Source organism: Streptomyces actinomycinicus (genome assembly GCF_016741775.1).
In the GTDB taxonomy this organism is placed as follows: domain Bacteria; phylum Actinomycetota; class Actinomycetes; order Streptomycetales; family Streptomycetaceae; genus Streptomyces; species Streptomyces actinomycinicus.
Map to the genome: position 1 here is coordinate 57,672 of NZ_JAERRK010000025.1, position 87,847 is coordinate 145,518.

The 87,847-nt window shown below is 69.9% G+C and carries 102 protein-coding genes and 1 tRNA gene (1 of these 103 running past the window's edge); 73 read left to right on the forward strand and 30 right to left on the reverse strand.

Annotated features, from left to right (window positions below; genetic code table 11):
• Positions 1-317: the 3' portion of an RNA polymerase sigma factor gene (locus JK359_RS33240; protein WP_307788381.1), read on the forward strand. Its footprint begins 268 nt before the window's first position; only the last 317 of its 585 coding nucleotides appear in the window; the start codon falls outside the window, past its left edge; it ends in the stop codon at positions 315-317.
• A gap of 7 nt (positions 318-324) precedes the next feature.
• Complete coding sequence (locus JK359_RS33245) at positions 325-1,053, forward strand: hypothetical protein (RefSeq protein ID WP_201843328.1); 729 nt, start codon at positions 325-327, stop codon at positions 1,051-1,053.
• A 73-nt stretch (positions 1,054-1,126) separates the two neighbouring features.
• Here JK359_RS33245 and JK359_RS33250 read toward each other — a convergent pair whose 3' ends face one another.
• Together JK359_RS33250 and JK359_RS33255 are read right to left on the reverse strand one after the other, a co-directional pair.
• Positions 1,127-1,798 carry a hypothetical protein gene (locus tag JK359_RS33250; RefSeq protein WP_236678842.1) on the reverse strand — a complete coding sequence of 224 codons (672 nt, stop codon included), beginning with the start codon at positions 1,796-1,798 and terminating at the stop codon, positions 1,127-1,129.
• Positions 1,799-1,856: 58 nt separating this feature from the next.
• Positions 1,857-2,360 (reverse strand): hypothetical protein, encoded by a 504-nt coding sequence (locus JK359_RS33255; protein ID WP_201843329.1) that lies wholly within the window; start codon positions 2,358-2,360, stop codon positions 1,857-1,859.
• A 155-nt stretch (positions 2,361-2,515) separates the two neighbouring features.
• Between JK359_RS33255 and JK359_RS33260 the strand changes: the two genes are divergently transcribed.
• Positions 2,516-3,259, forward strand: a complete 744-nt coding sequence (locus JK359_RS33260) for an SOS response-associated peptidase (protein ID WP_201843330.1) — start codon at positions 2,516-2,518, stop codon at positions 3,257-3,259.
• Positions 3,260-3,855: 596 nt separating this feature from the next.
• Here the strand turns inward: JK359_RS33260 and JK359_RS33265 are convergent.
• Positions 3,856-4,002 carry a hypothetical protein gene (locus JK359_RS33265; protein WP_201843331.1) on the reverse strand — a complete coding sequence of 49 codons (147 nt, stop codon included), beginning with the start codon at positions 4,000-4,002 and terminating at the stop codon, positions 3,856-3,858.
• Positions 4,003-4,391: 389 nt separating this feature from the next.
• Between JK359_RS33265 and JK359_RS33270 the strand changes: the two genes are divergently transcribed.
• Positions 4,392-4,595: a cold-shock protein gene (locus tag JK359_RS33270; protein WP_189908328.1), complete on the forward strand. Its 204-nt coding sequence runs from the start codon at positions 4,392-4,394 to the stop codon at positions 4,593-4,595.
• A 49-nt stretch (positions 4,596-4,644) separates the two neighbouring features.
• Positions 4,645-4,721, forward strand: a tRNA-Met gene (locus JK359_RS33275).
• A gap of 93 nt (positions 4,722-4,814) precedes the next feature.
• Here JK359_RS33275 and JK359_RS33280 read toward each other — a convergent pair.
• Both JK359_RS33280 and JK359_RS33285 read right to left on the reverse strand, forming a co-directional pair.
• Positions 4,815-5,402: a GNAT family N-acetyltransferase gene (locus JK359_RS33280; protein WP_201843332.1), complete on the reverse strand. Its 588-nt coding sequence runs from the start codon at positions 5,400-5,402 to the stop codon at positions 4,815-4,817.
• A gap of 424 nt (positions 5,403-5,826) precedes the next feature.
• The gene (locus tag JK359_RS33285) at positions 5,827-7,677 is read right to left on the reverse strand and encodes a hypothetical protein (RefSeq protein WP_201843333.1); all 1,851 of its coding nucleotides are present in this window, start codon (positions 7,675-7,677) and stop codon (positions 5,827-5,829) included.
• 275 nt (positions 7,678-7,952) lie between these two features.
• On the opposite strand from JK359_RS33285, the gene JK359_RS33290 reads away from it, so the two are divergent.
• Complete coding sequence (locus JK359_RS33290; protein WP_201843334.1) at positions 7,953-8,432, forward strand: hypothetical protein; 480 nt, start codon at positions 7,953-7,955, stop codon at positions 8,430-8,432.
• Positions 8,433-8,469: 37 nt separating this feature from the next.
• On the opposite strand, the gene JK359_RS33295 is transcribed toward JK359_RS33290, so the two are convergent.
• The 10 genes from JK359_RS33295 to JK359_RS33340 form a co-directional block, all read right to left on the reverse strand.
• A complete protein-coding gene (locus JK359_RS33295) occupies positions 8,470-8,682 on the reverse strand; it encodes a hypothetical protein (protein WP_201843335.1) in 213 nt (70 codons plus the stop codon).
• Positions 8,683-8,881: 199 nt separating this feature from the next.
• Positions 8,882-9,316 carry a hypothetical protein gene (locus tag JK359_RS33300; protein WP_201843336.1) on the reverse strand — a complete coding sequence of 145 codons (435 nt, stop codon included), beginning with the start codon at positions 9,314-9,316 and terminating at the stop codon, positions 8,882-8,884.
• Positions 9,317-9,772: 456 nt separating this feature from the next.
• Complete coding sequence (locus JK359_RS33305; protein ID WP_201843337.1) at positions 9,773-10,477, reverse strand: transposase family protein; 705 nt, start codon at positions 10,475-10,477, stop codon at positions 9,773-9,775.
• Between the two features lie 263 nt (positions 10,478-10,740).
• On the reverse strand, positions 10,741-11,520 hold the full coding sequence (locus tag JK359_RS33310) for a hypothetical protein (protein ID WP_201843338.1): 780 nt from the start codon (positions 11,518-11,520) through the stop codon (positions 10,741-10,743).
• Positions 11,517-11,783: a hypothetical protein gene (locus JK359_RS33315; protein WP_307788383.1), complete on the reverse strand. Its 267-nt coding sequence runs from the start codon at positions 11,781-11,783 to the stop codon at positions 11,517-11,519. The genes JK359_RS33310 and JK359_RS33315 overlap by 4 nt, the downstream gene beginning before the upstream one ends.
• On the reverse strand, positions 11,780-13,987 hold the full coding sequence (locus tag JK359_RS33320; protein WP_201843339.1) for a Mucin-19: 2,208 nt from the start codon (positions 13,985-13,987) through the stop codon (positions 11,780-11,782). Before JK359_RS33320 ends, JK359_RS33315 begins: the two co-directional genes overlap by 4 nt.
• A 137-nt stretch (positions 13,988-14,124) precedes the next feature.
• Positions 14,125-15,516 (reverse strand): hypothetical protein, encoded by a 1,392-nt coding sequence (locus JK359_RS33325; protein ID WP_201843340.1) that lies wholly within the window; start codon positions 15,514-15,516, stop codon positions 14,125-14,127.
• Positions 15,517-15,930: 414 nt separating this feature from the next.
• Complete coding sequence (locus JK359_RS40465; RefSeq protein WP_201843341.1) at positions 15,931-16,608, reverse strand: GIY-YIG nuclease family protein; 678 nt, start codon at positions 16,606-16,608, stop codon at positions 15,931-15,933.
• A gap of 32 nt (positions 16,609-16,640) precedes the next feature.
• A complete protein-coding gene (locus JK359_RS33335; protein ID WP_201843342.1) occupies positions 16,641-17,888 on the reverse strand; it encodes a helix-turn-helix domain-containing protein in 1,248 nt (415 codons plus the stop codon).
• A complete protein-coding gene (locus tag JK359_RS33340) occupies positions 17,888-18,211 on the reverse strand; it encodes a putative quinol monooxygenase (protein WP_201843343.1) in 324 nt (107 codons plus the stop codon). Before JK359_RS33340 ends, JK359_RS33335 begins: the two co-directional genes overlap by 1 nt.
• Before the next feature lie 290 nt (positions 18,212-18,501).
• On the opposite strand from JK359_RS33340, the gene JK359_RS33345 reads away from it, so the two are divergent.
• From JK359_RS33345 to JK359_RS33525, 38 genes are all read left to right on the forward strand, one after another.
• Positions 18,502-18,993 carry a hypothetical protein gene (locus JK359_RS33345; RefSeq protein WP_201843344.1) on the forward strand — a complete coding sequence of 164 codons (492 nt, stop codon included), beginning with the start codon at positions 18,502-18,504 and terminating at the stop codon, positions 18,991-18,993.
• Positions 18,990-19,415, forward strand: a complete 426-nt coding sequence (locus JK359_RS33350; RefSeq protein ID WP_201843345.1) for a hypothetical protein — start codon at positions 18,990-18,992, stop codon at positions 19,413-19,415. The genes JK359_RS33345 and JK359_RS33350 overlap by 4 nt, the downstream gene beginning before the upstream one ends.
• Entirely contained in the window at positions 19,412-21,028 is a 1,617-nt protein-coding gene (locus JK359_RS33355) for a coiled-coil domain-containing protein (RefSeq protein WP_201843346.1), read from the forward strand. Before JK359_RS33350 ends, JK359_RS33355 begins: the two co-directional genes overlap by 4 nt.
• Entirely contained in the window at positions 21,028-21,441 is a 414-nt protein-coding gene (locus tag JK359_RS33360) for an RRQRL motif-containing zinc-binding protein (RefSeq protein WP_201843347.1), read from the forward strand. Before JK359_RS33355 ends, JK359_RS33360 begins: the two co-directional genes overlap by 1 nt.
• 117 nt (positions 21,442-21,558) lie before the next feature.
• On the forward strand, positions 21,559-24,201 hold the full coding sequence (locus tag JK359_RS39495; protein ID WP_236678843.1) for a DNA translocase FtsK: 2,643 nt from the start codon (positions 21,559-21,561) through the stop codon (positions 24,199-24,201).
• A gap of 195 nt (positions 24,202-24,396) precedes the next feature.
• On the forward strand, positions 24,397-25,746 hold the full coding sequence (locus tag JK359_RS33370) for a hypothetical protein (RefSeq protein WP_201843348.1): 1,350 nt from the start codon (positions 24,397-24,399) through the stop codon (positions 25,744-25,746).
• Between the two features lie 190 nt (positions 25,747-25,936).
• Positions 25,937-26,782, forward strand: coding sequence for a DUF4097 family beta strand repeat-containing protein (locus tag JK359_RS40260; RefSeq protein ID WP_201843349.1), 846 nt, complete (start codon positions 25,937-25,939; stop codon positions 26,780-26,782).
• Positions 26,783-26,855: 73 nt separating this feature from the next.
• A complete protein-coding gene (locus tag JK359_RS33380) occupies positions 26,856-27,206 on the forward strand; it encodes a hypothetical protein (RefSeq protein ID WP_201843350.1) in 351 nt (116 codons plus the stop codon).
• 101 nt (positions 27,207-27,307) lie between these two features.
• Positions 27,308-27,550 (forward strand): hypothetical protein, encoded by a 243-nt coding sequence (locus JK359_RS33385; RefSeq protein WP_201843351.1) that lies wholly within the window; start codon positions 27,308-27,310, stop codon positions 27,548-27,550.
• Positions 27,551-27,726: 176 nt separating this feature from the next.
• Positions 27,727-28,320 (forward strand): hypothetical protein, encoded by a 594-nt coding sequence (locus JK359_RS33390; RefSeq protein WP_201843352.1) that lies wholly within the window; start codon positions 27,727-27,729, stop codon positions 28,318-28,320.
• Between the two features lie 122 nt (positions 28,321-28,442).
• A complete protein-coding gene (locus JK359_RS33395; protein WP_201843353.1) occupies positions 28,443-28,685 on the forward strand; it encodes a hypothetical protein in 243 nt (80 codons plus the stop codon).
• Between the two features lie 102 nt (positions 28,686-28,787).
• On the forward strand, positions 28,788-29,540 hold the full coding sequence (locus JK359_RS33400; RefSeq protein WP_201843354.1) for a DUF6197 family protein: 753 nt from the start codon (positions 28,788-28,790) through the stop codon (positions 29,538-29,540).
• A gap of 26 nt (positions 29,541-29,566) precedes the next feature.
• Entirely contained in the window at positions 29,567-30,106 is a 540-nt protein-coding gene (locus JK359_RS33405; RefSeq protein ID WP_201843355.1) for a hypothetical protein, read from the forward strand.
• Positions 30,107-30,127: 21 nt separating this feature from the next.
• Positions 30,128-31,228: a DUF6919 domain-containing protein gene (locus tag JK359_RS33410; RefSeq protein ID WP_201843356.1), complete on the forward strand. Its 1,101-nt coding sequence runs from the start codon at positions 30,128-30,130 to the stop codon at positions 31,226-31,228.
• Between the two features lie 40 nt (positions 31,229-31,268).
• The gene (locus tag JK359_RS33415) at positions 31,269-31,484 is read left to right on the forward strand and encodes a hypothetical protein (RefSeq protein ID WP_201843357.1); all 216 of its coding nucleotides are present in this window, start codon (positions 31,269-31,271) and stop codon (positions 31,482-31,484) included.
• A gap of 72 nt (positions 31,485-31,556) precedes the next feature.
• Complete coding sequence (locus JK359_RS33420) at positions 31,557-32,198, forward strand: hypothetical protein (RefSeq protein ID WP_201843358.1); 642 nt, start codon at positions 31,557-31,559, stop codon at positions 32,196-32,198.
• Positions 32,195-32,470: a hypothetical protein gene (locus tag JK359_RS33425; RefSeq protein WP_307788386.1), complete on the forward strand. Its 276-nt coding sequence runs from the start codon at positions 32,195-32,197 to the stop codon at positions 32,468-32,470. The genes JK359_RS33420 and JK359_RS33425 overlap by 4 nt, the downstream gene beginning before the upstream one ends.
• Before the next feature lie 91 nt (positions 32,471-32,561).
• Positions 32,562-32,834 (forward strand): hypothetical protein, encoded by a 273-nt coding sequence (locus tag JK359_RS33430; protein ID WP_201843359.1) that lies wholly within the window; start codon positions 32,562-32,564, stop codon positions 32,832-32,834.
• On the forward strand, positions 32,831-33,343 hold the full coding sequence (locus JK359_RS33435; RefSeq protein ID WP_201843360.1) for a hypothetical protein: 513 nt from the start codon (positions 32,831-32,833) through the stop codon (positions 33,341-33,343). Before JK359_RS33430 ends, JK359_RS33435 begins: the two co-directional genes overlap by 4 nt.
• Entirely contained in the window at positions 33,340-33,555 is a 216-nt protein-coding gene (locus tag JK359_RS33440) for a hypothetical protein (RefSeq protein ID WP_201843361.1), read from the forward strand. The genes JK359_RS33435 and JK359_RS33440 overlap by 4 nt, the downstream gene beginning before the upstream one ends.
• Entirely contained in the window at positions 33,552-33,863 is a 312-nt protein-coding gene (locus JK359_RS33445) for a hypothetical protein (protein ID WP_201843362.1), read from the forward strand. Before JK359_RS33440 ends, JK359_RS33445 begins: the two co-directional genes overlap by 4 nt.
• On the forward strand, positions 33,860-34,141 hold the full coding sequence (locus tag JK359_RS33450) for a WhiB family transcriptional regulator (RefSeq protein ID WP_201843363.1): 282 nt from the start codon (positions 33,860-33,862) through the stop codon (positions 34,139-34,141). The genes JK359_RS33445 and JK359_RS33450 overlap by 4 nt, the downstream gene beginning before the upstream one ends.
• Complete coding sequence (locus tag JK359_RS33455) at positions 34,138-34,878, forward strand: Lsr2 family DNA-binding protein (RefSeq protein ID WP_201843364.1); 741 nt, start codon at positions 34,138-34,140, stop codon at positions 34,876-34,878. Before JK359_RS33450 ends, JK359_RS33455 begins: the two co-directional genes overlap by 4 nt.
• Positions 34,879-34,881: 3 nt before the next feature.
• Positions 34,882-35,370: a hypothetical protein gene (locus JK359_RS33460; RefSeq protein WP_201843365.1), complete on the forward strand. Its 489-nt coding sequence runs from the start codon at positions 34,882-34,884 to the stop codon at positions 35,368-35,370.
• A gap of 90 nt (positions 35,371-35,460) precedes the next feature.
• Entirely contained in the window at positions 35,461-36,612 is a 1,152-nt protein-coding gene (locus tag JK359_RS33465) for a phage Gp37/Gp68 family protein (protein WP_201843366.1), read from the forward strand.
• A gap of 28 nt (positions 36,613-36,640) precedes the next feature.
• Positions 36,641-37,495, forward strand: coding sequence for a hypothetical protein (locus tag JK359_RS33470; protein ID WP_201843367.1), 855 nt, complete (start codon positions 36,641-36,643; stop codon positions 37,493-37,495).
• Positions 37,495-37,734 (forward strand): hypothetical protein, encoded by a 240-nt coding sequence (locus JK359_RS33475; RefSeq protein ID WP_201843368.1) that lies wholly within the window; start codon positions 37,495-37,497, stop codon positions 37,732-37,734. The genes JK359_RS33470 and JK359_RS33475 overlap by 1 nt, the downstream gene beginning before the upstream one ends.
• 52 nt (positions 37,735-37,786) lie before the next feature.
• Positions 37,787-38,038: a hypothetical protein gene (locus JK359_RS33480; RefSeq protein ID WP_201843369.1), complete on the forward strand. Its 252-nt coding sequence runs from the start codon at positions 37,787-37,789 to the stop codon at positions 38,036-38,038.
• A complete protein-coding gene (locus JK359_RS33485; protein WP_201843370.1) occupies positions 38,035-38,610 on the forward strand; it encodes a hypothetical protein in 576 nt (191 codons plus the stop codon). Before JK359_RS33480 ends, JK359_RS33485 begins: the two co-directional genes overlap by 4 nt.
• A 12-nt stretch (positions 38,611-38,622) precedes the next feature.
• A complete protein-coding gene (gene dnaN, locus JK359_RS33490) occupies positions 38,623-39,777 on the forward strand; it encodes a DNA polymerase III subunit beta (RefSeq protein WP_201843371.1) in 1,155 nt (384 codons plus the stop codon).
• An 88-nt stretch (positions 39,778-39,865) separates the two neighbouring features.
• Positions 39,866-40,537 carry a hypothetical protein gene (locus tag JK359_RS33495; RefSeq protein ID WP_201843372.1) on the forward strand — a complete coding sequence of 224 codons (672 nt, stop codon included), beginning with the start codon at positions 39,866-39,868 and terminating at the stop codon, positions 40,535-40,537.
• 72 nt (positions 40,538-40,609) lie between these two features.
• On the forward strand, positions 40,610-40,915 hold the full coding sequence (locus JK359_RS33500) for a hypothetical protein (RefSeq protein ID WP_201843373.1): 306 nt from the start codon (positions 40,610-40,612) through the stop codon (positions 40,913-40,915).
• Positions 40,912-41,844, forward strand: a complete 933-nt coding sequence (locus tag JK359_RS33505) for a DUF1643 domain-containing protein (RefSeq protein WP_201843374.1) — start codon at positions 40,912-40,914, stop codon at positions 41,842-41,844. The genes JK359_RS33500 and JK359_RS33505 overlap by 4 nt, the downstream gene beginning before the upstream one ends.
• A gap of 188 nt (positions 41,845-42,032) precedes the next feature.
• Positions 42,033-42,518, forward strand: coding sequence for a transcriptional regulator (locus tag JK359_RS33510; RefSeq protein WP_201843375.1), 486 nt, complete (start codon positions 42,033-42,035; stop codon positions 42,516-42,518).
• Between the two features lie 46 nt (positions 42,519-42,564).
• Positions 42,565-42,924 (forward strand): hypothetical protein, encoded by a 360-nt coding sequence (locus JK359_RS33515; protein WP_201843376.1) that lies wholly within the window; start codon positions 42,565-42,567, stop codon positions 42,922-42,924.
• Positions 42,921-43,769 (forward strand): hypothetical protein, encoded by an 849-nt coding sequence (locus tag JK359_RS33520; RefSeq protein WP_201843377.1) that lies wholly within the window; start codon positions 42,921-42,923, stop codon positions 43,767-43,769. Before JK359_RS33515 ends, JK359_RS33520 begins: the two co-directional genes overlap by 4 nt.
• Positions 43,770-43,782: 13 nt before the next feature.
• On the forward strand, positions 43,783-43,947 hold the full coding sequence (locus JK359_RS39505) for a pRL2-8 (RefSeq protein WP_236678844.1): 165 nt from the start codon (positions 43,783-43,785) through the stop codon (positions 43,945-43,947).
• A gap of 240 nt (positions 43,948-44,187) precedes the next feature.
• Positions 44,188-44,643: a RapZ C-terminal domain-containing protein gene (locus JK359_RS33525; RefSeq protein WP_201843378.1), complete on the forward strand. Its 456-nt coding sequence runs from the start codon at positions 44,188-44,190 to the stop codon at positions 44,641-44,643.
• A 56-nt stretch (positions 44,644-44,699) separates the two neighbouring features.
• Here JK359_RS33525 and JK359_RS33530 read toward each other — a convergent pair whose 3' ends face one another.
• The 9 genes from JK359_RS33530 to JK359_RS33570 form a co-directional block, all read right to left on the reverse strand.
• On the reverse strand, positions 44,700-45,866 hold the full coding sequence (locus JK359_RS33530) for a GNAT family N-acetyltransferase (RefSeq protein WP_201843379.1): 1,167 nt from the start codon (positions 45,864-45,866) through the stop codon (positions 44,700-44,702).
• Between the two features lie 15 nt (positions 45,867-45,881).
• On the reverse strand, positions 45,882-46,418 hold the full coding sequence (locus JK359_RS33535; RefSeq protein ID WP_307788388.1) for a MaoC family dehydratase: 537 nt from the start codon (positions 46,416-46,418) through the stop codon (positions 45,882-45,884).
• Positions 46,415-47,275 carry an HpcH/HpaI aldolase/citrate lyase family protein gene (locus tag JK359_RS33540; RefSeq protein ID WP_201843380.1) on the reverse strand — a complete coding sequence of 287 codons (861 nt, stop codon included), beginning with the start codon at positions 47,273-47,275 and terminating at the stop codon, positions 46,415-46,417. Before JK359_RS33540 ends, JK359_RS33535 begins: the two co-directional genes overlap by 4 nt.
• Positions 47,272-48,291: a 4-hydroxy-2-oxovalerate aldolase gene (gene dmpG / locus JK359_RS33545; RefSeq protein ID WP_201843381.1), complete on the reverse strand. Its 1,020-nt coding sequence runs from the start codon at positions 48,289-48,291 to the stop codon at positions 47,272-47,274. Before dmpG ends, JK359_RS33540 begins: the two co-directional genes overlap by 4 nt.
• Positions 48,288-49,178, reverse strand: a complete 891-nt coding sequence (locus tag JK359_RS33550) for an acetylating acetaldehyde dehydrogenase (protein ID WP_201843382.1) — start codon at positions 49,176-49,178, stop codon at positions 48,288-48,290. Before JK359_RS33550 ends, dmpG begins: the two co-directional genes overlap by 4 nt.
• Positions 49,179-49,203: 25 nt before the next feature.
• A complete protein-coding gene (locus JK359_RS33555; RefSeq protein ID WP_236678845.1) occupies positions 49,204-50,040 on the reverse strand; it encodes a 2-keto-4-pentenoate hydratase in 837 nt (278 codons plus the stop codon).
• Positions 50,041-50,043: 3 nt separating this feature from the next.
• Entirely contained in the window at positions 50,044-50,709 is a 666-nt protein-coding gene (locus JK359_RS33560; protein ID WP_236678846.1) for an NUDIX hydrolase, read from the reverse strand.
• A 205-nt stretch (positions 50,710-50,914) separates the two neighbouring features.
• Positions 50,915-51,361 carry an ATP-binding protein gene (locus JK359_RS33565; protein ID WP_236678863.1) on the reverse strand — a complete coding sequence of 149 codons (447 nt, stop codon included), beginning with the start codon at positions 51,359-51,361 and terminating at the stop codon, positions 50,915-50,917.
• Between the two features lie 5 nt (positions 51,362-51,366).
• Positions 51,367-51,774: a DUF6415 family natural product biosynthesis protein gene (locus JK359_RS33570; protein ID WP_201843384.1), complete on the reverse strand. Its 408-nt coding sequence runs from the start codon at positions 51,772-51,774 to the stop codon at positions 51,367-51,369.
• A 193-nt stretch (positions 51,775-51,967) separates the two neighbouring features.
• Here JK359_RS33570 and JK359_RS33575 point away from each other — a divergent pair, with 193 nt between their 5' ends.
• Positions 51,968-53,275: an NsdA family TPR-like regulatory protein gene (locus tag JK359_RS33575; protein WP_201843385.1), complete on the forward strand. Its 1,308-nt coding sequence runs from the start codon at positions 51,968-51,970 to the stop codon at positions 53,273-53,275.
• Positions 53,276-53,285: 10 nt separating this feature from the next.
• Complete coding sequence (locus JK359_RS33580; RefSeq protein WP_201843386.1) at positions 53,286-53,855, forward strand: GNAT family N-acetyltransferase; 570 nt, start codon at positions 53,286-53,288, stop codon at positions 53,853-53,855.
• Positions 53,856-53,984: 129 nt separating this feature from the next.
• Here JK359_RS33580 and JK359_RS33585 read toward each other — a convergent pair whose 3' ends face one another.
• Complete coding sequence (locus tag JK359_RS33585) at positions 53,985-54,971, reverse strand: phosphotransferase family protein (RefSeq protein ID WP_307788389.1); 987 nt, start codon at positions 54,969-54,971, stop codon at positions 53,985-53,987.
• A gap of 242 nt (positions 54,972-55,213) precedes the next feature.
• On the opposite strand from JK359_RS33585, the gene JK359_RS40265 reads away from it, so the two are divergent.
• From JK359_RS40265 to JK359_RS33600, 3 genes are all read left to right on the forward strand, one after another.
• Positions 55,214-56,878, forward strand: a complete 1,665-nt coding sequence (locus JK359_RS40265) for an AAA family ATPase (protein WP_307788391.1) — start codon at positions 55,214-55,216, stop codon at positions 56,876-56,878.
• A gap of 110 nt (positions 56,879-56,988) precedes the next feature.
• Positions 56,989-57,720 (forward strand): HNH endonuclease, encoded by a 732-nt coding sequence (locus JK359_RS33595; RefSeq protein WP_201843387.1) that lies wholly within the window; start codon positions 56,989-56,991, stop codon positions 57,718-57,720.
• 204 nt (positions 57,721-57,924) lie between these two features.
• Positions 57,925-58,818: an ATP-dependent DNA ligase gene (locus JK359_RS33600; protein WP_201843388.1), complete on the forward strand. Its 894-nt coding sequence runs from the start codon at positions 57,925-57,927 to the stop codon at positions 58,816-58,818.
• Between the two features lie 112 nt (positions 58,819-58,930).
• Here JK359_RS33600 and JK359_RS33605 read toward each other — a convergent pair whose 3' ends face one another.
• A complete protein-coding gene (locus JK359_RS33605; RefSeq protein WP_201843389.1) occupies positions 58,931-59,440 on the reverse strand; it encodes an ArsI/CadI family heavy metal resistance metalloenzyme in 510 nt (169 codons plus the stop codon).
• An 82-nt stretch (positions 59,441-59,522) separates the two neighbouring features.
• Between JK359_RS33605 and JK359_RS33610 the strand changes: the two genes are divergently transcribed.
• The 6 genes from JK359_RS33610 (at position 59,523) to JK359_RS33635 (ending at position 62,359) form a co-directional block, all read left to right on the forward strand.
• A complete protein-coding gene (locus JK359_RS33610) occupies positions 59,523-59,909 on the forward strand; it encodes an ArsR/SmtB family transcription factor (protein ID WP_201843390.1) in 387 nt (128 codons plus the stop codon).
• Positions 59,906-60,673: an aquaporin gene (locus JK359_RS33615; protein ID WP_201843391.1), complete on the forward strand. Its 768-nt coding sequence runs from the start codon at positions 59,906-59,908 to the stop codon at positions 60,671-60,673. The genes JK359_RS33610 and JK359_RS33615 overlap by 4 nt, the downstream gene beginning before the upstream one ends.
• A complete protein-coding gene (locus JK359_RS33620; RefSeq protein WP_201843392.1) occupies positions 60,673-61,092 on the forward strand; it encodes an arsenate reductase ArsC in 420 nt (139 codons plus the stop codon). Before JK359_RS33615 ends, JK359_RS33620 begins: the two co-directional genes overlap by 1 nt.
• Positions 61,089-61,598, forward strand: a complete 510-nt coding sequence (locus JK359_RS33625) for a GNAT family N-acetyltransferase (protein ID WP_201843393.1) — start codon at positions 61,089-61,091, stop codon at positions 61,596-61,598. The genes JK359_RS33620 and JK359_RS33625 overlap by 4 nt, the downstream gene beginning before the upstream one ends.
• A gap of 125 nt (positions 61,599-61,723) precedes the next feature.
• Positions 61,724-61,975 (forward strand): antitoxin MazE7, encoded by a 252-nt coding sequence (locus JK359_RS33630; RefSeq protein WP_201843394.1) that lies wholly within the window; start codon positions 61,724-61,726, stop codon positions 61,973-61,975.
• Between the two features lie 3 nt (positions 61,976-61,978).
• Entirely contained in the window at positions 61,979-62,359 is a 381-nt protein-coding gene (locus tag JK359_RS33635) for a toxin Doc (RefSeq protein WP_201843395.1), read from the forward strand.
• Between the two features lie 47 nt (positions 62,360-62,406).
• Here the strand turns inward: JK359_RS33635 and JK359_RS33640 are convergent, their stop codons facing one another.
• On the reverse strand, positions 62,407-62,706 hold the full coding sequence (locus JK359_RS33640) for a DUF6300 family protein (protein ID WP_201843396.1): 300 nt from the start codon (positions 62,704-62,706) through the stop codon (positions 62,407-62,409).
• Between the two features lie 181 nt (positions 62,707-62,887).
• Here JK359_RS33640 and JK359_RS33645 point away from each other — a divergent pair, with 181 nt between their 5' ends.
• Positions 62,888-63,160 (forward strand): hypothetical protein, encoded by a 273-nt coding sequence (locus JK359_RS33645; RefSeq protein ID WP_201843397.1) that lies wholly within the window; start codon positions 62,888-62,890, stop codon positions 63,158-63,160.
• Between the two features lie 57 nt (positions 63,161-63,217).
• Here JK359_RS33645 and JK359_RS33650 read toward each other — a convergent pair whose 3' ends face one another.
• The gene (locus JK359_RS33650; RefSeq protein WP_201843398.1) at positions 63,218-64,852 is read right to left on the reverse strand and encodes a 3'-5' exonuclease; all 1,635 of its coding nucleotides are present in this window, start codon (positions 64,850-64,852) and stop codon (positions 63,218-63,220) included.
• A 372-nt stretch (positions 64,853-65,224) separates the two neighbouring features.
• Here JK359_RS33650 and JK359_RS33655 point away from each other — a divergent pair, with 372 nt between their 5' ends.
• From JK359_RS33655 to JK359_RS33705, 11 genes are all read left to right on the forward strand, one after another.
• Entirely contained in the window at positions 65,225-68,665 is a 3,441-nt protein-coding gene (locus JK359_RS33655) for a DNA polymerase III subunit alpha (protein ID WP_201843399.1), read from the forward strand.
• A gap of 5 nt (positions 68,666-68,670) precedes the next feature.
• Complete coding sequence (locus JK359_RS33660; RefSeq protein ID WP_201843400.1) at positions 68,671-69,660, forward strand: DNA polymerase Y family protein; 990 nt, start codon at positions 68,671-68,673, stop codon at positions 69,658-69,660.
• A 68-nt stretch (positions 69,661-69,728) separates the two neighbouring features.
• Positions 69,729-70,286, forward strand: a complete 558-nt coding sequence (locus JK359_RS33665) for a hypothetical protein (RefSeq protein ID WP_307788394.1) — start codon at positions 69,729-69,731, stop codon at positions 70,284-70,286.
• 525 nt (positions 70,287-70,811) lie between these two features.
• Positions 70,812-71,747 (forward strand): non-homologous end joining protein Ku, encoded by a 936-nt coding sequence (ku, locus tag JK359_RS33670; protein ID WP_201843402.1) that lies wholly within the window; start codon positions 70,812-70,814, stop codon positions 71,745-71,747.
• A gap of 827 nt (positions 71,748-72,574) precedes the next feature.
• Positions 72,575-75,958 (forward strand): hypothetical protein, encoded by a 3,384-nt coding sequence (locus JK359_RS33675; protein ID WP_201843403.1) that lies wholly within the window; start codon positions 72,575-72,577, stop codon positions 75,956-75,958.
• 197 nt (positions 75,959-76,155) lie between these two features.
• The gene (locus JK359_RS33680) at positions 76,156-76,995 is read left to right on the forward strand and encodes a hypothetical protein (RefSeq protein WP_201843404.1); all 840 of its coding nucleotides are present in this window, start codon (positions 76,156-76,158) and stop codon (positions 76,993-76,995) included.
• A 394-nt stretch (positions 76,996-77,389) separates the two neighbouring features.
• Complete coding sequence (locus JK359_RS33685) at positions 77,390-77,668, forward strand: hypothetical protein (RefSeq protein ID WP_201843405.1); 279 nt, start codon at positions 77,390-77,392, stop codon at positions 77,666-77,668.
• Positions 77,669-77,732: 64 nt separating this feature from the next.
• Positions 77,733-78,797 carry a DUF6292 family protein gene (locus JK359_RS33690; protein WP_201843406.1) on the forward strand — a complete coding sequence of 355 codons (1,065 nt, stop codon included), beginning with the start codon at positions 77,733-77,735 and terminating at the stop codon, positions 78,795-78,797.
• A 176-nt stretch (positions 78,798-78,973) separates the two neighbouring features.
• Complete coding sequence (locus JK359_RS33695; protein ID WP_201843407.1) at positions 78,974-79,237, forward strand: hypothetical protein; 264 nt, start codon at positions 78,974-78,976, stop codon at positions 79,235-79,237.
• A gap of 184 nt (positions 79,238-79,421) precedes the next feature.
• Positions 79,422-80,075 carry a hypothetical protein gene (locus tag JK359_RS33700; protein WP_201843408.1) on the forward strand — a complete coding sequence of 218 codons (654 nt, stop codon included), beginning with the start codon at positions 79,422-79,424 and terminating at the stop codon, positions 80,073-80,075.
• A gap of 87 nt (positions 80,076-80,162) precedes the next feature.
• Positions 80,163-81,431 carry a phosphoadenosine phosphosulfate reductase domain-containing protein gene (locus JK359_RS33705; protein ID WP_236678847.1) on the forward strand — a complete coding sequence of 423 codons (1,269 nt, stop codon included), beginning with the start codon at positions 80,163-80,165 and terminating at the stop codon, positions 81,429-81,431.
• Positions 81,432-81,664: 233 nt separating this feature from the next.
• On the opposite strand, the gene JK359_RS33710 is transcribed toward JK359_RS33705, so the two are convergent.
• Positions 81,665-82,249, reverse strand: coding sequence for a DUF6417 family protein (locus tag JK359_RS33710; protein ID WP_201843409.1), 585 nt, complete (start codon positions 82,247-82,249; stop codon positions 81,665-81,667).
• A gap of 901 nt (positions 82,250-83,150) precedes the next feature.
• Between JK359_RS33710 and JK359_RS33715 the strand changes: the two genes are divergently transcribed.
• The 4 genes from JK359_RS33715 to JK359_RS33730 all read left to right on the forward strand — a co-directional run bounded on the left by JK359_RS33715 (position 83,151) and on the right by JK359_RS33730 (position 85,056).
• A complete protein-coding gene (locus JK359_RS33715) occupies positions 83,151-83,546 on the forward strand; it encodes a DUF3846 domain-containing protein (RefSeq protein WP_201843410.1) in 396 nt (131 codons plus the stop codon).
• A 75-nt stretch (positions 83,547-83,621) separates the two neighbouring features.
• The gene (locus JK359_RS33720; RefSeq protein WP_201843411.1) at positions 83,622-84,191 is read left to right on the forward strand and encodes a hypothetical protein; all 570 of its coding nucleotides are present in this window, start codon (positions 83,622-83,624) and stop codon (positions 84,189-84,191) included.
• 47 nt (positions 84,192-84,238) lie between these two features.
• Entirely contained in the window at positions 84,239-84,457 is a 219-nt protein-coding gene (locus JK359_RS33725; RefSeq protein WP_201843412.1) for a hypothetical protein, read from the forward strand.
• 86 nt (positions 84,458-84,543) lie between these two features.
• A complete protein-coding gene (locus JK359_RS33730; protein ID WP_201843413.1) occupies positions 84,544-85,056 on the forward strand; it encodes a DUF6573 family protein in 513 nt (170 codons plus the stop codon).
• A 301-nt stretch (positions 85,057-85,357) separates the two neighbouring features.
• Here JK359_RS33730 and JK359_RS33735 read toward each other — a convergent pair whose 3' ends face one another.
• Entirely contained in the window at positions 85,358-85,585 is a 228-nt protein-coding gene (locus tag JK359_RS33735) for a hypothetical protein (protein WP_201843414.1), read from the reverse strand.
• A gap of 1,025 nt (positions 85,586-86,610) precedes the next feature.
• On the opposite strand from JK359_RS33735, the gene JK359_RS40010 reads away from it, so the two are divergent.
• A complete protein-coding gene (locus JK359_RS40010) occupies positions 86,611-86,745 on the forward strand; it encodes a lariocidin/triculamin family lasso peptide core domain (protein WP_269139065.1) in 135 nt (44 codons plus the stop codon).
• A 98-nt stretch (positions 86,746-86,843) separates the two neighbouring features.
• Positions 86,844-87,847 (forward strand): asparagine synthase-related protein (locus JK359_RS33740; protein WP_201843415.1); only part of this gene is annotated, 1,004 nt, incomplete at its 3' end.

The following is an 87,847-nucleotide window of genomic DNA, read 5'->3' on the forward strand; positions in this document are numbered from 1 at the left end:
AGGGCCGCGCCCCGGCCACCGTAGAGACCGCGGTGTTCGCGCGCGTCAACCGCGCCGCCCTGGAGTCCGTGCGTGACCAGCTCGCCGACATGGAAAGCGCACTGGGCCTGTACGCGGCCATCTCCCGCCTGCCCGAGCGCCAGTTCGACGTCATGGTGCTGCGCTACGTGCTCGGCTACACCAGCGAGCACACCGCCCACATCCTGGGCGTCACCGAAGCGACCGTGCGCTCACAGGCCCGGCATGCCAAGCGGAAGCTGGCCAAAGACCTTGACCTGACCCTCGACCCGACAGCCGACCGCGACGATGCGGAGTGACCACCCGATGCAGCTGAAGTCCCTTGAGCAGGTTCTCGCCGACGCCCGCGTCCTGGAGGGCGACTACGACGACTACGACGCGGCAAAAGCCCGCCAGCGCCTCGCGAAAGACGTCTCCCGCCTGCGCTGGGAGAGCCTGTTCGACCTGCGGCTCCCGCACGTCCTCGCCCAGCGCCGCTGCGGCGACAGCCCCCTGCCCCGTCCGCAAGAAGCCGCTGACCGCCGCCCTGCGCCAGCTCACGCCCAGGCGGCCACGGAATTGCAGGCCCTGTCCATCGTCGTCATCCACGACCACGAGGCGCCCTCCTTCGTAGCCCGCCTCGTCAACGACCGGCGTATCGAACCCGACGGCGCATTGGTCCTCGCCTGCCTGCTCGATCTGGCCAAACAAGAGGAAGGAGCCCAGTTCTGGTGGCAGTTCGCCGCCGGCGCGGGCAACGCCACCTCCGCCTACTGCCTCTACCTCCTTCACCTGCGGCGCGGCGAGACACGCGACGCCGCACACTGGGCAGAGCAGATCCGCCGGCTCAACGCCGAGTGCGACCAGTACCTTCTCCAGCCGAGTGAATCCACAGTGCGGGATGTAACTCCCCACCGCGACTGCCCATGCAGAGACGGCGTGTTGCGGGATGCGGTCGAACACCTACCCACGAGTTGCGACGACGACTACGGACTCGTGCCGCAACCGGATCCCGCCCTGGCCGGGCAGCTCGAAGCCCTCGCAGCAGCATGCTGAGCGAGGTGGCGGTGGGTGAGGGCCCGGCGATCTCCCCCTGCGCGCAGCCACAAGACGCCACGCGACGCGCGTGTCAGCCGAGACCGAGTCGGCTGGAAGCGGTAGTCCAGTCGGTGACGATGGCCTGCTGCGCCGCCTCAAGAGTGATCTTCCCGGAGCAGACTGCGGTGTGCAGCTTCGTCTCCACCGGGTCCTTCTTGTTGTTGACCCCGCCGCCCGGCTTGTGGCCCGGGTCAGCGGGCTCCACCCAGAGGTTCCGGGCGTCGTTCGGGTCACCCCCGAGCTGCAACGAGATCAGGTGGTCGTACTCGTCGTCGCTGAGGCTGCCGGTCACACCGTAGGAGGCGGCGTTCAGTCGCTTCTCCTTCCCAGTGATCGCCACCGGCGGGCGGACCCCCTTGGTGTAGCCGCCCTTGCGGCAGATCGTCGACGCCAGATTCGCCTGGGTCACCGCCGGCGAGGTGGCGCCCGGCGTGCACTTCAGGTCCTGAAGCGGCTCACCTTTTTCGTACCGGTACTTGCAGCTGCCCGCGGGCGGCTGCTGCTGCACCGTGTACGTCGTCTGAGGCCCCGCACCCACCGGGATCTTCGCCGCTCCCGCGGGTACGGCCGTTCCCGACGGCCCCGCCGCTGACGCCCCGTCCTTCCCCGAGGTGTCCGCCCGGGAGGAGGAACCATTCGAACAGCCCGCCAGCAGCAGGCAAGAGAGCAACACCGGCGGCATGGCGCGGCGGATGGAACGCATGGCGACCCCTCAGGAGCAGGCGACAACTGGGCACATGCTCCCCCATCCAGAGGTCCTCCTACCGCTCAGCCCCAGGCGCGCAGGTGCGCGCAGGCCCGCTGGGGCGAGGGTTGAGGGCGCGCATCAGAGGGAGCTCGTCACGGGGCCCATACGTCGCCAGGCCCTCGTACCAGTCGGTGGTCGCCTCAACGAGGCCGACGCCTGGGACGTCGATGCTGACGGTGATCTCCTCCGCGGTCCACGCGGCACCGTCGGAGGCCTCCCGGTGGACCTTCCGGGAGGTGACGGTGCCGCCGACGCGCTCGTAGAGGTCGTTGAGCTCCAGTTGGGACCACAAGACGAGGCGGGTCTCGGTCTCGCCGTGCTCGGCGTTGGGCCGCCAGCAGCGCAGGCCGAGCGCGGTCTGGACGCGGGCGGCCAGGGCCTCGTCGAAGACCGGGGCCGGCTCGCGATGCGGCTCCGGGGCCGGGGTGTTGAGGTCGCGGATGGGCTGCGGGTCGATGGGGGCGAGGACGAGGGCGGTGCCGATGACAACGGTTCCGGCGAGTCCGATGGTGTCCACGGTGCTCCGATCCTGATGGTGGCCGTGCCTTCCCCGTTCAATAATGCAAATTTAAATTATGCATGTCTAGAGTCTGCTGATTTACGGTCTGCCTCTCAACTCGACACGACAGCCGCGACCGCGGCCGGCAGAGCGGATGGTGGGAGAGTGGCTGCATGTGCGGCCGATACGCTTCCACCCGCAAGCCCGAGGACCTTGTCAGGCTCTTCCACGTCACCGACTGGCGTACGGAAGAGACGCTCGCGCCGAACTGGAATGTGGCCCCGACAAACGACGTGTGGGCCGTTCTCGAGCGCACTCCACGCGACAGCGACGATGCCGGGGAGGTGGGCAGGGAGCTGCGGCCGTTGCGCTGGGGCCTCGTGCCGTCGTGGGCGAAGGACATGAAAATCGGCGCGCGGATGATCAACGCCCGTGTGGAGACCGTGCACGAGAAGCCCGCCTTCCGCCGCGCATTCGTCAAGCGCCGCTGCCTGCTGCCAGCCGACGGCTTCTACGAGTGGCAGCAGATCAAAGACCCGGCAACCGACAAGACCCGCAAGCAGCCCTACTTCATCCACCCCGAGGACCACCAGGTGATGGCGCTCGCCGGGCTGTACGAGTACTGGCGCAACCCCGAGGTCAAACACGACGACGACCCCACGGCCTGGCTGATGACCTGCACCATCATCACCACCGAGGCCGTCGACGCCGCCGGCCGCGTGCACCCCCGCATGCCGCTCGCACTCACCCCCGACCACTACGACGCCTGGCTTGACCCCCGTCACCAGGACCCCGACGACCTACGTGCCCTCCTGGACCAGCCCGCAGGCGGCCACCTTGACGCCCGCCCCGTCTCCACGGCCGTCAACAACGTCCGCAACAACGGCCCTGAGCTGCTCGAAGAGGTCCATCAGTAGCGACCGCCGAGCTGCGCGGCGTCCCCATGTAGGTGCCGGCTGCTCGCGCCTCACGGCTTGTGGCCTGCCCGGGACGACGTGCGATGGGTCCCGGACAGGCTCCGCTCCCACTCTGCGGGGAAGCGCAGCTCGGCGCTCGCCGGTGGGCTCATGTGGCGTAGCGGTGCTGGCCGGCGTGGCGTGGGCGGCCGCAGCCCGAGCGACGACAATCAGACCCGGAGCCCGGGCTGTGATCAGGCGGCCTCTTCTTTCCAGGGTCGCCAGCCGCGCAGGTCAAGGTCGGTATCAAGGACGGCATCCAGGCGGGCGCCAACGGTCAACCACATGCCGGGCAGATCCGCTCGGGAGCACCGGGTGTGTAGGTTCCGCAGATTCGCGAGCACTCGCGATCTCCTGACCTGCGGTGTCGGTGGAGGTGAGCACTACTGACAACGGAGTCCGTCGCCCGATCATGAGCAATCCGGCCCGGTGGGAACGGCCTTCGCGGTCCGGTGCCGCGAAGAAGCCGCAGGTCGCGAGATCCATTGCTCACCGAACCGCGGATTTGCTCGGACAGTGCTCATGATCACGCGGAATTGCTAACGCAGACCCGGAACCTACAGGGTGACCTGCATGAGCAGCATGGTGTCGACCGGGACGAGGATCTGGCCATGGTGCCAGTCCGGCAAGGCGATGAGCGCGGTGGTGTCACCGACCCGCACGATGTGGGCCGCTACGAAGCTGTGGGTGCCGGTTTGAGCCATGCCAGCCTCCAATCACCCCGGGCCGAAAGGGGCATCACAGTCCCGGGACGCAGATCATCACCCAAACCGAACAGCCTGACCAGGCATTTGACACGCCGTGAGGACATCTGAAGGGCGCCAGACCTTTCTGCGGCGGCTGGCTGAAATCGGGCGACCCAGGAGAGCCGACCTACTCACCGACTCGAGCACCCGACCACGCTGGGCGGGCTCAGACGCCTCGCAGTCAGCGGTGATGTACACAACGCCAGGCACCGGCCACAGCGGCTCGCCGGAAGTAATGATCGGATAACCGGGCTGCGAGCTGGGTAAGACGGACGCCGGGTGCCTTCGCCTTGGAAGGCCCCCACCTCACCGGCTGGGGCTTCCCAGCGAGAACGAAGGACAGCAGCATGGCCAGCGGCACTGTGAAGTGGTTCAACGCCGAGAAGGGCTTCGGCTTCATCGCCCAGGACGGCGGACCCGACGTCTTCGCGCACTACTCCAACATCAAGGGCAACGGATACCGGGAACTCGTTGAGGGAGAGACCGTCACCTTCGACGTCACCCAGGGCCAGAAGGGCCCCCAGGCCGAGAACATCGTCCGCGGCGGCTGACGCCCGACCCGAGTCCCGCATGATCCACCATGTACAGTGGCATCACCGACGCGGGGTGGAGCAGCTCGGTAGCTCGCTGGGCTCATAACCCAGAGGTCGCAGGTTCAAATCCTGTCCCCGCTACCACAAGAAGGGGCCCGCAAGCGCGGGCCCCTTCTGCTTTGGCCTAGCCGAACGAGCAGCCGACATGTACTGGGTAGTGTCGTCGCGACCCCTGGTCTACCGCTCCGCGAGAGCCGAACTGGTGGTGCTGCGCCGGCCGTCCTCGACCGTAACGAACGTGTCCGCTCCCTGCCGGGCTCGACGCAGCGAGACACCCAGCCCCTTCAATGCCAGGTGGTAGCCGTCATCGCCGTCGTCGCAGCTGAGCTCGAGGCCTGGGAGCCACACCCGGAACGGCTCCCCCTGCGCTGCCACCAGGTATCCGCGCCGGCGGTACCAGCGCATCACTGCGTACTCGCCACGGGCGATCTTCGCCATCACCACGCGGCACCCCAGGTTTGCCAACCACCTCTCGGTCTCTTCTAGGAGTGCACTGCCCACTCCTTGTCGGCGGACGTCGGCGTCTACGGCCAGCGAGTCAATCTCTGCCAGCGTCAGGGCCAGAGCACGCAGCGCGGAACGTCCCTGCTCGGTGTGCTGGCGCATCAAGCGAACCGGGGGAGTCACATAGGCCAGCCCGCATGGTCCACCTGTCGACTCCCTCTCAGCCACCACGGCTCGCACGTGTCCGAAGGGGCGCACGGAGAACTCGCCACCGTAACGATCCACGAGCGTCCCAACCGGCTGGTCCTCCGGCTGCTGCAAGGAGGGGCGACCTCCTATGGCAATGTCTGACAGCCGGTTGAGATCCTTGCTCTCACCGCGGCGTGCGGTGCGAATGGCAAGCACCGAATGTCCTCTCATCATCTGCGATCAGGTCCGTCCCTTACGTGGTGCGGGCGTCCCATACAACGACGAACCAACTGTTTTAGGCACACAACAGCCGTACCGCTTCCGAAGTTCCGTCCAGGGAAGAGCTGTCTGTGGTCGATCGACGGCCCCACTGCCGTCATGGGCGCCGACAGCCGACAGCTGAACGAGCCGGAAGCGTCCTGGCCCCCCGCCCGAGTGGGCCGGAGCGCCTTACTCCTCCCGCGACGTCCCCCAGGTTGGGAAGCCGCGCCAGGTGTGCACTGCTGCACTCGCCGCTCTAGCCCCCTGGCCGCCGCTGTGCCCACCATCGGCCGCACTACGAGGAGAAGCTCGGCACGTCCGGGACAACCGTCGGGATGCTCTGCCGTGCAGCTGTGGAGGGCAGGTCACCCCACAGACGTCGATGAAGGGCATCGGCTGCGGCTGCCATATGTGCATGGTCGAGCGGTTCAGCTTGCGGATCCAGGACGGTGGGGGGATGGTCACTGTGCCCTCGGCCGCGCATGATCAGACCATGGTCGGGAAAACGGCCGAGCACGGGGGTTCCGTAGCGCGCCAGTTGCTCTTCGACGGCCAAGTCGAACTCGTCAGGTGCGGCAGCTTCGTCGGACTCGGTGAGAAGCAGCAGCCCGTTCAGGGGGTGGGTGGACACCGACCGGCCCAGATGCTCCGACCGCCACAGGACGGCCGACTCGGCCGGTGTCAGCGGCACACCATCGTCGGTATGCGTGGTCTTGCCAGGGAACGGGATGTGGCGCTGGAAGGGCCGGGCGTGATGCACGAGAATCCGCAGGTCGGCGGACCACTTCGAGGACGTCACCTCCTGCATCCAGCCGTCGTAGGCGCCGATCAGGAACACCTGGTCGAAGCCGATGGGAGCATGCTGAAGCGCGGCGCCGATCGCGTCGCTGGTGTTGGACACCGTCATCGACCACAGCTGGCCAGGTGAGGGAGCGAGCCGCAGCCGTGTCCAGGTGCTGACTGCCTTCGGCAGTGCGGCTGTCGCCCACTCGGGGCGGCCCGGATCACGGAAGAAGCCCATGCTGCTTCCTTCCACGAGAAGGAGACCTACCGCGAGGCCGCGGGCAGCCCAGACGGCGGCGATGCGCTCGGCCACCCTGACGAGGTGGTCCCGCCCCAGGCCGCCGGACGGCGCGTCGAGGAGCTGGACGACGCACGTCCGCTCCGGACCGTCTGGCTCCGTGCTGTGCTCTGCCCGCCGGGGCCGGCTGACATTGCGGCCATCGCCCACGGCCGTCAGCGGCCGCGGGCCAGGGATCGCACCGACCCGGGCCGCCGATACGCGACTGCTGCGAATCGTGAACACGCCGCGGCAAAAGGACCAGTGGGGTGCCATCCTCACGGTGCACTCTTCGGGTCCGCATGCGTGGTCCAGCAGCCGTAGCCCGCACCCCACGATGCGGTCCTCGAGTACCTCGATCAGCCGTTCCTCGTCGAATTCGCCACCTGCCACCTGACGTTCGATCAACCAGTCGAGCCCGTGGTCGGCCATCTCGGTGCTCAGCCGCACACCCACGTACCCGGTGAGGCTGTCCCACAGGCGCGGGCGTCGCAGCAGGGCACTGCCCATCGAGCGGGAAACGATGAGTCGGCGCAGCAGACTGCGCTCCACCGGCTCTCGGCGTCCAGGGCCTCGCTCCTCACGCAGCGGATCCCACTGCACGACGTGCCCGGATGCCGCGACCTGATCGGTGTGGGCAGCCAGCAGCGCGGAAAGATCCTCACCATGCGGTCCGCTCACCCACACCGCTGGCTCGGGTGACCGCCAGGACGCCTCGAATGCCCAAGGGCGAAGACCGAAACGCAGACGCGCACCGTCCATCTGCACGGTCAGTCCACGGACGCCCCGCCACGGGCCCTTCTTCGTGCGGCACGGCAACAGTCCGAACAGGGACTGTACGTCCGCAGACCGCTCAAGGCGTAGAACCAGCCCATCCTCCGTGGGCTTGGCTTCCCTGACGCCGAACGGCCGTGTCTGACCACCCACGCTGCCGAGAGCGGAGACCAGTACCGCCTCCAAAAGGGCCTGCTCCGCTGAAGGCGAGGGAACGAGCTGATCAAAGCGGTCGAGCCGGCTCAGGCGACGTCGGACGTCCTCCAGGGACTCACCGGTGAGCTGACAAGCAGCGTTACTGAGCTGATCCATGCAGTACATGCGCGTTCCTCCGAGTAGCCCCCCGACCTGGGCAACGAAGGCGCATCTCAACACGGTTGCAGGATCCGACAAAGGGGTTCACGACGTTGGTTCTCTGACGATGCCGCGTGGTCGGGTCGAGCATCCAGAACTGGCCGCGTCCGAGGCCAGGCGCGAGAAAACTAGCCCGACCGGGTCGACCAGTTCCACCCGCCACGCCGACAAGTACCGCTGGTCCGCAGCCACGTCGCCACGAACCTCTGATCCATCACTGACACGCTGAGCGAGTGAACCGCGCCCGGCACGCGGCGGAGATCCCCCACAGCAACCCGCCCATGCTCTATCAGCGGGACATGACAGACGTCCTACTCGACCGCTTCCTCCGACGAGCCGACCTCACGCGGGCACTCGAGGAACACTTCGGAACCTGCCGCGCCTGGCCCCTTCGCTTGCGAGCCGCTTACGACCAGCTCGAAACACTCAGAGACCTGCTCGGACCCGCCACCTACTCCACATTCCTGCGGTGCGCCGAGCGTGCAGCCAGCCAGAAGGAAGTCTCCGAGTCCCAGCTCCTCACCATGCACAGGGACTATCTGGACCGCGAGCTGTACCGGCAGTATGGCGAGGAAATGCCCGAGGCGATCAAGGTTGCCTGGGCCGTGACCTTCGGCATCATGCTGCTCCTCGACGACCAGGACTACGCCCACCTCATCAAGGCGGCCGTCCGAGCTGACGAGGACAACACCGTCAGCACAAGCGGGTCATGATGCGAAGCCCCGCCCACACGGCGGGGCTCACTTCCACTCACTCCCGTTCTTCGCCGGCGCGGCCGCCAGCTCCGAGGATCCTTCGTGGGGTCGGTGTCGTCGCCGGGTGAGCGCCGAGTACGCCGCGGCTCCGCAACTCGTTCAGGTCGGGGAGACGGACCTCGGGAAGGGCGTCGAGCAGGTCGGCCTGGGAGGCTCGGATGCTGCGCGGGGCCTGGGGGCCGGCGCCAAGGGTGCGGCGGGCTGTCACGCCGTCATCGTAGGCGGCGCTTCAACCGCTTCCATACCGAAGGGGTAGGCGTTCGTAGTTCGCAACAGAGTGAGGGCCCGGGGCCAGGCGCTGGCGGTGCCGGGCCCTCACGAGGTTCGCGCATCCGCGGGGGTTCGGATGTTCAGGGCGCGATGCCGTGCCCAACGACTCCCGGCCCGTGCGGGTCACGCATCGTGCCTTATGCCGGGTCGTCGGGTCCGCGTCGTTGTTCGCGCCGGCGCCTTCGTCGGGCGGCCTCTTGTAGGGCGCTGTCCTCGACTTGTTCAGCTGAGGGGGAGCGGCCGGTGCGCGCCTTGATGTCCGCAGCCAGGAGTCTGCCGAAGGGGTTCTTCTGACTCTCGATGTATTCAAGGAGGTGCAGCAGCGCTGTGAGTTCGCCCTGCCGAAGGGGGACTTGCACGAGCGGGTCCGGGGCGGTGTTGTTCAGTGCCGCCTCTACCCGCTGCACGTAGGCGTCGGTCCGGGCGTTCTCAACGCGAGCGCGAGGGCTGGGGACGATTCGGCCGGTCGGCAGGTGGTGGCGAAGGCGCGCCAGAAGGTCGGGGAACGCTTGCCCTTCCTGGCGGTAATAGGGCCTTTCGACGCTGCCGGCCTGGTCGGGGGCAAGCCGCACGGTGTCCAGGAACGCGGCGACGCGCTGCGGCTCGGGCAGCAGCCCAGCGCCGAGCCAGCGGGCTCCCTTCAGGTAGTCGCTCCCGTCGGTGACCTGGTAGAAGCACCAGCCGGACGTGCCTTCCCAGTGGAGCCCGCAATCACATCAGCTTCGTCCTTTGGCTGGTCCCGTCAGGGGCTACAGAGGCCGTCCATCGCAATCGACGTATCCGTCCGCGGACGGGTGCGGCTGGAAGCAGCCGGCGTGTGCAGCGTCGTGGTCGTCGGTATCGCCGTCGGCGTGCTGGATGAGGAAGGCCCCGGCGGCCGCGACTGCCTCGCCCTCGCTCCCGAGCGGCTCTTCGGCGCTACCCAGGGTGCCATCCGCACCGGCGGCTTCCCACACGAAACCCTGCTCGAGGGGGAGCCCGGTGATTTCGGCGCGGCCGCCGGCGAGCAGGAGGTCTATTCACGGGTTTCACCAGCCCTTCTTGTAGAAGGCGAGGGCGGTGACGGTCTTGGCGACGAGGGCGAAGCGGGTGAGAGGGCCGCGGTAGCGGGTGGCGAAGATCTTCCAGTCCTTCAGGTGCGCGATAGCCCGTTCGACTGCGGCTCGGAGCGTGTTGCCGGAGCGGTTGGCCACCTTGTCTCCCATAGAACGTTCCTGGCCGCGCGGCTTGCGCCGTGGGGTGAGCAGTCCGGAGCCGACGTAGCCGAGATCGCCCATGCCTTCCCGTTCCGCGAAGGCATCGGGGAAGAAGGACTGCCGCCAGGCGTGCATGTCGTGGCGGGAGCCCGGGACAGGGGCGGAAACCGCGAGCAGGTCGCCGGCGAGAGTGGCGGCAACCTGCAGGTTGAACCCGGTGTCGCGGTGCTTGCCGGAGAACATCATGGTGCCCTCGCTCGCCCAGTCCCACGTCGTGACCAGGGTGCCGTCGACCAGGACGATACGGCCGGCCGACGCCTGGGAAGGATCGGGAACGTGACCGGCCAGGACCTTCTCCACCACCGGCAGCAGAGCCGTCCACCGTCTGGAGACGGTGGCCTGGGAGATACCGAACAACTCGGCGGCCGTCTCCTGGACCGGGTTCTGCCGCAGCAGGAACAGCACCAGCACCACCGACTTGTACAGGCCCAGTGCCCACATCCGCCTCGGCACCACCGGCGGGTCCGGATCCTCCACGAGCTCCCGATGAACCCGTGCGACCAGCCCATCAAGTTGATCGGTGTCCAGCCCTGTCGTAACGTTCCAGCTCAACGGCCCTGCCCCGGTAGCAAACTGACGTCGTCGCAAACGTCACGCTACCGAGCAGGGCCGCCCTCACGATCAAGGACAGCAGGCCGAAAACCTCCGTGAATAGGCCTCCAGCAGCTCGGTCACGCCGGCAGTTCCTTCGTCGGGCATGACGTCTTCCTTTCCGAAGCGACGAGCACTGTGGTGGGTCCTCACCGGTTCTCTTTCCAGGCGCGGATCTCCAGGTAGACGATCTCGGCCTCGGGATGCATGCGGCCGGTCATGACAAGCCACCCCTGCACGGCGGCGGTCACGTCTCCGCCGGCCGCGTCCACGAGCTGCTTGAACTGGACCGCGTCGAAGCCCTGTTCGCCGGATCCGGGGCCGCCGACGTTCGCGCCGTAGGCGCGTTCCTCGGTGCCGTCGGCGCGCTGGACGACGTTGCGGCGCACACCGGGGGAGTCGGCGAGGCGTCCGGCGTCGTGGGTGAACATGCGGCGCAGCGCCCTCACCGTGAACGCGATCTTCCCGTTGTTTGCGGCTGCCTCCGCGATCACCGGATACAGGCGGGGTGCACCGGCGGCGATGTGCTGCTTACCGGCCCGCGCCAGGGACGACGTCCACTCCTTCACCCGGCGTCCCCGCTCATCGGTGACCGTACGAGTGCTGCGCACCGTGTTCCGGTGGCGCACACGAGCCCGCTCACCGCTCTTGGTCAGGCGCGGCCGCACGTGTGCGCGGGCCAGACGCTTGAGGCTGTCGATGTCCCGCGGCCCGCCGGCCTGGACCTCCTGCACGACCGCCCGCAATGCCTCCACCATCGAGGCGCCCTTGTTCTTCGTGAAGAACTGCGACACCAGCGACGCATCACGGCCGAGGATCTCGGCGACCTGCTTCCTGTTGAAGCCCTCGGCGATCAGCTGGTCGGTGAGGCGGGCGGCCTCGTTGCGCTGATCGGGGCGGCCGCCGCCGCGCTGCCTGGGGGGCGTCATGCGGCCGTCTCCTCAACCTCGTCGTCCAGCTTGTTCTCGTCGTCGCACTCATGGCCGGAGGCGGCCCGGTCACCGTCCTCCCACTCGCCGTCGCCGCCGGCGCCGCAGATGCACTCCCACTGCCCGTACCAGCCGACGTCGCCCGGCTCGGGGCAGCCGTCGTGTCCGGCGGCGGGGGAGTCCTCGTCGGGGAACAGGGCCTCACCGGAGGCGCTGCATTCGGAGTGCTCCCAGCGGTCCTCCCACGTCACGTCCGCGGTCACAGCCCGTCCGCCTCCAGGTTCTGGCGGCCAAACTTCTGCAGCGTGTAGAACTCCTCGTCGCTGGTCGGGGTGGTCTGCTCCCAGTCCAGGGCGCCCTTGAGGAGGTAGTCGCCCGGCTGCCCGCTGTAGGGCCAGTCCGGCCGCACGGTGGTGTAGATGGCGTCCGTACGGAACGCCAGGATCGAACCGGCCGGCAGGTGCAGGGCGCCGGCCGGGACTCCCTTGCCGACCTTGACGTCGCCGGTCTTCTCGTCCTGCCCGACGACCACGCTCTGGTGCGTCGACAGCAGCGCCGCACGCGCGGCCGACCACACCGCGGCCGCCCACTCCGGGTGCGCGTACGGATCCCGCGCGAACCCGCCGTAGCGCTGCCAGGTGACGTGCGTGTCCGTGATCCCGGTCAGATGCGCGCCGTCGGGGATCTCCGGCGTGGACCCGTCCTTGTTGAGTTCCACGGACCCGGTAGTGATCTTCGGGCGCTGCGCGAACGTCCCGATCCCGTACAGCAGGATCGACCGCACCGCCCGCGCCGCCAGCCGGAACGCCCACCGCATCGACTCATCCCCGTGCGCAGTGGACCAGCGCAGCAGGTGATTCCACACGCTCTTCAGCTTCGTCGACCACTCCTGCAGCGGCCGCTGGTTCTTCTCCCACACCATCCCGTCCAGGACCTCGATCCGCCACGGCATGATCGGGTTACGGAGGGCCAGGTTGACCTCCGCGCCTCCCGCCCACGTGACGAACGTCTGCCCCGGCTCGTACGGGTAGTGCCAGGACCGCTCCCCGGGCGCCGGCGCGGGCAGCAGCCCGACGTGCTCCCACCTCTCCGGGATGGTGACCTTCACCTGCCAGTGCGACGGCGAATACAGCACATCCGCCATCTCCTTGTCGCTCAACGCAGCGAACGAGGACCTCGTCATCCGGCGCGGAACGCCGGTCGGCGAGGTGGAGCAATGCCGGGCGTAGGCGAACGTGCGGTCCAGCTCGTACCAGGCCGGAACCTTCGCCGGCACCCGAGGCGGCGTGATCAACTCAGTGCGGCCCTGCCCGGCCGTCGCGTGCAGCAGACCACGGATCTCCTGGGACAGCACGGGATATCCCTCCGCCCACCGGCCCCGCTCCGGGATGGTGCGCGTCCACAGGTCACGGCCGGTCTGCGACGGCGACCCCATCAGCACCACGTCCCGCCACTTCTCGTGCAACGCCTTCCACAGCTCCACAAAGGCCTGCCGCACGATCTCCGGGGACGCACCCTCCGGATCGAACCACTCACCCACGGACCGGATCTCGGTGTGCTGGTCGCCGCGCTGCCACCGGCCCACCGGATTACGGGGGTGGACCAGGTGCCCGGCCTGCCGGTCCTTGCCACGCGAGGACTCCACCTGCCAGCCCTCCGGCAACGGACCATTCAGCCACGCGGCGACCGCATCCTTGAGCCACTCATGCCGGGCCGCGTCCCGGTGCCACGGATCGCCCCCGGTCACGTAGATCCGCTCGATCGAGGCCGGGACCGTCGCGTACACCGCGGTCAGGATCTCCGCCACGCTCGCGCGCCCCAGCTCCAGCCGGGCACTCCCGCCGCTCCACACCAGAACACCGGACGCGGCGTCGAGGAACGCCATCTGCCGCACGGCCTGCTTGAAGTTCGGCCGGGCCGACACCAGGTTCGACTCCGCCCTGAACCAGCGATCGCCGTCGGCCCCGACCGGGATCGACGGCAATTCACGTGCCGGCGCTTCTCCGGCTGGCTGCAGGGGCTGAGCCGTCGAGGCCTGCTCGGTCGGCGCGGACGCGGCAGTGCCGGGAGCCGATTCCTCGTCCTGGCCCTCTGGCTCCTGCTCTTCGACCGGGGTCGGCGGCGTACCCAGGTCGGAAGCAGCGGATACGGCAGGTTCCTTGATCGCTTGCGCGGCCGCCTCCGCCTCGGAGCGATCACCGGTGGACTCCGTGGCCACGTTGTCCGCCGCGGGCTCGCTGGCGGGCGCCTGGGGGCCCAGGCGGGGCACGAGGGCGACGATGTCGATCACCGACAAGCCGGCCGACGTGGCCAACCGATCGGCCTTCGCCTTCTCGTACTCGCCCAGCGCAGCGATCTTCCTGTCCCGGTCGGCCAGCAACTTCTTCAGCTGGCGCTCCAAGGGCCTGATCTCGTCACGCAGTTCACGCAGGTCGGCAAGGCCGGCGGTGTAGCTCTTGGCGTCCATCAGACAGTGACTTCCTTCGGAGATCGCCGGAACAACCGCGACCTATTTTGCAGATCGTGACTATGCATAGTCAAGCTATGCGTTACTCGTAGGTGCTGCCGTGCCCGGACAGTCCAGCAGGAGATGCACACCACCGCTCACCCCACCACCGAATCCGCGCCGGAACCCTGCATGCTCCCAGACCCGACCGACAGCGACTCGGGCCCCATCAGCTCACCCATGACGTCCCGCAGGTTCCGGCACGACGAGCACAGGCCCGACGGCTCGGTCGGCGGAACCCGCTTCTTCGAGCCGGGGATGTTGCACGAGCCGCTGCACTCCGGCCAGCCCAGGCACCGAGGGCACTTGTCGCACCCGTCGGCGACAGCCGGACTCCCGCAATCCGTGCACTCGCGCATCACGCGGCTGATCTCGCCCGACCAGGCCGGAGGCGTCCAGACCTCATCGGTGTCCCCGTACGGCGACTCGCTCCCGTACGGCGCAGCCGACTGCGCCGGGATGGGTGCGGCTGCCGACGGAGCCGGCCCGCTCGCAGCCCGTCGCAACCGGCCCGCGATGATCGCCTCACGAGTCGTCGTGATCTTCTGCGGCCAGGGCCGGCCGGCGACGACATAGCGGACCAGCTCCGCTGTCCAACCGCTCGCCAGCATTCCGGTCACGACCTTGCCCTGCTCGGCCAGCACCGGCCCGGTCAGCAGGAACTCCGGACCGCGCTCCTGGGCGATCGCGTTGAGCAACTGCACGCCGGGCGAGTCATAGACGACGGCCTCCGTCCGCATGCCCTTTGAGTCGGAGAGATCCCCCGTCCCGTCCGTCCCTCCGTCCCGCTCGGCGTCGCGCGCGGGATCTGCAGACGAAGGACGGACGGAAGGAAGGGTGGGTTCTCGAGAAGGGTTATCGACTGGGTTCTTGATATTGGGCGTCATGGGTGACGCCACCCTCCCGTCATGGGTGACGCCAGGGGTGGCGTCATGGGTGACGGGACCCCCCTCTCCTTGGGGTGGCGTCATGGGTGACGCCACCCCCTCAGCAGCACCATCCTTCGGGTCGGCCGTCGGCGCCGACGGCGCCGCCTTCCGGCCGCCCTTCGGCATGATCCCGGCATCCTTCTTGGCCTTCACCCGCGCCGCCGTGACCGTCTCCGCGACGTCCTTGGCCTTCTGGTCCGGGCCGAGAGGATCAACCCACTCCCCGCGCCAGAAAGCCGCGTCGTTCAGCTGGTAGACGTTCGCGTCGTTGAGCTTGGGGTTATCCGGGTCCGTACGGCGCTCGATGCGAAAGAGCCCGGCGACCTCGCCCTCGAGGAGAGTGCGATCCAGAGTCTTCTCGGACACGCCCAGCTGCGCCGCCAGCTCGCGCCGGTACGGCTTGCCGCGCCCGGTGTCACGTACGCCTACGTCGGCGTACGTGACGAGGATTGAATAGAGCGTGCGCAGGTTGGTCGTGTACCGGGGATCACACACCCACTGCGACACGACCTGGCCGAACGGCAGGCCGCCGCCCCGGCGCACCTCGGGAGAAAGGCTCATCGGCCTCGCCCCCCAGTTCGATTGGAAGCCACGGCCTGGCACGGCCGGGCGATGCTCGAGGAGGCGGATGGCGAGCCGTGGGCCCGTGAGATTGCCCTCGCGGGGCCCGGTGGTGCCGCTCTCTGGCCGAGCGGCCGAGCAGCAGGGTGGTGCTGGTATGACACGTACGGTCCCTTGATCAAAGGGAGCCGATGATCAGCAGATGAACGTGACTCGGCCTACATGATCGAAGCCGCAGTAGAGCTTCGACGGTGAGCCTGACTATCCTGTCCTTGGTGACCGCGGGCCCCTGGTGGTCCAGGCACCCAGCGCGGTCACCGCGCTGACCACGACTCCGATGCTTGCCGGCGGGGGAGTCGCTTCGACGGCCGTTCCTGTTCCCGCAGGGCGGCCGTCAGTCGTTTCTGAGCTAGGTCACGGAGCTGTTCTCCTCGAAGCTGGGGGGAGCGATGCAGGGCGCCAGAGACGCCAGTCATGGCCGGGCAGGTCATAGCCGGTCAACTGTGGGGGCAGTGGGCCCTCGTAGCCGAGGCAGCTGCACCAGCCGGAGTCGTAGACATCGTCGTGCATGCAGTAGTGCGGTCGCACGGGGTTGTGAGCTGCGATGGGGTGGCGGCAGCGGCAGGTGAACGGGTCGGCGACTTGCTGCGCGCCTCGCGGTGGGGGAACCCACATCGGCCAGGCACCAACCTTCCGTCGCTGCGGGTCAACCGTGAGTAGGTTCCCAGGCGTGGGCTCTGGTACGAAGCGTTCGATTTTGAAGTGAGCACGCAGATGGGGCTTGTAACGCTTGCCCTTCAAGTTGCCGCGCACCACCTCCTCGACGGCGGCAGAGACCACTGCTGCAGGGTCAGCGCCAGAAAGGTCAAACCACTCCCCATGGGTGCGCTGCGCCGCAAAGTAGCGATGGAGTGCCGCCTCGAGCTCCGCCCCACCGGGAAAGGTGCAAAGGAGCTGGAGGGGCAGCGGCGACATGCTCTGCAGGGCACGGAGGCGTTGCTCCACATCGCGAGAGCGGCCGATCTTCACCGTCTGACAGCCCGGGCTCCCGATCACATAGACCCGTTCGATCTGGGCTTGTTTCGGCGTCATTACCTCATCCCCCTCGTGCCTATGGGCAGTGATCACGAATCCTGGGCGTCAGCCCGTTCGGCCAGCGCACGCAATTCTTCAGGTGCTGCCGTCCCAGCGAGGAGCACAAGTTCGCGGATAGCGCTTCGAGCCGCCACGTGCGTCCGCAGCAGCTCCGGTGCGAGCCCTTCGGCACGGAGTAGACAGTCCAAGGCTTCGCCAGCTTGCCGGCGCTGGACGTACGCGCGACCAAGGTCCATGAGCAGTCGAGCTTGCCGTTCGGCGGAGAGCCCCTCCGTGTTGAGGGACTCTCCGATGTCGATCGCTTCGCCCGCATCACCCAAATCCACGGCCGTGGCAACTGCTTGGATCTCGACGTTGGTAGGCCCGAACTCGAGGTTGAAGTCGTTGCGGTCGGCGCCGAGCTCCCTCGCTACGCCTCGGGCTTCGTCGAGCTCAGCCTTGGCAGCGGACCGCCGGCCAGCTCGTGCATGGACGAGGGCGAGGACGAGATGCAGGGACCCCAGGACGGAGTGCTCCTCGGGGGTCGGAGAGCGGTCGGCGATGTGATCGCGAAGCGTCTGTACTGCGGTGCGGGCTGCATACTCGGCCTGGTCGAGGTGCTTGAGGCGCACGAAGGCATGGACCAGCCGATAGATCGCAGCGCAGACCTCGAGGGGCTGCCCGGACGCCTCGGCAGCGCGGATTGCTCGGTCCGCTGCGATCCAGGCCGCGTCTGCTTCATCCTGTCGGACGAAGGCAGCCGCGAGGGCTTGGTACGTGCGGGCGAGAAGTCTGAGGACGGTGACGCGATCGTCTCCGGTGGCGACTCGTGCCGCGCGTTCGAGGGCAGGCACCAACGTTTGCAAGTTCGTGGTCAGTTCGACGAACGCCGACTGGTGAGCGAGGTCCCAGACGGTCTCAACCCGGCGAGCGAGGTCTGCCGTTGATGGGGCTGAGTCCTGTTCACTCCCACGGCCAGGGAGCAGAACGTCGAGAGCTGGATGTCCGGAGATCAGCAGGCGCGCACCATCGAGATCGTTGGTGGCCGAAGGTGAGGGGAGTTCCTCCGGGGCCGCAGCCGGCAGGGATGGCTCCAGTTGGTGGAGAGCCACGCCTAGCTGGTCAGCGAGAGCTCGAAGGGCATCGAGCCGCTTGACAGGGATCGCCCCACGCTCAACCTGGGAGACCCAGCTTGCGGATTTCCCGAGGCGCCCGGCCAAGCCCTGCTGGTCGAGTCCCGCGCGCTTGCGGAACTCCTTGACTCGTCGGCCGAACTCGCGCTGCTGATCGTCCGTCACTACCTCTCCCGTGCAGACACTGGCCTCTTGCCAGCAACTTCGTTGAGGAACGTCACTTCAGTGTCGGTCAGGAACTGTTCGCGCTCTGCCAGGAACCGCTTAACGTGCAGCTGCTCCTCGTGGCGATCGAACGCCTCGCGATCTTCGTACAGCTCGTAGAACACGCGAACGTTCGGCTCGCCCTCCGGAACATGGCTGACGTAGACCAAAGTCCCCGGTTCGCGTGAGCGGATCTCCTCCAGGGTCTCCGCCACCAGTCGGTCGAAGCCTGCGGCTGCGGACGCGTCTCGAGTGGTGAAGCGAACTACCAGGCCAAACGGCATGTGCCTCTCCTCATCGTCAGGTCAGCGCGGCGATCACCATCTCACACTTCAGCAGGATAGCGACAGTGGCGCACCGCAGTGGAATCGCTGAGAACTTGAATTCCATCGGTTGACTCGCAAGTTTTTTGCGCCTAGCTTCAGGAGGCAGATGCTCCGCAGTCCCCGGGCTGCGGAAGCCTCTATTCGGCATGTCCGAATGCCGTCTGAACAGCGAAAACGGCTCTCCGGGTGGTCTTGGCAGAGACCCGGAGAGCCGTCGTAACGGCCGTCAACTGAAGTGGAGAACGACCGTGTCAACGATTCTCGCAGGTAAGCGACCGACGGAACAGCGCGTACAGGACGCGGGTTCGGGGCTGCTGGCTGCGGCGTTCGAGCGTCACGCCGACGCGCTGCTGGCCTACATCCGCGGGCACAACGAGCTGCCAGCTCACACGGACTCGTACGGGGTGGAGGACCTGGCCGCCGAGGTGTGGCTGGAGTTCGCGACGAACCTCGACCGGGTCGACGAGCGGGTCCTGGACTTCTCGTACGTGCGGTTGACGGCGAACAAGGTTGTCCGCAGGGCGGCGAAGGCCGAGACCGTCGAGGTGCCGGTTGGCTTCGCCGGCGGTGAGCAGGGACTCGCCGTCGAGGGCGCCGAGTTCGGTGACGACGAGGGCTACGCGGTGGCTCCGCTGGAGCCGGTGGCGAAGCTCGGTGACCCCCTGATCGTGGGTAGGCCCCGCGCCGGCATGGGCGTCGGGCTGGTCCGCCACCTGTTCGATGCGGGGGTGGCGGCGTGAGTGCGGCGACTACGACTTCGACGCGGACCAAGCTGTCCGCCCCGCAGCTCACGGTCATCCAGGCGCAGGCCCTCGTCACCACCTGGTTGATCACCGGATTCGTAGCCTTCGGTGTCGCCTGGGGCCTGGGACTGCAGGCCGCCTGGTGGCACCGCGTCCTGCTGGCGCTCCCGGTCCTTGGCCTGGGCGTGGCGGATGCGTACGGCGTCGACCATGTCATGGACTTCCGTGCCCGGCTCACCCGCACGCTCGCTGACCTGGGCTGGGTGCAGATCCCGCTCGCGATCGGCGGCGGTGCGTGGTTGCTCGGGCTGGTGCCCGTGGTCGGCACCCGTCTGGTGGTCGGTGGGCTGATCGTCCTGGTTGCCGTGCTGTACCGCTACGCGCCGCATGCGGCGGCCCCGGCTGGAGGTGCCCGATGAGCAGCAGTCTCGCTGACTTCCGTACGGAGCGCCGCCAGGACCAGGAGCTGCAGGCCAGGCAGGCCCGGGAGAACAAGGCTCTCGACGTCGACCTCGAACTCCGTAAGGAGGAGTCGCAGTTCGAGCGGCAGATGCGGCTGAGGGCTCAGGAGCTGGAGGCCGAGCGGCTGAAGGCCGAGGAGGCCCGCAAGGACAAGGCGCAGAAGGACGCCGCCGAGCTTGCGAAGAAGCAGGCGGCCGAGGCAGCGAAGCTTCAGAGGGAGAAGGAGCGCCGCAAGGAGCGGGAGCGGGATCGGAGGCTGCGCCGGGAGCGGTGGCAGCAGCGGCTCGACGCCGCGCCGAAGTGGCTGGCTGAGCACCTGGACCTGTCGGCCGCGCTGGCGGTGATGGCCTGCAGCATCGTCCCTGCCCTGATCTCCCAGGCCTCGTCGCTGAGCGACACCGGCATCGTGGACGCGATGGGTTGGGCCGGCGGTCTGCTGGTCGCGCTGCTGCCGTTCATGCTGGAGTGCTCGGCCTGGGCGGCGACCGCCGGCGAGGCCAAGGCGATGAAGCAGGGCCGCTCGCCGTGGCCGTACCGGATCGCCGTGTATGCGTTCGCGGGCTTGGCCTCGTGGGTCAACTACCTGCACGGCCGCAACGTTGGCGGTGACCGTTACGGTGTCCTGCTGGGCAGCGTCCCGGCGGCGTCTTCGATCATCCCGATCCTGGTGTGGCAGCTGGTTCAGCTCGGCCGGCACATCGAGTACCGGGAGCGGCTGCGCGCGGAGCGGAACCGGCGCCGTGATGCGAGGGCGACGCGCAAGACGCGGAGGAAGGACCTGCCGAAGGTCTGGGATGCCGCGAAGAGGCTGCGGGCGATCGCGGGGTTCGAGCGGCTGTCCGAGGAGGACGCGTGGACGGTCGCGTACACGGTGTTCGAGGGTGCCGGATCGGAAGCGCTCTCGGACGAGATCCTGGCGCTGTTGTCCGCGGAGATGCTCGGTGATCTCGTGGAGGCCGAAGGACGCCGGACAGTCGTCCTGGAAGCGTTGGCTGAGGTTCGGTTCGAGCGTCGACGACTGTCGGAAACGCTCGCCCGAAGGGCTTCCACGGAGGGGTCCGAGAAGGACGCTGAGGAGTCCGTGAAGGAGTCCGCGGAGCAGTCCGCAACCCTCCCCGTGCGGGTCTTCGAAGCGTCCTCGAGCGGACTCGTCACAGTCTCCGAAAAGCCCCGGTTGCGGACGGTATCTCCGCAGATCAACCAGTCCGTCCCCGCGTCCGCACGCACGTCTGAATCCGCGCCCGCGCGCACACGCGAAACCACGCGCCCGCGCACGCGTAAGGCCCGCACGGCGAGCGCCGTACGGAACCTCTCGCCGGGTGCGCGGAAGGCCGCGTCGGTGTCCGCGAAGGCGTACAACGCGAACGAGAACGCGGACATCGAAGAGTGGATCCGCGGAGAGCTCGCGGCGGGCCGCAAGGTCGGCTTCAAGGAGGTCGCCGACGAGACCGAGAAGCGCCGCCAGGCGAACCTGCCGAAGAAGAAGGCGGCCGAGCTCGGCCGGCCGAGCAAGACCTGGGCCTACACCCGCATCTCCGAGGCGAAGAACCCGGTCCGGCGGAGCGCCTGATGCCCCGCATCAGCATGCACTTCTGGGACCCGGAGGGCTTACGGTTCGGCATCCCGACCTGGCCCGTCGGGCACCCCGACGGACCGAACCAGGAAGTCCTCGCCACCTACCGGCAGTTGAAAGCCCGGGGCTTACGCCCCGGGGGGCAGGAACCGGTCGGCCAACTCGGCTGGTGGATACGCCGCGGCCAACGGTTCGCCTACCTCTACCGGGTCGACCAGGCGAAGAAACAGCGCCCGATGACGCCGGCGAAGTGGGCGTCGGTCCACAAGGCGCTCGCGGCCCGACGGACCTGCCCGGAGTGCAAGACCGAGAAGGACTACTACATCAACCGCGACCCGGGCGTGTGCCGGGAGTGCGATCCGAACGCCCCGAAAGCCTGGGATCCCGACGATCCAGTGCTCGCGGCGTGAAGCACCAAGAAGCCAACTGAACAGGGGCGCGAGACGGGAGGTGCCGGCTGCACCTACCAGAGCGATGACCGGCTTTCCGCCTCGCGCCCCGCCCCCAGAGACGGAGGCACGACCAGCATGACCGAGATCGACACCAACCCGGTAATCGGCGCCGGCCTGGACCGCCGACTGGTGTGGGATGCCGCGGAGCTCGTGGTGTCCACCCAGTTCGGTTCTCGGTCCATGCTGCAGCGCAAGCTCCGGATCACCTGGGCTCAGACGGAACTCGTCATGGACGAGCTGGAGCGGCTCGGCGTGGTGGGCCCGGACCAGGGATCCAGGGCCCGCGAGGTGCACATCCGGCTCGTTGAGGACCTGGAGCCGGTGTTCAACGCCCTCATGTACGGCGAGACGATCACCATGGACACCGTGGTGGACGCGGCGCTGGCCGAGCCGGCCGACGAGACGCTGGTGCTGTCCCTGCCGCCCGAGCTGCCCCACCTCACGCTCACCAAGGTGCCGGCCGAACCGGCGGCGCCGGGGGCGGACCCGGACGACGACGGCGAGCCGGAGCCCGAGCACTCCCGCAGTGTCGAGGGCACCGCCATCTACACCTCCCAGGAGTGGGAACTGCGCGAGGACCCCGAGGGGGACCGGCCGTGGATCAACCCGCAGCTGCGCACCCGTGAAGGGCGCCGCGGCTACCTGCGGTTCCTGCGCCGCCAGGCGCGCCGGCGGATGCGGAAGAGCGTGGCCCGTCAGCGCACTCCCCATGGTCTGGTGCCGCGGATGTGGCGCGGCCACCAGCGGGTGCGGGCCTGGGTGGTCGGCATCGAGGGCGCCAAGGCCAAGGCGGACCTGAACTTGGCGCAGGTTTCCGTGAAGGAGGCCCACCGGGCGGCGAGGCGCGCCCAGCGAGCGATCCGAGACCGGGACAAGAAGCGTCAGGCCGCGGTCGCGCTGCAGATGGAGTCCGGCAAGCACCTGGTCGTCGCGAAGGCGGCGCGGGACGCGGCGCAGCGGGCCATGTGGACCCGTGCGGGTCTCGCGTACGGGCCGGTCGTCGTGGTCGACGGGGCCACCTTCGGGCTCACCAACGTGTGGGGCCTGCTCGCCGCGCTGATGGTGAACATGCTCGGCCTGGCATGGGTGGGCCGGGACGTGGAGCTGACCGAGGAGGAGCTGGCACGACTGGAGCAGATCGAGGACGGTATGCCGCAGGAGGTCACCATCGGCATGACGCCGCGGGTGTTCCAGGAGATGATGCGCGAGGCCTTGGTCGAGAAGCTGAAGTGCGAGATCAAGACGCTTCGGGTGGACCCGCTCGAGTACGCCTACGTCGTGCACGTGTGGCTGGACGGCATGACGCCGAAGAAGATTGCCGACGGACTGGCCGACTTGGAGGCGAATCTGCCGGGCGTGCGGACGTCGTCGATTCTGCTGCGGCAGTCGTCCCAGTCGCGGAATTACTGCGTGCTCACCATTCCGGGACCGAATGCATGGGCCGGTGTGCCGGAACTCCCCTACCGGGAGCCGAAGTCGCTGACCACGGCCGATATTCCGCAGGCGCAGGTCGCGGCCGCGATGAGCGGTGACCCGCTGGGTCTGCCACTGGAGCGGACCCACGTCAACATGGTGGGCAAGTCGCGTTCCGGGAAGTCCACTTGGCTGCGAGCCATCCTGGACGTGCTGACCGCGACGACCGACCAGATCGTCATCGGTATCGACCTGGGTTCGGCCGGCAGCGGGTTCGCAGGCCTGCGTCACGCGATGCACCTGGTGATCACTGACCCGTATCTGGCGGCGGAGGCCCTGGACTGGGGTCTGGCCGTCGGACAGGGCCGCCCGGACCTGTTCGACGAGCTGGGCATGGGCCAGACCTGGGTCACCTCTCCGGCCCGGCCGGGGGTCAAGTTCGTGGTGGACGAGTTCCCCGCGCTGGTGAACACGTCCCGCAAGTGCGCGATCTACGACGAGAACGGCAAGAAGACCGGCGACATCAACCTTGACGGCAAGCTCGCCGAGATGATCGACACGTGCGCCAAGTCTGACGTCACGGTGATCGTTGCCGGTCAGGGCATGACGAGGGCGCGGGTCGGCGCCAACACGTGGCTGAACGAGCTGCCGGTGCAGATCCTGGCCGCGTGCGACGAGGACGACATCAAGCTGGCCTTGTCCGCCGGCGCGATGGATGAGGGATGGGCCCCGCACCGGCTGATGCCGCAGATGGGGCAGGACGTCAACGACGCCGGCGTCGCCTACGTCCTGGCCGGATCGCGGCACAGTGAGCCGATCCCGTACCGGGCGTGCATCACCTCGAGCGAGGAGTACGAGCGGCGCGGCCGCGAGCGCGGCCAGCATCTGATCGCGATGGACGCGGAGTCGGAGGAGTTCTCCGAGATCACCCTGGAGGACTTGATGGCGAAGCAGGCCGCGCTCGAGGAGAGCCGCCGCCGGCGCCGCCCGTCCGGCCCGCCCGTCCTGATCACCACCATCCGGGGCATCTTCCGCGATGCGAACGACCCGGCAGGTCTGTCGCGTGAGGAACTGGCCGAGGCGCTCGGCGAGGTGGACCCAGACACCTGGGCGCTGGACAACTTCGACGGCGACGAGGACGAGCAGCTCCAGGCCCGGATCGACGCGGTCCGGGTGGCGGTCGACGCGGTCCTCGAGCCCACCGGCCACTCCTGGCCGCTGGAGAAGTACAGCAAGAACCTGCCCCGCGGCTGGCGCCTGCGCGACCTGAAGGTGATCACCGGAGAGGCCCCGTCAGAGAGCTGACCAGGCACCGGAACCGCCACGGAACCGCAGGTCAGCGAGGGGAACCCGGCCGGAACCGGCCCGGAACCCCCTCGAGATCGGCGGAACCTGGTTCCCCCCAAGATCCCGGTTCCGGCCCGGTTCCACCGACCTGACCTGTGAGTTCCTGACGGTTCCACACCGGTTCACGCCCGAAAGATCCCTTGGAGTCCGAAAATGGGAATCGACCCGAAGCGCTACCCCAACCCGGCCGCTGGCTACCACCGCATCGCCTGCGAGCGCCGCTTCATGCGGATCGAGCCCGACTCGGCGGCGAAGCTGCGCGACAAGTGGCTGAAGCACCCCGTCGCCTGCCCGATCTGCACGGTCGACACCGAGCTGGTCCTCGTGTACGAGGAGCGGGCCGACACGTTCGTCCAGGTGCTGTGCCCCAACGGCCACGAGTGGCCCGAACCCCTCATCGACACCGCATACTTCGCCGCCTACTCCCAGCAGCGCTTCTACGCCGACCCCAACCCCGCCCTGCTGTGGATCATCGACGCGGGCTTCGGGGAGGAATCGCCGCCCCCGATCGACGACCACGTCGAACAGGTCGTCCGCGCCTACCAGGAAGCAGCCAAGTACGCCCACCGCAAGGCGAAGACCCGCGTCAGGCGTGCCGTGCGGAAGCCGATGCGCAAGGCCAAGAAGAAGGCCCTCAACATCGCCTTCGCGCCGGTCGTGGCCGTGCTGCGCACCGCCTGGATCATGCAGTCGGGCGGCGTGCCGCCACAGGCCCCCAAGGGCGGGGGCAGGCGGCGCCGCCCCGAGGACGGCATGAAGATCCCGTCGGTGGCCGCCTATCGCAAGGCTCTCGGCGTCCCGGCCCCGGAGAAGGGGCCGGCGTGCCTGGTCTGCGAGGACTCCGGTCGGATCACCGCCCCTGGCGTCAGCATCCCCTGCACCGAGTGCAAGGGAGCTGCCGCGCCGCTCGCCAGGGCTGAAGAGAAGGCCCGCCGCGTCCGCGAGGGCGGCAACCGCGTTGCCGCCGGCCGCGCCCGCAAGGCAGCCGCCCCGCGCGCTCGGAGCCGGACGAACGCCAGCAAGCAGGGAGTGACCGTCCGTGCGGGCGAGACCGTCGCCGGACCGGTCTCCGTCACCGGGCCCACGGTGGTCGCAGCGCCGAAGTCCACCGCGAGGAAGGCAGGGAAAGTGCCCCGGGCCGCCAAGTCCGGCCGGGCTGCGGTCGAAGCGGCCGCCCGTGCCGCCTCCCGTCCCGGGGTGACCGTGGTGACGGGGGTGGTCAACGTCGGAAACGGTCGTGCCTCCGGCTCCGTCCAGGAAGTCCACGTCTCCGGCAGTCATCAGCAGGTCAACGTCCGCAACGACGGTCGGGCCCCGAGCGGAGGCCGGCCGCCAACTGCAGCCGAGGCGGCTGTTGTCCGCGACGCCATGAAGAGCGCTGACCAGGCCGTACGCGAGAGCGGCAGCCGCACCTCCACCACCGTCAACGTCTCCGGCAAGAACAACTCGGTGATCACGACCGCGACGGACGGTGACGCCACCCACGTCTCCGGCGGCGGCTGATCCTCCAGGCCTCTGACCAGCACCTCCAGAAAAACCCGCACCCCAAATAATGCATAGTCTTGAAATGCATATTGGAACTCTGCATTATGGAGGTGCTGCAAGACCCCCGGGGCGGCCGCCAGGTCGCCAACTCAGCAGGCCGCCCCGGGCTTCCCGTCCCGCTCCATCCGACTCCGACAAGGAGCAGCACGTGACCGAGAAGACCTTCACCGCCAGCGCCGCCCTCCCGGCCGTCGCCGACATCACCAGCCACGTCGGCCAGGTCATCGTCACCGTCAACCCGCAGCTGACGACCGCGCAGGTCAAGGTCCACACCGCCGACGCCGAGGGGCCCCTCGCCGACGCCGTGAACAACACCACCATCACCGAGCAGAACGTGGGCCGCGAGTCCCGCCTGCGCATCTCCGTGCCCAAGGTCGACGGCGGCATCTCCGGCGCCAGCACTGTCGTCCAGGTCGGCGGCAGCCGCTTCTCCTTCAACGGAGGCATCGTCAACACCGGCTCCATGACCGGCGTGACCATGAGCGGCGGGGACATCTGGGTCGGCGGACAGAAGATCGTTTCCGGTGGCCGTGTCGTCGCCGAGCAGGGTGCCGTCGTCTCTGGCAGCGGCGTCGGCACCATCACCGTGGAGGTCCAGCTCCCGTCCTACTCCAGCGTCGACCTGACCACCACCAGCGCCGACCTGAACATCGCCGGCGCCCTGAACGAACTGCGCTTCCACACGGTCTCCGGCGACGTCAACGCCCAGGGCGTGCGCGTGCTCAGCGGAAACACCACCTCCGGCGACATCGCCGCCCGGTACGTGAGCGAGAGCCTCAGCGTGTCCTCCGTCTCCGGCGATATCGAGGTCGAGTCCTACTCGGGCACCTCGTTCTCCGCGAACACCGTCTCCGGCGACATCGAGCTGGCGGCCACCCTGTCCGCGACCGGCGCGGTCAACGTTTCCAGCGTCTCCGGCGACGTCACCACGCGCGGCGCCGGCCACCTGGACCTCCGGCCGAGCACCGTCTCCGGACGCGTCCGCAACCGCTGACCCCTTCCGGGCGGCCGCCTTCGCGGCCGCCCGGGACCCCTTTCCTGACCGAACCGAGCCGGAAGGAACGACCGTGGCCAGGACGCAGCACACCTGTGGGGGACCGAAGTTCGGCCGCCTGACCGCCGGCTGTCCACGCTGCGACGAACTCCTCGCAGGCGCCGAGCCGGTCCGCTTCGGCACTCGGGACGACGACCGGCCGAAGACGACTCAGCACACGCACCAGGTCGTCTTCGGGCGCCGCGTCGCGGGCTGCCCGCGCTGCGCCGAGCTCGACGCTGGCGCCGAGCCGGTCCGCTGGGCGCCCAGCCGCCGTGAGCAGGACGAGCGGCGCGCTCAGGAGATCCGCGACCACTTCCGTAGCCCCAACTCGCCCCACGCGCGCGGCGTGTGCGGGCCCGTGTGCACCTTCGGGGACTGGTGACAGCCGGGCCCCTCTCCCTCCCGGGGTGGCCGCCAGGTCGCCAACTCAGCCGCTCGCTCCGGGAGTCTCCCGCCCGCCCGCCGAAGAGAAGGCAGACCGACATGGGATTTCGAGACCGACTCCGCGATGCGGTGATCGAACACACGAGCCGGGCCGACGGCTCGCCCGCCCTGGCTCACCGGGCGACCCAGGTGGCCTCCGCTACGGCCAACCTGGCGAGCGAGCACAGCCACCTCGCCGCCGCGGGGATCGCCTCGCTCGGAGCCGCCGCCGTCGCGGCGGAGGGAGCCCTGACCAACTACGTCTATCCCCGGGGCGAGTACGCCACGTTCCGCGGGGACTGAGTCGTCGCTCTGATCGACGGCAACCAGCAGTGCGCAGAGTCTTGTAATGCATACTCGAACTCTGCATTATGGAAGTCCGGTAAGAAACCCGGGGCGGCCGCCAGGTCGCCAACTCCAGCCGACCGCCCCGGGCCCACTCAACCCCGCTCCACCCACTCCAGCCGAAGGAGCAGCACGTGACCGAGCTGACCGCCTCGCCCCGCAAGACCGTGGCCCGCACCGAACCGCGCAACGTCATCGTCCGCCGCTTCGTCACCCGCGCGCTGCGCCGGGCCGTCGACGGCAGCGACCTGTTCTTCAGCTCGGCCCTGTTGGTCCTCGCGGTGCTGTGGTTCGCGCACACCGGCCCGACCTGGATCGCCAAGGCCACCGACTGGCAGATGATCGGCTACGGCGTCATCCTCTACGGCGCCAACCGGCTCTACGACGGCGTCGTCGAGGGCATCGCCAACACCCTCGACCCCGACCGCTTCGACGGCGACGTCCTCTTCGAGATGTCCGAGAGCCTGCGCGCGCTGCGGACCGACATCGAGACTGGGGCCGACACCGACAACGTCCTCGACAGCCTGGTCGCCAGCCGCGTGATCGAGGAACTGAGCGGCACCGTCCGCAGCATTTCCCAGCAGTACGCCGCCCTCGGCGACGAGGACGAGGTCCAGCGGCTGATGGCGGTGGTCCTGCACCTGCGCCACGCCGACGAAAACCTTGGCTACGGCACGCTCAACGCCGAGCTGGACGCCGTCGAGCGCAGCAGCGTGGGTCTGTCGTAGCTTCGCCCGGGGACGGCGGCCAGGTCGCCAAACTCAGCCCGCCGTCCCCGGCCTCCCATCCCGCTCCACCCGGAGCAGGGGGCCGGAACCATTGTCTCCTACACCCCGAGTGGAGTTCACCAGTGACCCCCCGACACAGCCGACCCGACGGTGCCGAACAGAACCTTGAGGCAGCCGTCAGAGAGGCGAAAGAAGCCCGGGACAAGGCGATCGCCGACGCCGACAAGACGTTCTGGACCCGGATCGCCGAACTGAAGGGCTCCTACCGCGGCGCCCAGACCGACATCGCCGGCTTCCTCGGCGTCACCCGCGACGCGATCCTCAAGGGCATCAAGAAGCACGCCGGCGACAAGCCCACCAGCTGACTCGCCACCCCGGGCGCGGCCGCCAGGTCGCCAAACTCAGCCGACCGCCCCCGGGCCTCTCCTCCCTCCCACCGTTCCCCCGCAGCAGAGGTTGGCCTTTCCATGCCCGCACACTCGACAGCCACGCTCGCCGCGCCCCGGACCTTTTGGTCCGAAGCGGCCCTCGCGGCCGCCGTGGATGCGGTGTTCGCCGAGGCCCTCGTCGAGGAGTTGGCCGCCGCCTTCCGCGACGAGCCCTCCGCCGAGCCCGCGATCACCGACGACGCCCACCAGGCGCCTGTGATCGTGCTGCCCGACACTGACACCCTCATCCGCCAGGCCGGCATCGCCACCGGCCCCTGCCCGCCCGACCCGCGCATCCCCACCCGATCGGGACAGCTGGCCCGCACCGCCGGCCGCTGCGCGGCCCGTGCCGCCTGGGTGCTGCTGAAGTACTCCACGCTCTTCGCCGCCGGCGTCCTCGTCTGCTCCATCCGGCTGCTGTGGGACCTCACCTTCCCCCGGGCCGGAACGACGCGGCAGCTCGAGACGGCGCCCGACCCCCGGCCCGAGGCCGTACGCGCCTTGAGGGCCGCCGACTTCCTCCAGGCAACTTCCGAAACCATCCGCGTCCGCGGCTGGATGCAGGGCGACTTCGTCACCCCCGACGGCGTCTGCGTGATCGGCGCCGAGCGAGAGCTGGTCCACTCCGGCTACGCCAGCCGCAAGACCGCCACCGACGCCAACGTCTACCTGCGCTCGGTCATCGGCCGCCGCTCCATCCCGCGCTGGAACGACAACCTCCAGCGCACCGAGGAGCAGGTCCACCGTGCCCTCCTCGCCGCCGCCGAACGCGCCCGCACCGCCGCCCAGTAGCCCCCGCCCACGAAAGGGACGCTCCCATGGTCGCCATCGCCGAAGCACGCGTCGGGTTCCGCAACCGGGGCCTGGCCCGGCACGCCCGGCAGATCGCCGACGCCGCAGCGGACCTGGTCCGCTACCAGTTCGGCTCCCTGCCGTACATCGAGCTGCTGCTCACCAGCGACACCAACCACTTCGCGGAGGTCGCCGCCCGCTCCGAGCTCGCCCTCGTCGAGGGCGTCAGCTCCCGCGCCGCGAACAAGGAACTGCGCATGGCCCGCAGTAACGCACGAGGCAAGGCCGGCATCACCGTGCTGCGCGAGGTCGGTGTCCTGGTCGTCGCCAACCTGGCCAACGTGCCCGACAAGGCCGCCGTGAACAGCCTGTTGGTGCACGAGTTCACCCACGGCCACCAGCTCGGCGACCCCGCCTCCCGCAAGCAGCACCTCGAGTTCTGCGCCCACGCCTACGGCGTCGCGCGGCTCCCTCGCCGCACCGTCCGGCAGATCGAGGTCCTCATCGACAGTCGCGAGGACCAGGCCTACGCCGCCGAACGCCTCGCCACCCAGCTGCCCGCCTGACGTTCAAAAGGGACCACGCTCATGCGACTGCGACTGCCCGGGATGAGCCGCACCGACCGCGCCCGCTGGCGTTCGGCCCGCTCCATCGCCGACCTCGCCGAACTGACCGCCTTATGGCTGGAGGGCCGCATCGCCTCCCACCCCGGCGTCATGCCGAACTGCGGCCCGGACGAGGAGACCACCCACCTGGTACAGGTTCTCGCCCTCGCCAACCGCGCCGGCTACCTGACCGACAACTCCCAGCCCGGCATCGCCGAGCCCGGATTCGACGGCCGCTGGTGGGCGCAGCGCGCCGCGGTGACCGGATGGGTCTGCCGCGACCGGGCCGGCATCGACCTCGCCAACCGGATCATCGGCCCCGCCCGGGAGGCCGGATTGGTCGTGTGCGCCGACAGCCACCGCCACGGTGTCACCGTCACCTCCGTCGACGGCCGCGACTACACCACCTTCGGTGCGCTGCTCAGCAAGCGAGACCTGCGCACCCTGTGGCCCGCCCACCTCATCCACCGCGACCTGTTCCGCCAGCTGCACAGCGCCATCCAGCTCACGGTTATCGACCCCGAATGGGGCCGCGACGATGTGCTGTGGGACGTCCTGGCCAAGGCCCTCTACACGCCTTCCGCGCCCGCCGCGCATCCGACCATCACCGAGCCCGGCCTGTACGTGCTGGTCGGGGCGGCCGGATCCGGCAAGTCCACACTTGCCGCACGGCACTTCCCCGCAGGCTCCGTCCTCGAGCTCGACGCCTTCCGCGCTCTGGCCGCCGGCACCCGCGCCGACCAGAGCGCCACCCCCGCCGCCGTCACCGCCTTCGACGCGATCCTCACCGCCCGCCTCGAGCGCGGCCTGCCGACCGTTCTCGACGCCACCCACGCCGAGGCTCGCCACCGCCGCAAGTACACCGACCTCGCCCACCAGCACGGCCTGCCGGCCATCGCCGTCCTGCCGGACACCCCGGACGCCGAGTGCCGGCGCCGCAACGCGATGCGCCCGGACGCCCGGCGAGTTCCCCCGCGCATCCTGCGCGACCAGGCCCGCCAGGCGGCCCACTTCAACGCCAAGGCCGACGGCTTCGACGCCGTGCTCCGCCCGGCCGACCTCACCCCCACCGACCCCAGCTGACAACAACCTCCCGACCCCTCCTCGCAGGAAGGAGCCTGCCGTGCAGACCACGCCTGCCCCCCAGCCCCACACCGACGCCGAAGCCCGTGTGCTCGTCGACCAGATCATCGGCAGCGACATCGAGGCGCCCTCCGCCTTCAACGGCGACTGGCACCAGCTCCTGAAGAACACCGCCGCCCGCTGGGCCGCCGACACCCCCGCCCGCTGGGCCATCGAGACCCTCGCCGGCACCAGCCCGGCCCCGGCCAGTTCCTAACCGAGCACACCCCTGGACTCCGGACGGCCCGCCCGGGCGCCCGGCCCCACCAGAACACTGGAGACCCAACCCGTGACGATCAACACGACGGCACCCAACCCGACCGATCAGAACCCGGCCAACTGGCTGGACGCCATCCGCAACCGCCGCAACGCCGCCTCCCCCGGCACCTGGACGGTCCAGGCCGCCACCCTCAACGGCCACGTCCTCACCCGCTGCGTCGGCACCAACGACCTGGCCAGCGACGACGACTGCATCGCCGAACTCGACGTACGCGAAGACGGCAGCGACGCCGCGAACGCCGACTTCATCGCCCACGCCCCCACCGACATCGACCAGCTGCTCGCGCACATCGACCAGCTCACCCACCGCCTGGCCGCCGCCGAGGCCGCCTTCCCCGGCATCACCCACCTGGTCCCCGGCCAGCCGGTCGAGCTGACGATCTACCGCACCGAGCACGACACCATCCCCTGCGGCCTGTTCACCAACCGCGCCGCAGCCCGCGCCTGCGGATCGGACCTCAGCACCCGCGACGACGACCGCATCGAGGTCACCCACGCGTGGATCCCCGAGCACGGAGGCGACGACGCCGCCGAGGACCTGTCGCTGTTCGGGCCCGGCGGCGAGGACGACGAGACCATCACCAACTACTCGATCGTCCCGCTGACCCTGCACGCCGCGTACGACCCGCAGAGCTGGGAGGACGAGTCGTGACCGGCCGCACGCAGATGTGGGAAGTCGACGTCCCCATCTGCCACCCCGACGACCAGCGCACCGGAATCCACGTCTTCACCGGCCTGGCCAGCGACAAGAACGCGGCTTTCGCCTCCGCCCGGCGCGTCGTCGACGAGGCCCTCGAGCACCTGCAGAACGGACGCGAGATCCCCGTTCCCGACCACGCCCGGATCGACTGGGCCGCCCGCGGCCTGCGCCCCGGCTGGGAGCTGCGCTGGGAGCGCGCCAAGGCCCACCAGATCACCCTTTGAATCCGCCCCGGGACGGCCGTCAAGGCCTGGAAAACCGCCGGCCGTCCCGGGCCCCCTTCACCCGCGCAAGCGAGAAAGAGAGAGCACCATCATGCACGCTCGCACCAGCGTCACGCGCACCCCGGCCAGAAGGACCGCCGCCGAGATCATGCGCCAGATCGCCGCGCGCTCGCCCCGCCTGGGCCGCACCCCGGAATCCGTCTGCACCCGCCAGCAGTGCCACGTCGCCTGGCGCGGCGAGGAAAACGACTGCTGGCACTGCGGCCTGCCCGCCACTGCCACCTACCGGCGGCGCGGATCCGCCCTGCAGAGGCTGCTCGCCCAGGTCGACGCCGGCACAGCCCGGAAGGCGGTCGCGGCATGAGCACTCTCGCCTTCCTCAACCAGCTCGTCGGCAGCCAGGTCCTGGGCGACCACCTCACCGCCTGGGTCAACCACCTCGTCGACAACGAGGAATTCGCCCGCGCTGACGCCTACCGCTGCATCACCGACTGGGCCGACGAGGGCGACCCGAGCATCATCGCCTCCACCGGCCAGACGTGGGTACGCCGCGACGACGTCGACCCCGCCGACGCACCCGTCCGCCGCCTGCACGTCGTGGAACGCGCTGACGACGGCGTCTTCCTCATCTACTACCCCCACGACATCGACACCGGCTTCGACGTCGACGACCACGGGGACCAAAGCCTCCTGCTCGAGCCGGACCGCGACCTCAATCGCTACCAGCTCGCCCACCACCTGCCGCCCTCCCACGACCTGCCGCGCGGCGCCGACTTCCCGGTGGAACTGCTGCACCTGTACCGGCTCGAGGCCTGGTTCCCGCCCGAGTTCTTCCTCCCCGGCTGCACACCGAAGGAGGCGAACACGCCGTGACCGCCGCCATCCGTACGACCCGCGCCGCGGGCTGCACCCAGTGCGCCGGCCGCGACGCCGAAATCCTCGAGGTCGTCTCCGGCAGCCGCCTCGACAACGACCGCGTCGCCGACCGACTGGCCCGCGAACTCGGCAACGGTGCCCACACCCACGCCGCCCTCAACACCGACATGCACGTCGTCCGATCCCTCACCAGGGAGAACGCGTCATGACCACGGCCACCCGACTCACCAGCCGCGACTCCTACATCACCGTCCGGACCGACCGCACCACCGAGCGGGGCGTTGACCTTCTCGCCGTCGAGAGGGCGGTCAACGGAGAACTGCCCGAGAGCATGACCGACGCCGAACTGGCCTACGCCGCCCGCGTGCTGAGCGAGCACAACGTCTCACGCGACGAGTCCGCGCGCCGCCTGAGCCTGTCGGACTACGTCCTGCGCAAGTGCCAGGACAGCGGGTGGAAGCCCGACACCATCACCAGCTGGCGCGAGAACTCGCAGAAGAAGGCGGTCGCGGCATGACCGGCCGTCTCGCTCCGTTCCCCCGCTTCACCGGCGCCGAGCCGTGCCAGGACCCCGACTACGACCCGGACCTGTGGAGCAGCAGCGACCCCGTCGACCGGGCCACCGCCCAACTGGCCTGCCTCAGCGGCTGCCCCGTCCGCGAGAAATGCCTGGCCTGGGCGATCGACCACCCCACCGAGGCCGGCGACGACATCTGGGCGGGCACCACGAAGGCCCGGCGCACCACGCTGCGCCGTGAATTCTCGACCACCGCGACGAGGAGGAAGTCGGCATGAGTCCCCGCGACACCGCCCTGCTCATGCTCAAGGGCCGCCGCGCTCCCGGCGAGATCCAGCGCGCGACCGGCATGAGCACCGGCCAGATCGCCGCCCTCGCCGAAGTCCAGGGCCTGTCCCAGACCGCGGCACGCTCCGGCGGCTTCCTCACCGGCATCGACCCGACGCTCATCCGTGGCCTGGCCGCGCTGATGTGGGCCGAGCAGAACGCCGGCCACCAACGCGTGCGACGGCAGGCCGCCCGGGTGCGGGAACTGCTCGGTGAACTCGCCGGCTACCAGAGCCGCATGATCGCCGAAAACGGCATCCGTAGCGAGCTCACCGAGATCAACCGGAAGCTGAACACGGCGCAGTCCAAGCTCAGCCGTCTCGGCGCCAGCACCGCCTTGCTCATCCGGGACTGGGCCGAGAAGCAGGGCATGACGGTCAGCCCGAGCGGTGTGCTGTCCGCCGACGTCATCGACGCCTTCGAGTACAACCACCAGCACACCAACCAGCTCGACCAGCGCCGCGCCATCACCGCGGCCCGCCTCCAGCGCGAGATCGCAAGCCTCAAGCGCAGCCGGACCGCCGCCCGCCGCCGACTGGACAGCCTGACCAACCCGCCCGCCGCCGAGGTACGGGCCTGGGCCCAGCAGCAGGGCCTGGCCGTATCCGTCGCCGGCCAGATGCCCGCCTACCTGATCGAGGCCTACAAGGACCACCAGGCCAAAGCCATGTCCGAGCAGGCCGGATAAGCGATGGCCGTCTTAACACTGGCCTACCGCCGCACCGAGCGGGTCACCGGTACGGGACGCGTCACGCTCTCCCGCACCGGCGGCGGCGCCGACTTCGGCGCGTACGCCCTCCTCTACACCACCCGGCCCGTCGACGGGGAAGTGGAGGCCATCATCGCCGCCACCCGCCCCGAGGACACCGACCCGGCCTGGAATCTCGCCGAGCCGCACCGCTACGGGCCGAGGACCAGCGAAACCCGCCCGCTGATGGCATGGGCGGCCGCCCTGAACGAAGCCAAAGCCAACGACCGCGGCAACGCCTACGCCGACCGGCTGGCCAAAGCACTGCTCACCACCGCGTGGAGCACGCGCATGGTCCCCCCGCCCGGCACGGTCGACCTGCCGCTGGCCGCATGGGAGATCGAGACCCAGCACGTGGTCCCGCTCTGGCACGCCGGACACACCGCCGTCCGCATCGGCCGCCTGATCACCGTCACGGCCAAAGAGACCTAGCCCCCTGACCACCGGCCCCCGCCCGGATGCCCTAAATCCCGGGCCGGGGCCGGCCAAAGCCAGTCCCTACTACTGCAGGAGAGAACCGCTTTGAGTACCACCCGCATCGAGTGGGCCACCCACGTCTGGAACCCGATCTCCGGATGCGACCGCGTGTCCGACGGCTGCACGAACTGCTACGCCGCCGTGTTCGCCCGCCGGCACCGCGCCATGGCCACCCGCGGCTACCAACGCGATGGCCGCCCGGAGACCTCCGGACCCGGCTTCGGTGTCTCCCTTCACGACTGGGCCCTCACCGATCCGCTGCGCTGGCGCACCCGGCGCGAACGCATCTTCGTCAACTCCATGAGCGACGCCTGGCACCCGGAGGTGCCGGACGAATACCTGGCCGCCCGGTGGACCGTCATGTACTGGACCGGCGCCGACGTCCGCGGCCGCTACGCCCACCACCCCGTCCAGACCTACCTCCTCCTCACCAAGCGGCCCCCCAGGATGCGGGCCTGGCTGAAGAAGTGGGCCGACCGCGACACCCGCATCGAGCTGATCAAGGCCGCTGCCGCCCGCGGCTGGTGCGACCAGGAAGACATCGACAACGCCCCCTTCATGCCCGACCGCCTGGCCTCCGTATGGCTCGGCGTGTCCGTGGAGGACCAGGACACCGCGAACACGCGGATACCGCAGCTGATGCAGACCCCCGCCGCCGTACGGTTCGTCTCCGCCGAACCCCTCCTCGGCCCCGTCGACCTCACCCGCTGGTTGCGCCCCGTCCCCGACTGCGGGCACGCCGGCGCCGACGACGGCTGCTGCACCCACCCCGGAAACCCGACCCCCGAATGCCACCGAGGGGTGCGCTGCCCCCTCACCGCGGGCGGCCGGTGGCAGGGCCTGGACTGGGTCATCGCCGGAGGCGAAAGCGGCCCCGGCGCCCGCCCCATGCACCCCCGCTGGGTCAGCGACCTGCGCGTCGCCTGCGAGATCGCCCAGGTCCCCTACTTCTTCAAGCAATGGGGGGAGTGGGCACCGTACGACCCCGCCGCCACCGGACGCGCAGGCGTCGTCCACGTCGAACCCCAGGGCGGCATCCACGGCTCGGCTGCCGGCGACACGCCGCCCGCCGGATCGGCACGCATGGCCCGGTACGGCAAGAAGCGCGCAGGCCACCTCCTCGACGGCGAGCACTACCAGCAGCTCCCCGGCCACTACGACGACCACGACACCCCCAGCGCCCTCGCGATCCACTGAACCGCCCACCCGGACGAGGAAGTTACGGATGACCACCAGCCCACCAGCCGCCGAGCACGGCCAGCGCCTGCTCGAGCAACTGGAGAGGTTCACCACCCGCGACGACAGCCAGGCCGCCGTCGGCCGGCGCCTGCTCGCCGACCACCCGGACCTACCGTTGTGCGGATTCGCGATCTCCCACAGCATCGAGCCCGAGCCGGGCAAACCTGAGCACTCCCTGATCCTGCGGGTCGGCGAGCACAACACCGACGCGATCGCCGCATGGGCGAAGGCCCTCGGCGCTGAGCTGGTCGTCGACGGCGCCCGCCACCGCCTGACCACGGTCCTGGACGGCATCGGGATCTGGGCTTCGGCCACGATCCCCGAAGACGAATACGACATGGACGGGGCCGTCTTCACCCCCACCGGCGACGACGTCAGCGGCACCTACCGGGGCCTGCTCGTCACCGAAATCGGGGAAGACGGCGACCTGCTCATCATCGGCCACCCGCCCGTCCGGGACGTCCTGGCCGCCACGAGCTCCTACTACCGGCACATTTGCGGCCAGCGCCTGCGCCCGTTCGACGGCCGCGACCTCGCCGACAGCGTCGCCCGCCGCTGGGGCCGCTTCATCGCCTACCCCACCCGCCGCGAATGGCAGATCCGCGACGCGTCGGACGACACTCCCGGCGCCCTCCCCATCACCTGGATGTGCGCCCAGGACGGCGACACCCAGGACATCGGCGACGTCGAACACTGCCCGACGTGCGGGCGCCCCAGCCGCGGCCTGGCCTACGACCCCGTGAACGGGCAGCGCGTCCACCTCTGCCCCTCACCCACTTGCCGGCACCAGTGGCCGGTCGCCGAGTCCTCGTCCCCGACCAGCATGAAAGAGCACGCCTGATGCGGTACGTCGCCACGATTCAGCCTGTCCACCCCGACAACACGGTGTGCAAGCACCCAGTGACGGACACCGGCGCGCCGAAGGACCACACGTCAACCTGCAGCGGCCGGTCCGGCTACATCGCCCGCTGCAGCGGCTGCAGCTGGCGCCGCACGAGCAAGACCGAAGCCCAGCTGGAGGACCTCGGCGACTCGCACCTGCGCAGCCACCTCCGCACCGCCGCCCTCGCCACCAGCTGACACTCTGCGGCGGCCCTCACCGGCCCGGCCGCCGCATCCGGAGGACTTTCAGATGACCGGAATCACCGGCCGCACCTACCTCGAACGCGGCAGCCCCGTCACCGTGCTCACCGCCTACAACGCCCGCCGCACGCCGGACATCACCGCCCCCTGGCTGCACTTTTCCTGGCCCGGGCGTCGCCCGGCCGCAGGCCCCCGCAACGTCGCCATCCGCCGCGCCGACGGATCCACCACCGTCCGCCCCTTCCGTGGCCTGACCCGACCCGATCGCCACGACAGCGCCCCCAAGGAGGAACACCGATGACCGATCCCAGCACCGACACCGACGCCCCGCCCGCCGTTCCGGCCTGGCTCGCTGCCGCCGAAGCCGCCTACCAGGAACAGCACATCGACACCCTGGCCCAGGGACTGCTGCGGGCACGGCGCCACGCCGATCTGATTAACGCCCGCCTCGCCGAGCTCGGCATCGAGCCGATCGAAGCCGCCGGCGTCGACGACCGCGGCAACCTCAAGCCCGCCCGGCTCACCGAGCCCGCGTTCGAGCCGCACGCCTACTACGAAGTGCGCGCGGCCTGGAGCGAGGACGACAAGGAAGTCGAGCTGCACACCGCCGACTGGGAAGAGGACAGCCCGACCTTCGGTCGCGTGTGCCTGCTGAACTCGATCGCCGACGTCGCCGCCGCACGCCGCGAGTGGCCCAAGTTGCCCGCCCCCAGGCGCGACTACGGCCTCGAGGCTGTCCGCGCGATGGACAGCCTCAACCCCGACCACCTCAACAAGGCCGAGGCCGAAGCGATCGCGACTGCCATCAACGGCACCACCGCGGCGCTGCTCCACCTCGCCGACGTCATCGCCCGCACCAATTCCACCGTCTGAACGGAGAAGCTGATGAAGCTCAGCATTGCCCACGGCGACCTTGCCGCCGCCGTCGCCGACACCGCCCGGGCCCTACCCGCCAGGCCGCCCGCCCCGGTCCTTGCCGCCCTGAAGCTCGCCGCAGCCGACGGCACGCTCACCGTGTCCGGCTTCGACTACGAGGTCTCCGGCGAGGCCACCGCGAAGGCCGACGTCACCGAGCCCGGCACCGTCCTGGTCTCCGGCCGCCTTCTCGCCGACATCACCCGCGTCCTCAAGCCCAAGCAGCCGATCCGCCTGACCCTCGACGGCGCCCGCGTGAACATCACCTCCGGCGCCACCCGCTACACCCTGCACACCCTGCCCCTTGGGGAGTACCCGGCCCTGCCCGCGACGGAAGAGCCGACCGGCAGTGTCTTGGGCGCCGACCTCGCCGAAGCCGTCGCCCAGGTCGCGACCGCCGCCGGCCGCGACGACACACTGCCCGTCCTGACCGGCATCCAGCTCGAGCTCACCGGCGGCAAGCTCACCCTCGCCGCCACCGACCGTTACCGCTTCGCCGTGCGCACCGTCGACTGGGCCGCCATCGACACATCCGTGGAAGAGGCCACAGCGCTGCTGCCCGCGAAGTCCCTGACCGACACCGTCAAGATGCTCGCCGGCGCCGACCGCATCCACATCACCCTCCCCGGCCAGGCCGGCGTGCTGGGCCTGGCCGATCCGGCCCGCTCCACCACCGCCCGGACCATCGACGGCCAGCTGCCCCAGTACGGCAAGCTGTGGCCCACCCTCGACAGCATCAACGCGACCGTCATCGTCGACAGCGCCGAGCTGGCCGCCGCCATCAAACGAGTGGCCCTGGTCGCCGAGGGCAACAAGCCTCTCCAGCTCACCCTCCAGGACGGCGCCCTGTCCCTGCACGCTGGCACCTCCGACGACGCCCAGGCCGTCGACACCCTCGACGCCGAATACGACAGCGGCGCCCACGACTTCACCATCGCCTTCAACCCCACCTTCCTGCTGGACGGCATCACCGCCCTCGCCGCGCCCAAGACCGTGCTGTGGATGACCGAGCGGACCAAGCCCGCCGTCCTCACCGGCGCCGACGCCGCCGCCAAGCTCGGCGAGCTCGAGTTCGGAGGCGACGCCCTGCAGTACCTGCTGATGCCCATCCGGCTCAGCGCCTGACCCCGCCCCGGGGCGGCCGCCAGGTCGCCAACTCAGCCGGCCGCCCCGGGCCTCCCACCCCAATCACCCTCAAGTAAAGGGACCGCACGTGACCCTGACCAGCCACGCGACGACCAGCACCCGCCCGGGCGCCACCCACCGCGCCTACAACCCCACCCCGTCCATCCCGCTGCTGATCACCGAACTGGCCCAGGAGGACTTCTGGGCCCGCTACGCCAAAATCCGCGGCGACGCCGAGCACTTCACCCCCGCCTACCTCGCCGCCCGCGAGACCGCAGCGCTACTGCTTCGCGCCGTGATCGCCGACCTGTTCGCCCTGGCCGACCCGACCAACCCGATCGCGGCCGCCGACGCCGCGGCCGCCGCCAACGCCCTCCGCCGCAAGAGTCGGCAGATGCAGCTGCCCGCCGAGGCCGCCCGCGCCTGGCTGCGCGAGGAATACGAAGCCTGGCGCAACGACGCACCGCACCCCCCGAACTGCCCCGGCCACTGCGGCGGCACCGGCATCGTCATGGAAACCACCACCTGGCAGAACGACGGCGCGCCCGTGTGGGCTGAGCCCGCCGACTGCCGGCGCGGCGAGGAAGACGACCCGCACTTCGACGACTGCCTCTGCCGTGGCACCGGCCGCCGCTGGAACGCCGAGTACCGCGAGTACGAGCGGTGCGACCGCTACACCCCCGACCCCGACTGCGCGCAACCGGAACCGCGCGCGGGTGAGGCCTGGAGCGCCGGCCCGTACGGCGAAGAGCCGTTCTAGCCGCCGCACCTCGCCCACCCGCCCCGCACCGGGCCGGACACCCCCGGCCCGGTGCCATCCCCGGGAGCACCCGTGTACCTCGCGCGAACCCTGTACGCGCTCGCTTGCGACAGCTGCGGCGCCGTCTGCCGACTGCCCGACGAAGACGCCGAGAACGACTACGAACTCCACCTGCCCGAGGAACAGCTGGACCCGGCGCTCGCCCGATACATCGAGGCCCAGGGCTGGATCCTCGGCAGCCGCCACCACTGCGCCGCCTGCGCCAACAAGCGCGGCGACCTCCTGATGGAGCGCCTGGATCTCGAGGCCACCCACGAGCCGCTCTTCGAACTCACCGACCTGCCCAGCCCCGCCGACCGCGACCAGGAGAGCCGATGACCACGACCCGCAAGCGCACCCGCGACATCCTGCGCACCGCCGCCCTGTCCTCCTGCGGAACCTACCGCTACCTCCTCGTACGGGAATGGGCGAGAAGCGGACGCACCGCCGTCTTCGTGCTGCTGAACCCGTCCACCGCCGACGCCGACCGTGACGACGCCACGACCCGCCGCTGCATCAACTACGCACAGGACTGGGGGTGCAGCAGCGTGTGGATCGTCAACCTCTACGCCTTTCGTGCTCGCCACCCCGCCGACCTGTGGACGGACCGCGACCCGGTCGGTCCCGAGAACGACCGCTTCCTGCGCACCGCGGCCGCCGTCGCAGCCGACACCGGCGGCCCCCTGGTCGCCGGATGGGGAACGGAGGCCCGCCCCGAGAGGATCTCCGCCGTCCTCAACCTCCCCGGCCTGGAGATGCCGAGTGCCCTCGCGGTCACCCAGTACGGGCAGCCCCATCACCCGCTCCGGCTGGACGGCGCCCTCACCCCGAAACCGTGGACGCCCCCCGGTACCCCGGTCTTCCCCGTGACGACCCGCCGCACCGAGCCGCTCGAGCCGCTCGACGTGGTCCTGAACCGGCCAGGCTTGCCCGACCTCCGGCTCGGCCCGTACTACCACCCGCACGTTGCCCGCGGCGTCGCGACCGGCCTGCGCCAGCAGATGCACAGCACCCAGCACGTGCCCGGAACCGTGGTGACGGTGCAGCCGCACCGCGGCGCCGACCACCTCGAGGCACGGGTGCCCACCGACTCCGCCGTCCTCGCCGACCTAATGGACGACAATCCGCCCGGTGACGGCACCGGCCGCGACTTCCCCGACTTGTACGCCCGGCTATACGCCCAGGAGGGATACGAGCGCGCCAGCGAGTTGTGGTCCAAGGCATGCAAGGCCTGGGAGTTCTCGCACAGCGGTGACCTGGACGCGTAACCCGTCGCTCCGGCCGCCGTGGCCCGCGTGCTTCCCGGCGGCCGAAACACCAAAGCTATGCATATCCTTGAAAGGCATAGTGTGAGTCTGCATTATGGAGTTCGGAGCGGTCGCCAGGTCGCCACTCAAGCCGGCCGCTCCGAACCCGCACCACTCCCAACCCGCCAAGCATCAGGAGACCTCCCGACATGACGGACTCCACCGTCAAGGCCGCCGTGTTCGCCGCGGTGTTCATCGCCCTCTACATCGCTCACAGCGTCGGCGATCACTGGGTGCAAACGTCCTGCCAAGCCGCCGCCAAGGGGCAGCCCGGATGGACCGGCCGCCTCGCCTGCGGCCGGCACCTCGTCGGCCTGACCATCACCAAGGCGGTCGTGCTCACGCCTGTCGCCCTGGTCCTCAACCTGCCCGTCACCGTTCTCGGAGTGTTCGTCGGACTCACCCTCGACGCCGCGAGCCACTACTGGGCCGACCGCCGCACGACACTGCGCCGCCTCGCCCACTACTGCGGCAAGAGCGAGTTCTACTCCCTCGGCATGCCCGACCATCCCGCGCCCCCCACCACCGCCGAGGGCACCTACGCCCCCACGCTGGGCACCGGCGCGTACGCACTCGACCAGAGCTGGCACATCCTCTGGCTCGGCATCGCCGCCCTCCTCATCGCCGCGCTGTAACGCGGCCCGGGACAACAACCTCACACCGCACCACAGAAGGAAACCCGTGAGCAGCACCCCGAACATGACCCTGGACGAGGAAATCGCGGCAGCCGTCGCCATCGTGCGCGTCGGCCTGGACCGACTGCGCGACGCCGCCACACGCACCGAGGCCCTGGGCCCGCACGTCGCCGTCCTCCGCGCCCTGCGCGACCACCGCAACCCGGACGCCGGCGTCTGCGCGGCCGTCGCCGACGTCATCGGCACCATCACCGTGTCCATCACCGAGACCGACCACGAGGCCATCGACGACGTCGTCGAACTCCTCAACGAAGCCCAGGCCTACGCCCAGGACAACACCGGCGAACGCATCGACCGCGCCCTGACCCTTCTCGCCCCCCTCCTGAACAGCGAGGAAAGCCGGTGAACCGACAGACCAGCCACCCGGAACCCGCAGCCAGCCAGCAGAGCAGCACCGTGCAGCTGACCGTCCGCGAGACGACCACCGCGCAGCTCCCGCCCCTTCCCGACCCGGAGACCTACCGCACGTACTTCGCCAACCCGCACGACTACATGCACGCCCCCCAGGACGCGAAGGCCGGCCACTTCCAGCAGATCGTGCTGGACCTGCGCACCAAAGACCTGTTCTTCCACGGCGAGGACTGGCGCGTGCCGCGCGAGGCCCAGTCACGCATCCCTGCATCCGGCCTCTTCGCCCCGTTCCACTGGCTGAACGTCCCAGACATCATCTACTGGGTCATCGACAGCGGGATCCCGGTCGCCGAACGTCCCTACCTCACGGTCGACGAAGGCAACGCCTTCGCGCACCAACTGGCCCCCCTCGCCCAGACACTGCTGGACCACCTGCTGCCCGTGCCCGGCACCGACGCCCTGGACTGGTCCGCCGAATCAGCCTCCGCCGGACGGGACATCGAGGCCGCGTGCACCCGCTACCAACACCCGCCGAAGGGACGGCGCCCGGAACTCGTGAACATGAGCGAGGCCGTCAAGGCCTGTCCGGAGATCGTCCGGCCCGAATGGGCGCACTACACCGATGCGAGGCTCGACGACACCGCCGAGTACCTCAACCGGTGCGGCCTCCACCACCACCCGGCCATCGCCCAAGCCCTCGGCTTCGGACCCCAGACGCCCCGCGCCTCCCTCGTCGGCACCCGCGCGTGGCTCTACCAGAACCGCCGCAACGCCCAGACGCTGCTCGCCTCCCAACTGAACACCCCGACCGTCGGCGATGCCGAGGACACCCACTCCTGAGAGGACACGGGGAATGGACACGCCTCCTGGCGAGTGCAGGCAGTGCTGGCAGCACGCCCACGATCCGAGCATCCACCGCCAGCTCGGTCCCCGAGAGGACTGCCCGCAGTGTGTGGATCACATGCTCAACGGTCACGGTTCGCACCTCGTGCCCAAGAAGGAATCCAGCTGGTGGTGACGGTCCTTCGCCCCATCTGGCACAGGGCCTCGACCCACAGGTCACTTGACGGGGAGCTGCGTACTCCGGGCAACTGACGCCTTCCCTGGGCCCCGCGTCAGCAGGCGATCAAGCCGAGTCTGGCGCGGGGCCTGGCGCTGTCCCGCCCTGATCGACAAGCCAGGTCCCGCTCCGCGAAGAGGAAACGGGAAACGCCCGCAAACCCCTACAGCTGTCCCAAAGACTACGGAAGGTAGAGCCATGACCACAGCGAACGGCAGCACCATCACGATCATCTCGTTCGGCTACCTGCACGGCGCGCCCCCGGCCGACGCCCACCTCACCATCGACCTGCGCCAGCACTTCCGCGACCCCCACGTCAGCCCTGAGCTGCGCTACATGACGGCCCACGACGCCCCGGTGCGGGTCGCGGTCATGAACACCCCTGGCATCAAGCAGCTGCTCGCCGCCACGGTCGCCGCCGTGGAAGGCTTCCTCGCCGGACCGTCCGGCACCAGCCTCACGATCGCCGACGGCTGCGCTGGTGGCCGCCACCGCGCCGCCACCTTCGCCCTCGCACTCGAAGCCGTCCTCACCAGCGACATCGCCAGCGCCGCCGAACTGGGCGTCGAGGACCTGGCCCAGCAGTACTCCGGCCGCGGCCTGGCGGTGCGCCTTGTCCACCGCGATCTCGATAAGGACGTCGTCGATCGCTGAACCCTCAGGTGTCCATCGCGAGGCGTCGTCGACCGCTGAATCCCGAGGGACAGAATCTAGAAGTGGTCGGGCAACCAGGGTTCGTGCTCTGTGGTGCGGATCAGTCTGTGGAGCACCTCCTCGGACCTTGCGTTCACTCCGTCCAGACGTGCTGCGGTCGCTGTCCGGTAGCCGCCGGCATACCAGACGGCCAGTTGCCGTCGGGTGAGCCGGACTTCACCAGCGATGTGCGTCTGGGTGATCTGTCCGGCGCCGCCTTTCACTTCGAGCAGGTACTGGCCCCAGGTCTCGCCGTCCTCGTCTTCGATTTCCACGGGAACGGCGATGTCTAGGTCATCCGGCCAGCCCCGCAGCCGCACCGCTTCCTCCAGGTCGTGGATGCGCAGCATCCACGGGTGCCACGCTTCCGCCGTCAGCCGGTAGCGGTGGAGGTTGTGCAGCAGCGCCGGGTATGGGGGTAGGGCGGAGCGCCGGAAGTGGATGGCTGGGGCGCGGGTGTGGTGGCTGGCGAGGAATGCCATCATCTCGCTGGCGGTGTCGGCGTCTGCGGCCCAGAAGTCGTGCACGGTCAGCTGCATCCCGTGGCGCTCGCTGCGCTTCATGGCGAAGGACAGCAGGCCCGTGGGGGACTGGGCCGGACCGAACCGGTACGTGGTCAGCTGCTGCTTGTCGTCGATCCAGGCGGGCCACCAGTCCGGGCGCTGCACGGGCCCGTTCCACTGCCGGGCCAGGCGGCGTTGCAGCTCGTCGGTTTCCTTCGTACGGCCGTGTTCGATGGGCAGCCCAGAGCGGGTGAAGGCCCGTTTGAGGTCGTCGGTGGCGATGGACCACGCGAAGACCGCAATGGGGGCCTCCCAGCCGAGACGGCGGACGTATCCGCCGGATGTCGTCCACAGCGTGGAGATCACCGCGCCCTGGTCGCGCAGGTGGCGGAGCCGTTCGGCGAGCATGTCGACGGAGAGGCGGGCGCCGCGTTCCTCGGGGGCGACGCAGCCGGCGCTGAGCAGGGCGGAGGGTACGGGGGCCCCGCCGAAGAACTGCGGGACGAGGAGGCCGAGGCCGCCGGCGATGACCCGCCCGTTCCGGACGGCGACGCGGATGTCGGCGTGCGGGCGTAGGCGGGTGATGTCGCCCACGGGATGGCCGTAGCTGCGGGTGGCGAGGGCGTCGTACTGCTTCCACAGCTCGTCGTCGGCCTGCACGATCCGGATCGCATCAGGCATGTTGCCTCCCCTTTTCTAGTAGTTGGTCCGGTCGCGGACGGCATCGGCGTCGACGGGGACGAAGAAGCTGCGGGTGAAGGTCACCACGGCCTGCCCGTCCTGGTTGTGGCCGGTGGTGCGGCTGGTGACGATCCCGGTGTCGGGGCGGCTTTGGGACAGGCGGCGGTCGGTGATCTCCGTTTCCGCGTAGAGGGTGTCGCCCACGAACACGGGGTGGGTGAAGCGGATCTCTTCGAAGCCGAGGTTGGCGATGGTCAGGCCGCTGGTGCTGCGTACGGTCATCCCGCCGACGATGTGGAGGGTGATGCTGCTGCACACCAGGGGCCTGCCCCACTCGGTGAGGCCGCTGTAGCGGGCGTCGGTGTGGATCGGGGCGTCGTTGCCGCCGAGCGTGGTCATCACGACGTTGTCGGCATCGGTGATGGTGCGCCCGGGCCGGTGTTCGATGATCAGGCCTTCGTGCAGCTCGTGGTAGCCCAGGCCGACGACTTCCCGGTAGCGGCCTTCGGCGATCCGCCGGTACCCCGCTGGTGTGGGGATGTTGGTGGTCACGCGCTCACCTCGCGCGGCGTGCGCTCGTCGAGGCGGCCCAGCAGTGCCCGGGCGGCTTTGACCATGGGCGGGCCGATCATGTGCCCGTTGAGGCGGACGATGCGGTCGCCGGCTTCCTCGGCGGCGGCCACGATGGCGCGGGCGGCGCCGATTTCCTCGTCCGTCGGGGTGAACACGCCTTGGACGACGGGGAGCTGGCGGGGATGGACACAGCACTTCCCGGTGAAGCCCAGGTCCCTGGCGCGTTCGGCTTCGACCCGCAGCCCGTCCAGGTCGTCCAGGTCGAAGAACGGCGAGTCGATGGCGCAGATGCCTGCGGCGGCGGCGCTGGTGACCAGCGCCGACCGGGCGTGCAGCATCGCTTCCCAGCCCTTGGAGCAGCCGAGGGCTGTCGCGTAGTCGGCGGTCCCGAACACCACTCCGGCGATGCGTTCGGCCCGCACGATCGACGGCAGCTCTTCCAGCGCACGAGGCGTCTCGATCAGCGCGTACAGGTGCGGGCTGTAGCCGGGCGCGTCGAGGGCTCCGGCGGCGATCTCGAAGTCCCGGGCCGATTCGACCTTGGGTATCAGCACGACGTCCGGCCGGGCCGGGTAGTCGGCGATGGCGGCCAGGTCGAGGATGCCGTCGCGGGTGGTGGGAGAGCTGATCCGTACGCCGAGGACGCGGTTGGACGCCGTGGGAGCGGTGAAGAACGCGGCGGCATCCTGGCGTGCCCGCGGCTTCACCGCGGCGGGCACGGAGTCTTCCAGGTCAACCAGGGCGACGTCCGCGCCGCAGCCGTGCGCGATCGGGAAACGGGCGGAGGCGTGGCCGGGGGTGACGAACCACACCCCGGCCGGGGCCGTTTGCCTCATCGGCTCGCTCCTTGTGCCGCCAGGCTGCGGGCTGCGTCCGGGATCAGGTCCTCCTGCCCGGCGATGGCCCGGCGCTCGCCGAGCTCGACGAAGATGTCCCACGGGTGCACTCCCTGGCTTTCGGCGGCGGCCAGGACGGGCTTTTTGAAGCCGGAGAACACGCCGGCCAGACCGGAGACGAGGCTGGTGGAGTCGATCGTGGGCGGGGCGGGCATCAGCGTCCGCTCGGCGAGATCGGCGGCGTCGGCCAGGCGCCGCAGGTCGATCCCGGTTCGGTGGCCGTAGCGCTCCAGCACGGCCACGAGGACTTCGAGCTGGGTGTTGCCCGCGCCCGCGCCGAATCCCCGGGCGCACGCGTCGATCGTGTGGGCGCCGGCCTGCACTGCCGCGACCGAGTTCGCCACGGCCATCCCGAGGTTGTTGTGCCCGTGGAACGCCACCGGCACGTCGACCGCCGTGGTGATGGCGGTGATCCGGGCGGTGACATCGTCGGGCAGGTAGTGGCCGGCGCTGTCGAAGACGCACACCGCCTGCGCGCCGTAGCCGACCATCAGCGCGCACTGCTCGGCCAGTTCGCCGGGAGGGGCCATGTGGCTCATCAGCAGCACGCCTTGTGCCTCGGCGCCGAGCTCGCGGATGGCGCCCAGGTGGCGTTCGGTGACGCTGGCCTCGGTGCAGTGGGCGGCGACGCGCACCACGTCCACGCCGTGGCGGATGGCTTTGCGTAGATCGGCGGTGGTTGCCCAGCCGGGCAGCAGGAGGGTGGCCAGCCTGCTGTGGGTGAGGGCTTCGCGGGCGGTGGCGAGCATCTCATCGTCGCTGAGCCTGCTGCGGCCGACCTGCAGGGAGGAGGCTCCGAGGCCGTTGCCGTGGCCGACTTCGACCACGGGGACGCCGGCTGCGTCGACGGCTGCGGCGTAGGTGCGGATCTGCTCGGCATCCAGTTGATGACGTACGGCGTGCTGGCCGTCGCGCAGGGTGGGGTCGTGCACGGTCACCGTGGTGTTGGCGGTCATCGGGCGAGCTCCTTCAGCGCGGGTGCCTTGACTAGGGCGTGCTGCTCGGCCGCGTGGATGGCGGCGGCGCTGATCACTTCGAGGTTCCCGGCGTGCACCGGCATCCGGTTGCGGGTGGCGGTCACCTCCGCGATCACCCGCACCGTGTCGCCGGTGACGGTGCATGAGGTCACCTGGTAGCCCGGTACGACGGTTCGCATGGCCGCCGCAGCGCACTCCACGACGTCGCTGACCGGGCCCTGCTCCAGCCCGGAGGCCACCATCGTCATGGCGATGCGGAACGGCGGTGGCGGTGCGGCCGCGGAGATGTTCAGCATCGCCTTGGCCGCGCTGGTCCCGGTGAAGCGGCGGATTGCGTCCTGGGTCGTCTCCACGTACTCGTCGAGGTTGAGGCGGCTGGCCCGGCCCACGCTGACGCTGGCGGCCGTGGCCACCATCTCCACGTACCGGGGCCGGTAGTGCTGGGCGAGGGCGTACAGGACGGGGATCGAGGCCTGCCCGCCGCAGGAGATGAGGCCGATGTGCTGGTGCCGGGCCGCCTGGTCGCCGTTCACGGTCGGCGCGATCAGCGCACCGGCACTGGTGGGGGTCAGGTCGATGAGTACCGCGCCGGTGCCGGCGAGCCGGGCCCAGTGCTCGGGGTGCTCAAAAGCGTTGGTGGCGTCGAAGACGATGTCGAAGGTCTGGCCGGAGTCGAGCAGGGCGGCGACGCCGCCCGCTGCGGTGGCGCACCCCAGCTCGGCAGCCTGTGCCAGTCCGCGGCTGCGACTGGTGCGGCCGACGACGAGCCCGCAGCTGAGGCGCGGGGAATTGTGCATGCGCTCGACCAGGTCGAGCCCGAGTAAGCCGGAGCCGAGGACGGCCGCGTTCATGGTGTTCGATGGCATGTGTGCTCCCTGTGTGGACGGTGGATCAGAGGACGTGCAGATGGACGGCGGGGAGCCGGGTGGAGGTGGCCCGGAAATGCGTGCCGGGGGTGAGCGGGAGGCTCGCGTGTACCGATCCGGCCAGCACGATGTCTCCGGCGCGCAGGGTGGTGCCCAGGGCAGGCAGGCGGTGCGTCAGCCAGGCCAGTGCCTTGAGCGGGTCGCCGAGGATGTCGCGCCCCTGCCCGGTCGCGACTGTCTCCCCGTCGGCTTCCGCCCGGATTTGCTCGGCGGCCAGGTCCCAGGCCGGATCGAAGGGGACGGGACTGCTGGTGATGACGCCGGCGCAGGCGGCGTTGTCGGCGATGCTGTCGACCAGGGTGATGTCCCAGTTGGCGAAGACGGTGTCGAGGACCTCGAACGCGAGGAACACCTCGCCTACAGCCGAACGGGCGGTGGCTAGGTCCGAGGGCTCGGCCAGGTCGCGACGGAGCCGGAAGGCGATCTCGGTCTCGATCCTGGGGTTCATGAAGTCGGCCGACCGCAGCCCGGCTCCGCTGGCGGCGACCATGCTGGTGAGGATTACTCCGGAGTCGGGCTCGTCAATGCCCATCTGCTCCTGCATGGCGGCCGAGGTCAGACCGACCTTGTGACCGGCGATGCGGGCACCCGCCGAAACCCGCTCCTCCAGGCTGATCCGCTGGATGCGGTAGGCGTCCGTAACGGTCAGGCGCGGGAACCGCTTCGACAGCTGCCGGACAGGAACGCCGGTTCGGGCAGCGTCGGCCAGCTCCCGTGCCAGCCCCGCTAAGGCTCCCTCGTCCACCTCGGGGCCGGCCATCTGTCCGGCTGGATGGTTGTCGGCGCTTGCAGGACTGGCCATCGGCTACCTCCGCGTACTGGGCTGATCGGTTGTGCCGCTCGCGGCATGGCGCGCGGCGAGCACCGGCAGGAAGTCGGCGCAGTGGCCGCCGAGACCCGCCACGTCGGTGTCCGACCCGATGAACGCGATGCGGTCCAGCTCCGGAGTGCGGCCCTGGGCGCTCTCGACGGCAACAAGCCGCGTGTACTGCTCGGCGAGCGCGTCGGCGGAGCAGGCGGGCGCGCGGAAGTGCACGCCCACGTTGCCCTTGTCGCCGCGGGTCACTGTCCACAGCTCCAGGTCCTCGGAGGCGACTTCACGCCCGGCTTCCTCCACGAGCTCCAGTGCGGCGTGCCGGCGCAGGCACTCCACATCCAGGGCGTTGCTCGCCTCGGGGGGCTCGATCGTCCCGCCGGGCAGCTGCCAGCGCCCGGGAGCCGCAGTGGACGACGCCATACGCCCCACCAGCAGCCGACCGTCATCCGTGGGCTGCGCAACGGACACAAACACCGACGGGGCGGACACGGCGTGGACCGGGTCCAGCCGCAGGACGTACAGGCGATAGGTCGCCCGGTACCAGGTCAGGAGCAGGGTCTGCGAGTCCTTCCACTCCAGTCCCGCGCACACCACGGTGGGCCCGTCGAACAGCGACGGGTTCGCCGCGACGGCCTCTTCCCACCTGCGCTCCATCGCCGCCGTCTGCTCATCGGTCAGCCGGGGCGGGTCTGTCTCCGCCAGAAGCAGGCGGCGGACACCGGAAAGCTCAACTGCGCGAGCCTGCGGTTGATTGGGCAACGAAACCTCCTGTTGAGAGCCCTATCCGTGCAGCGCTGATCAGACACGCGATGCCGGTGCGACGCCGGCCGCGAGCCCCAGACCGTACAGCGACGGCCGGTCACAGTGGGGACCGCCGGACAAGCTTCAGCTCGGCCCATACGCGTTTTGCCGACAGTTCGCCGCTGCGGCGAGAGCGGAGCAGGTCAAAGTCCCAGCGGTTGGCAAGGTCGTCGACAAGGAGGAGGCCGCGGCCGCGGCCGGCGTCCTCGTCGGGTGTGAGCAGCCGCGGGTGCCGGTCGGGGGAGCGGTCGGTCACGGCGATATACACCCGGTCCAAGGCCGGGCGGCTCACGGTCAGGGTGATCCTTGGGCCGTGTGCGTGCCGCACGGCGTTCGCGACGAATTCGGACATCACCAGGGCAGCAGCCTCCGCATCGTCCTCCAGGCCCCACACCGCCATCGCTACGCGCGCGAGCAGCCGGGCCTCCTTTGCCGTCTCCGGGGCGCGGTCGGCGGTCAGCCGGTAGCCGGGATACCCCTTCATCCGGGGCCGGGGCGCCGTCATGGTCGTCACGACTGCCCACCAGCGACGGGCCGCGCCACCCGCAGAGGGCCGGGATGCTCATGGAGAGTGAGCAGGGCCCGGCACTGGATGGCGAGATCCCAGACGTCATGGGGTGCGGAGATCCCCTGCGCCAGCACGTGGCGGCTTCCGGCGAGGACGTGCCGGGCGGTCCGCCGCTGCTCACCACTCATGCGGCGCACCGCTCTGGACAGTTCGGGCACCAGGAGCTGGACGTGCCCGCGCAGCAGGCCACCGAGCCTCTCCCAGTCCTCACTCGCCAGGCGCCACGAGGCCGACAGGACCGCCTCGTACGACTGCCGGATGGTCTCGGAATCGACCGGGTCGTTGTTGCCGGCGCCCGCTGAGCGGGGCGCCCGGACTGTCGCCGTTGCGCTGCTTGCAGCGTCTGCCACAGCGGCCTCCCTGATCGGTCGTCACGTCACCGCATACGCAAGCAGCACTGGACGAGCGAGTGCGACGCCAGAGCACTGCAAGAACGATGAAACTTCGCCCAGTTGGCGTTAACTGCGGCCAAGGCCGGGGCACCACAGGGGTGGGGGCGGTACGGTCGCCGCACCCGTCATGTCGGATACCGCGGGAGTCGGTATGGCTGACCGCCCCAAGCCCCCCAACGCCCGGTTGCGCGCTGTGCGCGTGGACGAACTGCAGAGGTCCCGCCAGGAGTTCGCGAAGCTCATCGTGGAGACAGGCGAGGAGATGGGTGAGACAGTCGCCTGCACCGCGCGCCTGGTGGCGGCATGGGAAGACGGCGACGTCCAGCTCCCCAGGGCGGTTTACCGGCGGATCCTCACCCGGCTGACTGGACGCACCATGCAGGAGCTGGGCTTCCGGCTCAGCACCCCGGCCCGCCCCGGCGTACCAGCAGCCACGGCGAACCCAGAGGAGGAGCAGGTGAACCGCCGCGGGTTCATGGCCGACAGCGCAGGCGCGGCCCTGGCGCTCATCCCCGTCCTCTCCCCACGGGATGGGGCCCCGCCTGGCCGGATAGGCGCCGTCAACGTGCGCGCCCTGGACACGGCCGTGGCGAAGATTTACGCCCACGACCACGACCACGGGTCAGCCGCCATGCGCCGCGACGCCTCCAACGCCCTGCACACCGCCTACTCGTGGCTGCAGGAAGGCACCTACACGGCGAAGACCGGCAAGCGGCTGAGGTCGGCGACCGGTCACCTGTCGATCGCCGCCGGGTGGCTCAGCTACGACTCCGGCCGTCCCGCCGACGCACGCAGCCTCTACAACGAGGCCCTCGCCGCCGCGCGGATCGCCGAGGACCCGGGCCTGGAGGCGCACGCCTTCGGCTGCCTGTCCTTGCTCGCCAAGGCATCCGGACGGCCGCGCGAGGCAATCTCGGCAGCGCAGGGCGCGCAAAGCGTCGCCAACTCCTACGGCTCACCGAGGATGCTGTCGCTGTTCGCGATGCGCGAGGCGGGCGGCTGGGCCCTGCTGGGGGACGCCAGCGCCACGGACCGGGCGATCATCCGCGCCCACAAGCTGTACGCCAAAGGGCCACGTGAGGCTGATCCGGACTGGCTGGAGTTCTACCACCCGGGCGAGCTGGCAGGGCTAGAGGCGTTGGCCCGGGCCGACCTCGCCCAGCACGAACGGGCTGCAGCCGGGGCCGAACAGGCGGTGCTGCTGCACGGCGACCAGTTCACCCGAAATCGCGCCCTGTACACAGCCGACGTCGCCATGCAGCATGCCGTCAGGGAACGTCCGGAGCCGGAGGCCGCGGCCGAAGCCGCCGGACGCGTCCTCGCGTACCTTCCGGAGGTGCGCTCGGACCGGCTGCTGCAGCAGTTGCACAACGTCTCGAGCGCGCTGCAGCGGCACGCGTCCGTCCCGGCGGTGGCGGACTGGCTGGAGGAGTACCGCACCATCGCCGGCGTCAGCTGAGGAGGATACGGTGACCACCCCGAGCACCCGCACCGACGTGGTGATCCGCACCTACGGGCCTGGCCAGGTCCCACCGCTGGTCGACACCCTCGCCGACATCTGGGCCGACAGCCATCCGGAACTGGTCGACAACCCGGGCGCGGAGGCAATGGGCCTGTCCGTGCCTGCATTCCACCGCCAGATCACCGGCCACCTCAAACACCCAGGTTTCGTCCTGGTCGTCGCCTACTCCGGCGGCAGCGCCGTCGGCTTCGGCTACGCCTTCCCCTGCTCGCCCGACTACTGGTTCGGCTCCCTGATCGACCAGGTCCCCGAAGACGCCCGCGAGGAACGTCTGATGGGCCTGTGCGAACTGGCCGTCCGCCCGCCGTGGCAGTCCCAAGGCATCGGCACCCGGCTGCACGCCAACCTGCTCCAAGCCGTAAACCCGCGCTGGTCCTCACTGCTCGCACTTCCCTCGAACCAGCGGGGGCAAGACCTCTACGCCCGGCTCGGTTACGAGTACGCCGGCCCGTATCGCAACACGCCCGACGGTCCCGAGTTCGACCTGCTGCTCCTGCGCGTTCAAGACGCAGCCTGACGGACTGGACATCAGGGCTTTTCGGAGCGAGGGAACGGCGATGTGCAGGCCGAAGGGTAGCGCCTCGTCTCGGCCCACGGGAGCCAGTCGGGCCAGCCGGATGGGCCACCTCGGCAGGCCACAACCAGGTCAGGCCAGTGCGCTGACGATCTTCCCCAGAGCGACGTAACTGTCCCGCACCCCCTCCGTGTTGCCCAGGCGGTGCCGCTCCAGTCGGATCGCGCCCAGATGGCGCGCCTCGTACACGAGCGCGCGCCAGGCGCCGGCCGAGGAAGCGTCCCGCGAGCCGTAGGCGTCCCAGAAAGCGGTCCGCTCGTCCTGCTTAGCGCTGGCCATACGAATGGTCCAGTCGGCAGCCGGGTCACCGAACAGGGTGCGGTCGAGATCGAGCACGCCCGTGATCACCGGTTCGGGTGCCTCCGTGGAAAGCATCGTGTTTACGGTCCACAAGTCCCCGGTCAGAAGATGCGGCTCGCGGATCTCGTCGAGGACATTGCGATGCTCGGTGGCGAGGTCAGCGACCGCGCGTACGTCTGTGGCGTCCAGGCTCGAGGCGCTCAGGTCATCCGCGATGGCGTGCAGGGAGGCGACCACAGCCGCACTCCAGGTGGGAAACCCCGGACCGGCGACCGGGCCGAAGTGCGCGCCGCGGATGGAATGCACCCGGCTGGTGATCTCGCCGAGCTGGGCGAAGAAGCCCCGCCAGAGCGGGCGGTCGTAGGCACCGAGCCGTTCGGGGGTCGGCACGCCGGTGAGGTGGCTCTGCAGCACCCAGTCCCGGCCGATGATCTCCTGCGACCAGTCGGCAAACAGCATCCGCGGGACCAGGGTCGCGACGGTGGAGAGGTAGGGCACGGTGGCGTACTCGTTCCGCATCAGCCCCCGCTCGGACGCGAACTGCCGATCCGGGGCGGGCGCGATTCGCAGGATGACTGGCTCCGGCAGGCTCTCTGCAGTGATTCGGTATGTCGTGTTGTACATACCGCCGCCCAGCTCCACCGCGGAGGTGACCCGGACGCCGGCGCCGAAGGCGCGCCCGCAGATCTCCGGGATGTCTACGTCGGCAACAGGTTGCTGGAAGGCAGACGGCTCGCGAGAGATTGAACGGAACTCCACGAAGACTCCTCGTGTCCTGGCCGTGGGTGGGAAGCAACGGCAGTCCAGTGTGTCGGCGATGCACCAACTTCACGGATTTCCACTATGCATAGCCAAGTTATGCGTTATTGAGGGGATGCCTCTGACGAGACTTGGTTGAGCAGAACAGGGAGCGGAAGCCTGCCACTAGATTCCGCGGTCGACGCACGGCTTGCTCTTCGTCGTAGTCGAGTGTTTCAGTGAGCCGTTCCGAGGAGGGGTGCGTGCGCTTCATCGTGCTGGACGCGGAGGAACGGCCACGGAGCCGGAGCAAGCAGCGGGCCTGCCTCCTGGAACCGGTTCCCCTGTCCGATGACGACTATCTGACGCTGTACCGCCTGTGGTTCGCCGACGGCAGCGGATCAGTCGAGGAACTGGGGACGGTCAAGATCGGCTACGCCGACCTGGTGCGAGATGAGAGACCGCTCGAAAAGGGGGAGTTCCGTCAGCTGACGGGACTGGACCGGCGGCTGTACTGGTTTTCGCTCGGACAGGACGCCACCTACTACGAGAACATCAGCAGGCTCGGTCCCTCGGTTCGGGTGGAGGTCCTTGAGGGGCTGTGCGACATCGCGTTCAGCCCGGAGGTTGCCGAGGATGCCGGGTACTGGGACGTGACACAGACGTCGCTCCAGCGCAGCGTCGAACCACAGACAGTCGAGAACCAGTTCCGGCGCATCGCCCGGGGCGGCTCCCGGCTGACGGCGTATCACTTCAAATACGTGACGCCCGTTGACGGCCTGGCGGAGAAACCGGGAGAGGCATGGCGTCTGGCCTTCTCCGTCACTCCGCACTCCCGGCCCCCGTCCAACATTCATGTGCTGATCGGACGGAACGGCGTGGGCAAGACAACGCTGCTGGGCAACATCAGCGAGGCGGTGGTGAACCCCCAAGCGGAGCCGGGTGACGTTGGCGAAGTCCTCTGGGCAGATGACGGGACGGCGTCGTTCACCAACGTCGTAGCCGTCACGTTCAGCGCCTTCGACCCGGCTCAGGAAGACGGTGAGGCTGAAGACAGTGAGGCTGAAGCCGGTGGCGACGACGAACGCCATCCGCAGGTGAAGGGCTGGGACGCAGCCAAGGACGTTCCCGGCGATCAGACGCCACCGGCCGAGCCGGCCGAGCCAGCCGTCAAGTACACGTATGTGGGCCTGGCCAAGGTCGATGTTCACGGCCGTCCTACGCGCGAACGCAAGTCGTACGACGACCTCAGCTCAGAATTCTCCAAGAGCGTCGAGGAGATCCACGCAGCTGAGCGGGTCGGTCGATGGATAGCCGCGCTGGACGTGCTGAGCAGCGATCCGCACTTCTACGAGTCCCCCATTCACACCTTCGCCCGGGACTTGCTCGACCGCTCGTACTCCCGAGACGCCAGGGAATATGCGCAGGAGATCTTCTCCTGGCTCAGCTCAGGGCACGCCATCGTGCTGCTGACGATCACGAGGCTGGTCGAAACCGTCGCCGAGGGGTCCCTCGTGCTCTTGGACGAACCCGAGGCTCACCTGCATCCGCCGCTGCTCGCGTCCTTTGTCAGAGCGCTGTCCGACCTGCTCACTGACCGCAACGGCGTCGCCCTGATCGGCACCCACTCGCCCGTGGTCCTGCAGGAAGTCCCCCGTTCCTGCGTGTGGAAGGTCAGCCGATGGGACCGTCACCCGCCGCAGCGGCCCAGCCTGGAAACGTACGGGGAGAACGTCGGAGTTCTCACCCACGAGATCTTCGGACTGGAGGTCAGGCAATCCGGCTTCCACGCCGAGATCGCCCGGGCCGTCGACGAGCTGGGATCCTACGACCAGGTCATGGACCGCTTCCGCGGACAGCTGGGCGGGGAGGCAAAGGGACTGGTCCGCATTCTCCTAGCGCACCGGGATGCGGACGGACTCCGCTGATGTGGCCTCTCGACCCACCCGCTCTGTCCGCCCGGGACAGCTATGACACATGTGTACGCGGCACCAGGGATGTACAACGACGCGGTCGGCTGCTGACGGCCGGCGACAGCGTGGAGGCTGCAGGCGAGCATTTCCGGCAGGCGGCACGGCAAGGAACTCTGCACGAACTGGACAGCCAAGAGTTCACCGTGCCGGGCATCGCCCCCGGCGACCTGGTGCGCTGGGCCTACGACAACGGCATGGTCGGCTCCAGGGACGGACGGGCGGTCTACGAGCGGATCCTGGGTGCCGCGCCGGACGAAAGGTGTCCCCTGTGCGGGCATGGGATGGTCCGTACCCTGGACCACTTCCTGCCCAAAAGGATGTTCCCTGCGCTATGCGTAGACCCGCTGAACCTCGTGCCGGCCTGCGCCGATTGCAACCACATCAAGGGTGAACGCCATCCGGCAGACGCAGAGACCACCCCGTTACACCCGTACCTGGACCGGATAGACCAAGACTCCTGGCTGGATGCCCAGGTCACGCACAGCAGTCCCGTATGGCTGGACTTCTTCGTCAGCCCCCCATCCAGCTGGGCGCACATCCTCATCGAGCGGACCCGGTACCACTTCACACTGTTCGGATTGGCTAGGCTCTTCGCCGTCCAGGCCAACCGCACGGTGAACAACATCCGTCGTCAGCTGACTGCGATGCTCGATGCCGGCGGCAAGGACATGGTGCGCGCCTACCTGACGGACGAAGCCGAGACACGCCTCGCGGACCGGCTCAACGGATGGGAAGGAGTCACCTACCGGGCCCTGGCACGCGACGACGCCTTCTGCAGCGGCGCATTCGAACTCTGACCCGGCAAGACGCTGCCCTGGGCATTGCCGGGGCGTAGAGATGCCTGCGGCGGAGGTGGCCGCGCTGCGGAGCTGCTCCCGCACCCTGGCAGGTCCGGGGGCGCGTGCCGGGGGCCATCGACCTACGCTGAAGGCCCGTAGGAGGTCCCGGTGCCGCCCTTCGCTCTGCCCGCCCCGCTCGCTCTGGCTCGCGCAGTCACTGCCGTGCCCGAGTCGCAGGGCTGGACGCTCGAGCCGAAGTGGGACGGGTGGAGATGCCAGATCCACACCGCGACCCGACGGGTGTGGAGCCGGCACGGCACCGACCTATCCCGCCAGTTCTCCGACGTCGCAGACGCTGCCGCCGGCCTGCCCGACGCCGTCCTCGACGGCGAGCTCGTCGCGGTCCTCACCGACGGCTCCGGCGTGGCCTTCGACCGCCTGCAGACCCGGGCCGGCCGCCGCGGCCCCCGACACGGAGCCGACTTCACCGTCCACGTCGCCCTCTTCGACATCCTGGCCATCGGCGACACCGACTGGCGGCCGCGCCCGTACGCCGAGCGCCGCACAGAGCTGCTGCGTCTGCTCGAGGGCGGCCCGGCCACCCTGCGCGCGGTGCCAGCGACCGAGGATGCCAAGCAGGCCCTGGAGTGGGTCGGAGCGCTCGAGGGCGTGGAAGGCCTCGTGGGCAAGCGGACCGGCGCACCGTACGCTGCCGGCCTTGCCTCCGGCTGGGTGAAGTGGCGCCAACGCCATACCACCGAGGCCGTGGTCATCGGGGTGACAGGAAGGACGCCGGCGGCGCAGGCCCTCGTCCTTGGCCGACCGAAGGGCGGCCGGATGCGAGCGGTCGGCGTGAGTCTTCCGCTCGCTCCGCAAGTGCGCCTGGCCGTGGCGCCGCTGCTGCACGCGGCCGGCGGGGGTATGCGGGAGCTCCCAGGCACTGTGGGCGGGCTGCCCGGCGCCGACCCGGTGCGCTTCCTGCCGGTCAAGCCGGAGGTGGTAGTGGAGATCGAGGTCGATCAGGCGAGGCTCGAGTTCGGCCGTTACCGCCACCGGCCGCGTGTCCGACGGGTTCGTGGCGACCTGACACCCGAGCTGGTCGACGAAGAGCATTGATCGAGAAGTGTGACTGAGCGCGGTAGTTGGCCCCGCTGGCCAAGTACCGCGCTCAGTTCGAACTCCAGCTCCCTGCGGCCTTCACCTTCCGGAAAGGTGCGGGGCACCCTGGTCAGCTGCCACAGGCGCATCCAGCGACGGCCTTGGCCTCCGCCGGCGTCTGGGCCGGGTCGACGGCCTCCTCGTCGGGGGTGCAGCAAGCGGTGGTGCCGCAGCAGACATCCGGGGCGCCTTCGGTGCTCTTGCCCAGGGTGTCGGCGTTGGCCTTGACGACGTAGACCTCCCACGGCTCCTTGCCGGGACCGGTGACCCACACCTTGTCCTGGAGGGCGTAGCAGCAGGAGGTGTCGTTCTCCTCGAAGGTGGCCAGACCGGCGTCCTTGAGGCGGGTGGTTGCGGCGTTGACCTGCTCGGTGGAGGCGACCTCCACGCCGAGGTGGTCCAGGCGGGTGTCCTCGCCTGTCTTGCCTTCGATGAGGACGAGCTTGAGCGGGGGCTCGGTGATGGCGAAGTTGGCGTAGCCCGCGCGGCGCTTGGCCGGCTCGGTGCCGAACAGCTTGGAGTAGAAGGCGATCGAGGCTTCGAGGTCGGCGACGCGCAGGGCGAGCTGGACACGGGACATGGCGGTCTCCCAACGACTTGTTTCGACGTCTGTCGATACAGTCGACCTTGCCACCGGATTAGATGACTGTCAACATAGAGAAATGTCGAAACAAGCTGGCCTGCCAGTGCTCGAACAGGACGACGAAGCGGCGGCGTGCTGCGCACCGATGGTCCGCGAGCCCCTGGGCGAGGAGGCCGCGGCGGAGCTGTCGCGGATGTTCAAGGCACTGTCGGACCCGATCCGGCTGCGACTGCTGTCGCTGATCGCCTCGCACGAGGGCGGCGAGGCGTGCGTGTGCGACCTCATCGGCCCCTTCGGCGTGTCCCAGCCGACGATCTCCCACCACCTGAAGGTGCTGCGGGAGGCCGGGCTGGTCGGCTCCGAGCGGCGCGGAACCTGGGTGTACTACTGGGTGCTCCCCGAGGCCCTGGCGAAGCTGTCCGCCCTGCTGGAGATTCCCGCCGTGTCCGCGAAGGCCCCGGCGTGACCGCGCCCGCGCCGCTGGTGCGGCGAGCAGTGGTCGAAGGGCTGGGGACGGCCGCGCTGGTCGCGGTGGTGGTCGGCTCCGGGATCCAGGCCACCGAACTGACCCACGACGTCGGGACGCAGCTGCTGGCCAACTCCCTGGCCACCGTCTTCGGGCTCGGCGTGCTCATCGCCTTCCTGGGCCCGGTGTCCGGAGCGCACTTCAACCCCGCGGTCACCCTGGCCGCCTGGTTCACCGGCCGGCGCACCGGCGACGGCCCCAACCTGCGTGAGGTCGCCGCGTACGTGCCCGCCCAGGTGGCCGGGGCGATCGCCGGGGCGGTGCTGGCCGACGCGATGTTCGGCAAGCCGCTGGTGGCCTTCTCCACCCACGAGCGGTGGGCCGGGCACCTGTGGCTGGCGGAGGTCGTGGCCACCGCCGGGCTGGTCTGGCTCATCTTCGGCCTGGCCCGCGCGAGCCGCGCGCACCTGGCACCACTACTGGTCGCCGCCTACATCGGCGCGGCGTACTGGTTCACCTCCTCCACGTCCTTCGCCAACCCGGCCGTCACCATCGGCCGGGCGTTCACCGACACCTTCGCCGGCATCGCCCCCACCTCCGTGCTGCCCTTCCTCGCCGCCCAGCTGATCGGCGCCGCCGCCGGCCTCGGCCTGGTCGCCGTCTCCTTCGGCCGCCCGGCCACCGCGGGCGAGGACGAGGTCGTCGTCTCCCACGCCGGGCAGCAGCCCACCACCCGTTCCACCGAAGAAAGCGCCCTGGCCTGATGAACACCTCCGCCGTTCCCTCCGTGCTGTTCGTCTGCGTGCACAACGCCGGCCGGTCCCAGATGGCCGCCGCCTTCCTCACCCACCTCGGCGGTACCCGCGTCCAGGTGCGCTCCGCAGGCTCCGCCCCCGCCGACACCGTGAACCCGGCCGTGGTCGAGGCCATGCACGAGTCCGGCATCGACATCTCCGCCGAGACCCCGAAGGTCCTCACCACCGAGGCGGTGCAGTCCTCGGACGTCGTGATCACCATGGGCTGCGGCGACGCCTGCCCCTACTTCCCCGGCAAGCGGTACCTGGACTGGCAGCTCGAAGACCCGGCCGGACAGGGCGTCGCGGCCGTCCGGCCGATCCGCGACGAGATCGAACGCCGCATCCGCGGCCTGCTCACCGAACTCGGCATCGAGCCCGCAGCATGACGCCCACAGAGACCGGCGTGCGCATCGCGCCGATGCGGCCGGAGCACGCCGAGCAGGTCCTGGCGATCTACCGGCTGGGCATCGACGAGGGGAACGCCACCTTCGAGGCCACCGCCCCGGCATGGGAGGCGTTCGACAGCGCCAAGCTGCCCGCCCACCGCCTGGTCGCCCTCAACCAGGGCGACCAGGTCCTGGGGTGGGCCGCCGTGGTGCCGGTCTCCGACCGGTGCGCGTACGCCGGCGTCGTCGAGCACTCCGTCTACGTCCACCCCAACGCCCGCGGGCGCAGGGTGGGCCTGGCCCTGCTGACCGCCCTGCTCGCCTCAACCGACGCCGCCGGCATCTGGACGGTGCAGTCCGGCATCTTCCCCGAGAACACCGCCAGCCTCGCCCTCCACCAACGCGCCGGCTTCCGCATCATCGGCACCCGCGAACGCATCGGCCGCCACCACGGCATATGGCGCGACGTCGTCCTCGTCGAACGCCGTAGCCCCGTGATCCGCTAACCGTCCGCGCGCTCAGGCCATGGTTCTCCCGCGGCCAGCTATCACGCACACGGGCCAACTAGCGTGCTCAGTCACAGTTCCCTGACTGGTATTCGCAAAGGTACCCATGGGTGCATACTCGGGGTATGGCTGACACCACCGTGAAGGTCGACTCCGAGACCAGGGACCGGTTCGCTGCGGTCGCCGCAGCCCGCGGACAGAGCGTGCGCGCCTACCTGGCCGAGCTGGCCATAGAGGAAGAGAACCAGATCAAGCTGAGTAAGGCGACGGCCGTGTTCCGCGAGATCATCGCCCGGCCCGGCCTGGCAGAAGCGTTCGACGAGGCCTTCCCTGACGACGCCCTGGCCCGGCGAAACACTGCAGGGCGGGCGGCCTGACCCTTGGAACTGCATATCGACATCCGATGGCTCCTTGATCGACAGGAGGAACTGCTCGGCAAGGAACTCGGGGTTCGGGACTACTCGGGCCTGGTGGCCGCCGTCGCTCGGCACCGGGTGAACACCCCACAGCTGGACGTGGGCGAGCCCGACGCCTACTGGCGGGCGGCCGCCCTGCTGGAGCAGCTCGTCTTGCTGCGCCCGTTGCCGGCCCGCAACGCGTACTTCGGGTATGGCGTGGCGGTGGCGTACATCCGGGCCTCCGGGGAGGAGATCGACGACTCCTTCGAACCGTGGCGGGACCTGATCACCGACATCCGCGCTCTACGGCTCACCGTCTACGACATCGCCGACCGCCTGCGCTCATGGAGCAGTAACGGCTGACCGGGCGATGCACCCGCCCGGACGCTGGCTCCCCGAGGTGCTGCTGCTCAGGTCTGGCCGGACGCCGTCTCTTCCCAGAACCAGCCGTGGGCGGCCATCCCCTCCCGCGTCCAGTCCCAGAGCAGCTGCGCACCCTCCTTGGCCCTGGAGAGGTCCTGACCGCCGCCCTCGGCGAAGAACCGGATCAGTGCGCCGGCCGCCGGCTTGTCCGGGTCGCAGGCCTCGCACAGCTCCAGGTGGATTGGGCGACCCTCTTCGTCGTCCTTCGGCATCACCGCGCTTGTGATCAGCTTCCCGTGGCATCGTGAGCACTGCGGTAGCCGCTCGGATCGCACAACTCGGTGCATATGGAGCCCCCTTGCCTAAAACATGAGCTCCACCCAAGACCTGCTGATGTACCGCGTCAACCCCTGGGTCAGCAGAGACACCGCTTGAAGACGGCTGCCTCTGACGAGAAGAGGAAGCGCATCGCGGAACCCGCCGGCACCTGGTTGCATGTCTCCCTGGCAACAGAAGCGAAGGAGGACGGTGGACGACCTCGACGTGCACTGTGCACGGTGCGGAAGCGCCGACACCCTGATCGAAGCAGGCGACGGCGAGGTGAAGCACGGCCGGTGCCTGCGATGTGGCAAGGACTTCCAGGCCACGCCTTGCCCGATCTGCGGCAGCTACCGCATCGACGGCTCCTACGGCATCTCCGGGATCCGCTTCACGACGCTGCCCCAGACCGTCGAATGTAAGAACTGCCGGAGCAAGATTCCGGCGCGCGATCCCGGCCCAGAGGGGCCCGCCAACGACTAGCGAGGCGACCTCCGAACCGGGCTCGAACCCCTGGTTCCCGCGTCGTACGGCGCCGGCTCAGGCGCTTACCTTCTCCTGCGCACGCTCCAGCACCCACTCCGGGGCTGAGGCCAGGGACGTGAGCATCTCCAGCGCGGCACACGCATCGCCAAGGGCACGGTGCCTGCCGCCCAGCGGCAGGAAATCGCGTACACCCTCCCAGTCGGAGCGCCGACGCATGATGCACCCCCACTGATCCTTCGCCCGCAGGTGCTGTGGATCCGCCTCCACCCGCAGACAGTCGTCCACGATGACCGTCTTGTCATACTCCGCGTTGTAGGCAAGGATCTTCCGCCCGGCGGTGACGCGCAGTACGTCCGGCAGCACCTGGTCCCAGGTCGGCGCGTCCGCGACCATCGCGTCACTGATCCGGTGAACGTCAAAAGCATCCTCGGTCACCGGGATCTGCGGGTTGACCAGGCTCTCCAGCAGCACCTCGCCGGTGGCCGCATCGACCACAGCGACCTCCATGACTTGGCCCCACAGGTCGTGCGTCTCGGTGTCCAGCACGCAGGCCACGCCCGGCTGCAGCATCCGCCGCGCCCAGTGGATGGCCTTGCCCTGCGCGCTGAGCAACTGGATGCCGTCCGTGAAGCGGGATGCGACCGGGTTGCGGGCGAGCAGCGCGGCGACGTCGTCTCGTGACGGGCTGCCGTCCAGGCCCGGCTCCCAGTCGATCAGCCAGCGGTTGTCGAGGTTGGCGAAGCGCGTCCAGACCGGCAGGCCGAACCTCTCGCGCAGCTCGTCGACGAACGCGCGGACGACGGCGGCCCGCTGCGGCGCCAGCTGGGCAAAGGCCCGCAACGGGGACGGCCGGCCGGGCTTCGTCGCCCGCACCGCCTCCCAGTCCACCCCGGGAATGTCCTTGAGCGCGTCCAGGTCCCCGACCCGGTACATCGGCACATCGACGACCTTCTGGTGGCCGCGGCCACCCGACCACACCGTGCGGCGCACGTGGCTGACCGGTGCCAGCCATCCGGCCTCGATGCAGTAATCCAGGTCCCGGCGCCGGATCTCCAGGTGCTGCGCCGCCAGCTCCGGGCCCAGCATCCGCGCGGCCAGGATGTCCGCCCCCAGGTCCTCGTTGCCGGCGAGCCGCTCGACGTCTTCAAGCGCCCACCGGCCGAACCGGCCAGGCCGGATGTCCTGCTCCTCGGCGGCCTTCTCGAACTCGGCCACCTCCCAGCCGCACCGGCCGGCGGCTTCATCCGCGCGAGCCGAGGCATGAAGCCAAGCGACCCGCTCGGCCACGATCTGCTCGAGCGCCGCGCACATCTGTGGCGTGGGCGAGGTCAGCTGCCGCTCGTCATACAGCGGATAGTCCCCGAACTCGCCGACGCACTCCAGCAGGCCCTGCTCAGCCAGCTGCTCGACGTCGCACGCCCACACCTCCAGCTTCCGATCGAGGAGATCCGGTGCCTGCGCCAGCATCTGCGCCCCGCGTTTTGCGCCGTAGCCGGGGTGCGTGCCGAGCACTTCGACGATCTGGTCGCGGCGCGCCTGGACGTCGTCAGCCTGCTCATCCGACCACCGGCCTGAGTCCAGGGCCGGTGCCGGAATGAGTCCCTTGGGCTGCCCCCGCTCGACCTGCCACTGGGCCAGGCCCGCGTGGTTGGCCAGCTGGACGGGGCCGAATCCCTTGCGTCGTCCCATCACGTGTCCCTTCTCCTGGTCACTCCGTTGTCGCGGAACAGAACATGACAGAGCATCTGAAAAGCTGTCAATAACTGTTGAAAGTGGGTTAGTTAGGGCGAAGCGCTTAGAACTGTGCACGCGTACGCGAGGGAAAAGTTCACCCGGCTGGAGCCGTCTCCCGAGCCTGGCGGCCCCCTCCCCGTGGCGGCGAGGGGAGGGCTGGGTGGTCACGCAGGGCGGACGGTGTACGTCCCGCGAACGGGTGAAGCTCGCCCGCCCCACTCGTGACCTGGGATCTCACGCGCTACGATGTTCGAACAAAGATTCGAAATCAGGGGGAGCGGTGCATCACGCAGCGGGCCGAAGGGGGTAGGAGATGGGAGGCGCGCCATGGGCGGGTTTACCCACCTCAACGCCGTCTCCGGGTTCTCCACCCGCTTCGGCGCCGCCCACCCCGAGCAGCTCGTCCAGCGCGTCGCCGAACGCGGCATGACCGCCCTGGCCCTGACCGACCGCGACGCTGTCACCGGCGCCGTCCGGTTCGCGCAGGCCGCGCTCGAACACGGCATCCGGCCGATCTTCGGCATCAACCTGGCCGTCGCCTCGCTCTCTCCGGCCCCCGTGCAGCGACTGCGTACCCCGGTCCGCGGCGGCGCCCACGTGTACGAGCCGCCCCACCGCGTCGTCCTGCTCGCCCAGTCCCGCACCGGCTGGGCCCGGCTGTGTCGGCTGACCTCCGCTGCCCACGCCCACGGCGACGGCCTGCCCCTGCTGACCTGGGACGACCTGCAGCAGCATGCGGGGGAGGGGCTGACCGTCCTGCTCGGCCCCGCCTCCGAACCCGTCCGCGCCCTGGCCGCCGGCCGAGGCGATCTCGCCGAACACCTCCTCGCCTCCTGGCGGCAGCTGCCCGGCATTCAGCTGCGTCTGGAAACCTGCTGGCTCGGCCTCCCCGGTACCGGGCCCGGCTCACTGCGCCTGGCCGCCCGCACCCTCACCCTCGCCGACCAGCTGGGCATCCCGGCCGTGCTGACCAACGCCGTCCGCTATGCCGATGCCGACCAGCACCGCCTCGCCGACGTCCTGGACGCCGCCCGCCTGCTGCGTCCCATCGACCGCCGGCACCTCGACTCCGGCGAGCGCTGGCTGAAGGACCCGGCCGCCATGGGCGAGATCGCCCGCCGGATCGCCGCGGCCGCCGGCCACGGCGACGACCGCGCGGCCCGCCTGCTGGCCGACACTGCCGCCACGGCCGACGCCTGCGCCGTCGACCCCGTGCAGGATCTCGGTCTGGGCCGGCCTCACTTCCCCGAACCCGCCGTCGTCGGCGCCACCGGAGGGCCCGAGCACGCCGCCCGCCTGCTGCGCGAGCGCGCCGAGGCCGGCCTCATCCGCCGCGGCCTCGACCGCGACCCCCGCGCCCGCCAGCGCCTGGAGGAAGAGCTCGCGGTCATCCGCATGCTCAAATACGACACCTACTTCCTCACCGTCGCCCAGGTCGTCGCCGACGTCCGCGAGCTCGGGATCCGGGTCGCCGCTCGCGGCTCCGGCGCTGGCAGCATGGTCAACCACACGCTCGGTATCGCCACCGCGAATCCGCTGGACTTCAATCTGCTCTTCGAGCGCTTCCTGTCGGTGCGCCGCGCGAGCCTGCCGGACATCGACATCGACGTCGAGTCCGCCCGCCGGCTTGAGGTCTACGACCGCATCATCGAACGGTTCGGCACCGAGCGCGTCGCAGTCACCGGCATGCCGGAGACCTACCGTGCCCGCCACGCCCTGCGCGACACGGGCCTGGCCCTCGGGATCGCTCCGCACGAGGTCGACCGGATCGCCAAGTCTTTCCCGCATATCCGGGCCGCCGACATCACCGCAGCGCTCGCCGAACTACCCGAACTACGCCAGCTCGCTCAGGAGGCCGGCCGCTACCGGCTGCTGTTCGAACTCGCCGAAGGCCTCGATGCCCTCCCGCGCGGCCTGGCCATGCACCCGTGCGGCGTCATCGTGTCCGACGCCACCCTCCTTAACCGGCTGCCCGTCCAGCCCACCCCCGGCGGCTACCCCATGGTCCAGATGCCGAAGGAAGGCGTCGAGGATCTGGGGCTGATCAAGCTGGACGTGCTCGGCGTACGGATGCAGTCCGCGATGGCCCACGCCATCACCGAGATCGAGCGCGTCACCGGCCAAGGCATCGACCTCGACGACCCCCAACAGGTCCCCCTGGACGACCACTTCGCGTTCAAGCTCATCCAGGACGCCCAGACCCTGGGCCTCTTTCAACTCGAGTCACCTGGCCAGCAGGACCTCCTGTCGAGGCTGCAGCCCCGCAACGTCGCCGACGTCATCGCCGACATCAGCCTCTTCCGCCCCGGCCCAGTCGCCGGCGGCATGCCCGAGCAGTACATCGCCGCCCGACACGGCGCCGCCCCCACCTACCCCCACCCCGACCTCGAGCCGGTACTCGCCGATACCTACGGGGTCGTCATCTGGCACGAACAGATCATCGAGATCATCGCCACGCTCACCGGCTGCGACCGCGCCCTGGCCGAAGTCGCCCGCCGCTGCCTCGCCGACCCCGACCGGCTGCCCCGCCTACGGGACTGGTTCCACCGCACCGCCGCCGCCCGCGGCTACACCCCCGACGTCCTCACCCACGTCTGGAAGATCATCGAAGCGTTCGGGGCATACGGCTTCTGCCGCGCCCACGCCGTTGCCTTCGCCGTCCCCGCCCTTCAGTCAGCCTGGCTCAAAGCCCATTACCCGGCGTTCTTGCTGGCCGGCCTCCTCGAACACGACCCCGGCATGTGGCCCAAGCGGGTCCTGATCCAAGACGCTCGCCGTCGCGGCGTCGCGGTCCTGCCCGTCGACGTCAACCACTCCAAGGTCACCCACACCGTCGAACGCGCTCCCGACGGCACCTGGGCGGTCCGCCTCGCCCTCTCCGGTGTCCGCGGCATCCACACTGACGAGGCCGAGCGCATCGCCGCCGGCCAGCCCTACGCCTCGCTGTCCGACCTGTGGCAGCGCGCCCGCCCCAACCGGCCCACGGCCGAACGCCTCGCCCAGGCCGGTGTCCTCGACAGCCTGCGCGGCAACCTGACCCGCCGCGACCTGCTGCTGCAGATCACCGAACTGCACCGCCAGTACCGCGGCCGCCCCCTCGGCGACGGACAACTCCCCATCGCCCTCACCGACCAGCACGCCGCCACCCCGTCCGGGCTGCCCGAGATGACCAGCCGCGAAGCCCTCAACGCGGAACTGCACATCCTCGGCGTCGACGTCAGCCGCCACCTGATGGACCACCACCATCAGCTGCTGCGTGAACTCGGCGCCACCGACGCCGCCCACCTGAAGCGACTGCGCCCCGGCCAGCAGGTCCTCGTCGCCGGCGTCCGCGCCTCCACCCAGACCCCGCCCATCCGCTCGGGGAAACGGATCATCTTCGTCACCCTCGAAGACGGCTCAGGCCTCGTGGACCTGGCCTTCTTCGAAGACTCCCACCAGGCCTGCGCTCACACGATCTTCCACAGCGGACTCCTCCTCGTCCGCGGAATCGTCCAGCGCCGCGGCGAACGCAACACCGTCACCGGCTCGATGGTCTGGGACCTCGAGCAACTCGCCGCCGCCCGCCGCGACCACGGCCCCGAAGCCGTCCAGCGCCTCCTCGGCGTCGACGCCGACGTGCCACCGGCCCCGCGCACCGAACCGCGCCGCACCATCACCCACGAAACCGGCGCCGCCCTCCACCCGTGGGCCGACCTCCAGCCCGCCGGGCAGCGCGCCGCCGACCTCACCAAACTCGGCCACACCAGCCCCGGAAGCGCCGGGTGAGCACCATGACCCACGAGCGCGCCATCCTGCGCATCCACTTCCACCACAGCGGCAACGAGGACCTCTACCACCAGCTGCTGACCGTCCTCGACGGGATCTCCCCCCGCTGGCAGGCCCAGCCCCCGACCGCCGCCGACCACGACATCACCGGCGCGCTGAAGTACTTCGACCGCCATCCTCGCGACCTGGCCCAGCTCATCGCGCTCCGAGCCGCCGCCCTGTACGGCACCCAGACCACCATCGGCGGCGGCAACTCGATCCTCATCGCCGCCATGGCCGCCGACGCCACCCCACCCGGCCGCATCACCATCATTGACCCCACCCCGGACGCGATCGCCGCGTTCCTCAGCCCCCGCCCCGTCCATGCCCTGCCCGGCATCGGCCCCGCCACCGCCACCCTCCTGACCCGGCATGGCCTGCACACCATCGGCGCCCTCGCCGACACCCCACTGCTCACCCTGCAGCGCCTCCTCGGCAAGACCACCGGCCGAGAGATCGCCGACCGAGCCCGAGGCCACGACCCCCGCCCCGTCACCCCAGGCACCGCCCCCGCCTCCCGCACCGCCCGCCACGACTTCACCCACGACGAACTCGACCCCGGCCAGCACCGCCGCGCCATCCTCGCCCTGGCCGAACAACTCGGCACGGGCCTCCGCCACACCCACGACGCTGCCGGCACCCTCACCCTCGACGTCCGCTACGCCGACCGCTCCCACACCACCCGCACCCGCACCCTGCCCGAAGCCACCAACCACTCCGCCGCCCTCACCCACGCCGCCCACCGCATCTACGACCACCTCGGCCTCCAGCGCGCCCGCGTGCGCACCATCACCCTGCGCGCCTCCGCACTGCGCCCCGCAACCGCCGCCCACCACCAGCTCCTCCTCGACGCGAGCGACGACAAAGCACGCCGCATCGAGCAGGCGGCCGACGCCGCCCGCGCCCGCTTCGGACCCGACGCCGTCTTCCCGGCCTCCCTGGCCCCCTCACCCTGACCGCTCAACGCCCGGCCGCGCACCACTTCCCCGCTTCCCGGGCAAGCCCCCACCCCTACGATGCGGTGGTGCGGAACACCAAAGCGTTCAAAGAAGCTGTAGCGCAGACTCTCGCCGAACTGGCCCGCCGGGGTGTGACCCTCACGCCGGCGACGGTGGAGGACACCATCGAACGGAACGTCCAGGCGGTGGCCAACCAGCTCCGCATCCAGGTGCGCTCAGCCTGGAGGTACTTCGACGCCTCCGCACTCGCCGACAGCCTTGCCCAGAGCGTGCGGGAATTCGAAGACGGGACCGACGAAGAGGTCGGGCAAGCACCCCTGCCGCCCCAGGGCAACCCCGAGTTGGCCCTGATCCTGGCGGGCGTGCCGGACGCCCTGGCTCAAACCGGCGGAGACCTGTACGCCGTCATCATCAACGTCGCCGTCAATGCGTGGATGGCCGGCCACATCCACGGAGAAGACGGCTGCCAGGGATGCGACGGCAGCCGCGGCCCCTCCGGCCACGACTGGGAGGCCCGCATGCGCACCCTCACACAGATGCAGCCCGACATCACCAAGTGGTTCGACCGAGACGTGTGGACCAGCGCCTTGAACAGCACCGGCTTCACCGTCACCCGCCACTGAACGACCCGCTCTGCTGTCCCCGGCCGCAGCGCCCGGGACAGGCTTGCCCACCCTCGAGCGGCAGAGCTTGCCCCGGCTCAGGGGGCGGCTTGCCCACCGAGTGATCCGCCCTCAGCCGACGGTCGGTGGCGGGCGGCATCTCAAACGTCGTTGGCGTGACGACGCTGCCGACACGGACCCGCCGTCCTCGGCCGGCGGGTACACGACGACAGCCGGCGTGCCGACCATGTACTCAGGGGCGGCGTGGACCTCGAGAGCGCATGCGGGACGGTAGAGGTATTCGTACGCTGGTGTAGGTCCTCGCGGACCGTGTCATCTGCCGGGGCTCTGACCTCGGCTTCTCATGGTGTCTCACGCGATGTCATCCGCCGGAGTCTCAGAGGCCGCGTCATTTCCTCAGCTCTTCTGTTCGATGCAAGCCGCTGACCAGCGACATGACGTCGGCGTGAGACTGCGGCGGAGAAAATGACACGAAAACTGAGACCCTACAGCTGGTGATGCTCGGGGCTACCGCGGAGGTCACCCATGCCCCGAACCATCTGGAGCGGTGCGATCAGCTTCGGCCTGGTCAGCGTGCCGATCAACGTGGTTGGCGCGACCGAGGACCACAGCATCAGGTTCCACCAATACCACCTCGAGGACATGGGCCGAGTGCGGTACCGCAAGGTCTGTGAGCTGGAGGACCGCGAGGTCGACCAGTCCGAGATCGGCAAGGGCTACGAGCTGTCGAAGACCCAGGTCATCCCCATCACCGACGAGGATCTCAGCAACCTCCCGCTGCCGACAGCGAAGGCCATCGAGATCGACGCCTTCGTGCCCCTGGAGTCCATCGACCCGCTGAAGATCGCCGAGGGCTACTACCTCCAGCCGTCCAGCCCGGTCGCGGCCAAGCCGTACAAGCTCCTCGTCCAGGCCCTCGGCCGCTCCAGCAAGGTGGCCGTCGCGAAGTACGCCTGGTCCGGTCGGGAGAGACTGGGACTGCTCCGCGTCCGCGACGACGTCCTGGTCCTCCACGCCATGCGCTGGCCGGACGAGATCCGCGACCCCGCCGAGCTGTTGCCGCCGCCGGTTGAGGTGTCGGAGCAGGAGATCGAGGGCGCGCTCGCCCTCATGGACACGATGACGGTGGATGAGTTGGTGGGCCCCGACTTTGAGGACCGGTACACCGAGGCCATGGCCCAGATCATCGAGGCCAAGCGCGAGGAGAAGCCGCTCCCTGAGGCGCCCGAGCCGGAGCAGCCGGCCCAAGTGCTCGACTTGATGGCCGCGCTGAACGAGTCGGTGCAGAAGGTTAAGGCGTCCCGCGGTGAGGGCACCGGCCCGGCCGAGGTGCACGAGCTGCCGAAGCCGAAGAAGACGGCCGCGAAGAAGCCGGCGACCAAGAAGGCCGAAGCCAAGAAGGCGACCGCGAAGAAGGCGACCGCGAAGAAGGCGACAGGGCGGAAGCCGAAGAGCGCCTGAGGTGCGGCAGGCGTAGGGACACGGCCGCGGTGACGGGGCTCTCTGGTTCACCGACGTAGATTCGGATGTATGAACGACTCCGTCAGACGCATCGATCCCTCGACTGACCCTGCATCGGCAGCGATCATGCTCGGCTGCAGGCCCGATCAAATCGGCCCATGCGCGCGGTGCCAGGGACTCACAGTTCGGTACGGCAACAACGCCCAGCTCGTCTGCCCGGCCTGCCGCGCCAAGGAGCAGCCGGCTACCTAGCCGCGTTGATGCCAGGCAGCGTGGGGTGCGGCGTACGGGTCCTCGGCAACCGGTGTGCTGCTCCGCCGGCCGGCCGGAGGCAGTTGCTTCCTTAGTGGGCCCCACCGTTGCCTGGACAGTGGGCTGCACCGTTGCACCGAGAGTTGCACCGAGAGTTGCAGCACCCCTCCGCGCAGATCCGGCGTTCTCCCAGCTCACCCCCCATGGGCAAGCCACTCGCCCTTACCGACACCTCTTTCTCCGCGTAAGTCGGAGGAAGAGGATTTAGTTCAGCACAGGCCAGCACAGCCCAGAGTTCAGCCCATCCAGGCTTCGTCCGCTCGTCCCGCCGGTGCCCGGCCGGCCAGGGCTGCCGCTGGGTCCGCCGTCGGCCCGCTCAGGGGGCGCGGCGGGCGGGTGCGCGCGCACGCGCGCGTGGCGTCGCGCGAGCCGCTGACCAGCGGAGATTCTCAAGAAAGTGCCCGGGAATCACTTCCGTTAAGTGATGAAAGTGCGGTATCTTTGTCTCGTTGGTTGGTCGGTGGCACGGCCCCCAACACCGAAGCCACGCACCCCTCACCACGGAGGACTCCCCTATGTCGCACGCGGTCATGATCACCACTCCCGCCGGCAACGCCATGGAAGGGCACGGCCTTACGGACGCGCGCATCATCCTTGCCTCGGATGCCGACCTGCACCCGGAGCGGCAGGGACTGAGCATGACGCGTCGCGCGGTTGCGTACTCCGTGTACAACCCCGCGACGGAGCGGTACAGCCTGGTGACCCTTGACGGCCGGTGGATCATCCCGGGGCGGGAGGGCTACAAGACTCGGGGCCCGGTGGCGACGTACGCGCGGAAGAACATCGCGGATGTGCGCCCGGACGGGCTTGTGATCCTGGAACCGGTGCGGCACAACGGTCGGTACGCGGTAACGCGGTTCGGGGGGCGTAAGGCGGGCATCTGCCGTCGGCAGATCCACCACGCGACGCGCGGGGGGTACGGGTTCGAGTGTTCGTGTGGCGCTGTTGTGACCCCGGACGCCGTTCGCCGTGAGGGGTTCACGATCGTGTCCGACGGCCGTTCGGGTACTCACAATGTGGCGTACGCCGTGCGGTCTGAGCACGGGATTGAGTGGTCGGCGGATGTGGCCATGACGGCGGACGCGCCCGTGGTCGTGGCTACGCCGTTCCGACCGGCTGCCGAGGTGATCGCCGAGGGCCACGCCCGTAAGGCGGCAGAGACTGCCGCCGTGGCGGAGCCCGCGCCCGTTCCGGCGCCCGTCGCGGACGTCGACACCCCGGACGTTCCGGCAGACGCTGAGGCCCCGTTCTGCGCGCCCTACAGCGTGGCCGAGTACAGCTTCACGCCGGCCGTGTCGGTGGTCGGCCGTATCGCGTACGGCGCACCTAAGCCCGTCAAGCGCTGGAAGGTCGTCGACGCGAACGGGCGTGTTGCCTCCGATGATCACCTGTCGCGGCTCGCAGCGGACACCCGCGCCGACTTCCTGAACGGCGAGTCGGGCCACGCGCAGACTCCCGACACGTGCCCGGAAGGCACCCCGGACCATGTCGGTCCCCTGGTCAGTGTAGGCGCGCACGGTCGCGCCTACGTCACAGGCGGGGGCGCGCGACTGAACATCGAGTCGGCGGACGGGCGCGCCCGATTCACGCTGCACACCGTGCCGGATGAGGCACACCAGGAAGCGCGCGACGGGTTCCACAAGCGTGCGCGGGAACTGTCCGGGGAGATCGTCAAGCGTGCCGACGGGCACCCCGTGTTCAAGCCCGCGAAGGTTCAGATGTGGTCGGGCAAGCCCGCGCCGCGTAAAGCGTTCGCGCCTAAGGACTACGCCCCGGGCGCGATGCTGGCCTGGACTGTCGACGGGGTCCGCTACACCGGGCAGGTGTGGGCGAACCGTGTGAGCTCCGGGAAGTGGAACGGCGACCGGGGTGAGTGCTCGGCGGTAGTGGTGGCGACAGTTGACGGCCGTCGGGCGCGGCGTGATGAGGCAGTGTGCCTGCCGTTCGTGCACGGCTCGCGCCGCAAGAGCACATACGCGTTCGTGGCGACTCAGCAGGGGAACGCGGACGTTGAGGTGATCGCCCCGGAGTGCGCGTCGGACGGTCTGTTTGATGTGGTAGCCACGACCGGTGACCCGGTTGAGGGATGGGAGTCGGAGGGTGGCTACGTCCCGGGCGTTGAGCCTGCTGACGCTCCGGCGGAGCCTGCCGACACTGTCGAGCCTGCCCCGGCGGAGGTACCGGCGGAGACTTCCGAGCCTGCCGACGCTCCGGCGGAGGTTCAGGCAGGTGAGCACTGCCCCCGCTGCGACCGGAACACGCTGTACGGCATCGAGTGCGCCTACTGCGGCCACGTGATCATCACGGCTTTGATCGGCAGTGGCCCGCGCCTGTGCCCGGCGGAGGAAAAGGCTATGGCTACGGGCCGTCAGTACTGCCCGCGCTGCTTCACGGTCGGTGTGGCGCTGTACGCGGCGACGCTGCACACGGGGCGCGGGTACGTGTGCGCCGAGTGCTACACGTGGGTAGGGCGCCGTCTGCCCGAGGCTGGTCCGGCGCCGGTCAAGGCTCCGGCCGGTGAGGTTATCCGGGCCGCGCGGGCAGCGCGCAGGGAGGCGGAGGAGTCGGGCGCGAGCGTCGGCGAGATTCACCGCGCTGGGGAGGCCGCGCGCAAGGCGGTCGCCGCGGCGTACGGGCAGCGTCCGGCGGACGTGATCAGCGACCCGTGCAGCGTGGACGCGTGGGAGGGCGAGGGCGGGGCGTGCATCGGCGTCGACCGGCCCAGCGCGCCGGACGCTGGATCGGGTGCTGAGCCCGTCGGCACCGACCCCTCTCCGGAAATGGGTACATGTACCGCTCCGGCCGTTGACGTCACCCCGGCACTCCCTGACCTCGTGAGCGACCCGTGCAGCGTGGACGCGTGGGAGGGCGAGGGCGGCGCCGTGCCCGCCGTCGAGGCGCCGCGCGCCTGCCTTGTGGCGGAGCGGCCCGGCCTGGACCCGTACGCTGTCCGTCCGGCCGTGGCCCAGTGGGCCACCACCCCGGGCACCAACTACCGGAGCGCGACGCTGTCTTGCGCGGGGGAGGAGTACCGCGTCTATCACGCCCCTGATGCGGTGCTGCCCTACACGGTGCGTCGGACCGTCGGCGGCGCCGACGTCGACCTGGGAGGCTGGGTCGGCATGGACGACGTTCGCGCGATCGTCCGGGCTGACCGCCGCCGCAGTGCCGCCCTGGAAGCGGACCGCCGCCGTGTCGAGCAGGAACAGCGGCGCGCGGCCTACCGGTTGCAGGGGCAGCGGCGGCAGGCCCCCGTACGGCTGACTGCGGAAGAGCGCCTGGCTATCGCCCGTCGGACGGAGGAGAAGCATCGTCCCGTGGCTGCGGAACTCTACGTCTCGCCGATCACAGGAAGGGCGGTGCTGGCCTGGGTGTGCGGGACGTGCGACACCACGCACGATGACCACCTGTGGAGGCCGCAGACCATCGGCGGGAGCTACCGCACTCCGCTGTCCGTCGACCGGGCCACCCTTACTGCCCTGGTGGAAAAGCACGGGTGGACCGTCACCAGCGCCTGGACGGCCCACGGGACGCGAGGGGACACCATGCGTGCACGGATCGCCCCGACCCCGGCCTACCTCGCGTGGGTGGACGCGACCTACGGGCCGGACCCGGCCACGCCCGAGGTGGAGGCAGGGGAGCGCATCGTCCCCGTCCAGCGGGGATGGTGGGACGTGGTCAGCAAGGAAGGACACCGCTACGAACTGACTTGGCAGCCGACCCTGACCGGGCCGGTGTGGAGCGTGCGTCACCGCAGCGCCGGCGGCTTCGAAACGGTCGCCACGACCGGCATGGCGGGCACGGTCCTGATCGGCATGCGGGCCCACTCCGCCAAGCGTGACCACCAGCCCGCGGACGAGGGGCGCTCCGAATCGGTACATGTACCGCTCGCGAGCTGACAGGCCGGTCCTCCTGGCCCCCGTCCTCGGGCGGGGGCCCGCTGCTCGGCGGCCGGCTCCCGGGCAAGGGGCCCCGAGCACTGCCGGACCGGGGCGGCAGACCGGTGGGTTCACGAGAGTGGGACCAGCGAGGTGCGGATGGGCACTCAGAGAAACGGAGTTGACCACGGGGCGGCAGGGATTGGTACATGTACTGAATGGGTGCGCGCATCAAGTGGCAGGACATCATCGACCGGGCCCGCGACATCGTGGAGGGCTACGACGGCGGCGTCACCGTACGACAGGTCATGTACCGGCTGGTCGCCGAGGGGCTCTTGCCGAACACCGCACCCACCTACTGCAGGCTGTCCTCCCGGCTCGCCCAGGCCCGCCGCGACGGGCTGTTCCCGGACCTCATCGACACGATCCGCGAAGTGCACGTTCCGCCGGCCTGGCCGGACGCCGACGCGTTCGTGGCGGACATGCCCCAGTGGTTCCGCCTGGACCGCACCCGCGGGCAGGAGTGGGCTCTGTACGTGGCGGCCGAGAAGGACACGCTGCGCCAGCTGCTGACCGGGTGGCTCGCCGAGTACAGCATCCCCGTCCTCGTGGTGCGCGGCTTCGGCAGCCAGTCCTACGCCGACGTCGTCCGAGACCGCGCGCGCAGCGATCCCCGGCCGGCGGCGCTGCTCTACATCGGCGACTTCGACGCCAGCGGATCCGACATCGAACGCGACTGGGTGCAGCGCACCGACTGCTGGGAACGGGTGGAGCGAGTGCTGCTGACGGACGGGCAGGTGCGCGAGTACCAGCTGCCGCCGGCCGAAGGGAAGAGGGACGATCCGCGCTGGCCGGGGTTCGCCCGCCGCTACGGCTTCGATCTCGACCGTCCCGTGCAGTGGGAGGTCGAGGCACTGGAACCGGCCGAACTCAAGCGTCTGGTGATGGAGGCTGTCGACGGCTACATCGACCGCGAAATCCTCGCCGAGGTCATGACCGAGGAAGAGCAGCAGCGTGCCCGGCTCGCCGCCGTCCTCGGCCGGCAGCAGGAGGGCTGAACGAGCGCACGGACTCGGCCATTGGGAAGCACGGGTGCGACGAATCCCGCCCGGGGCGGGGCTTGGGCTGCGACACTGATCCTGCCCCGCCTCTCCCCCGTCGGCGGGGCACCTTACGTTGCAGGGACGGCCGGCCGGCCGCGGACAAAGAAAGCGGCCGGCGCCCAATCCGCCGAAGCGGGTGGCAAGGGCACCGGCCAACCGAAGACACACACCGCTTGAGGACAGGAAGTGACCCGCACGGGTTGCGTCGCCCTTTGAGTGTAGCGGTGCGACAGGCACGAAGAACGCCTCCTTGCCCGCGATGATGCAAGTCCGGTAACTTTCTTTCGTTGGGTGCGTTGTGGCAACCGCACCCGCACCGAAGTCATCAGCGTCGTCAAGGAGTTCCCTCATGCTGCACCGCGCACGTGCCGCCGTGTTACGCCGCGCCCGCCGCCGCGGCGCCGCCCTTGAGGTGCGACACAACGATCGGGTCCTGGAGGACCTCGGCGCTCGCTTCGTCGACGCGCCGGCCTGCCGATTCCTGGATGCGCCGGTGCTGCTCGAGAGCCTGCAGGGGGTCCAGGACGCGCGGACCGGCACCGCTCAGGACCGGTACGGCGCTGCCGCCCGCACCGTCGAAACCCATTGGCGTGCCACCGCCGCCGGAACGCCCACCCCCACGGCATAACCCCCGCCCCGCCCTGCCCGCAACGCCGACGCCGGCGCCCTGCACAACCGACCAGGAGTGAGTGATGATCCGCGCCGGACGCCGGAAGTACGCCCAGAACAGCGAAGAGCTCGCCGCTGCCATGGGCGTGACGATCGGCACCTTCCGCAACAAGAAGCCCTACGCCGACGAGACCTTCCCGCCCCTGATCAGCTCCGACGGGGCGCGGGTGAAGCTGTGGGACAGCGAGCAGACCGCTGCCCACCTGGCCGGCCGCCCCGTCCCCGAACTGCCGCAGGAGGACGACGAGCAGGACCTCCTCGACCGCAACGAAGCCGCCCACGAGCTAGGCATCACTCCCAAGACCTGGGACGACTACAAGACACACCCCCAGATCGCCCCCCACCTGACCAAGGTCAAGGGCGTGGAGCACTGCCCGCGCGGCATCGTGCAGGCCTTCCGCACCGGCAAGGACGCCGGCACCGATACCGGACCCAAGGGCAGGCCGAAGGGCAGCGGGGATATGGTGCCGCGCGACGAGATCTCCGCCCGGGTCGGCGACCTGCTCGACGAGGATCCGGCGGTGACCCTCGCAACCGTCCAGGAGCGCGTCGGCCTGTCCTACGCCGCGGCCGCGCGCGCCCTGCCCCGGCTGCGCGGGGAGCGGATCGCCGACCTGGTGCAGGCCGAACCGGACCTGACCCCCGAGGAGGCCGCCACCCGGCTCCGCTACCCCACCGCGGTGCAGCGCACAGCCCTTGCCAGCGCCGCCACCGAACTGCGCGCCCGCCAGGTCCAGCCGTACCTGCAGCGCGTCGCCGACGTCCTGGTCGGCGCAGGCCTGGCCCAGGCGCAGGACGTCCGGGTGCAGCGACTGGAGGGCGACGTGCTCGCCGCGGCCGTGGCGCTGAGCGGATCCGGCGCGCCCGCCCTCGTGTGGGACGAGCGCTACGGCTGGCGTACTGCAGTCAGCCGGCGGCACCCGATCGGCAAGGAGACCGGCACCCCGCCGGAGGGCGAAGGCATCCGCTACCTCAGCGAGCACCAGCAGCCCGAACCCTCCGAGCTGCTGGCCGCGCTCACCGACCACCGGCACGGCACCAGGCATCCCAAGACCGTCCACCCGGCCGGAGGCACCCTGCAGGGCTGACCCGCCGGCAAGAAAACGCGTGACACGACAACCTCGGCCCGCGGCCCGGACATCGTTTCGATGTCCGGGCCGCTTCACGTAGCCAGTGTCGGCTGGCGTGCCAATTCGCCTGGAAAACAGGGGCATTCGCCTCCCGCTGGTGATGTTAGTGCGGTATTGCGTCGAAGAATCCGCACGTGAAGCTCACGAGAGGCGAGCACTTCTACATCCGCCGCGCCCACTATCTGCTGCCCACAGATGGACTGCCCTGCGAGCGTTCCTCGTCGCCGCCCCGCCGGCGTCGTCGACAAGCAGCGCAAATGCGGGACGTCACCGGCCGGACGGGCACCGTCTTCCGGCCGGTGCGCGAACTCCCCAAGCCCGGACCCAGACGGAAGAAGGGGACGCCGATCCCGATCCGCCGGGTGATCGACACCACCGACGTCACCCTCACCGCCTGACCGCGGCTTGGCCGGCTCGCGGCCGCGCCGCTGGGGGCCCGTCCCGGAGGCGTGGCCGCCAGGCCGACGGGGGAGTGGGGTGCACCCCCCCTTCCCGTCAGTGATGTAAGTGCGGTATATTTATTTCGTTGGTTGGGCGGGATGCCCACCACTCCACCTCCCCCTGCTCCAGGAGAGATTCCGCATGGCCGTCGTCACCGCCGCCCGCGCCGCACACGAGATCCTGCGCTTCGCCCGCACCACGCCGTCCCAGGACAACCTGCGCGACCTACGGCAGGCCCTGCGCGCCATGGGGCGCCTGGCCCCGGCCGAACACCACCTGGACATCGTTACCGTCCACGACGAGATCGCCGGAGCGGCTGAGGAACTCGTCTCCGCCCGCCGCGACTTCACCGCCCGTCGGGCCGCCCTCGCGTACATCGACGCCGCCCTCAACCAGGCCGAGAAGGTGATGCTGACCCTCGACCCGGCCGCGGCATCCCCGTTCCGGCCCACCGACATCCCGGCCACCCCCGAGGACATCACGGCCTCTGCCATTGCCTACAACGCCGCCTGCTTCACCGACTGGTATGCCGAGATTCGAAGCATCAAGGACGGCACGCCCGCCGTGCGCGTCCACTGCCGCTCCGACCACCGCACCGGCCGCACCATCACCGCCGTCATCACCGCCGGAGTCGACACCACCGACGGGTTCGTGGCCGCGCACCCGCCCGTCGCCCACACCTTCACCCGCCTCGACGGCCGCGAAACGCCCGCGGACAACGCCCGCCGAGCCATCGCCGCCCGACTGAGCTTCCCCGGCATCCCCATCGAGTGGACCAGCGACCACCACGTCTGACCCACCGCTGTGCTCCGAACCCGGTGCGGGACGGCAGTGGCAGCCGCCCCGCACCGCCACCGAAGACACCACACGGCTGAGGAACCCATGGACAACACCACACGCCTGCACCTGCTGGACCTGATCCGCCGGGCGCAGCAAGCGACCGCCGCACACACGGCCGCGGTGCGCGCCGCCGCCCGGGCAGCAAAAGCCGCCGCCCAGGCCCGCGACCACGTCGACGACCTCGAACGGCAACGCACCACCGCCCAGGATCCCGCACAGGCCTCCGAGGCCACCGATGAACTGGACGAGCCCCTGGAGGAATACGCCAACTGCCTCCACCGCCTGCAGGCCGCCAAGAACAAGGTGGCCCGCACCTTCCTGGCAGCTCGCGCCGCCAACCGCACCCTCGGTGCCTCGTACGCCCGGCACGCCCGCGGCCGCGCCCGAGCCTCCAGCCGCGACCAGATCGCCGCAGGCCTGCTGGACGAACTCGCCGACGTCCCACTGGAGATGATGGACGCCGCGCACGCCATCCTGGTGCAGTCCAGCGCCGGCAAGGACTCGCTGGTCATGCTGCACCGCATCGCAACCTGGGCCAAGAAGGCGGGCTGCCTCCACAAGGTCGTCGTGATCCACATCGATCTGGGTGAAGAGTCCGAGTGGCCGGGCGTCCGGGAACTCGCCCAGCGCCAAGCCGAACGCTACGGCCTGCGCTTCCACGTTCTGCGCGCCGAGGGCGGACTCCTCGGCCTGGTCGAGAAGCGCGGCATGTGGCCCGACGCTGCTCGCCGGCTGTGCACGGCGACCCTGAAGCGGGACGTCGCCAACAAGCTCCTGCGCCAGATCGCCGCCGAACTCGGCCTCGACGAGCAGGCCGTCATCCTCAACTGCATGGGGATCCGCGCGGCCGAGTCCCCGGCCCGCAGCAAGAAGCAGCGCCTGGCCATCGACATGCGCACCAGCGCGAACAGCCGCATGGTGCTCACCTGGCACCCCATCTTCGAGGTGACCGACCGTGAGGTGTGGCAGGAGATCGCCACCCACGGGCTGGAGTACCACCCGGTATACGACGCCCTGATCCCCCGCCTGTCCTGCGTCTTCTGCGTCCTGGCCCCCTTCGACGTCCTCGTGCGCGCCGCCCGCCTGTGCTGGGCCCTCGGCCTGCCGCTGCCCGCCCGCTACCGAGACCTGGAAGCGAAGATCGGTCACCGCTTCAAGCAGAGCCACAGCCTCGCGGAGGTCTACGCCGAGGCCGAGCGTCTCGAGCGCAAGGAAGGCGCCCTGGTCTGGAACCGCGGCGACGCGGTCCGGCAACACCTCGGCGCCGACGCAGCCGACGACTACCTGGCCCGCGTCGCGCTGGCTGCCTGATCCCCTCCACCTCCCCGCCTGCCCACGGGAGGCCGCCCGCCGCGCGGCTCGGCCCCTGGGGCGGGTGGCCCCCGCCCACAAGGAGACCCCGGTTACGTCCACCGACGCCTCGAGCTCCCGGGAGCAGCTGCCGTTCCCGATTCAGACAGAGATCCCGACCGCATCCGACTGATGCCAAAGCGCCCCGACCCCGACCCCGCGCGGCCCTGAGCCCGCGGGTCGACCGTGGGATCTCAGGGCAGTCGGGTCGGCTGCAGGCTGCCTGTCGATCGGTCTGGGCGGAAGGTGACACCGTATTGGCGGGCGAAGTGGTTGGCCTCCGCGACCGAGCCTCCCACTGAGCGCAGGTAGAGGGCGTAGGCCACCGATTCGATCTGTTCCTCGTCCAGGTACAGAACCCACCGATTGCCGAGCTGGCGCGCTGTACGCACCCGCTCCGCCAGGCCCTCGGCCGGCGGCAGGTGCAGCCGGGCTCCGAGGTTCACATACACGCGCAGCGCGTCCATCTGCGAGCGGCGAAGCTCCACCGGCCGCTCGCCGGCGGCGGGGCCCTCGGGCCGGTGCTCGGGAGTGGGGCTGGCCTCGGCGTAAATCAGTACATCCCGGCCGTGCCCCGTGAGCCGGGCTGCCCACACGACGGGCCTTCCTTCGTGGGCGGACAACTCCGCACGCATCACCGGATCGGCCACCTCGACCAGGCCCTGCCCGGCCGCGGCTTCCACTGCGTCGTGATGATCGGGGCGCAGCGCGCCGAACAGCACCCAGCCACGCTCGGCTACCTCCTGATGGTCGCGCAGGACCCGCAGCGCCTCGAGCAACGCCTTCCCCCTACGCATGCGCCTCCCCGTCCTCGTGCCGTTGAAAGCCGGTGAGACGACGGTAGGCACCGAGGTGCGAGGCATGGGGCCGGACCCGTGAAAGATCACCCGCGCGTGCAGGGCCGCCGCGAGCGGGCCCATGTCCGCTGATCGAGGGCGCCGGCGCAGGCGCCCCCGGGCGCACAAAGCCGAGCCGGACTCATCGGGCGGTACCCGGCGTAGTGGCCGATGGTGTTCATCGTGTTCGTCGGGCTCTCCATCGTGTACGGCACGTGCTCACGGGACGCCGAAGGTCGGACAGGCCGTGTGATCCCCATGTGTCCCCGGAGCGCCCCAGACCACCCCGGGGACGCGCCGCCGAAGGGAACCGCTGCACTGCGCCCGTGGAGGCCGCAGGAGCCGGCCTGACGCCCTCGGACGGGCCGACGGGGCAACTGGGCGCGGCGGCCGCCCCAGGCGCGGCGGGGCGGGGTGCAGCATCGGTTCGCGTCGGGCCGGGGCGCGCCGCCGTCCGTGCCGGTTGGCTGTACGGCACGCTGCGCGCGCCCTACAGCCTCGCCGCGTGCCCGGTGACCGCTCCGCGCCCACCGGGCCGCGCGCTCCGCGCGCTCACGCGCTGCGGGATGTGGCAGCCGGTCCCAGTGCGCTTCGCGCCCTGCTCCCTCGCTCCGCGCTGCCGCATCCCTTGCCCATGGCGCTGCGCGCCACGGGGCGCCGACACGCCCCGCGACGTGCCCCGGCCCGCCCCCCCCAAAACCCAGTTTGGCCAGGGGAAATGCATCAAAGAAAGATCCCCCAACCCCTGCAAAACGTGATGCTAGTGCAGTATATTTGTCTTGTTGGCCGGTCCTGTGGCAAGGCCCCAACACCGAAGACACACACCCGAGTTCAGGAGACACCCATGTCCCCGATCACCACCACCGCAAGCGACGACCAGCACTTCGCCCTGATCATCCAGCCCACCGGGAACTTCCGCCTCCTCGCCTGGCTCCCCGTCAGCACCCCGCACCACGCGCTGTGCTGCGACAACGCCCGCCCGGTCGACCTCACCACCGCCCTGACCCTCTGGGTCGACCAGGACGCCGCAGCCTACCGCCAGCAGCCCAACCGCGCCGCCCACGGCCTCATCGCGCTCTACCGACCCACCCCGCTGCCGTACCTCGGTGACGTCGTGCTCACCGGCACCCCCGACGCCGACGGCAACCCCCACGGACTCAGCCACACCCAGGCCCTGGCCCTGGTCGACCTCTACCTGGACACGGCCACGGTCCACCTCATGCCGCGCCCCCGCTCCTGACACAGGTCACGCGCTGGCCCCGGCCCACCCGAGGGCCAGCGCCCCCGAGTAATTCAGCAGAGAGGGAAGAGACCGATGCAGAGCGGAGCTGTTCAGACTTTCACCGTCATCGGCCTGCGCTCAGACGTCGACATGAGCGACCTTTTCATCGCCGGAGTGATCCCCGGACCGGTCGCTGAAGAATTCGACATTCTGGCGACAAGCGAAGAAGAATTCACCCGCTGGGCAATGGAAGTTGACGCCCCGGACGCCGACACCGCAGCAGCACACGCATACCTGCAATGCGGCACGGACGACGAGGCGGAGGAGGACACCGCCGGGGCACTCCTGCAAGCCGTCCTCGCGGACGTGTCCATCAGGTCTCGGCGGGGCGGCGACGTCTCGGCCGGAGCGGTGTGGATCTGGGTTCCCGCCGGTGCAGACGCGTACGTGCGCATCTCGGGCACGGGCGACACCGAGAACGAGATCGACTATGACCCGGCCGAGCATCACGGCTGGTACGTGGTCTACGACTCCGACGCCGCCGACGCCCCCGATCCGGTCGTCCTGCACGACGGGTCCGGCTGCCGCGACTTCCGGGCCGAAACCACCGCCGTCGTGGAGAGGATCCGCCGCTTCCTCTCCGCCGCCGGCCGCGCCCGCTGACTCCCAGGCAGGCACCGCCCGCCCGATCCTTTCGAGGGACCGGACCCATGTACCTGGTGACAACAGACACCCGGCTCGGCGCCGTCGTCGTCGCCCCGGAGTGCGCCGACGACCTCAACGACGAAACGCGCGCCGCCATCGAGGCCGCCGCCTTCACCTGGCAGCCCGACATCGAAGCCTTCACCCAACCCGGCCAGGACCGACAGGCGGCCGCCCGAATCGCCCTCCGGCTCGTCCAGCTCGGGCACGACGTCTTGGCGGTCTGACCAGGCCAGCACCAGCCCACCCCGGCGGCGGGGGAGTGGCACCCCCGCCGCCGGGACCGACCGAAGACACGACCGAAAGGCACACCATGTCCAACTCCCTGATCCCCGGCGCGTCCGATTACGACGGCATCAGCGAAGACGCCATGCGCTGGACCCCCGAGGAGCAGCACGACCGCGCCGACGCCCTCACGGAGCTGTTCGGCGGCGAAGCCGACGTCATCCACGCCTACACCCGCGCCCGGGCCATCGCCGACGGGGTCCTGGTGCCCGCCCCGGCCGAACTGGCCCGTGAGGCAGGCTTTCGCGTTCCCGTGGCCCTGACCGCCGCCGCATGGGCCGACTGCGTGGAGTGGAGTGACGAGGACAGCCGCCGCCAGACCCCGCAGGACGAGACGGGCCGTCTGTGGGACGTCCTGAACATGACCCGCTTTGCCATCCGGCGGAGTCGGGGCGGGGGCAGCAGGGTCACGGTCGAGCTGTATCGGGTTCCGCGTGGCGGCAAGGCCCGCCAGCCGCGCCGCGTCCAGTTCGTTGCCTGCATCGGCCCTGGAGACAACGCCGAGCCGGTCATGACGATCATGCAGCCGGACGAGGACTGAACCCACCGGACACGGTCAGGGGCGCGTGTGGCGACCGGACAGTGCGGCTCGAGCCCCCAGGGCGCTCATTGCGCCCGCGGCCGAGCGGCGCCCCCGAACGGATCCCCTCCTCGGGCCCGGGGGCTGGTCGGGGCCAGGCCGGCACCTGACGTCCCGCGACCCGTCGGGGGCCTGGCCCCGACGGCGCGGCTGCGGCTCAGTATGAAGCCCCTGCAGGGGCTTCATACTGGCGGCCCTGGTGACACGGCTTGTGCCGAGGGGGTGGCCGAGGGTGGGTTCTCCGTCCTCGGCCGCCTCCCGATCAGTGGTCGTTGCTCTTGAGGAACTTCACGGTGCCCATGGCGATGGTGAACATGGTGATGGCCGCGCCGGCACCGGTGCCGGATGCGGAATAGGGCGTGAGGTGGCCCACAGCACGGGCGAAGATGCCCACGATGAAGCCGATGTTCATGGCTGCGAGGGCCATGAGCGTGACGAGGATCGCGTTGGAAACGTGCGCCTGGATCTGGGCAGGCTGAGTATGGTCCACCTTGTGGTCCTGTCTCGTGAGGGAACACATGGGACCCGGAAGGGGGTCCGCCGGAGGACCCTGGAAAGTTGTCCGGCGGCCCCTGTCGGGCTAGACACGAATCATGGTGGGCACCCCTGCCAAATTCCCAACGCAGCCGGGGATTTGTGGCGTTACTCACCACTCACCCGTTCGGGTAGATACGAACAAGTCCCCAGTTCAGAGGGCTAGTTGAGTCGCTAAAAGATCTTGAGGCTATGTCTCTCCTCCCACCCCAAAACCTGAGGGCCCCCGAACCGGCACCTGACGTCCCGTGACCGTCGGGGGCCCGGCCTCGGCTCCGTGCGAAGTGCCCGTGTAGGGCTTTCTCGTGCTCGGCTGACGGCCGGCCCCGGGAGTGGGGAGTTGCGCCTTTGGGTTGTGGCTGCTCGTCCCCGGGGGGGTGGTGTCCGGGGGTGCGCTTGTCTGTCGTCCGTGCAGGGAGCGGGGGTGTGGTGCTGCTTGCGTGCGGTCGGGTGGGGCGCGGCGTGCGGCTGGGCACCGTTGTTGGGTGCGGGGGTGTTTGGGGCGTGGCGCTGCCTTTTGGTGGGGTGGGGCGGGGCGTGGCGTGGTGCGTGCCGCTGGGGGTTTCCGGTCCGCTGCGCTCCCCGGAAACCCCGTGGCCCGGGTTCGCTGCGCTTCCCTTTCGGGCCACGCACGCGCACCCGGGCGTCCGCTGCGCTCCCGTCCCGGGGCGAGCGCTTTGCGCTCTTGCGCGCTGCGGGAGTCGGCAGGCGGTCGCGGTGCGCTGCGCGCCCCGTGACCTCGCTTCGCGCTGCCGTCTCCCTTGCCTCTGGCGCTTCGCGCCTGAGGTGTGGCGGCACGCCCCGCGCCATGCCCCGCCCCACCCCGCCAAAACCCTTTCTGGCCTGGGAAGTTGGGCAATCTGACGGGCCGTTTTCCCTAGACGCGAGTGATGTAAGTGCGGTATAGTTTTCTTGTTGGTCGGGGTGGCAACCGGCCAGCGAAACCGAAGTACACGCACCTCCTGAAAGGGGAGTACTGCTATGTCGAAGAAGTCGCACCCGGGTGACGGTTCGCACGGTCTCGGCGCGAAGGGCCTGCCGCTGGGCGGGGTGAAGGTCGGCGCGGTCTCTGTGGCGCTCGGCTTCCTGCGCGGCCTGGTGCTGCGCCAGCGGTGATCTCTCCGCTGGTAGGAGCCTTCCGGGGTGGGGACGGGCGCACGGCGGCTTGCCCGCTGGCTGTGTCCGGCCCCGCTCCGGGGGTCGATCTGGATGCGGTGGGGCTGTTGCTGGCCCCGCCCGCGCTGACCGGGGAGTTCTGCCCGGTCAGTCTGTGGCGCGGAGTCGAGCGGCTCCCTGTGCGCCCTGTGGCTCCGGCCGCCCTGCCTCCGGGCGGGCTGCGGGCGGCGTTCGCGGCCTCGGTGGGGGAGTTGACCGAGGGTGTGGCCACGATTGGGGTGGCGGTCTCCGGCGGGCTGGATTCGCTGGCCACGCTGGTGCATGCGTGCCAGGTGGCCGACGGGCGCCGGGTGATCGCGTTCACCATCGACATGACCGACGACGACGGGCGCAGCAGCGTCGCGGTCGTGCGCACCCTGCTCCGCTCCTTGGCCCTGGAACACGTACGGCTGGAGGTGATCTCGCCCGAGCACCGCACGGCGGCGCCGTGGTCGGCACTGGGGCCGCGCCGTGACGCGCTGCCGGAGCTGAACGCGGCGGTGGCCGCCCGCGCTGCCGAACTGGGCGTGGGGGTGCTGCTGTCCGGTGACGGCGCGGATGAGCTGCTGGGCGTGCCCCGCTACGCCACGGGGGCGATCGCCCGGCGGCACGGGGTGCGCGCGGCGGCCCGCTACGCCGCCGACGTGGCCCGCTCCGGTCCCGGCGTGATGGGCGAGGTCCTGGCCACAGGGTCGAGTCTGCTGCGCCCTGTACGGCGGGCAGGGGCCTATTGGGCGGTGAACTGGCCGGAGTGGGCCGACCCGCAGGCCACGGCCGTCCTGGCCGAGCCGTACCGGGCCAGGGCCATGGCGTGGGCCCGCGCGTGGGTCGCCGACCGCATCACCCAGCACGCGGAAGCGGGCCGCTCGTGGGCGCAGGCCGACGCGCACGACGCGTTCTACCCCCACGACCTGCTCCCCGCCGCAGGCGAGGTGCAGGAAGCCTCTCCGTACCTCACGCAGACGTTCCTGTCGGCCGCATGGGCCCTGCCCCTGGCCGACCGCTACGGCCCGCACCTGCCTACCGCCTACTGGCGGTGCAAGGCACAGGTGATCAGCCTGAT

What these genes read in the sequence shown, in the direction of transcription:
- JK359_RS33245 (WP_201843328.1), top strand. Translation starts at nt 325, where the DNA reads ATGCAGCTGAAGTCCCTTGAGCAGGTTCTCGCCGACGCCCGCGTCCTG.
- JK359_RS33250 (WP_236678842.1), bottom strand. Translation starts at nt 1,798, where the DNA reads ATGCGTTCCATCCGCCGCGCCATGCCGCCGGTGTTGCTCTCTTGCCTG.
- JK359_RS33260 (WP_201843330.1), top strand. Translation starts at nt 2,516, where the DNA reads ATGTGCGGCCGATACGCTTCCACCCGCAAGCCCGAGGACCTTGTCAGG.
- JK359_RS33265 (WP_201843331.1), bottom strand. Translation starts at nt 4,002, where the DNA reads ATGGCTCAAACCGGCACCCACAGCTTCGTAGCGGCCCACATCGTGCGG.
- JK359_RS33270 (WP_189908328.1), top strand. Translation starts at nt 4,392, where the DNA reads ATGGCCAGCGGCACTGTGAAGTGGTTCAACGCCGAGAAGGGCTTCGGC.
- JK359_RS33285 (WP_201843333.1), bottom strand. Translation starts at nt 7,677, where the DNA reads ATGGATCAGCTCAGTAACGCTGCTTGTCAGCTCACCGGTGAGTCCCTG.
- JK359_RS33310 (WP_201843338.1), bottom strand. Translation starts at nt 11,520, where the DNA reads ATGACGCCCCCCAGGCAGCGCGGCGGCGGCCGCCCCGATCAGCGCAAC.
- JK359_RS33320 (WP_201843339.1), bottom strand. Translation starts at nt 13,987, where the DNA reads ATGGACGCCAAGAGCTACACCGCCGGCCTTGCCGACCTGCGTGAACTG.
- JK359_RS33325 (WP_201843340.1), bottom strand. Translation starts at nt 15,516, where the DNA reads ATGAGCCTTTCTCCCGAGGTGCGCCGGGGCGGCGGCCTGCCGTTCGGC.
- JK359_RS40465 (WP_201843341.1), bottom strand. Translation starts at nt 16,608, where the DNA reads ATGACGCCGAAACAAGCCCAGATCGAACGGGTCTATGTGATCGGGAGC.
- JK359_RS33340 (WP_201843343.1), bottom strand. Translation starts at nt 18,211, where the DNA reads ATGCCGTTTGGCCTGGTAGTTCGCTTCACCACTCGAGACGCGTCCGCA.
- JK359_RS33355 (WP_201843346.1), top strand. Translation starts at nt 19,412, where the DNA reads ATGAGCAGCAGTCTCGCTGACTTCCGTACGGAGCGCCGCCAGGACCAG.
- JK359_RS33360 (WP_201843347.1), top strand. Translation starts at nt 21,028, where the DNA reads ATGCCCCGCATCAGCATGCACTTCTGGGACCCGGAGGGCTTACGGTTC.
- JK359_RS39495 (WP_236678843.1), top strand. Translation starts at nt 21,559, where the DNA reads ATGACCGAGATCGACACCAACCCGGTAATCGGCGCCGGCCTGGACCGC.
- JK359_RS33370 (WP_201843348.1), top strand. Translation starts at nt 24,397, where the DNA reads ATGGGAATCGACCCGAAGCGCTACCCCAACCCGGCCGCTGGCTACCAC.
- JK359_RS33385 (WP_201843351.1), top strand. Translation starts at nt 27,308, where the DNA reads ATGGGATTTCGAGACCGACTCCGCGATGCGGTGATCGAACACACGAGC.
- JK359_RS33400 (WP_201843354.1), top strand. Translation starts at nt 28,788, where the DNA reads ATGCCCGCACACTCGACAGCCACGCTCGCCGCGCCCCGGACCTTTTGG.
- JK359_RS33405 (WP_201843355.1), top strand. Translation starts at nt 29,567, where the DNA reads ATGGTCGCCATCGCCGAAGCACGCGTCGGGTTCCGCAACCGGGGCCTG.
- JK359_RS33410 (WP_201843356.1), top strand. Translation starts at nt 30,128, where the DNA reads ATGCGACTGCGACTGCCCGGGATGAGCCGCACCGACCGCGCCCGCTGG.
- JK359_RS33430 (WP_201843359.1), top strand. Translation starts at nt 32,562, where the DNA reads ATGCACGCTCGCACCAGCGTCACGCGCACCCCGGCCAGAAGGACCGCC.
- JK359_RS33435 (WP_201843360.1), top strand. Translation starts at nt 32,831, where the DNA reads ATGAGCACTCTCGCCTTCCTCAACCAGCTCGTCGGCAGCCAGGTCCTG.
- JK359_RS33445 (WP_201843362.1), top strand. Translation starts at nt 33,552, where the DNA reads ATGACCACGGCCACCCGACTCACCAGCCGCGACTCCTACATCACCGTC.
- JK359_RS33450 (WP_201843363.1), top strand. Translation starts at nt 33,860, where the DNA reads ATGACCGGCCGTCTCGCTCCGTTCCCCCGCTTCACCGGCGCCGAGCCG.
- JK359_RS33455 (WP_201843364.1), top strand. Translation starts at nt 34,138, where the DNA reads ATGAGTCCCCGCGACACCGCCCTGCTCATGCTCAAGGGCCGCCGCGCT.
- JK359_RS33460 (WP_201843365.1), top strand. Translation starts at nt 34,882, where the DNA reads ATGGCCGTCTTAACACTGGCCTACCGCCGCACCGAGCGGGTCACCGGT.
- JK359_RS33470 (WP_201843367.1), top strand. Translation starts at nt 36,641, where the DNA reads ATGACCACCAGCCCACCAGCCGCCGAGCACGGCCAGCGCCTGCTCGAG.
- JK359_RS33475 (WP_201843368.1), top strand. Translation starts at nt 37,495, where the DNA reads ATGCGGTACGTCGCCACGATTCAGCCTGTCCACCCCGACAACACGGTG.
- JK359_RS33480 (WP_201843369.1), top strand. Translation starts at nt 37,787, where the DNA reads ATGACCGGAATCACCGGCCGCACCTACCTCGAACGCGGCAGCCCCGTC.
- JK359_RS33485 (WP_201843370.1), top strand. Translation starts at nt 38,035, where the DNA reads ATGACCGATCCCAGCACCGACACCGACGCCCCGCCCGCCGTTCCGGCC.
- dnaN (WP_201843371.1), top strand. Translation starts at nt 38,623, where the DNA reads ATGAAGCTCAGCATTGCCCACGGCGACCTTGCCGCCGCCGTCGCCGAC.
- JK359_RS33505 (WP_201843374.1), top strand. Translation starts at nt 40,912, where the DNA reads ATGACCACGACCCGCAAGCGCACCCGCGACATCCTGCGCACCGCCGCC.
- JK359_RS33510 (WP_201843375.1), top strand. Translation starts at nt 42,033, where the DNA reads ATGACGGACTCCACCGTCAAGGCCGCCGTGTTCGCCGCGGTGTTCATC.
- JK359_RS39505 (WP_236678844.1), top strand. Translation starts at nt 43,783, where the DNA reads ATGGACACGCCTCCTGGCGAGTGCAGGCAGTGCTGGCAGCACGCCCAC.
- JK359_RS33525 (WP_201843378.1), top strand. Translation starts at nt 44,188, where the DNA reads ATGACCACAGCGAACGGCAGCACCATCACGATCATCTCGTTCGGCTAC.
- JK359_RS33530 (WP_201843379.1), bottom strand. Translation starts at nt 45,866, where the DNA reads ATGCCTGATGCGATCCGGATCGTGCAGGCCGACGACGAGCTGTGGAAG.
- JK359_RS33540 (WP_201843380.1), bottom strand. Translation starts at nt 47,275, where the DNA reads ATGAGGCAAACGGCCCCGGCCGGGGTGTGGTTCGTCACCCCCGGCCAC.
- dmpG (WP_201843381.1), bottom strand. Translation starts at nt 48,291, where the DNA reads ATGACCGCCAACACCACGGTGACCGTGCACGACCCCACCCTGCGCGAC.
- JK359_RS33550 (WP_201843382.1), bottom strand. Translation starts at nt 49,178, where the DNA reads ATGCCATCGAACACCATGAACGCGGCCGTCCTCGGCTCCGGCTTACTC.
- JK359_RS33555 (WP_236678845.1), bottom strand. Translation starts at nt 50,040, where the DNA reads ATGGCCAGTCCTGCAAGCGCCGACAACCATCCAGCCGGACAGATGGCC.
- JK359_RS33560 (WP_236678846.1), bottom strand. Translation starts at nt 50,709, where the DNA reads ATGGAGCGCAGGTGGGAAGAGGCCGTCGCGGCGAACCCGTCGCTGTTC.
- JK359_RS33565 (WP_236678863.1), bottom strand. Translation starts at nt 51,361, where the DNA reads ATGACGGCGCCCCGGCCCCGGATGAAGGGGTATCCCGGCTACCGGCTG.
- JK359_RS33575 (WP_201843385.1), top strand. Translation starts at nt 51,968, where the DNA reads ATGGCTGACCGCCCCAAGCCCCCCAACGCCCGGTTGCGCGCTGTGCGC.
- JK359_RS33605 (WP_201843389.1), bottom strand. Translation starts at nt 59,440, where the DNA reads ATGTCCCGTGTCCAGCTCGCCCTGCGCGTCGCCGACCTCGAAGCCTCG.
- JK359_RS33610 (WP_201843390.1), top strand. Translation starts at nt 59,523, where the DNA reads ATGTCGAAACAAGCTGGCCTGCCAGTGCTCGAACAGGACGACGAAGCG.
- JK359_RS33620 (WP_201843392.1), top strand. Translation starts at nt 60,673, where the DNA reads ATGAACACCTCCGCCGTTCCCTCCGTGCTGTTCGTCTGCGTGCACAAC.
- JK359_RS33625 (WP_201843393.1), top strand. Translation starts at nt 61,089, where the DNA reads ATGACGCCCACAGAGACCGGCGTGCGCATCGCGCCGATGCGGCCGGAG.
- JK359_RS33630 (WP_201843394.1), top strand. Translation starts at nt 61,724, where the DNA reads ATGGCTGACACCACCGTGAAGGTCGACTCCGAGACCAGGGACCGGTTC.
- JK359_RS33640 (WP_201843396.1), bottom strand. Translation starts at nt 62,706, where the DNA reads ATGCACCGAGTTGTGCGATCCGAGCGGCTACCGCAGTGCTCACGATGC.
- JK359_RS33650 (WP_201843398.1), bottom strand. Translation starts at nt 64,852, where the DNA reads ATGGGACGACGCAAGGGATTCGGCCCCGTCCAGCTGGCCAACCACGCG.
- JK359_RS33655 (WP_201843399.1), top strand. Translation starts at nt 65,225, where the DNA reads ATGGGCGGGTTTACCCACCTCAACGCCGTCTCCGGGTTCTCCACCCGC.
- JK359_RS33660 (WP_201843400.1), top strand. Translation starts at nt 68,671, where the DNA reads ATGACCCACGAGCGCGCCATCCTGCGCATCCACTTCCACCACAGCGGC.
- ku (WP_201843402.1), top strand. Translation starts at nt 70,812, where the DNA reads ATGCCCCGAACCATCTGGAGCGGTGCGATCAGCTTCGGCCTGGTCAGC.
- JK359_RS33675 (WP_201843403.1), top strand. Translation starts at nt 72,575, where the DNA reads ATGTCGCACGCGGTCATGATCACCACTCCCGCCGGCAACGCCATGGAA.
- JK359_RS33680 (WP_201843404.1), top strand. Translation starts at nt 76,156, where the DNA reads ATGGGTGCGCGCATCAAGTGGCAGGACATCATCGACCGGGCCCGCGAC.
- JK359_RS33685 (WP_201843405.1), top strand. Translation starts at nt 77,390, where the DNA reads ATGCTGCACCGCGCACGTGCCGCCGTGTTACGCCGCGCCCGCCGCCGC.
- JK359_RS33690 (WP_201843406.1), top strand. Translation starts at nt 77,733, where the DNA reads ATGATCCGCGCCGGACGCCGGAAGTACGCCCAGAACAGCGAAGAGCTC.
- JK359_RS33700 (WP_201843408.1), top strand. Translation starts at nt 79,422, where the DNA reads ATGGCCGTCGTCACCGCCGCCCGCGCCGCACACGAGATCCTGCGCTTC.
- JK359_RS33705 (WP_236678847.1), top strand. Translation starts at nt 80,163, where the DNA reads ATGGACAACACCACACGCCTGCACCTGCTGGACCTGATCCGCCGGGCG.
- JK359_RS33715 (WP_201843410.1), top strand. Translation starts at nt 83,151, where the DNA reads ATGTCCCCGATCACCACCACCGCAAGCGACGACCAGCACTTCGCCCTG.
- JK359_RS33720 (WP_201843411.1), top strand. Translation starts at nt 83,622, where the DNA reads ATGCAGAGCGGAGCTGTTCAGACTTTCACCGTCATCGGCCTGCGCTCA.
- JK359_RS33725 (WP_201843412.1), top strand. Translation starts at nt 84,239, where the DNA reads ATGTACCTGGTGACAACAGACACCCGGCTCGGCGCCGTCGTCGTCGCC.
- JK359_RS33730 (WP_201843413.1), top strand. Translation starts at nt 84,544, where the DNA reads ATGTCCAACTCCCTGATCCCCGGCGCGTCCGATTACGACGGCATCAGC.
- JK359_RS40010 (WP_269139065.1), top strand. Translation starts at nt 86,611, where the DNA reads ATGTCGAAGAAGTCGCACCCGGGTGACGGTTCGCACGGTCTCGGCGCG.